This window comes from Streptomyces sp. WAC05374 (assembly GCF_004353505.1).
Taxonomy (GTDB): domain Bacteria; phylum Actinomycetota; class Actinomycetes; order Streptomycetales; family Streptomycetaceae; genus Streptomyces.
This window is the reverse complement of sequence record NZ_SMNQ01000006.1, coordinates 1-115,343: the sequence shown is the minus strand read 5'-3', so window position 1 is coordinate 115,343 and position 115,343 is coordinate 1. Positions and strand designations below refer to the sequence as shown.

The following is a 115,343-nucleotide window of genomic DNA, read 5'->3' as shown; positions in this document are numbered from 1 at the left end:
CGATCGTGGTCCTCACCACCCCGGGTGTGGACCTCAACCGCAAGGTCACCGTCAAGCAGGCGTACCGCGACTACGTGGTCCGCAACGGCGCGAGCACGGCCGACCTGCGCACCGGTGACAAGCTCACCGTCCGCCAGCTCCTGTCCGCGATGATGCTGCCGTCCGGCAGCGACGCCGCGTACGCCCTGGCCGACACCTTCGGCACCGGCACCACCACCGCCGCCCGCACCAAGTCGTTCATCGGCAAGATGAACGCCAAGGCCAAGCAGCTCGGCCTGACGAACACGATGTACGACTCGTTCGACGGCATCTCGGCGGCCGGGTACAACTACACGACCCCGCCCGAGCTGGCGAAGATGGCCCGCCACGCCTTCAGCAGCTCCGTCTTCCGCGAGATCGTCAAGGCGCCCTCGTACAAGGCCGTGGCGACCACCAGCACCGGCGCCACCCGCACGTACACCTGGTACAACACCAACAAGCTGCTCGGCTCCTACAGCGGCGCCAACGGCATGAAGACCGGCACCGGTACGGCCGCCGGCCCGTGCCTGGTCTTCGCGGCCACCCGTGGCACCAAGACCTACGTGGGCGTCGTCCTGAACGCCCCCGACCGCTTCAACGACGCGGCCAAGCTGCTGGACTTCGGCTTCGGCTCGACGACGGCCAGGACCATGGAGCTGCGCTCCCTGCCGGCGGGCGCCCAGCGCGACTGACCCGCCCCCATGCCGAAGGGCCCGGACGCGACGGCGCGTCCGGGCCCTTCCGTCTGCCGGGCTCAGGCCCAGGTGATCAGCCGCTTGGGCTGCTCCAGGACCGCGGCGACGTCCGCCAGGACCTTGGAGCCAAGCTCGCCGTCGACCAGGCGGTGGTCGAACGACAGCGCCAGCGTGGTCACCTGACGGGGCTTCACCTTGCCCTTGTGGACCCATGGCTGGAGCTTGATCGCACCGACCGCGAGGATCGCGGACTCACCGGGGTTGAGGATGGGCGTGCCGGTGTCGACGCCGAAGACACCGACGTTGGTGATGGTCACCGTGCCGCCCTGCATGGCCGCCGGCGTCGTCTTCCCCTCACGGGCCGTGGACACCAGTTCGCCGAGGGCCGCCGCCAGTTCGGGCAGCGTCTTGTCGTGCGCGTCCTTGATGTTCGGCACGATCAGACCGCGCGGCGTGGCGGCCGCGATGCCCAGGTTGACGTAGTGCTTGAGCACGATCTCCTGGGCGGCCTCGTCCCAGGAGGCGTTGATCTCCGGGTTGCGCCTGATCGCGACGAGCAGCGCCTTCGCGACGAGCAGCAGCGGGTTCACCCGCAGCCCGGCCATGTCCTTGTCGGACTTGAGCTCCTCCACCAGCCGCATCGTGCGCGTGACGTCGACCGTGACGAACTCGGTGACGTGCGGCGCGGTGAACGCGGAGCCGACCATCGCCTGGGCGGTGGCCTTGCGGACGCCCTTGACGGGCACGCGGGTCTCGCGTGCGCCGGCCGCCACGGGGGCGGGTGCCGGAGCCTGGGCGGGCTGCTCGGCCTGCGGCGCCTGCTGCGGTACGGGGACGGCGGCGGGCGCGGCGACCGACGCGGCGGCCAGGGAGACCGCGGCGTGCACGTCCTCGCGGGTGATGATCCCGTCCGGACCGGTCGGGGTCACCGTCGCCAGGTCGACCCCGAGGTCCTTGGCCAGCTTCCGCACGGGCGGCTTGGCCAGCGGCCGGGGGGCGGCGGGCGCGGCCGCCGCGTGGTGGCCGTTCAGCTCGCCCTGCACGGCGGCCCGGGCGGCGGGCTGCTGCGCGGGGGCCTGGGCGCCCTTGCGCGGGCGGCGCTTGGTGGACGTCTCGGCGACGCCGTAGCCCACGAGCACGGGCTGGCGGCCCGTCGGCTCCTCGGCGGGCTCGGCGGCCGCGGCGGTGGTGGCCGCGGCGGCGTCCTTGGCGGCCGGCTCCTCGGCGGCGGGCTGCGCCGTCTGCGGCTGCTCGGCGGCGGCGCCGGGCGCCACGTTCACCGAGATGATCACCTCGCCGACGTCGACGGTCGTGCCCTCCGGGAAGCGCAGCTCGTGCACGACCCCGTCGTACGGGATCGGCAGCTCCACGGCCGCCTTGGCGGTCTCGACCTCGCAGACGACCTGGCCGTCGGTGACCGTGTCACCGGGCTGGACGTACCACTTGAGGATCTCGGCCTCGGTGAGCCCCTCGCCCACGTCCGGCATCTTGAAATCGCGGATCACAGCGGGTCTCCTCAGTACGCGAGCGAGCGGTCGACGGCGTCGAGCACCCGGTCCAGGCCCGGCAGGTATTCCTCTTCCAGCCGTGCCGGCGGATACGGCGCGTGGTAGCCGCCCACCCGCAGGACCGGTGCCTCCAGGTGGTAGAAGCACCGCTCCGTGATGCGCGCGGCGATCTCGGCACCCGAGCCGAAGAACACCGGCGCCTCGTGCACGACCACGAGCCGTCCCGTCTTCTCGACCGACGCCTGGACGGTGTCGAAGTCGATCGGCGAGACCGACCGCAGGTCCACGACCTCGACCGACCGGCCCTCCTCCGCCGCGACCGCGGCGGCCTCCAGGCAGACCTTCACCATCGGGCCGTACGCCGCGAGCGTGAGGTCCGAGCCCTCGCGCACCGTACGGGCGCGGTGCAGCTCACCGGGGATGGCCTCGGTGTCGACCTCGCCCTTGTCCCAGTAGCGCCGCTTCGGCTCGAAGAAGATCACCGGGTCGTCGCTCTGGATGGCCTGCTGGAGCATCCAGTACGCGTCGGACGGCGTCGAGGGCGAGACCACCTTCAGGCCGGCGACGTGCGCGAACAGTGCCTCGGGCGACTCGCTGTGGTGCTCTACGGCGCCGATGCCGCCGCCGTAGGGGATGCGGATGACGACCGGCAGCTTGATCTTGCCGAGCGCGCGGGCGTGCATCTTCGCGAGCTGCGTGACGATCTGGTCGTACGCGGGGAAGACGAAGCCGTCGAACTGGATCTCCACGACGGGGCGGTAGCCGCGCAGCGCGAGCCCGATCGCCGTGCCGACGATGCCGGACTCGGCGAGCGGGGTGTCGATGACCCGCTCCTCGCCGAAGTCCTTCTGGAGTCCGTCGGTCACCCGGAACACGCCACCGAGCTTGCCGACGTCCTCGCCCATGATGAGGACCTTGGGGTCGGTCTCCAGGGCCGTGCGCAGCGACTCGTTGAGCGCCTTGGCGAGGGGGAGTTTCAGTACGGACATGGTTACTTGACCTCCCCGTCCGCGAAGGACGCCTGGTACGCGGCGAACTGCGCGCGCTCCTCGTCGACGAGCGCGTGCCCGTCGGCGTACGTGTGGTCGAACATCGCCATGTGGTCGGGGTCGGGCATGGCGCGGACCGCCTCGCGGACGCGCTTGCCGAGCGTCTCCGACTCCTCCTCGAGCCCCTCGAAGTAGGCGGCGTCGGCCAGTCCCTGCTTCTCCAGGTACGTGCGCAGGCGAAGGATCGGGTCCTTGGCCTCCCAGGCCGCCCGCTCGTCGTCGAGCCGGTAGCGGGTCGGGTCGTCGGAGGTGGTGTGGGCGCCCATGCGGTAGGTGAACGCCTCGACCAGGGTGGGGCCCTCGCCCCGGCGCGCCCGCTCGAGGGCCGAGCGGGTGACCGCGAGGCAGGCGAGGACGTCGTTGCCGTCCACGCGCACGCCCGGGAAGCCGAAGCCCTGCGCGCGCTGGTAGAGCGGGACGCGGGTCTGCTTCTCGGTCGGCTCGCTGATCGCCCACTGGTTGTTCTGGCAGAAGAAGACGACCGGGGCGTTGTAGACGGCGGAGAAGGTGAACGATTCGGCGACGTCACCCTGGCTGGAGGCGCCGTCCCCGAAGTACGCGATCACCGCGCTGTCGGCACCGTCCTTGGCGACACCCATGGCATAGCCGGTGGCGTGCAGGGTCTGCGAACCGATGACGATCGTGTACAGGTGGAAATTGTTGCTGGTCGGGTCCCAGCCACCGTGGTTCACGCCACGGAACATTCCGAGCAGATTGGTCGGGTCGACGCCCCGGCACCAGGCCACTCCGTGCTCGCGGTAGGTCGGGAAGACGTAGTCGTCGTCCCGCAGTGCGCGGCCGGAGCCGATCTGGGCGGCCTCCTGGCCGAGCAGCGAGGCCCACAGGCCCAGCTCGCCCTGGCGCTGGAGTGAGGTGGCCTCGGCATCGAACCGGCGGGTCAGCACCATGTCGCGGTACAGACCGCGCAGCTCCTCGGGGCTGAGGTCGATGTCGTACTCCGGGTGCTGGACGCGCTCACCCTCGGGCGTCAGCAACTGTACGAGCTGGGGCTCGGCGCTCTGCGCGCCGGATGCCTTGGTTGCGCTCGCGCTGGTGCGCTTACTGCTGCGTCGCGGCTTGCGCGCGGCAGTGCCTTCCACGGTCACGTGCGTGCTCCTCCGTCTGTCCGGCCCCCGGGGTCTGCCGGGCGGCCAGTGCGGCTCCGCCTGTCTCCGTACGTGTGCACGGGGGTGGGTGCCCTCGGCCGGGAACAGGCGTGACAGGTGCCCCGGCGAGCCCCCTGTCATAGGCACGTTACCCAGTGCACCGCATTACTGCGAAACCCCCTTTGACCTGCAATTTTGCTTGGATTTCCAAGTAAATCGCGAAAGGGGGGACAAATGACTGGTCACAGCCTTGTGAGCCGCCGGAACAGGGGCACGGTATCCCGCGCACCCCGGGCACGGGAAGAGTGAGTATGTGAGACTGATTCCGTGCGCGAACAGGGAAAAATCACCGTTTTTCTGCTGGATGACCACGAAGTCGTCCGCCGCGGCGTCCACGAAATGCTGTCCGTCGAGGACGGCATCGAGGTGGTCGGAGAGGCCGGTACGGCCGCGGACGCCCTGGTCAGGATTCCGGCGACCCGGCCGGATGTCGCCGTTCTCGACGTCCGGCTCCCCGACGGCAGCGGCGTGGAGGTGTGCCGGGAGATCCGGGCGCGGGACGAGTCCGTCAAGTGCCTGATGCTCACCTCGTTCGCGGACGACGAGGCGCTCTTCGACGCGATCATGGCCGGGGCGTCCGGTTACGTCCTCAAGGCCATCCGGGGCAGCGAGCTGCTGGCGGCGGTACGGGACGTGGCGGCCGGCAAGTCCCTGCTGGACCCGGTGGCGACCGCCCGGGTGCTGGAGCGGCTCAGGGACGGCAGCGGCCCCAGGGGCGACGACCGGCTGGCGGCCCTGACCGAGCAGGAGCGCCGCATCCTGGACCTGATCGGCGAAGGGCTGACCAACCGCGCGATCGGCGAGCGGCTGCACCTGGCGGAGAAGACGATCAAGAACTACGTCTCCAGCCTGCTGTCGAAACTGGGCATGGAACGGCGCTCCCAGGCGGCGGCGTACGTCGCCAGGATGCAGGCGGAACGCCAGCACTGACGGGCGTGACCGGCGGCCGGGCGCCGTGCCCCTGTCCAGCCCTTGGACCACCCCCTGGACCACTCCGTGGACTGTTCCGGCGAGCGACTCCGCCACCACGCTCCGTGATCTAACATTTGGTGAGTGCCGCGCTCATCTGCAACCGTCGCCCCTCCCGTGAGTGCGCTCCTGCGCCGCTACGACGACCCGGGCGAGCCCCTCTCCTGCGTACCCGTCACCCAGGGCCTGCTCAACCGCGGCTACCGGCTCGCCACCACCCACGGCTCGTACTTCCTCAAACAGCACCTGGACGCCCCCACGGCGGACCGCGCCACCATCGTCCGCCAGCACCGCGCCACCCAGCGGCTGCACGACCTCGGCGTCCCCGTGGCCCCGCCGCTGCCCGACGCGGAGGGAGACACCGTCGCCGAGATCGGCGGCCGCTGCTACGCCCTGCACCCGTGGATCGAGGGCCGCCACCGGGCCGGCGCCCAGCTCAGCACGGCCGGCTCCCGCCGCCTCGGCGCGCTCCTGGGGCTCGTGCACACGTGCCTGGAGCAGGTCATGGAGCCGCACCGCGAGCACCGGCACCGCAGCGCCGACCCGGAGGAGACCTTCCGGGTCATCGACCGGCTGCTCGCCCTGGCCCGGGCCCGGCGGCCGCGCGACGCCTTCGACGAACTGGCCGAGCACCGGCTGCTGGAGCGCCGCAGGCTGCTGGCCGACCACTCCCACCGGCGCCCGCCGCCGGCGTCGGCGGGCGGCTGGGTGCACGGGGACTTCCACCCGCTGAACCTGCTCTACCGGGGCGCCGAGCCCGCCGCGATCATCGACTGGGACCGGCTGGGCGTGCAGCCGCGGGCGGAGGAGGCGGTACGGGCGGCCGCGATCTTCTTCGTCCAGCCGGCCGGCGGCCTGGAGCTGGACAAGGTGCGCGCCTACGCGCGCGCGTACCGGCGGGCGGCGGGGGCCGACGCGGAAGAACTGGCGGCGGCGGTGCACCGCGTGTGGTGGGAGCGGCTGAACGACTTCTGGATACTGCGCTGGCGCTACCAGCTCGACGACGGCAGGGCCGACCCGCAGTTTCCTGCGGCGTCGGCCCTGGCGGTGTGGTGGACGCGGGAGTACGAGGCGGTGTGCGACGCCTTCGCGGGCTGAGCGGGCGGCCCCGGGGGCGTACGCCTCAGGCGCCGCTGCGGGCCCGAGCGGGCGGCCTTGGCCCGCGGGCGGCCCCGGAGCGTACGCCTCAGGCGCCGCTGCCCGTGGTGGCGCCCTGGTCGGTCGTACCGGTCGTGGTGCCGCCCTGGTCGCCGCTGCCCGTGGTGGTGCCGCCGTCGGTGGTGCCGCCGTCGGTGGTCCCGCCCTGGTCGGTGCCGCCGTCGGTGGTCCCGCCGTCGGTCGTGCCGCCGTCGGTGGTCCCGCCCTGGTCGGTGCCGCCGTCGGTGGTCCCGCCGTCGGTCGTGCCGCCGTCGGTCGTCCCGCCCTGGTCGGTGCCCTCGGTGGTGCCGGGCGTCGACGGCGTACCGCCGGTCGGCGGGGGCGGGTTGTTGGTCTGGGGGTCCGTCGGGGGCGGGTTCCAGCCGCCGCCGTTGCCGCCGTTGCCGCCCCCGCCCGTGGAGCCGCCGGGGTCCTGCGTCTCCTCCTCGGTCTTCTCGTCGGACGGCGAGGGGCTGGTGGTGTCCCCGCTCTTGGAGGGCGCGGTGGTGGCCGGGGGCTTGGGCTTGTTCTCGCCGCCGGGCTTCGTCGTCTGGTCGAGCGCGTACGCCACACCCGCGACGATCGCGACCAGCGCGAGCGCCACGAAGAGCCACATCTTGCCGCGACCGCCCCGGCCGCCCCGGCCGCCGTCGTAGGCGTAGGCGCCGTCCTCCGGGTTGGGCGGCGGCAGCAGCGGGCCCTGCGAGGTGTCGCCGTGCGCCGGGTGGCCCATCACGGTGGTCGCCGCGACGCCGCCGGCCGGGGTGCGGCCGCCCTCGTGCATCTCGACCGGGCCGGTGTTCCAGGTACCGGTGTGGCTGCCCTGCTGCTGGAGCATCTGGAGCCCGTACTGGACCAGGCCGCGCATCTCCTCGGCGCTCTGGAACCGGTCGTCCGGGTCCTTGGCCAGGGCGCGCATGGCCAGGCCGTCCAGCTCGGGCGGTGCGACGTCGGAGACCTCCGAGGGCGGCACCGGGATGTCCTGGACGTGCTGGTAGACCACCGACAACGGTGTCTCGCCGGTGAAGGGCGGCCGCAGCGCGAGCAGCTCGTACAGCAGGCAGCCCGTCGCGTACAGGTCCGAGCGGTGGTCCACGGCCTTGCCGAGGGCCTGCTCCGGGGAGAGGTACTGGGGGGTTCCCATGACCATGCCGGTCTGGGTCATCGTCGACTGCGCGCCGTGCAGGGCGCGGGCGATGCCGAAGTCCATCACCTTGACGGCGCCACTGTGCGTGATGATCACGTTCGCGGGCTTGATGTCACGGTGCACGATGCCGTGCTGGTGCGAGTAGGCGAGGGCCTCCAGCACACCGGAGACGATGATCAGCGCCTGCTCGGGCGGCGGCGCCTCGGCGTTGATCAGCAGGTCGCGGATGGTGCGGCCCTCGACCAGCTCCATCACGATGTACGGCACGGACTGGCTGCCCACGACGTCCTCGCCGGAGTCGTACACGGCCACGATGGCGTGGTGGTTCAGTCCGGCGACCGACTGTGCCTCGCGGGTGAAGCGGGCCTTGGAGACGGGGTCCTCGGCCAGGTCCGCGCGCAGCAGCTTCACGGCCACGGTGCGGCCCAGCCGTACGTCCTCGGCCGCGAACACCTCGGCCATGCCGCCGCGGCCGAGACGATGGGTGAGCCGGTAGCGGCCGTCTCCGACGAGTCCGCCGACGCCCCACTCGGCGGCTTCCGACCCTCCGCCGCCGCCTGCCTCGGATTCGGATGCCATCAGTCCTCGCCGTCGTTTCTGTCCGCGTGCTCTGCGCGTGCGGGGTGCCGCCGTGTCTTAAGGGGTACTACGCCACGTCACGCTACAGCCTCCGCGCGCCGCGCCGGTTCGAGATGGACCGGCCATCCAACCGGTTCCCCGTACACCTGTGCAAATTCGATGCCGGTTCGGTGCGGGTCCGGTGGGCGTCCATGCCGGTCCGGTACGAGTCCGGTAACGCTTCCGCGACGCTTCTTGTGCGTACGGTCACGGATCGGGCACCCGGCTTGACGTGTCACTGCCCTGGGGCAGACTTGGCCCGTAAAACCGGATCACCGCGATTTACGGCGGCCACCAGGGCCACGCGCGCGCACGGGGGAGCAAGGACATGAGCCAGGACGGCGCACAGGGCCGCTATGCGGGCGGCTCGGTGGCGGGCGGCCGGTACCAGCTTCGCGACCTGCTCGGTGAGGGCGGCATGGCGTCCGTGTATCTGGCGTACGACAGTGCGCTGGACCGGCAGGTCGCCATCAAGACGCTCCACACCGAGCTGGGGCGGGAGCAGTCGTTCCGCGAGCGGTTCCGCCGTGAGGCGCAGGCCGTCGCCAAGCTCCAGCACACCAACATCGTGTCGGTGTTCGACACGGGCGAGGACGAGCTGGACGGCTCGCTGATGCCCTACATCGTCATGGAGTACGTGGAGGGCCAGCCCCTCGGGTCGGTGCTCCAGGCGGACATCCAGAGCCACGGCGCGATGCCCGCCGACAAGGCCCTCAAGGTGACCGCCGACGTGCTCGCCGCGCTGGAGACCAGCCACGAGATGGGCCTGGTCCACCGGGACATCAAGCCGGGCAACGTGATGATGACCAAGCGCGGGATCGTCAAGGTCATGGACTTCGGCATCGCGCGCGCCATGCAGTCGGGCGTCACGTCGATGACGCAGACCGGCATGGTCGTCGGCACGCCGCAGTACCTGTCGCCGGAGCAGGCGCTGGGCCGGGGCGTGGACGCGCGCTCGGACCTGTACTCGGTCGGCATCATGCTGTTCCAGCTCCTGACCGGGCGCATCCCGTTCGACGCGGACTCGCCGCTGGCCATCGCGTACGCGCATGTGCAGGAGGAGCCGGTCGCGCCGTCCTCCATCAACCGCTCGATCACCCCGGCGATGGACGCGCTGGTGGCGCGTGCGCTGAAGAAGAACCCGAACGAGCGTTTCCCGAGCGCGGCCGCCATGCGGGACGAGTGCCTGCGGCTGCTGTCGGCGGGCCAGACCGGCGCGCCGGTCATCGTGGCGGGCAGCGGCCCGGTGAGCAGCGGCGCGGGTGTCGGCTCGGCGGTGTTCCCGCCGGTCGACCACACCACTCCGGCGCCCGGACCGCACAGCGTCCAGACGCCGTACCAGCCGTACGGAACCCCGGCGCCCACGCCTTCCTACGGGTACCCGCAGCAGACGCAGCCGCAGCCGCACGCCCCGGCGTACCAGACGCCCGCGCCGCCGCCGTACACGATCTCCCCGCAGAGCGCCGCCCCTGCGCCGTCCTCCGGCGGCCGGAGCAACATGCCGGTCATCGTGGGCGCCGCCGTGGTCGCCCTGCTCGCCATCGGCGGCCTCATCGCGGCGATCAACCTGGGCGGCGACGACGAGGACCCGGGCACCCAGGCGGGCGGCGGCGGCACGAGCGCCTCGGCCGAGCCCGAGGCCGGCCACAAGCCGCCGGAGCGCAACCGCACCATGGAGACCACCGACTGCACGGACGCCTCCGAGGACAGCGACGACCCTGCGAAGGTGCGCGCCCCCAGCTTCACGTACAAGGACGTCATCTCCGTGAAGAGCTGCCTCCAGGCGGCGGGGTGGAAGTACACGATCAAGGAAGAGGACAACCCGCAGTACGCCGAGGACCAGGTGATCTCCCAGTTCCCCACGGAGGGGACGGCCGTGGTGCCCGGCAACCAGACGTTCGAGCTGACCGTCGCCACGGGTGACCCGGGCGAGTGACGCATGGACGCGGGACGCGCGTGACGCGTGACGCGTCTTGTCCGGGGTGCGGCGCGTCCGGGTGGGCGCGTGGTGCGTCTTGTCCGGGGTGCGGCGCGTCCGGGTGGGCGCGTGCTGCGTCTTGTCCGGGGTGCGGCGCGTAACGGCGCGTGGTGCCTCTTGTCCGGGGTGCGGCGCGTAACGGCGCGTGGTGCCTCTTGTCCGGCGCGTGGTGCGTATCGGTAGCGCCCCGGGGGCGCTCCGCCGGTGATGCCCGGGCGCACCCGGCCGGTGGTCGCTGAGCCGGAGGCCGGGGGCGTGTAACCCCTGTGGGTGGCTGTGGGGCCGCCCGGGATGCCGGGGCGGGTACGCCATGTGACGCTGAGTCCGTTGTGGGGCCCGCGCATCGGGCTCCTGGCGGCTCGGCACGGGAGGGGGTCACCCGGTGGCTCCAAGGCTCGACCCACGGTGCGCGACGGTGGTCGCGGTGCTGCTGCTGGCCACGCCCTCCGTAACCGCGTACGCGGAGGAGACCGGGCCGGCCGCCGAGCCGGACGTGGGCGTCGTCCGGCCGACCGGCGGCGCCTCCGACAGACCCGTTACGACGCCCCCGTCCGCGTCGGCCGCCGCGTCCGTCGCGGCCAGCGCCGGGCCGAGCACCGGCCCGGGTGCCGTCCTCGGGCCGACGCGCAACGCCGCCGCCTCGCCGTCACTGGCCGGGCGGTCCGCCGGGGAGGGGCGGCAGCGGCCGGGGCGGCCCGTGTCGCCGTCCCCCAGCCCGTCCGGGGACGTGTCGCGGGGCTCACCGGCCGGGCCGGCCGACCCCGCACGTACCAAAACGGCAACAGCGCCGGGCCTCCCGTGGGGCGAGGAGGCGGAGTCGGAAGCGGTACCCGAGACGGAGTCCCCCGCGGCCGCCGATCCGCCGCGCTCGCCGCCCGCCGCCGCGTACGAGCCCGCCGCGCAGACCGCCGACACCCTCGCTGACCGGCAGATTCCCGTACTCACCCTGGGCGTCGGGCTCGCCATGATGGGCCTGGGGCTCGGCTTCCTCGGGCTGCGCATGAGGCGCCGCTGACCGTATGGAACCGCCCTGCCGTCCCCCTTGAGACGGACGTCGCGGGTCCCTCTCAGGACGCTTGTCGGCCTCGGCATACTCGGTATACATACTGAGTATGTCCATCCGCCACGGGCTCCTCGCCCTCCTCGAACACGGTCCGCGCTACGGCTCCCAGCTCCGTACGGAGTTCGAGTCGCGCACCGGCTCGACCTGGCCGCTCAACGTGGGCCAGGTCTACACGACGCTCAGCCGGCTGGAGCGTGACGGGCTGATCGAGCAGGGCGGTGAGGACGAGGCGGGGCACGCGCTGTACGCGATCACCGACACGGGCCGCGAGGAGCTGCGGGCCTGGTTCGAGAAACCCGTCGACCGCACCAGCCCCGCCCGCGACGAACTGGCCATCAAGCTCGCCATGGCGGTCGGCGCCCCCGGTGTCGACATCCGCGACGTCATCCAGTCCCAGCGCCGCCACACCATCAAGGCGATGCAGGACTACACCCGGCTCAAGGCGCAGGCCATCACCGCCCTGGAGAGCGGGACGGCGCGCGAACGGGACGACGTTGCCTGGCTGCTCGTCCTGGAACAGCTCATCTTTCAGACGGAGGCCGAAGCGCGGTGGCTGGACCACTGCGAAGCCCGGCTGATCCGGCTCTCGGCCACGCACCACCGGTCCGCCGGCCCCGCCGGCCCCGCCGGTGGCACGACCACACCGACCGGTCACACGACCACACCGGCCGCTGGGACGACCACCCCGGCCGGTGGCGCCGACCGGGCCGTACCCCCGCACGTGCCCCAGCCGAGCCGGGTGGCGCCCCGGCCGGGGACGTGACAGGCCCGAGCGGCGACCGCCACGGCGCTCCCCAGCGCTGACCGGCGGACGCACCCACCCACCCGTACCGATCCGCTCCGTACGCCTGTCGCCGCACGCGTACGCCCAAGGGGGAACCCTCTTCATGTCATCGTCATCGTCAGCACACCCGTCCCCGCAGGCGCCGCAGCCCGTCCTGCAACTCCAGAACCTCACCCGTGTCCATGGCTCGGGGGCCACCGAGGTGCACGCCCTGCGCGGGATCGACCTCAGCGTCTTCCCCGGTGAGCTGGTGGCCGTCATGGGCCCGTCCGGCTCGGGCAAGTCCACCCTGCTCACCATCGCGGGCGGCCTCGACACCCCGAGCTCCGGCCGGGTGATCGTGGAGAACACCGACATCACCGCCGCCGACCGCAAGACGCTCGCCGCCCTGCGCCGCCGCAGCATCGGGTACGTCTTCCAGGACTACAACCTCATCCCCGCGCTCACCGCCGCCGAGAACGTCGCCCTCCCGCGCGAACTCGACGGCGTCTCCGCCCGCAAGGCGCGCGCCGAGGCCGTCGCCGCGCTCGAGGAGATGGACCTGCGGCACCTCGCCGACCGGTTCCCCGACGAGATGTCCGGCGGCCAGCAGCAGCGCGTGGCGATAGCCCGGGCCCTGGTCGGCGACCGGCGGCTGGTCCTCGCCGACGAGCCGACCGGCGCCCTGGACTCCGAGACCGGCGAGTCCGTGCTCGCCCTGCTGCGCGCACGCTGCGACAAGGGCGCGGCGGGTGTCCTGGTCACCCACGAGCCCCGGTTCGCGGCCTGGGCCGACCGCGTGGTGTTCCTGCGGGACGGCGCGGTGGTCGACCAGACCATGCGCAGTGACGCGGACTCCCTGCTCACGGGCCAGGCGGCCGAGCGGTGAACAACTGGTTCCACTCATGGCGCGCCGCGGTGCGCATCGCCCGCCGCGACGCCTGGCGCTACAAGGGCCGCAGCTTCCTCGTCCTCGCGATGATCGCCCTGCCCATCCTGGGCGTCAGCGCGGCCGATCTGACGCTGCGCAGCTCGGAGTTGTCCACCGAGGAGCGGATGGCCCGGTCGATCGGTGCCGCCGACGCGCGCATCTCCGACTCCGGTTACGGCGGGGTGCCGATCTACCAGCACCCGATCGACGACTACACCGTGCCGGTGGGCGACTTCAGCGACAAGCCGTGGCCCGAGGGCAAGACGGACGTCACGAAGGTGTTCCCCGCGGGCTCCACGGTCCTTCAGGACACGGTCGGCGTCGGGAAGCTGCGCACCGCCCACGGTCTGCTCCAGACGGAGATCCGGGAGCTGAAGGCGACCGACCCGATGGCCAAGGGCATCATGTCCCTCCAGGACGGCCGGTTCCCCCAGAAGGCCGACGAAGTCGCCGCCACCACGCACTTCCTGGAGGCCGGCGGGCTCCGGGTCGGCTCCACCCTGGCCGCACGCGGCCTCGACCGCGAGTACCGGATCGTGGGCGCGTACGAGCTGCCCGACGACCTCCGCAGCGACCAGGTCAACGCGCTGCCGGGGGCGTTCCTGGCCCCCCTGGACAAGGCGCTGGAAGCGGCGGGTCTGCCCGGCGCGAATCCGACCACCACGCATCTGCTGACCCTGCCCCGTTCGGCGGGCACGGACGGTTTCACGTGGAACATGGTCAAGGAGGTCAACACCAAGGGTGTCGCGGTGCAGTCGCGTGCGGTCGCGCTCGACCCGCCGGCCGATGCCGACGTACCGATGTTCCAGCAGGAGGGCTGGGGCAACTACGGTGACAGCACGGCCGCGAAGGCCGCCGCGCTCGCCGCCGCCGGAACGGTCATCGGCCTGGCGATGCTGGAGATCTGCCTGCTGGCGGGCCCCGCGTTCGCCGTCGGTGCCCGCCGCTCGCGGCGCCAGCTCGGGCTGGTCGGTGCCAACGGCGGTGACCGCCGGCACATCAGGGCGATCGTCCTGGCCGGCGGCCTGGTGATCGGTGTCGCCGCGGCCGTGGTGGGCACGGTCCTCGGCGTGGTCCTGACGCTCCTGCTCCAGCCGGTGCTGGAGGACTACATGGGCCAGCGCTTCGGCGCCTTCGACGTCCGGCCGCTGGAGCTGCTCGGCATCGGTCTGCTGGCCGTGCTGACCGGCCTGCTGGCCGCGGTCGTCCCGGCCGTCACCGCGTCCCGTCAGACGGTCCTCGCCTCGCTCACCGGCCGCCGCGGGGTGCGCCGCAGCAGCCGGGTACTGCCCGTGATCGGCCTGATCGCCACCCTGCTGGGTGCCGCGATCGCGCTGTACGGGTCCGTCTTCTCGGACCAGTTCATCATCGTCGCGGGCGGCAGCGCCATCGCCGAGCTGGGTGTCGTCGCGATGACCCCGGCCCTGGTGGGCCTGTTCGGCCGCGCGGGCCGCTGGCTCCCGCTCTCGCCGCGCCTGGCGCTGCGGGACGCGGTGCGCAACCGGGGGCGTACGGCTCCGGCCGTCGCCGCCGTACTGGCCGCGGTCGCGGGCACGGTGGCCGTGGCCACGTACGAGGTGAGCAGCGAGGCCCAGCAGCGTGCGGCGTACGAGGCCCGGCTGCCGCACGGGGCGGTCTCCGTCCTGGTCGGCGAGGGCGGCGGCCGGGACGTCCCGGCGGTGCGCGACGCCGTCCAGAAGAACTTCCCCGTCGACGTCCGGGCGGACGTGGAACGCATCGTGGTGGGCAACGCCAACTGCGAGATGTACGGGCAGGGCGAGGGCTGCGGCCGCCACGAACTGGTCACGCCCAAGGCCAACATGTGCCCGCTCTGGGCGACCACGCCCGACGGTTCGGACCCGGCGGAGAAGTACACCAAGGAGGAGCGCCGCAAGCTCGGCGAGGACTGGCGCTGCAAGGAGCAGCCGGACATGTCGTACACCGAGAGCGGGCTGATCGTCGGTGACGCCAAGCTGCTGAAGGTGCTCGGGATCAAGGACGCGGCGGCCGAGAAGGCGCTGGCCGACGGCAAGGTCGTGGTCTTCTCCCGTGTGCTGGTGAATGCCGGCGGCAAGGTGGGCATCAAGCTGATCACGGACTCCGCGAAGGCGGAGGAGGCCATGGCCCAGGGCAAGGAGCCGCCGGGCAAGGTCACCGAGTTCGCCACCTACCAGCCGGCCCGGGGCACCGAGGCGTACGGCCTGTCGGGCATCGTCCCACCGGCCGCGGCCAAGGCGGCGGGCATCGCGACGGTTCCGCTCGGCGCCTTCTTCTCGACGGACACGATGCCCAGCACCGAGCAGCGCCAGAAGCTGGACGCCGAACTCGCGACCACGGGCGCCGGGGTCGACCTCCACCTGGAGGAGGGCTTCGTCAGCGAGAACAGCATCGTCCTGCTGTCGCTGATGGTCTTCGCGGGGCTGATCACCATCGGCGCGGCCGGTATCGCCACCGGTCTGGCCCAGGCCGACGCGGAGGCCGACCTGAAGACGCTCGCCGCGGTCGGTGCGCCGCCGCGCGTGCGCCGGACCCTGAGCGGCTTCCAGTGCGGGGTGGTCGCCGTGATGGGCGTGCTGCTCGGTTCGGCGGCGGGCGTCCTGCCGGCGATCGGGCTGCGGCTGACCGAGCGGCGCCAGGAGATGAGCTGGTACCAGCAGGCTCTGGACCAGGGCGCCGCGCCGGACATGCCGCACGTGCCGATCATCATCCCGTGGGAGACGCTGGGTGCCCTGCTGATCGCCGTCCCGCTGGGGGCAGCGGTCCTGGCCGCCCTGGTCACGCGCTCGCGCGGGGCGCTGGCCCGCCGCGCGGCGACGTAAGCGGCACGTTCCGCACGGCTCGCCCGGGCTCGGCCGAGGGCCCGGCCCCCGGCCTTGTCCCGGCCTTGTCCCGGCTTTGCCCCCGTACGAGGGTGGATCACCCGCGTACGGGGGCAGACCGTGTGGTGACGCATCTGTGCGAGAGAATGGCTGGCATGGAGATGCCGAGGAATGAACGGTCGCATGAGAACCCCCAGATCCTGGTCGTAGGACAGGACGGCATGGCGCTCGGCGGCGGTGACGGTGACGACGAGTCGCGCGAGGTCCCGGTGACGGAAATGGTCGAACAGCCTGCCAAGGTCATGCGCATCGGCAGCATGATCAAGCAGCTTCTGGAAGAAGTCCGCGCGGCTCCTCTCGACGAGGCCAGCCGGGTACGCCTGAAGGAGATCCACGCCAGTTCGGTGAAGGAGCTGGAGGACGGCCTGGCTCCGGAGCTGGTGGAGGAGCTCGAGCGGCTCTCCCTGCCCTTCACGGACGAGGCCATCCCCTCGGAAGCGGAACTGCGCATCGCGCAGGCCCAGTTGGTGGGCTGGCTCGAGGGCCTGTTCCACGGCATCCAGACGGCGCTGTTCGCCCAGCAGATGGCGGCCCGTGCCCAACTGGAGCAGATGCGCCGGGCGCTGCCCCCGGGCGCGCCGACGGACGAGGACGACGAGCACGGACGCGGCCACGGTGCGATCCGCTCGGGTCCGTATCTGTAGGCGTCCACCAGGCGTCCACCGGCGACGACGCGGGCCCGGCACACGTGCGTGTGCCGGGCCTCGGCGCGGCCGGGGGCGTACGCCGGGCGTGGCGCGGCCGGGCTCCGGGCGTGACGCGGCCGGCGGCATGCGGCCGGGGTTGCGCGGCCGGTGCTCACCGTCGGGGTTACGCCGTCGGGGTGACCAGCAGGACCTTGCCGACGTGGGAGCTGGTCTCCAGCGTCCGGTGGGCCTCCGGGGCCTCCGGCATGGGGTAGGTGCGGTCCACCACCGGGCGGATCGCGCCCGAGCCGATCAGCGGCCACACATGCTCGCGCACCGCCGCGATGATCGCCGTCTTCTCGTCCAGCGGCCGCTTGCGCAGCGACGTCGCCGTGATCGCGGCCCGCTTGTTCAGCAGGGCGCTCAGGTCCAGCTCCGCCTTCCGCCCGCCCTGGAGGCCGATCACCGCGAGGCGGCCGTTCACGGCGAGGGCCTTCACGTTCCGCTCGAGGTACTTGGCGCCCATGATGTCGAGGATGACGTCCGCGCCCGCCCCGTCCGTCGCCTTGTGCACCTCCTCGACGAAGTCCTGCTCGCGGTAGTCGATCAGGACGTCCGCGCCCAGCTCGGCGCAGCGCGCCAGCTTCTCGGGGCCGCCCGCCGTCACCGCGACCCGTGCGCCCACCGCCTTGGCGAGCTGGACGGCCATCGTGCCGATGCCGCTCGCGCCGCCGTGCACCAGCAGCGTCTCGCCCGGCCGCAGATGGGCCACCATGAAGACGTTCGACCAGACCGTGGCGGTGACCTCCGGCAGCGCCGCCGCCGTCACCAGGTCCACGCCGTCCGGCACGGGAAGCAACTGCCCCACTGGCACGGTGACCTTCTCGGCGTAGCCACCGCCCGCCAGCAGCGCGCACACCTCGTCGCCGACGGCCCACCCGCTCACGCCCGGCCCGAGGGCGGCGACGCGGCCGGAGCATTCCAGACCGGGGTACGGGGACGCGCCGGGCGGCGGGTTGTAGAAGCCCTGGCGTTGCAGGAGGTCGGCGCGGTTGACGGCGCTCGCCGCCACTTCGACGAGGACCTCGCCCGCGCCGGGCACGGGATCGGGTACCTCGGCCCAGACGAGCGCCTCGGGGCCACCGGGTTCGGGAATCGTGATCGCATGCATGGCCGCGAGGCTACTCCGGGGGTGTGCTCAGCGGCGGCACGCTGGTCGCCCGGACGATGGTGATCAGACGGTCGGTCAACTGGAGCGGGCTCGCCGCCGGATCGTCGTAGCTGAGCAGCCGGTGCCCGCGCAGGACGCTGATCACCAGGTCGTCCGTCTCGCGCACGTTCTTGCCCACCTCGGCCTTTATGACCGGCCGTTCGACCAGGTCCAGCCCGCTGCCCTGCTGGATCAGGTCCTCCATCACCGTGCCCGCGCTGGGGCTCAGCACGGACAGGCCCAGCAGCCGGCCGGCCGCGCTCGCGCTGGTGATCACCGCGTCCGCGCCCGACTGGCGCAGCAGCGGGGCGTTCTCCTCTTCCCGTACCGCCGCGACGATCTTGGCGCCGCGGTTGAGCTGGCGGGCTGTCAGGGTCACCAGGACCGCGGTGTCGTCGCGCTGGGTCGCGATGACGATCTGCCGGGCGCGCTGCACCTCGGCACGGAGCAGCACATCGCTCCGGGTGGCGTCACCGATCACGCCCGTGAACCCGTCCGCGTTCGCCGTCTCGATGACCTTGCTGCTGGGGTCGACGATGACGATCTGGTCCCTCTTGAGACCGGTGGCGCACAGCGTCTGGATCGCCGACCGGCCCTTCGTACCGAAGCCGATGATGACGGTGTGGTCACGCAAGGTGGCCCTCCAGCGGTTGAGCCGCCACTCCTCGCGGGTCCGTTGGGTGAGGACCTCGAGGGTGGTACCGACCAGGATGATCAGGAACAGGACGCGCAGCGGCGTCACCAGCAGCACGTTCACGAGCCGCGCACTGTCACTGTGCGGAACGATGTCGCCGTAGCCCGTCGTCGACAGGGTCACGGTCGCGTAGTAGATGGCGTCGAGGAAGTCGACGCTCTCGTCGGCGTTGTCGTGGTAGCCGCCGCGGTCGATGTACACGATCAGCACGGTCAGCAGGAGGACGCACAGGGCCATCAGCAGCCGCGTGCCCACCTGCCGCAGCGGCTTCTGGATGATCGGGTTCGGCAGCCGGATCTGGCCGCCCACCAGTTGCTCCTCGGCCCGGCGGGCCATCGCGTCCTGGCCAGGAAGTTTCACGTGAAACACCCCTCGTCGGTCGTGAAACGTCCCTCGCCGGCCACAGCCCAGGGCAGGTCGAGGATCTCCAGTACGGCACCGGGCGCGGCGCCCCCGGGCGGGACCACCGCAAGCCCGTCGGCCGCAGCTATCCCGCGCAGCATGGCCGGCCCGTTGTAGTGCAGCGGTACGACGTGTCCGGAGCCGCGCCCCGTGGCGCCGGGCCCGGTGGTGCCGCGCCCGGTCGCGTGCGTGACCGGTACGAGCCTGGTGTCGTGCGGGTGGCCCTGCACCTCGTCCCGTACGGCCGCCCGGTACGGCTCCGGGGCCCGGCGCCCGGCGAGGCCGCGGAGCAGCGGCTCGGCGAGCGTGAGCAGGCCGGAGACGGCCGCCAGCGGGTTGCCGGGCAGGCCGACCAGGTAGGTGGCCGGGGTGAGCCGCGCCAGCAGCATCGGGTGGCCCGGGCGGACCTTCACGCCGTCGACCAGCAGTTCGGCGCCCGCCTTGCGGAGCACGGGGTGCACATGGTCCACCGGCCCGGCCGCCGTGCCGCCGGTGGTGATCACCACGTCCGCCCCGGACTCGCTCACCGCCGCGTACAGCGCCTCGGCGTCGTCCCCGATGCGCCGGGTCACGGACACGTCCGCCCCGAGGGCGCGCAGCCAGGGCGCGAGCATGGGGCCGAGCGCGTCGCGGATGAGCCCGTCGTGCGGGAGGCCGGTCGTGAGCAGCTCGTCGCCGAGCACCAGGACGTCGACGCGCGGCCGTTCGACGGTGTGCAGCGCGTCGTACCCGGCGGCCGCCGCCAGGCCGAGGACGGCGGGGGTGACGGGTGTCGCGGCGGGCAGCATCCGGTCACCCGAGCGGCACTCCTGGCCGCGTGGCCGGATGTCCTGGCCGTGGGTCACCTCGCGCTGGGCGTGCAGACGGCCCGTCGCGTCGGTGCGGGCGTGCTCGCTGCGGATCACGGCGGTGGCGCCGGGGGGTACGCGGGCGCCGGTGGCGATCCGTACCGCCTCGCCGTCGGGGAGCGGGTCCGTCCGCGCGTGCCCGGCCAGGATCGAACCGCCTTCGCGGATCTCCCAGGGCCCGGGTCCCGCGACGGCCCATCCGTCCATGGCCGACGTGTCGAACGACGGCAGGTCGGTGAGCGCGGTCAGCGGCTCGGCGAGGACACTGCCGAGCGCCTGCCCGAGGGCGATCCGCCGCGTCCGGGGCGGACGGGCCGTGCCCAGGCGTGCGGCGAGAGCCCTGGCCTCGGCCCAGGGCGTGGCCCGGTGCCGCTCGGGCTTCCGGTCCGGTGACCCCACCAGGGCGAGGGCTTCTTCGACGCCGTCGACGTCCGGCTCGGTCATCCGGCGTCGGCCTCGTTCGCCCAGCGGTCGGCGAGGGCGGCGGCCTTGCGGGCCGCTTCGGCGACGGCCGCGGAGACCGCCTCGGGGCCGTCACCGGCGGCCTTGGCGGCCGCGTAACCGACCAGGAAGGTGGTCAGCGGCGCGGCGGGCCGGGCGACGCCGTGCGCGGCGTCACGGGCCAGGTCGAGCAGGACGCCGGTGTCGACGTCCAGCTCGATGCCGAGCTCGTCCTTGACTGCGGTGATCCATTCGTCCAGCACGTTCCCATGCTCCCTGATCGTGGCCCGGGCGGTCGCGATGTCTTCCCAGGTGTCGCAGTCGAAGGAGGTGAGGGGGCCGGACGGGAGGCGGAGGAGCTCCAGCTCCTGGACGAGCAGGCGCAGCGGGAGGCCGGTGAGGTTGCCGTGCTCCGTCGCCAGGAGGGCGATCTCGCGGCGCAGTGGCTCGGTGCGGTACGCGGCGACGAGCGGCTGGTCCCGCCCCTCGGGGTCCACGGACAGCACGCCTTCGCAGTCCCCGTCCACCAGCGCGTCGACCAACTTCCGTACGCCGGCGCCCTGAAGGAACGGCAGGTCGCCACTGAGGACGACGACGGTGTCGGCCCCGACGTGCCGGAGCCCGGCCGCGAGGGCGGCCAGCGGCCCGCTGCCGGGCGGTTCCTCGCGCGCCCACACCACGGGGCGGACGGTGGCCCGGCGGCCGCCCACCACGACGGTCCGTCCGGCCTCGCGGCAGGCACCGAGCACGCGGTCGAGCAGGGCCCGCCCGCCGACGCTCACGCCCGGCTTGTCCACGCCGCCGAGCCGCCTGGCGGCACCCCCGGCGAGCACGACGACGTCAAATGGGGTCACGCCACCAGTATCCCCAGGCGGGCCGCAGCGCCCGCGCCCGGGGCGGCCGGGGGCCGGGGCGCATGTCCCGGGCCCCGGGCCGCCCCGGGTGTCATGGCCTTACGCGGCCGTCACAGCGTGCGCAGCAGCACCGCCGGTTGCTCCACGCAGTCGGCCACGTACCGCAGGAAGCCGCCCGCCGTTCCGCCGTCGCACACCCGGTGGTCGAAGGTCAGCGAGAGCTGCACGACCTGGCGGACGGCCAGTTCGCCCTGGTGCACCCACGGCTTGGGGATGATCCGGCCGACGCCCAGCATCGCCGCCTCGGGGTGGTTGATGATCGGCGTCGAGCCGTCGACCCCGAACACGCCGTAGTTGTTGAGCGTGAACGTCCCGCCCGTGAGGTCGGCCGGGGTGAGGGTCCCCGCCCTGGCGGCCTCGGTCAGCCGGGCGAACTCCGCCGACAGGGACTCCGCCGTCCGGTCCTGCGCGTTGCGCACGACGGGGACGACCAGGCCGCGGTCGGTCTGCGCCGCGAAGCCCAGGTGGACCTCGGGCAGCCGCACGATCTCCCGGCTGGCCATGTCCACCGTGGAGTTGAGCTCCGGGTGGCGGGCGAGCGCGGCGGTGCAGATGCGGGCGAGGAGGGCCAGCAGGGAGACCTTCGGCCCCCCGGCCGCGTTCATCGCGGCGCGCGCGGCCATCAGCTCGGTGGCGTCCGCGTCGACCCAGCACGTCGCGTCGGGGATCTCGTGCCGGCTGCGGGACAGCTTGTCGGCGACCGCCCCGCGTACGCCGCGCAGGGGCACCCGCTCACCGGCGACGGCCTTGCCCGCCGGCGCGGGGGTGGCCGGCGCGGTGGGCGCGGCAACCTGGGCCGTCACCGCCCGTTCCACGTCGGCCCGCAGGATCAGCCCCTCGGGCCCGGAGCCCCGGACCCGGCGGAGGTCGACGCCCTTCTCCCGGGCCAGCTTCCGCACGAGCGGCGAGATGACCGGCACGGGCCCGTCGACGGACACGGGAGCCGGGGCGGCGGCCACCGGGGCGACCGTCACCGGGGCGGCGGCCGCCGGGGCCGTGGCCACCGGGGCGGGCGCCGTCGCCGGGGCGGGCGTCTCGCGCCGTACCCGCCGCCTGCGCGCCGCCGGGGCGGCCGTGCCGTACCCGACGAGCACGTTCCCGGAACCCTCCCCGTCCGAGGCGGCCGGACCGGCCTGACCGGCCGAACCCGAACCGGTCGTGTGCGAGGTGCCGTTAGCGCCGGACGCCGCGTGCGCGGCCGAGCCGTCCGCCGCCGACGTCGCGCCCACGGCCACGGTCAGCAGCGGGGCGCCGACGGGCAGTTCCGTGCCCTCCTCGCCGTACCGCGCGGTCACCACGCCCCCATAGGGGCACGGCACCTCGACCATGGCCTTGGCCGTCTCGACCTCGACGACGGGCTGGTCGACGGCGACGACGTCCCCGACATTCACCAGCCAGCGCACGATCTCCGCCTCGGTGAGGCCCTCACCGAGGTCGGGCAGCTTGAATTCCAGTACCTGGGCCATCAGCTCTCCGCCTCCCACTGGAGCCGCGCCACCGCGTCCAGGATCCGGTCCACGCCCGGCAGGTGGTGCCGCTCCAGCATCGGCGGCGGGTAGGGGATGTCGAACCCGGCCACCCGCAGCACCGGCGCCTCCAGGTGGTGGAAGCACCGCTCCGTGATGCGCGCGGCGATCTCCCCGCCCGGTCCGCCGAAGCCGGTCGACTCGTGGACGACGACCGCGCGCCCCGTGCGCCGCACCGACGCGCAGACGGTCTCGTCGTCGAACGGCACCAGCGACCGCAGGTCCACGACCTCCAGGTCCCAGCCCTCCGCCTGCGCGGCCTCGGCCGCCTCCAGGCACACCGGCAGGGACGGACCATAGGTGATCAGCGTGGCGCTGCGTCCGGTACGCCGCACCACCGCGCGCCCTATGGGCTCGACCGGGTCGGGGGCGTCCGGCGACCACTGGGCCTTCGACCAGTACAGCCGCTTGGGCTCGAGGAAGACGACCGGGTCGTCGGAGGCGATGGCCGCCCGCAGCAGCCCGTAGGCGTCGGCGACCGTCGCGGGCGTGACGACATGGAGCCCCGGAGTCGCCATGTAGTACGCCTCGGACGAGTCGCTGTGGTGCTCGACGCCGCCGATCCCGCCGCCGTACGGCACGCGCACGACGATCGGCAGCGGCATCGCGCCCCTGGTCCGGTTCCGCATCTTCGCGACGTGGCTGAGGAGCTGCTCGAACGCCGGGTAGGCGAAGGCGTCGAACTGCATCTCGACGACCGGCCGCAGCCCGTACATCGCCATGCCGACAGCCGTGCCGAGGATGCCGGCCTCGGCGAGCGGGGTGTCCGTGCAGCGGTCCTCCCCGAACTCCTTGGCGAGCCCGTCGGTGACCCGGAAGACGCCGCCGAGCGTGCCGACGTCCTCGCCCATGACGTGGACGGTCGGATCCTCGGCCATCGCGTCGCGCATGGCGCGCTGGAGGGCCTGCGCCATGGTGGCGGGCTTGGTGGCGGCCTTGGTGGCCGCCTTTGCCACGGTCGTCATCACGCATCACCCTCGGCGTCGAGCTCGGCGCGCAATTGGGCGGCCTGCTCCCGCAGTTGTGCCGTCTGCTCCGCGTACACGTGCGTGAACAGGTCCATCGGGTCCAGCTCGGCGTCCGCGTTCATCCGCTCCCGCAGCCGCGCGGCCATCGTCTCGGCGTCCTCGGCGGCCTGCCGTATGCCGTCCTCATCGAGCAGGCCGCGTTCGGTCAGCTCCTGCTCCAGCAGCCGGATCGGGTCGTGGGCGCGCCAGGCCTCGACCTCGCCGTCGCCCCGGTACCGGGTGGCGTCGTCGGCGTTGGTATGGGCGTCGATGCGGTACGTCACGGCCTCCACGAGCGTGGGGCCGCCGCCGCGCCGGGCGCGGGCGACCGCCTCGGAGAGCACCTGGTGCACGGCCGCCGCGTCGTTGCCGTCGACGAGCCGGCCCGGCATCCCGTACCCGACGGCCTTGTGGGCGAGGGAGGGCGCCGCGGTCTGCTTGGCGAGCGGGACGGAGATCGCGAAGCCGTTGTTCTGGACGAGGAAGACGACCGGGGCCTGCCAGACCGCCGCGAAGTTCAGCGCCTCGTGGAAGTCGCCCTCGCTGGTGCCGCCGTCGCCCACCATGGCGAGGGCCACCACGTCGTCGCCCTTGAGGCGGGCCGCGTGGGCCAGGCCCACGGCATGCGGGAGCTGGGTGGCGAGCGGGGTGCACAGCGGGGCGACGCGGTGCTCGCGCGGGTCGTACCCGGTGTGCCAGTCGCCCCGCAGCAGGGTGAGGGCCTGGACCGGGTCCAGGCCGCGTGCCACGGCCGCCAGGGTGTCGCGGTACGACGGGAAGAGCCAGTCCCGGTCCTCCAGCACCAGGGCGGCGGCGACCTCGCACGCCTCCTGGCCGGTGCTCGACGGGTAGACCGCCAGCCTGCCCTGCTTGGTGAGGGCCGTCGCCTGCGTGTTGTACCGGCGGCCGCGCACCAGCTCGGCGTAGAGCCGGCGCAGCAGCTCGGGCGCGAAGCCGGCCGCGGCGTCCGTGCCCAGCACCCGGTACGGCTCGGGGTCCGGGAGCAGCGGTGCGGGGTCGGTGCGCGGCTTCCACGCCGGGGGCGGGGTGGGCCGGTAAGAGGCCGCACCTGGCAGCTCTTGGACCGTCATGACAGCACCTCCTCGTGGGAGCGGGCACAAGACCCGAAGGGGGACGCGACTGTGACGCGCCTCACCTACCGATTGTTCGGTCGTGGCGGCATTTTGGCTACAGGCACCATCAGCCTGTGGACAAACGGTTCTCCACAGCCTGGGATAGAGACAGGTCGTCCATGGAGGAGAGGCGGGGGGACATGGGAGCTGAACAAATGGCCGACGGCGGGGATCAGGGCCGGCCGGCCGGCGAGCACCAGGCGCCCCCGCGGCCGCTCGACGCGATCGACCGCGACATCCTCCGCATCCTCCAATCGGACGGCCGCGCCTCGATACGCTCCGTGGCCGACCGTGTCCACGTGTCACGCGCCAACGCCTACGCGCGGATCAACCGGCTCATCGAGGACGGGGTGATCCGCGGCTTCAGCGCACGGGTCAATCACGAGCGGGCGGGGCAGGGCGCCTCCGCGTACATCACGCTCAAGATCGTGCAGAACTCCTGGCGCACCGTCCGCGAGCAGCTCCAGGCCCTGCCGGGAGCGGCGCACATCGCCCTGGTGAGCGGGGACTTCGACGTGCTGCTGCTGGTGCACACGCCGGACAACCGGACGCTGCGGGAGCTGGTGCTGACCAGGCTCCAGGCCATCCCGGAGGTGCTGTCCACCCGGACGCTGCTGGTCTTCGAGGAGACGGACCTCAACCGGCGGGCCCTGACGGACGAGATCTGACGGACGAGATCCAGCGGACGAGATCCGGCGGACGGGAGCCGGCGGGCGAGATCCGGCGGACGGGAGCGGACGGACAGAGCGGACGGCAACCGCCGTCCGGCCCGCCCGCCGGCCCGGCGAACGTGCCCCGTGGGGCACCTGGCGCCGCGGCGCCGGGGCGGGCTCAGTGGCTGGTGCGCAGCCCGTCGAAGGCCATGTGGACGACGGTGTCGACGACCTGCCGGCGCTCGGCGTCGCCGCCGGGCTGGGGCCGGTACCACTCCACCAGCGAGTTGACCATGCCGAAGAGCAGCCGGGTGGCCACCCGTATGTCCACGTCGGTACGGAGGTCGCCGTCGGCGGCGGCGGCCTTCAGCAGGTCGGCGACCCGGTGGTCGAACTCGCGGCGCCGCTCCAGGGCCCACCGCTCGGTCTGGGTGTTGCCGCGGACGCGGAGCAGCAGCGTCACGTACGGCAGTTCGTCCATCAGGACCTCGACGGTGCGCCGGGTCACGTACTCGACCCGCTCGATGGCCCGTCCACGCGCGGCGCCGGGTTCGTCGAGGACCGCGAAGAGGCCGTCGAGGGCGCGGCTGACGGCACGCCGCAGCAGTTCCTCCTTGCCGGCGACGTGGTGGTAGATCGAGGACTTGGAGATGCCGGCCGCCTTGGAGAGGTGCTCCATGGAGGTGCCGTCGTAGCCGCGCTCGTTGAAGACCCTGACGGCGACGGAGAGCAGCGTGTCGGGGGTGTACGTGTCGCGCTTGGCGGTGGTCATCGGCGGTCCTGGCCCTTCATGGCGGCGCTCTCCTCGTGGTCCTTGCGGACGACGCCGAGGCAGGGGGCGTAGCGGCCGGTCGGGTAACACTCGTGCAGGGCGCGCAGCACGTCGCCGACGTACTCGTAGCCGAGCAGTGCCGCCCACTCCAGGGGGCCGGCCGGGTAGTTGACGCCGAGGCGCATGGCCGTGTCGATGTCCTCGGCCGTGGCGACGCCGCGCTCGACGGCGTCCACGGCGAGGTCGACCAGCATGGCCACCGTACGGGCGACGATCATGCCGGGGACGTCGCCGATCACGGAGACGTCCTTGCCGAGCGCCTGGAAGAGGCCGACGGCCTCCCGGAGGGTCTCGGCCGAGGTGGAGGGGGCGGTCGACAGGGCGATGCGGGTGGCGGTCGTGTAGTCGTGGGCGAGATCGAAGTAGACGATCTCGTCGCCCGCGTACTCGAAGGAGGTCTCACCGTCCGCGAGACCGAGCTGTCCGCCGCCCGGAAGGGTGAGGTGCCTGCCGTGCTTGCGGCGGCGGACCTTGATCCCGGCCTGTTCGATCAGGGCGACGAGCGGCTCGGCGTGACCGAGGTGGCCGTGGACGGTCACCGACGCCGGCGCGGGGGCCGGTTCCTCCGTACGGGGAAGCGGCCGCTCGGCGCCCTCGGCGTACGAGTACCAGCCGTGACCCGTCTTGCGGCCCAGGCGCCCGGACTCGACCAGGCGCCGCTGGGCGAGGGACGGGGTGAACTTGGGGTCCTGGTAGAAGGCGTCCCAGACGGACCGGGTGACGGCCTCGTTGACGTCCTGCCCGATCAGGTCGGTCAGCTCGAAGGGGCCCATCCGGAAGCCGCCGCTCTCGCGCAGGACGGCGTCGATGGTGGCCGGGTCGGCGGCCCGCTCCTCGTACAGGCGCAGCGCCTCCGCGTAGAAGGGGCGGGCGATGCGGTTGACGATGAAGCCCGGGGTGTCGGCGCAGCGCACCGGCGTCTTGCCCCACTCCTTGGCGGTGGCGTACGCGCGCGTGGCGGCGCTGTCGTCGGTGGCGAAGCCGCTGACGACCTCGACCAGCGGAAGGAGGGGCGCCGGGTTGAAGAAGTGCAGTCCGACGAAGCGGCCGGGCAGCCGCAGGGCTCCGGCGATGGCGGTGACGGACAGCGAGGAGGTGTTGGTGGCGAGCAGGCAGTCGTCCGCGACGATCTTCTCCAGCTCGGCGAAGAGCTCCTGCTTGACCGTGAGCCGCTCGACGATCGCCTCGATCACGAGGGCGGCGTCGGCGAGGCCGTCGAGGCCGTCCGCCACGTGGAGCCGTCCGGTGGCCGCGTCGCGGTCCTCCGGCGACATCCGGCCTTTCTCGACGAGCCGGTCGAGCCGTCCGGTGATGGCTTCGGCGGCCAGCCCCGCGTGGCCGGGCACGGCGTCGTACAGGCGTACGGGGTGGCCGGCGACCAGCGCCACCTGGGCGATGCCCTGGCCCATGGTGCCGGTGCCGACGACCGCGACGGTGCGGCTGCGCTCGATGGCCTTGTTGTCGGTCATGACAGTGATCCTCCCCGATGAGTTGTCCACAGGTTCGGGAGGCCCCCTTGTCCCGACCGATCGTTCGGTTACTCTAGCTCTGTCCGCCTGTCCCTGCCCAGCTCGACGAGGAGTTGGTCCGTCATGGCCGCCGCTCAGCTCACCACCGACCACCTGACCGAGAGGCACCGCTCCACGCTGGAACAGGCCCTCGAAGCCATCCGCACGCGGGCCTACTGGTCCCCGCACCCCGAGCACCCGAAGGCCTACGGGGAGAACGGCTCCTTGAGCGCCGCCGACGGCCTGGAGGCCCACAAGGCCACGCTCGGCGCCCGCTTCGAGCTGGACCAGCCCGGCACGGACGGCTGGACGGGCGGCGAGATCTCGCCGTACGGGCCGGAGCTCGGCATCGAGTACCCGCACGCGGACCTGGACGTCCTGCTGCCCGCCATGCGCGCGGGCATGGGCGCCTGGCGGGACGCGGGTCCCGAGACCCGCGCGCTGGTCTGCCTGGAGATCCTGGCCCGCATCAACGCCCGGACGCACGAGTTCGCCCACGCGGTGATGCACACCAGCGGGCAGGCGTTCATGATGGCGTTCCAGGCGGGCGGGCCGCACGCGCAGGACCGCGGCCTCGAGGCGGTGGCGTACGCGTACGCGGAGCAGGTCCGCACCCCGATGGTGGCCGAGTGGTCCAAGCCGCAGGGCAAGCGCGACCCGCTGGAGCTCCGCAAGGCGTTCACCCCGGTTCCGCGCGGCATCTCGCTGATGATCGGCTGCAACACCTTCCCGACGTGGAACGGCTACCCGGGCCTGTTCGCCTCCCTGGCCACGGGCAACCCCGTGCTGGTCAAGCCCCACCCCCGCGCCGTGCTCCCCCTGGCGCTGACCGTCCGGGTGGCGCGCGAGGTCCTCGCCGAGGCGGGCTTCGACCCGAACCTGGTCGCGCTGGCCGTCGAGCGGCCCGGCGAGGGCATCGCCAAGGAGCTGGCCGTCCGCCCCGAGATCCGGATCATCGACTACACCGGCTCGACCTCCTTCGGCGACTGGCTGGAGGCCAACGCCCGCCAGGCGCAGGTCTACACGGAGAAGGCCGGCGTCAACACGGTCGTCATCGACTCCACGGACGACTACAAGGGCATGCTGTCCAACCTGGCCTTCTCGCTGTCCCTCTACAGCGGCCAGATGTGCACCACCCCGCAGAACCTGCTGATCCCCCGCGACGGCATCTCGACGGACGCCGGACCCAAGCCGTACGACGAGGTGGTCTCCGATCTCGCCGGCGCGGTGGGCGGACTGCTCGGCGACGACGCCCGGGCGAACGCCCTGCTGGGCGCCATCGTCAACCCCGATGTGAAGGCCCGGCTCGAGGCCGCCGCCGGGCTCGGCGAGGTCGCCCTGGCCTCGCGCGAGGTGACCAACCCCGACTTCCCCGGTGCCGTCGTCCGTACGCCGGTCGTCGTCAAGCTCGACGGCTCCAAGCCGGACGCGGAAGCCGCGTACATGTCCGAGTGCTTCGGCCCCGTCGCCTTCGCCGTCTCGGTCGAGTCGACCACCGACGCGCTGGAGCTGCTGCGGCGCACGGTCCGCGAGAAGGGCGCGATGACGGTCGGCGCGTACACGACCTCGCCGGACGTCGAGCGTGCCGTCGAGGAGGTCTGCCTGGAGGAGTCCGCCCAGCTCTCGCTGAACCTGACGGGCGGGGTGTACGTCAACCAGACGGCGGCGTTCTCCGACTTCCACGGCTCGGGCGGCAACCCGGCGGCCAACGCCGCCCTGTGCGACAGCGCCTTCGTGGCCAACCGCTTCCGGATGGTGGAGGTCCGCCGCCCGGCGTGATCACCGGGCGTGAGCCCGGCATGATCGCCGGGCTCACGCCTCCGGCGAGGAGATCTCCGCGTACCGCTGCACCCAGGCGTGCATGGCGATCGCCGCGGCGGCACCCGCGTTGATCGACCGGGTGGACCCGAACTGGGCGATCGAGCAGACCATCGCGGCGTGCTTGCGGGCCTCCTCCGTGAGGCCCGGGCCCTCCTGCCCGAACAGCAGCACGCAGCGGCGCGGCAGCTCGGTCCGCTCCAGCGGCACGGCGCCGGGGAGGTTGTCGATCCCGATGATCGGCAGCCCTTCGGCGTCCGCCCAAGCGGTCAGCGACTCGGTGTCCGGGTGGTGGCGCACGTGCTGGTACCGGTCGGTGACCATGGCGCCGCGCCGGTTCCAGCGCCGCCGGCCCACGATGTGCACCTGCTTCGCCAGGAAGGCGTTGGCCGTCCGGACGACGGAGCCGATGTTGAAGTCGTGGCCCCAGTTCTCCACCGCCACGTGGAAGTCATGGCGCCGGGTGTCCAGGTCGGCGACGATCGCCTCGCGCCTCCAGTACCGGTAGCGGTCGACGACATTGCGGCGGTCGCCGTCGGCGAGCAGCTCGGGGTCGTACCGCTCGTCCTCCGGCCACGGCCGGGGGTGCGGGCCGACGCCGATCTCGTCGCCGTAACCGTCGTCGTACTGGAGGGGGGTCTCGCTGCTCACCCCACGAGGGTACGGGGGGCGGGCTCCTCCGCGGCGGGCCGCTGCGGCACCGTCCCGGTCCGGGACAGCAGCCGGTCACGGCCACGCCGCACGCGGGCGCCCAGCCAGACCAGGAAGACGGTCGGCAGGAACACCGCGTCGGCGGCGATCATGGCCAGCGAGAAGAACGGCAGCCCGAGCAGCAGCGCGATGCCCGCGTGCTCCAGGATCATCGCCACCAGCAGCACGTTCTTGACCCGCCGGTTGAAGAGCGTGAAGGGGAAGGCGACCTGCACGATGACCGTGCCGTACGTCAGCACCATGACCATCAGCCCGCTGGCGGCCAGCACGTCGGACAGGAACGGCCAGGGCGTGAAGTAGTCCAGCTTGAGCGGGTAGTACAGCGCGGTGCCGTCCTGCCAGCGCGAGCCCTGGATCTTGTACCAGCCGGCCGTGGCGTAGATGAGGCACACCTCGGCCATGATCACGCCGAGGGCGGCGTTGTGCACCAGGTTGGCGAGGACGTCGGCCAGGACGCGCGGCTGGCCGGGCGCGTACCGGTTCACCAGCCACCACACGCCCTGTGCGGCCCACAGCAGCCACATCAGCACCAGCAGCCAGATCTCACCGGTGCGGCCGATGAACAGCGTCGCCGCCACCAGCCCGAAGGCAAGCACCCCCCACAGCACGGGCCCGAGCACGTCACGCCGGGGCTCCGGACGGGCGGCCCTGCGGGCGTCCAGGGACCAGACCCGGTTGCACCGGGTCAGCACGAGGTAGAGGGCCATCAGGTGGATGACGTTGTCGCCGCCGTCACCCATGAAGATGGACCGGTTCTGGAGGGACAGCACGCCCACCATGAACAGCACCGACATGGTGCGGGTGCGCCAGCCGACCAGCAGCGCGGCGCTGGACAGCACGGCGAGCGCGTACACGGCCTCGAACCACAGGGCGCTGTCCGACCACATCAGGACCGTGAAGGCGTGGTTGTTGGCGATGAGCTGCTGGCCCATGTCCCACGACCAGGGGCCGTCGGGCCCGTACAGCTCGTGACGGTGCGGGAACTCGCGCAGCAGGAACAGCAGCCAGGCGGCGGCGAAGCCGATGCGCACCACGGCGGTCTGGTACGGGCCGAGGGCCGTGCCGGTGACCCGCTGGATGGCGCGGGCCAGCCGGCGGTCGAGCGGCTCGGCCGGGCGGGTGCGCTCGCGGTCCCGGAGGCCACCGCCGTGGGGGCGGGGGGCGTCCTGGGCACGGGAATCGTGTGGGGTGCGGGGGCCGTCCTGGGCGCGGGGGCCGTCCTGGGCGCGGGGGTCGCTCGCGGTCACTGGTCCGCCTCCGTACGGCCGCCGGTCACGCCACCGGACAGGTCGGCGGCGGTCACGGTCCACCACGGGAGCACCCGGTAGTAGGGCCGGGTGTCGGTCTTCTCGTCGCTCCAGACCGGAGCCTCCACGCCCTGCGTGGCCGAGCGAAGCTGGATCCGCTCGATCCTGCCGTCCAGCTCGCGGGTCTCCAGCCGCAGCATGGCGATCCGCCGGACGTAGCGCTCGGAGAGCTGCCCGCGCAGTCCGTTGGGGCGGTTGTCGTTGGTGTGCGAGTTCACGTAGAAGTCCCACCCGCGGCGGAGCTCGTTCTGGTTCACATGGCTGGGGAGGAGGTTGCCGCGGATCGCTTCCCCGTCGTCGCCGGAGAGGTCGAACCACCCGGTGGTCCTGCGCCGGCCGTCGACACCGACGACTTCCGCGCGGGCGTGGACGGCGATGTTCTGCTGGAGCGGGTTGGGGGCGAAGAGCTTCCAGTTCTGCTCGAACTCGGGGAAAACCCAGTCGTCCACCGCCTGGCCGTGCTGCTTGGTCAGCGTGTTCGAGGGCGCGACGTGCAGGAACGCCATGGCCAGGTGGACGCAGGCGAACATCCCGACGACGGCGAGCGACACGGCCGCCACCACTTGGTACGGCAGCGACAGCGCGGCTATCCCCACGCCCGCCCCTGGCGGGTCGCCACCCCCGGGGCCGCCCGCCGACACCTGCCGGGGCGGCTCCCCGGCCTCTCCGGCCTCCCCGGCCCCGTCGCCGTCCGGCCCGGTCTCTCCGGCTCCCTCACCGTCCGGCCCGGCCCCGTCGCCCCCGTCGCCCCCGTCTTCGGCGACCGCCCACCGCGGGGTGCTCCCCAACGACGCGGTACCAGGCACGGGGCCGCCGTGCGGTGCGGCGGTGGACGGGGGCGTCACCCGGTCGGCGCAGGCGGGGGCGGCGGATGCGTGGCCGGGGGCGGCGGCGGGGGCGGGCCCGGATCCCGGGCGGGACGCCGGGCCGGCAGCGTCGGTGGTCGCGGCGGCGGCCGGAGGGTTCACGGCGGCGGAGCCTTCCGTGCCGGTGGCGCGCCCCTCGCGACCACCTGCCTCCTTGTCGTACGAGTCCATCCCGCCCCGTCCCCGTTCACGATCGATCCACCGGAGTTATCCACAGGGTTGACACCATACGGGCCGCCGACTCACCATTGAAGTCATTCAACCGAACGATCGGTCGGTAGGGGGCCCGATGACTGCAGTGACTGCGGACACGCAGGAGGCGTACGAGGCGGTGTTCGACGCCGCCGTGGCCGCCGACGAGCGGATCGAGCCGCGCGACTGGATGCCGGACGCGTATCGCGCCACGCTCGTGCGGCAGATCGCCCAGCACGCGCACTCGGAGATCATCGGCATGCAGCCGGAGGCGAACTGGATCACACGCGCGCCCTCGCTGCGGCGCAAGGCGATCCTGATGGCCAAGGTGCAGGACGAGGCGGGGCACGGGCTGTATCTCTACAGCGCCGCCGAGACGCTCGGCACCAGCCGCGACGAGCTGCTGGACAAGCTCCACACCGGCCGCCAGAAGTACTCGTCGATCTTCAACTACCCCACGCTGACCTGGGCCGACGTCGGCGCGATCGGCTGGCTCGTGGACGGCGCGGCGATCACCAACCAGGTGCCGCTGTGCCGCTGCTCCTACGGTCCCTACGCCCGCGCGATGGTCCGGATCTGCAAGGAGGAGTCGTTCCACCAGCGCCAGGGGTACGAGTCGCTCCTCGCCCTCTCGCGCGGCACGCCCGAGCAGCACGCGATGGCCCAGGACGCGGTGAACCGCTGGTGGTGGCCGTCGCTGATGATGTTCGGCCCGCCGGACGACGAGTCCTCGCACTCGGCGCAGTCCATGGCCTGGAAGATCAAGCGGCACTCCAACGACGAGCTGCGCCAGCGGTTCGTCGACATCTGCGTCCCCCAGGCGGAGACGCTGGGCCTCACCCTCCCCGACCCGGACCTCCGGTGGAACGAGGAGCGGGGCCACTACGACTTCGGCCCGATCGACTGGACCGAGTTCTGGGACGTCCTCAAGGGCAACGGGCCCTGCAACGAACAGCGCATCACCCAGCGGCGCCGCGCCCACGAGGAAGGCGCCTGGGTCAGGGAGGCCGCGGCGGCGTACGCGGCGAAGCACGGGGAGGCGACGGCATGACCACCAGCGACTGGCCGCTCTGGGAGGTGTTCGTGCGCTCGCGCCGGGGACTGTCCCACACCCACGCGGGAAGCCTGCACGCGCCGGACGCGCAGATGGCGCTGCGCAACGCCCGCGACCTCTACACCCGCCGCAATGAGGGCGTTTCCCTCTGGGTGGTGCCGTCAGCGGCGATCACCGCCTCCTCGCCCGACGAGAAGGACCCCTTCTTCGAGCCGTCCGCGGACAAGCCCTACCGGCACCCGACCTTCTACGAGGTCCCGGAAGGGGTGAAGAACCTGTGACCGCCACCGCGAGCAGCGCCGCCGCGCTCGCCCTCGGCGACGACGCCCTGGTGCTGTCGCACCGGCTGGGGGAGTGGGCGGGCCACGCCCCCGTGCTGGAGGAGGAGGTCGCGCTCGCCAACATCGCCCTGGACCTGCTGGGCCAGGCGCGTGTGCTGCTGTCCCTCGTCGGTGACGAGGACGAGCTGGCCTACCTCCGCGAGGAGCGGGCCTTCCGCAACGTGCAGCTCGTCGAGCAGCCGAACGGCGACTTCGCCCACACCATCGCCCGGCAGCTCTACTTCTCCACCTACCAGCGGATGCTGTACGGCCGCCTGGCCACGGCCGGCGACGGCGGCGGTGAGCTCACCGGGCTCGCGGCCAAGGCGGTCAAGGAGGTCGCCTACCACCAGGACCACGCCGAGCAGTGGACGCTGCGCCTGGGCGACGGCACCGCCGAGAGCCACGAGCGCATGCAGCGGGCCTGCACGGCCCTGTGGCGGTTCACGGGCGAGCTGTTCCAGCCCGTGGCGGGGCTGGACGTCGACTGGCAGGAGCTGGAGTCCGACTGGCTGGCGTCCGTGACGGGGGTGCTGGAGCGGGCCACGCTGACCGTTCCGGACGGCCCCCGGTCGGGTGCCTGGGCGGCCGGCGCGGGGCGCCAGGGCCTGCACACGGAGAGCTTCGGCCGGATGCTGGCCGAGATGCAGCACCTGCACCGCAGCCACCCGGGGGCGTCATGGTGACCGGCACGGCGGACCTCACGGCGCTGGAGGAGGAGCTGAGCCGGCTGGCCGGTTCGGTCCCCGACCCCGAGCTGCCCGTGCTGACGCTGGAGGAACTGGGCGTCCTGCGCGGGGTGCACGTCCTCGCCCCCGGCCGGGTGCGTGTCGAGCTGACCCCGACGTACACGGGCTGCCCGGCCGTCGAGGCGATGTCGTCCGACATCGAGCGGGTGCTGCACGAGCACGGCATGGCGGACGTCTCGGTCGTCACGGTCCTCTCCCCCGCCTGGTCGACGGACGACATCAGCGCCGAAGGGCGCCGCAAGCTGGCCGAGTTCGGCATAGCGCCGCCCCGGCACCAGGGCGGCGGCGACGGACCGGTACCGGTCACGCTGGCCATCCGCTGCCCGCACTGCGGCTCGACCGACACCGAGCTGCTGAGCCGCTTCTCCTCCACCGCCTGCAAGGCGCTGCGCCGCTGCACCGCCTGCAGCGAACCGTTCGACCACTTCAAGGAGTTGTAGATGTTCCATCCGCTCCGGGTGAGCGAGGTCGAGCGGCTCACGGACGACTCGGTCGCCGTCACCTTCCAGGTGCCGCCCGAGCTGCGCGAGACCTTCCGCCACATCCCCGGCCAGCACCTCGCCCTGCGCCGCGAGAGCGCCGCCACGGGCGAGGAGATCCGCCGCACGTACTCGATCTGCTCCCCCGCCGCCCCACAGGGCGAGGACCCGGTGCTAAGGGTGGGCATCCGCCTGGTGGACGGCGGCGAGTTCTCCACGTACGCCCTCAAGGAGCTCGCGGTCGGCGACACGGTCGACGTGATGGAACCGATGGGCCGGTTCCTGCTCCCGCCGCGCCCCGGGACCTTCGCGGCGATCGTGGGCGGCAGCGGGATCACCCCGGTGCTCTCCATGGCCTCGACGCTGCTGGCCCGTGAACCGGAAGCCCGGTTCTGTCTGATACGCAGCGACCGTACGGCCGCCTCGACGATGTTCCTGGACGAGGTCGCCGACCTCAAGGACCGGTTCCCCGACCGCTTCCAGCTCGTGACCGTGCTCTCGCGCGAGGAGCAGCAGGCGGGTCTGCCGTCCGGTCGGCTGGACCAGGAGCGGCTGGCCGGGCTGCTGCCCGCGCTGCTGCCGGTCGACGAGGTGGACGGCTGGTTCCTGTGCGGGCCGTTCGGGCTGGTCATCGCCGCCGAGCGGGCCCTGCGGGGCCTCGGCGTGGAGCGTGGCCGTATCCACCAGGAGATCTTCCACGTGGACGACGGTTCCTCACCGGCGGCCGTGCGGGCCGCGGCGATACCCGCGCGCGCCACGCTCACCGCGACCCTCGACGGCCGGTCCGGCACCTGGCCGGTCCAGGAAGGCGAGTCGCTGCTGGAGACGGTGCTGCGCAGCCGCGCGGACGCGCCGTACGCCTGCAAGGGCGGCGTCTGCGGCACATGCCGCGCCTTCCTGGTGACCGGCGAGGTCCGGATGGACCGCAACTACGCGCTGGAGAGCGAGGAGACCGACGCGGGGTACGTGCTCGCCTGCCAGTCGCACCCGGTGACACCGGAGGTGGAGCTCGACTTCGACCGCTGACGCCGGCCGGGCCCGGTTCCGCCGGGCCCATTCACTTCCCCTGAAACCTGTTCTATCTTGACGGACCGTCAGATACCGGAGCGGGCGCGGGGAGGCACGGGCTGTGGACTTCACCTTCAGCGAGGAGCAGCAGGCGGCCGTCGAGGCGGCCAAGGCGGTCTTCTCGGGCGTCGCGCCCGACGGCGTGCCGAGCCCGGCGCTCACACCGGGCGCGGTGGCCGAGGACTTCGACCGCATGCTGTGGGACCGGCTCGCGGCCGCGGACCTGCTGAGCCTGGTGCTGGCACCCGCGCACGGCGGTGCCGGCCTGGACCCCGTCGCGCTCTGCCTGGTGCTGCGCGAGTCGTCCCGGGTCCTGGCCCGGGTGCCGCTGCTGGAGACCAGCGCGGTGGCGATGGCCGTGGAGCGCTTCGGTCACCCCGACATGGCGGCCGAGGTGCTCCCGCCGGTGGGGCGCGGCGAGCTGGTGCTCACGGTGGGCGCCAACGGCCGCAGCGGCCACGACCCGGCCGAGGCCGCGGTGACGGCCCGCCGGGACGGTGACCACTGGCTGCTCGACGGCGTGCAGACGGCCGTCCCCTGGGCGCGGTCCGCGGACCGTGTCGCCCTTCCGGCGCACACCCCCGACGGCCGGGTGGTCATCGCCCTGGTCTCCCCCGGCCACGAGGGGGTCGCCCTCGCCGACCAGGTCTCCACGAGCGGGGAAGCGCTCGCCGAGGTACGGCTCGACTCCGTACGGGTCCCCGCCCGCGCGGTGATCGACCACGAGGGTGCCTGGGAGTGGCTGCGCGGTCTGCTCACCACCGGGACGTGCGCTCTGGCGCTGGGCCTGGGCGAAGCCGTGCTCGCCATGACCGCGGCGTACACGGGCAAACGCGAGCAGTTCGGGTTCCCGATCGCCACGTTCCAGGCGGTCGCCGTCCAGGCCGCCGACCGGTACATCGACCTGCGCGCCATGGAGGTGACCCTCTGGCAGGCGGCCTGGCGGATCGGCTCGGGGGCCACCGGGGCGCTGCCCGCCTCCGGGGACATCGCCGTGGCGAAGATCTGGGCCTCCGAGGGCGTACGACGAGTCGTGCAGACGGCCCAGCACCTGCACGGTGGCTTCGGCGCGGACACCGACTACGCGCTCCACCGCTACCACGCCTGGGCCAAGCAACTGGAACTGTCCCTCGGCCCGGCCGCCGCCCACGAGGAGGCGCTCGGCGACCTGCTGGCCGCGCACCCCCTGAGCTGACGGCCCGGCGCGCCCGGGCCCCGGCGGCTTCCGGCACCGGCGACCGGCGACCGGCGAGCAGCGGCCAGCGAACGCCGGCCAGCGGCCGACGACCGGCGACCGGCGACCGGCGACCGGCTACAGGACCGAGGCGGGGCTGCCGTCGTCGGTGACCATGGGGCGGCCGGCGCCTTCCCAGGCGAGCATGCCGCCGTCGATGTTCACGGCGTCGATGCCCTGCTGCACCAGATACTGGGTGACCTGGGCCGACCGGCCGCCGACGCGGCACATCACATACGCACGGCGCCCGTCGGCGACCGCCTCGGTCACCTCACCGAAGCGGGCCACGAAGTCGCTCATCGGCACGTGCAGCGCGCCCTCGACATGCCCGGCCGCCCACTCGTCGCTCTCACGGACGTCGAGCACCAGCCCGTCGGCCGGGACGGAGGCGACGTCCACGGTGGGCAGCGTTGCGAAGTTCATGGGTCAGGCCTTCTCTCGGGGGGTCTCTCGTCGGTCTCTCGTCCGTGCGCCGGTCGCCGGTACCACCTCCCGACGCTACTGCACGAGCGCCGCGAGCTCCGCCTCACGCTCGGCGACCTGCGCCAGCAACTGCTCGGCGATCTCCTCCAGCAGCCGGTCGGGGTCGTCCGGCGCCATCCGCAGCATCGCGCCGATCGCGCTGTCCTCCAGGTCCCGCGCCACCACGGTCAGCAGTTCCTTGCGCCGGGCCAGCCATTCGAGCCTCGCGTACAGCTCCTCGCTCTCGCTGAGCTCGGTGGCCGTCGGAGCGGGACCCGCCGCCCATTCCTCGGACAGCTCCCGCAGCAGCGCCTCGTCCCCGCGCCCGTAGGCGGCGTTGACCCGGGTGATGAACTCCTCGCGCCGCTGCCGCTCCGTCTCGTCGCGCGCCAGGTCGGGGTGCGCCTTGCGGGCGAGCTCGCGGTAGAGCTTGCGCGCCTCGTCGCTCGGCCGCACGCGCCGGGGCGGCTGCACCTGCCGGTCGGTGAGCATCGCGGCGGCCTCGGGAGACAGGCCGTCCGCGTCCATCCAGTCACCGAACAGCTCGTCGACACCCGGCATCGGCATCACCAGCGCCCGCGCGGACTGGGCCTTGAGCACGTCCTCCGGATCGCCGGTACGGGCGGCCCGGGCCTCCGCGATCAGGGCGTCCAGCTCGTCGAGCCGCGTGTACATCGGGCCGAGCTTCTGGTGGTGCAGCCGGGAGAAGTTCTCCACCTCCACCCGGAAGGTCTCCACCGCGATCTCGAACTCGATCAGTGCCTGTTCCGCCGCGCGCACCGCCCGTTCCAGCCGCGCCTCCGGGCGCTCCGCCTCACCGGCCGCGCCCGAGGTCGCCTCACCGGCCGCGCCCGAGGTCGCCTCACCGGCGTCGCCGGGCGTCGCCTCGGCGGCCGTGTCGGGGGTCGGAGCACCGGTCACGTCGTCGTTCGGGGTCGTCACCCGACCAGCGTACGGGCGACCGGGCCCCGCCCGTCACACCCCCAGCTCGGCGGCTATGCGCCCGGCCCGGACCGCCGCGAGCAGCTCGGCGTGGTCCGCCTCCGTCCGGTCCGCGTACGCCACGGCGAACGTCGCCATCGCCTCGTCCAGCTCGTCGTTCTTGCCGCAGTACCCGGCGAGCAGCCGCGGGTCGGCGCTGTGCGCGTGCGCCCGGGCCAGCAGGGCGCCGGTCATCCGCCCGTAGTCGTCGACCTGGTCGGCTGCGAGCGCCGCCGGGTCCACGCTCCCCTTCCGGTTGCGGAACTGGCGCACCTGGTACGGCCTGCCGTCGACGGTCGTCCAGCCCAGCAGGTTGTCGCTGACGACCTGCATCCGCTTCTGCCCGAGGACCACGCGCCGCCCCTCGTGCGCCACCTCCGCCACGGGGAAGCCCACCCTCGGCAGGTACGGCAGCAGTGCCGAGGGCCGCGCCTCCTTGACCTGGAGCACCAGCGGCTCGCCCCGGTGGTCCAGCAGCAGCACCACGTACGACCGCGTGCCCACGCTTCCCGTGCCCACGACCCGGAACGCCACGTCATGGATCGCGTACCGCGCGAGCAGCGGCAACCGGTCCTCCGGCAGCGTCTCCACGTAAGCGCCCAGCGACGCGGCCACCGCGGCCGCCTCCGCGTCCGGCACCCGGCGCAGCACCGGCGGCGCGTCCACGAACCGCCGCCCGCCGTCCGGGCACTCCTCCGTCGCCTTGGCGGCGAACCGGGCGCTGGTGTTGCCGCGCGCCTTCTCCGAGACCCTCTCCAGCGTGCCGAGCAGGTCCCGGGCGTCGGTGTGCGAGACCAGCTCCTCGTCCGCGATCGCGTTCCAGGCGTCCAGCACCGGCAGCCTGGCCAGCAGCCGCATGGTCCGCCGGTAGGCGCCCACCGCGTCGAAGGCCGCCGCCCGGCACACGTCCTCGTCCGCGCCCGCCTCCCGCCCGGCGAGCACCAGCGACGTCGCGAGCCGCTTGACGTCCCATTCCCAGGGGCCGGTCACGGTCTCGTCGAAGTCGTTCAGGTCGATGACCAGCCGGCCACGCGCGTCGCCGTACAGCCCGAAGTTCGCCGCGTGCGCGTCCCCGCATATCTGCGCGCCGATCCCGGTGACCGGCGTCCCCGCCAGGTCGTGCGCCATCAGCCCGGCGGACCCGCGCAGGAACGCGAACGGCGTGGCGGCCATCCTGCCCACCCGTATCGGCGTCAGCCCGGGCACCCGGCCCCGGCTCGACTCCTCCACCGCGCGCACCGCGTCCGGCCGGTCCTCCGTGAGCCGCAGCGTGCCGTGCGAGGACCGGGACACCTTCTCCCGCAGCGCCTTGCCCCGCGCCTTGGGCGAACCGGACCCGCCCAGGTCCCCGTCCACGGCGGGGGCGAACCCCGGCACCGCCGGTATGCGCACGCCGCCACCGGCACCGCGCTGCGCCGGAACCGCTGTCCGCTTGTCACCCATGAGGCCCGCCCCCGTTCACCATCGCCCAGTTGCCCCCGACGGTACCTCCGCCACGGTCCACCCGTCCCGGCCTGTGGATAACGGAGCGCAGCCGCGGTACCCGGGGGAACCGAGGCCCCTGCCGTTGCGCCGTACAACCGAAGCGGGCCGAGGGAAGCACGACAGCCACGGGGCAAGGCGGAGGTGACCCCTACATGTCAGCCGGACGCGAGGAGTCGGTCGACACCATCCAGCGGGAGCTGACGGCGTTCGCCCGCCGTGCCCGCGCCACGGCGGCGAGGCTCCACCCCGAGCTGTCGCTCGTCTCGTACACGCTGCTGTCGCACATCGACGAGCGGCACGGCTGCCGTGCCACCGACCTCGCCGCCCACTACATGCTCGACAAGTCGACCGTGAGCCGGCAGGTCGCCACCCTCGAGAAGCTCGGCCTCGTCGAGCGCCGCCCCGACCCCGCCGATCACCGTGTCCAGGTGCTGCACCCGACCGAGGCGGGCACGCGGGCCCTGTCCTCCACCCACGCCAGCCGCCGCGCCGCCTACCAGGAGCGCCTCGCCGACTGGTCCGCCGAGGATCTCGACCGCTTCGCCGCCTACCTGCTCCGCTACAACCGCGACGCCTGACCGCCGAAGCGCGCGCCCGAGGCACGGGCCCGAAACGCGCGCCCGAGGCGCGGGCCGAAGCGCGCGGCCGACGAGCACCCCTTGAGACCTTGCTCACACGGCACGCACCGTCACGCGCACCCGACGCGCGCACCAGTGGCGCGCACCCGTCGCACAGACGTGCCCGGACACAGCAGAACGGGTGGCATCGTGATCGATGCCACCCGTTCCTGGTGGTGCGCGAGGGGGGAGTTGAACCCCCACGCCCTTGCGGGCACTGGAACCTGAATCCAGCGCGTCTGCCTATTCCGCCACCCGCGCATTGGGTGTTGCCGCTTGGTTTTTCACCGTTTTCCCGGTGCGTCCCCCTGGCGACATCTGAAGATTAGCACGCCGCGGGAGGTGGATTCACATCCGTTTGTTTCGGGCACCCCGACGGCGAACAGAGAGGGGAAGGGACGAGCCGAGGGGAGAGGAGGCCGCCGTACGAACCGGAACCGAACCGGAACGCCCGGGCCACCCATCGACCCCCGCCCACGGCGCCTTACGTGCCCCACGCGCCCCACTCGCCCCCGCGGCCTCACAGAGCCACCCGTACCCGCCCCATGGAGCCGCCCCGCACCCACCGCACCCACCGCACGGAGCCCCACGAGCAGAACGACGAAACGCCACACACGGACGCCACACACAGACGTCTCACACAAACCTCACCGCCCCGGCACCCGGGCAACCACCCGGGCATCCACCCCCCACGCCGCAGACGCCCGCCCACCCGACACCCGACACCCGACGCCGCAGACAGAACAGACAGAACAGGGGAAGGGGACACGGGAACGACTTCCCTTCGTACCCACTCCTCCAAGGTGCACCTCAGGTGCGGGACACTGTCTGGAGGGCGCCTCTACGATCCCTGTGAGAGGTGACACTCATCCACAGGCCAGAGAAGGGGAACCAGCCGATTTCCCGACGCGTGGATACGATCAGTAAGCAGTACCAGGACGGCAACGACGGAGGAGGTGCCCCATGGGAGTCCTGAAGCGTTTCGAGCAGCGTCTCGAAGGTCTGGTCAACGGCACCTTCGCCAAGGTCTTCAAGTCCGAGGTCCAGCCCGTCGAGATCGCGGGCGCCCTCCAGCGCGAGTGCGACAACAACGCCTCGATCTGGAACCGCGACCGGACGGTCGTCCCGAACGACTTCATCGTGGAGCTGAGCGCGCCGGACTACGAGCGCCTCAGCCCCTACTCGGGCCAGTTGAGCGACGAGCTCTCCGGCCTGGTGCGCGACTACGCCAAGCAGCAGCGGTACACCTTCATGGGCCCGATCAAGGTCCATCTGGAGAAGGCGGACGACCTCGACACGGGTCTGTACCGGGTGCGCAGCCGGACGCTCGCGTCGAGTACGTCACAGTCCCAGGCCCCGGCCGGGCCCGCGGGCCACTCCGCCGCGCCCGCCGGCGGCCGCCCCGGTGGGTACGGCTACCCTCCCACCGGTGCCCCTCCGATGCCGGCGGCCCCGCCGCCCGGTATGAACCGTCCGCCCGCCGCAGGCCGCCCGCCGGGTGCCGCGGGCCCCGTGCCCGGCGCCCAGGTGCGCCGCTGGATCGAGATCAATGGCACCCGCCACCAGATCTCCCGCCCGACGCTGGTGCTGGGCCGCAGCACCGAGGCCGACGTGCGGATCGACGACCCCGGCGTATCGCGCCGCCACTGCGAGATCCGGACCGGAACGCCCTCGACGATCCAGGATCTCGGGTCCACCAACGGCATCGTGGTGGACGGACAGCACACCACCCGCGCTACGCTCCGCGACGGCTCGCGGATCGTCGTGGGCAGTACCACCATCGTTTACCGGCAAGCCGAAGGGTGAAGCGGGGGCAATGTCAGAGCTGACCCTCACGGTCATGCGGTTGGGTTTCCTCGCCGTACTGTGGCTGTTCGTCATCGTGGCCGTTCAGGTCATCCGCAGCGACCTGTTCGGTACGCGCGTCACGCAGCGGGGTTCGCGCCGCGAGAGCGCGCGTCCGCAGCAGGCCGCCCGCCAGCAGGCCGCGCCGCCGCAGCAGCGCCAGCAGTCCGGCCGCCAGCGGCGGGGGGCCCCGACCAAGCTGGTCGTCTCCGAGGGCACCCTCACGGGCACCACGGTCGCCCTCCAGGGGCAGACGATCACCCTGGGACGTGCGCACGACTCCACGATCGTCCTGGACGACGACTACGCGTCCAGCAGGCATGCCAGGATCTACCCGGACCGTGACGGCCAGTGGATCGTCGAGGATCTCGGGTCCACCAACGGCACGTATCTCGACCGGACCCGACTCACCACCCCGACACCGATTCCGCTGGGCGCGCCGATCCGCATCGGCAAGACCGTCATCGAGCTGCGGAAGTAGTACGACAATGAGCGAGCGGAGCGAGCGAGCCGCAGCGGTGCCCACAGGTGACCGGCACAGGCTCCCGACCGGAGGGTGGGCAGTGTGGCTCGAGACCGGCTGTACCCGGAGGCGTCGGAGTCGACAGGGCAGGTGCGCATGAGTCTGTCACTGCGTTTCGCCGCCGGATCGCACAAGGGCATGATCCGCGAGGGCAATGAGGACTCGGGGTACGCCGGTCCCCGCCTGCTCGCGATCGCCGACGGCATGGGCGGCCAGGCCGCCGGTGAGGTCGCCTCCTCCGAGGTGATCTCCACGCTGGTCACGCTCGACGACGACGTACCCGGCTCGGACATCCTCACCTCGCTCGGTACGGCGGTCCAGCGCGCCAACGACCAGCTCCGGCTGATGGTCGAGGAGGACCCGCAGCTCGAGGGCATGGGCACCACCCTGACCGCCCTGCTGTGGACCGGCCAGCGGCTCGGCCTGGTCCACGTCGGCGACTCCCGGGCGTACCTGCTCCGCGACGGCGTCCTGACGCAGATCACCCAGGACCACACCTGGGTGCAGCGCCTCGTCGACGAGGGGCGCATCACCGAGGAGGAGGCCACCACCCACCCGCAGCGCTCCCTGCTGATGCGCGCGCTGGGCAGTGGCGACCACGTCGAGCCCGACCTCTCCATCCGTGAGGTACGGGCCGGGGACCGGTACCTGATCTGCTCGGACGGCCTGTCCGGCGTGGTCTCCCACCAGACGATGGAGGAGACCCTCGCCAGCTACCAGGGCCCCCAGGAGACCGTCCAGGACCTGATCCAGCTCGCGCTGCGCGGCGGCGGACCGGACAACATCACGGTGATCGTGGCGGACGTCCTCGACGTCGACGGCGGCGACACCCTCGCCGGCCAGCTCAGCGACACCCCGGTCGTCGTGGGCGCGGTCGCCGAGAACCAGCAGCAGCTCAACGACGGCGGCGCCATGGAGACCCCGGCGGGCCGCGCGGCCGGCCTGGGCCGTCAGGCGCCGCAGCCGCCCGGCGGCGGGTTCGGCCCGCCCGGCAGCGGCGACGACCTCGGGTACGGCGGCATGCCGCCGGAGGGCGGCTTCAACGCGTACAGCGACGAGCACTTCACCAAGCCGCGCAGCGGCCGCAAGTGGCTGAAGAGATCGTTCTTCATCGTGCTCGCCCTGGCCGTGGTCGGCGGCGCCACGTACGGCGGCTACCGCTGGACGCAGACGCAGTACTACGTGGGCACCAAGGACCAGCACGTCGCGCTCTACCGGGGCATCAGCCAGGACCTGGCGTGGGTCTCGCTCTCGGAGGTCGAGAAGGACCACCCCGAGATCGAACTCAAGTACCTCCCCGACTACCAGCGCAAGCAGGTCGAGGAAACGATCGCCGGCGGCAGCCTCGCCAAGGCCCAGGACAAGATCGAGGAACTCGCCGTCCAGGCGTCCGCCTGCAAGAAGCAGGAGCAGCGCCAGGAGGCGGCCGACCGGGTGCCCGCCGCACCTCCGGGCGAGGGCCAGGCGGGCGGCACCACCGGCCTGCCGACCGCACCCACGCCCAAGCCCACCACCAGCACCGCAGCCACTCCCACTCCGGGCCCCACCCTCTCGGAGGAGGAGCAGAAGCTGGCCTCGAACTGCGGCAAGAGCTAAGCACCCGTAGGGGGGCCTTTCACCACCATGAGCGTTGTCACCAACACGACCACCATCGGCGCGATCGACCTGCCGAGCCGCCGGAACACCGAGCTGGCGCTGCTCGGCTTCGCCGTCGCCATCCCGGTGTTCGCCTACCTCAACGTGGGCCTTGCGCTCGACGGCAAGGTCCCGGCGGGCATGCTCGGCTACGGCATCGGGCTGGGCCTGCTGGCCGGCATCGCCCACCTGCTGGTGCGGAAGTTCGCCAAGTACGCGGACCCGATCCTGCTGCCGCTGGCGACACTGCTCAACGGGCTCGGCCTGGTGCTGATCTGGCGGCTGGACCAGTCGCCGCGCATCATCGCCCGGTACGACACGTTCACGCCGGACGCGCCGAAGCAGCTCATGTACTCGGCGATCGGCGTCGCGCTGTTCCTGCTGGTGCTGATGTTCCTGAAGGACCACCGCGTCCTCCAGCGCTACACGTACATCTCCATGGTGGTGGCGGTCGTCCTGCTGCTGCTCCCGCTGGTGCCGGGGCTCGGCTCGGACGTCTTCGGCGCCAAGATCTGGATCAAGGTCGGGCCGTTCTCCATCCAGCCCGGTGAGTTCGCGAAGATCGTGATCGCGGTCTTCTTCTCCGGCTACCTGATGGTGAAGCGGGACGCGCTGGCCCTGGCCAGCCGCCGTTTCATGGGGCTGTACCTGCCCCGTGGCCGTGACCTCGGCCCGATCCTCACCATCTGGGCCGTCAGCCTGCTCATCCTGGTCTTCGAGAACGACCTCGGTACGTCGCTGCTGTTCTTCGGCATGTTCGTGATCATGCTGTATGTGGCGACCGAGCGGACGAGCTGGATCATCATGGGTCTGCTGATGGCGGTGGGCGGCGCGGTGGTCGTCGGCTCGACCGCCACCCACGTCAAGTCCCGTGTGGCCGCCTGGCTCGACCCCTTCGGGTGCATCAAGACGGCCCCCGAGGGCTCCAACATGGCCGCCGCCTGCGACCAGATGACCCAGGTGCTGATGTCCTTCGGTTCCGGCGGCACCCTCGGAACCGGCCTCGGCCAGGGCAATTCCGACCTGATCGGCTTCGCCGCCAACTCCGACTTCATCTTCGCCACCGTCGGCGAGGAGCTCGGCCTGGCCGGCGTGATGGCGTTCCTGCTGATGTACGGCCTGATCGTCGAGCGGGGCATCCGCACCGCGCTCGCCGCCCGCGACCCGTTCGGCAAGCTGCTGGCGATGGGCCTGTCCGGGGCCTTCGCCCTCCAGATCTTCGTCGTCGCCGGCGGCGTCATGGGCCTCATCCCGCTGACCGGTATGACCATGCCGTTCCTCGCGTACGGCGGTTCCTCCGTGATCGCCAACTGGGCGCTGATCGCGATCCTGCTGCGGATCAGCGACACCGCCCGCCGTCCCGCGCCGGCACCCGCCCCGTCCCCCGACGCCGAGATGACCCAGGTGGTCCGACCGTGAACAAGCCCCTGCGCCATGTCGCGATCTTCTGCGGCCTGCTGGTGCTCGCCCTCCTCATCCGGGACAACTGGATCCAGTACGTCCGCGCCGGTGAGCTGAGCTCCCACGAGAAGAACCGCCGGGTGACCATCGAGCGGTACGCCAACCCGCGCGGCAACATCATCGTGGACGGCAAGCCGATCACCGGGTCCGTCGACTCCAAGGACCCCTTCTACCGGTACAAGCGCACCTACGTGGACGGTCCCATGTGGGCGCCCGTCACCGGGTACGCCTCGCAGGCGTTCGACGCCAACCAGCTCGAGAAGCTCGAGGACGGCATCCTCACCGGCAACGACGACCGGCTGTTCTTCGACCGCACCATGTCGATGTTCACGGGCGAGAAGAAGAAGGGCGGCGACGTCGTCACCACCCTCAGCGGCGCCGCCCAGAAGGCCGCGTTCAAGGGCCTCGGTGACAAGAAGGGCGCCGTCGCCGCCATCGAGCCGTCGACCGGCAAGATCCTGGCGCTGGCGTCGACCCCCTCGTACGACCCGTCCTCCTTCGCCGGCTACCACGACAAGGACGCCAAGGCGTGGCAGGCGCTGGAGAAGGACAAGGAGAAGCCGAAGCTGAACCGCGCGCTGCGCGAGATCTACCCGCCCGGCTCCACCTTCAAGGTGCTGACGGCCGCCGCGGCGCTGGAGAACGGCAAGGTCACCGACATCAACGCGGCGACCGACACGCCCGAGCCGTGGCTCCTGCCCGACACGACCACGCCGATGAAGAACCACGCCCGGGGCTGCGAGAACGCCACCCTGATGTACGCGATGGAGTGGTCCTGCAACTCGGTCTTCGCCAAGCTCGGCCATGAGGTCGGCCGCGACAAGATGGTCGAGATGGCGGAGAAGTTCGGCTTCAACAACGCGGAGATCGACACCCCGGTCCGCGCCTCCATGTCCGTCTACGACAAGAACATGGACCGCCCGCAGAACGCGCTGTCCTCCATCGGCCAGTTCAACACCGCGACCACCCCGCTCCAGATGGCCATGGTCGCCGCGGCGATCGCCAACGACGGCAAGCTGATGAAGCCGTACATGGTGGACGAGCTGCGCTCCCCGGACCTGGACGTGCTGGAGAAGCACGAGCCGGAGGAGATGAGCCAGCCGATGTCGGCGAAGACGGCCCAGCTCGTCCAGCAGATGATGGAGAGCGTCGTCGACAACGGCACCGGCAGCTCCGCGAAGATCCGCGGCGTGAAGGTCGGCGGCAAGACCGGTACCGCCCAGCACGGCGAGCTGAACAAGGCCCGCCCGTACGCCTGGTTCATCTCGTACGCCAAGACCGACAGCGGCTCCCCGGTGGCCGTCGCCGTCGTGGTCGAGGACTCCAAGGCCACCCGTGACGACATCAGCGGTGGCGGCCTGGCCGGTCCCATCGCCCACGATGTGATGAAGGCGGTACTCGACAGCAAGAAGTGACGCGCGAGCCGCGGCCGCACCTGAGTGCCGGTGTGTACCGGTCCCGTATCAGGTAGTGGTCGCGGTCCGATCGACTTCCCGTGGCCGGTAGCGTATGCGCGAACAGCACACCGCCGGACCACACAGAGGGGTGCGGTCGGGACTGACGGAGAGGGCTGGAACTGTTATGGAAGAGCCGCGTCGCCTCGGCGGCCGGTACGAGCTGGGCTCGGTGCTCGGCCGCGGTGGCATGGCGGAGGTCTACCTCGCCCACGACACCCGGCTCGGCCGCACCGTCGCCGTGAAGACGCTGCGGGCCGACCTCGCCCGTGACCCGTCCTTCCAGGCCCGGTTCCGCCGTGAGGCCCAGTCGGCCGCCTCGCTCAACCACCCGGCGATCGTCGCGGTCTACGACACCGGCGAGGACTACGTCGACAACATCTCCATCCCGTACATCGTGATGGAGTACGTCGACGGCTCCACGCTGCGTGAGCTGCTGCACTCGGGGCGCAAGCTGCTGCCCGAGCGCACGCTGGAGATGACCGTCGGCATCCTCCAGGCGCTGGAGTACTCGCACCGGGCCGGCATCGTCCACCGCGACATCAAGCCCGCGAACGTGATGCTGACCCGGACCGGCCAGGTCAAGGTCATGGACTTCGGCATCGCCCGCGCCATGGGCGACGCCGGGATGACCATGACGCAGACCGCGGCCGTGATCGGCACCGCCCAGTACCTCTCCCCGGAGCAGGCCAAGGGCGAGCAGGTCGACGCCCGGTCCGACCTGTACTCCACCGGCTGCCTGCTCTACGAGCTGCTGACCGTCCGCCCGCCGTTCGTGGGCGACTCCCCGGTCGCGGTGGCGTACCAGCACGTGCGCGAGGAGCCGCAGCCGCCCAGCAACTTCGACCCCGAGATCACGCCCGAGATGGACGCCATCGTCCTGAAGGCGCTGGTCAAGGACCCCGACTACCGCTACCAGTCGGCCGACGAGATGCGCGCCGACATCGAGGCCTGCCTCGACGGCCAGCCGGTCGCCGCGACTGCGGCGATGGGTGCCGTCGGCTACCCCGGCGGTTACGGCCCGGACGACCAGGCGACCACCGCGATGCGCCAGGCCGACCCGGCCGGGCAGACGTCGATGCTGCCGCCCATGAACCCGGACGACGGCGGTTTCGGCTACGACGACCGCCCGGACCGCCGCCGCCAGCGCAAGTCGAACATCTCGACGATCCTGCTGATCCTGGCGGGCATCCTGGTCCTGGTCGGCGCGATCCTGATCGGCAGGGCGGTCTTCGACAACCAGGACGGCGGCGGTTCGGACCCCATCGCCGTGCCCCAGGTGGTCGGCAAGCCCTTCGCCGAGGCCGAGCAGACGGTCGAGAAGGCCGGGCTGAAGATCGCCCGGTCCGGCTCGGAGGCGTGTGACCGGCCGAAGGGCGTGATCTGCAAGCAGACGCCCGAGTCGGGGACGATGCAGGAGGGCGAGACCCTCACGGTCGTCGTCTCCGAGGGCGCCGCGAAGATCGAGGTCCCGGACGTCACGGAGAAGTCCGAGGACAGCGCGAAGCAGCAGCTCGAGGAGAAGGGCTTCACCGTCAAGGTGGAGTACAAGGAGTCCGAGAAGGACCCGGGCGAGGTGCTCGAGCAGGACCCCGCGGGCGGCACCCAGGCCGAGAAGGGCACGGAGGTCACCCTCACGGTGTCCAAGCAGGCCGAGCTGAACGTGCCGCCGGTCGTGGGCCAGCAGTTCGACGCCGCCAAGGCCCAGCTCGAGACCCTCGGCTTCACCGTCAAGCGGGAGGACGTCGACTCCGACCAGCCGGCCAACACCGTCACCGGGCAGAGCCCGGAGGGCAACAGCAAGGCGGGCAAGGGCAGCGAGGTGACCCTCAAGGTCTCCAAGGGCCCGCAGCAGCAGCAGGTCCCGGTGCCCGAGGTGCGGGCGCAGACGGTGGGCCAGGCGAAGCAGGCGCTGGGTGGCAGCGGGTTCACCAACATCCAGGTCGCCCAGGGCTGCCCGGCCGACGACAACGCCATCGTGACCGACAGCGACCCCAAGCCCGGCACCCCGGTGGACCCGGCGACCACCACCGTCACGCTGACGACCCTGGGCTGCCAGGGCGGCAACAACGGCGGCAACGGGAACAACGGCGACAACGAAGGGGACAACGACGGCGGCTTCTTCGGCGGCCCGTCCGGCATCACCTTCCGCGAGCAGGACTGACCGCGGGACCGAGCGCGGGACTGGCCGCAGGACTGACCTGACGCACGCCTGACGCACGCCTGAGGAACACGACGGAGCCCCGGCACCCTGAGGAGGGTGCCGGGGCTCCGTCGTGGCGTTCGCCGGCGACCGGGGGCTCGGCGTGACGGCCGGCGCGCCAGTGGGCCGTGGCCAGTGGGCAGTGGGCAGTGGCAGTGGCCAGTGGGCCGTGGGCTAGCGCAGCTCCGCCGGCGGGGTGCGGTCGCTGTCGACCTTCTCGGTACGCTCCAGCTCGCCCCACACGACGTAGCGGTACGTGGAGCTGTACATCGGCGTGCAGGTCGTGAGCGTGATGTACCGGCCCGGCTTGGTCCTGCCCGATTCCTTGGGGACCGGCTGGAGGACGTCCACGTTGTACTTCGAGGTCTCGGGGAGCGTCTTGTAGACCTTGTAGACGTACCAGGTGTCCTTGCTCTCGAAGACGATCGAGTCGCCGGTCTTGAGCTTGTGGATGTTGTGGAACTTCGCCCCGTGGCCGTCGCGGTGCGCGGCCAGCGCGAAGTTGCCCTGCTTGTCCGTGGGGAGGGCGGACTTCACGGGGGCGGTGTAGTAGCCGGCGACGCCGTTGTTGAGGGTCTTGGGGTCGGTGCCCTTCTTGACCAGCACCTCGCCGTTCTTCATCGCCGGCACGTGGAGGAAGCCGATGCCGTCCTTGGTGTCGAGGGCGCCCGGGGCCGCCGACGCCCAGTGGTCGCGCACCTCGTTGCCCTGCTTGTCGGCCTCGCGGTCGGCCAGCACGTTCGTCCACCACAGGGAGTAGACGACGAACAGGCCCATGATCACCCCGGCGGTGATCAACAGTTCGCCGAAGACGCTGATGACGCCGGCGATCCGGCTGCGCGCACGTGCCACTACATCTGTCCCGTCTGAAGGTCGAAGCCAGGCCGCCCTAGCCTACGAGCGCGTCCGGTTTCCCCTTGCTGCGCGGGCGTTCCTCGACCATCTTGCCCCACACGATCATCCGGTACGTACTGGTGAACTCGGGCGTGCACGTCGTCAGCGTGATGTACCGCCCGGGCCGAGTGAAGCCGGACCCCTGGGGCACCGGCTGGATCACCGAGACGTTCGAGGGCGGGGTCTGCGGCAGGATGCTCGCCATCTCGTACGTGTAGTACGCGTCCTGCGTCTCGACGACGATCGGGTCGCCCGGCGTGAGCCTGTTGATGTAGCGGAACGGCTCACCGTGGGTGTTGCGGTGGCCCGCGACCGCGAAGTTGCCCTGCTTGTCGGAGGGCATGGCCGTCTTGAGCCGGCCCTCGGCGTAGTGGCCGACCATGCCGCGGTCGAGGACCTTCTCCTTGTTGATGCCCTCGGCGATGGGCACGACGACGTCGAGCTTCGGGATGTACATGATCGCGAAGCCCTGCCCCGGTTCGAAGGCGTCCGGCTTGCGGCCCTCCGCCCAGGCGTTCTCGATGCCCTTCTTCGCCTCGTCGGCCTCCAGACCGGCGCGGATGTTCGTCCACCAGAGCTGGTACGTGACGAAGAGGAGCATCACGACGCCGAAGGTGATGAACACCTCGCCGACCACCCGGCTGGCCACGACGCCCACGCTGTCCTTGCGGGCCCGGGCCGCGCGCCGGGCCTCCACACGGGTCAGCGGCCTGCCGGGGTCCTGGGGTGGTGCGGCGGGCGCGGGGGAGGAGCCCTTGCGGCGGCGGCCCCGGCCCTTGGCGGCCTTGCGGCGCTCGGCCCGGCCACCGGTCGCCGGGCGGTCGCCGGTCGCAGGGCGGTCGCCGGTCGCCGGGTGGTCGCCGGCCGCGGACCGGTGGGAGTGTGCGCCCGCCGCGCCCGGTCCGGCCGCTATTCGCCGCGTCTCCTCCGTGCGGAGGGCCATGGTCTCGTCGTCGGGTACGGCGGGGGTGGGCACGGGGCCGGTGAGTGTGGGGCCGGTGGGGAGGGGGCCGGTCGGTACGGGGGGCTGCTGCGGCTGCCAGGCGGCGTCCGTGTAGGGCTGGGGGGCCGGAGTTCCCTCGCCCGCGCCCGGAGTACCTTGGCCCGCGTAAGGCCACGGAACCTCGGGTTCCGGCTCGGGGAGGTTCGTCGCCCGGAACCACGGCGAACCGTGCTCGTGCTCCGGGCGCACGGGGGTCACGCGACGGCCTTGCCCACCACCGGCGCGAGCCCTGCCGACCGGCCGACCGCACCGGTGTCGCCGCACTGCTCCAGCCAGTTGGCGAGCATCAGATGCCCGTACTCGGTGAGCACCGACTCGGGGTGGAACTGCACGCCCTCCACGGCGAACTCACGGTGGCGCAGCCCCATGATGATGCCGTCCTCGGTGCGTGCCGTGACCTCCAGGACGTCCGGCAGGTCCGCCGGCTCGGCGGCCAGCGAGTGGTACCGGGTCGCGGTGAACGGCGACGGCAGGCCGGCGAAGACGCCCCGCCCCTCGTGCACCACCGGGGAGGTCTTGCCGTGCAGCAGCTCGGGCGCGCGGTCGACGACACCGCCGTACGCCACCGCCATCGACTGCATGCCCAGGCAGACGCCGAATACCGGGACGCCCGTGCCGGCGCAGTGCCGCACCATGTCGACGCAGACGCCGGCCTCCTCGGGGGTGCCCGGCCCGGGCGAGAGCAGGACGCCGTCGAAGCCGTCCTGCGCGTGGCTCAGCTCCACCTCATCATTGCGCCGGACCTCGCACTCGGCGCCGAGCTGGTACAGGTACTGGACCAGGTTGAAGACGAAGCTGTCGTAGTTGTCGACGACGAGAATGCGCGCGCTCACTGACCGTCCACCGTCACATCGTTGAACGGAAGCAGGGGTTCCGCCCAGGGGAACACGTACTGGAAGAGCACGTAGACGACCGCGAGGATCAGGACGAGCGAAATCAGCGCCCGCACCCACGCGTTGCCCGGCAGATGCCGCCAGATCCAGCCGTACATGACGCCTGCTGGTCCTTCCCTCGATGGTCGTCGGATGCCCTTCGATACCGCACCAGAGTACGGGGCGATCCCCGTGGGATGGGTCACCTGTGGAAAGCCGGGGGCTTGCCCTGCGTCACAGGGCGGGTGGCCTCCAGCCGCGCCCACGCGATCAGCCGGTGGCTGCTCCCCCACTCGGGGTCGCAGGTGGTGAGCGTGAGGTAACGGCCCGGGCCGCCGAACCCGGACCTCACCGGGACGGGGTCGACGACGCCGACGTCCTCGGGAACGGTGCGGTACGGCTCCCTCGCGACGCGGTACGTGAACCAGGTCGTCCCGTCGTTGAGGATCACCGCGTCGCCGGGGCGCAGCGCGGGGAAGTCCCTGAAGGGGTCGCCGTGCGTACGACGATGGCCGGCCACCGAGAAGTTCCCGGTGGCGCCCAGGCGGGCGGTGGCGGGGTAGTGGCCGAGGCCCTTCTTCAGGGTGGCGGCCCGGGTGCCCTCCAGGACGGGCCAGTGCCAGTCCGCGCCGAAGCGGGGGACGTACATGACGGCGAACGGTTCGCCGTCCTCGTACGGCTCCGCCGCCGGTGCCGCCGTCGGCTCCGCCGCCGGTGCCGCCGTCGGGTCCGCCCCGGGTGACGGGTGCTGGGACGGGCGCGGGGAGGGATAGGGGGCCGGCGGCTGGACGGGGGCCCGGGCCCACCGCTCCTCCAGGGCGCCGATCTCGCCGACGCTCGCGCCCTGGGCCTCGACGCCGGTCCAGTGGACGACGTACACCACGAACAGCACGATGACGGTGCCCACGGTGACGCACAGTTCGCTGAGGGTCCTGACGATCAGCCGCACAGGCACCTCCGGCGCCGGGCCCTAGTCGGCGGGCTCCGCGTAGTGGAGGTCCACTGTGCCCGAGTACCCGGGCAGAGTCATCGCCTCGTGCTCGTCGACTTTCCAGCCGAGCCCGTACGCCTTCACGTACAGCAGGTAGTTCTGGATGGCGGTGGAGTCGTCGAGCGCGCGCTGGAGCTTGCCGGTGTCGCCGACGGCCGTGATCCGGTACGGCGGCGAGTAGACCCGGCCCTGAAGGATCAGGGTGTTGCCGACGCAGCGCACGGCGCTCGTGGAGATCAGCCGCTGGTCCATGACGCGGATGCCCTTGGCACCGCCCTTCCACAGGGCGTTGACGACGGCTTGGAGGTCCTGCTGGTGGATGACCAGGTCGTTGGCCTGCGGCTCGGGGTAACCGGGGGCGGCCTGGGCGCCGGGCGGGGCGTCGTTGAGCGTGACGGTGAGGCCCTGGCCGGCGACCTTGGTGGTGCCGGCGGCCTTCTCCAGGGCGCCCAGCCGGGCGTCCTCGGCCTTGGTGGAGCCGTCGTCACGGCGGGCGAGGGTGTCGACCTGATCGCGTACCGCCGCCGTGGACTCGTCCAGCTCGGCGTTCTTGTGGCTGCGCTCCCGGATGAGGTCCGAGAGCTTCAGCAACGAGTCGTCCCTGCGGATGTTGGTGCCCTTGGCGGTGTTGAAGCTGGTGACGAAGATGAGGCCGGCGAGGGCGAAGACGGCAGCGGTGAGCAGCCGGACGGGGCGCCAGTTCCTGCGCCCGCCCGGCTCTTCGGGAGAGTCGGCGGAATTGCTCAACGTACCCTTATCTCCTTCAGCACCGCGGAAGCACTACGCTAACGGACGCCCGGGTGAGGCAGTGGTCCCCCTCGTCACACCCCGGCGACCAGCCACGAAGCCACGTTGCTGTACACAGCCACAGTTCCCTGCGCGGTCACGCAGCGCATCGACAGGAGAGTCCCTCGTGCCGAAGTCACGTATCCGCAAGAAGGCCGACTTCACGCCCCCGCCGTCGTCCGCGAAGCAGGCGACCAACATCAAGCTGACGAGCCGTAGCTGGGTGGCTCCGGTGATGCTGGCGCTGTTCGCCATCGGGCTCGCCTGGATCGTGGTCTTCTACGTCACCGACGGCTCCCTGCCCGTCAAGTCACTCGGGAACCTCAACATCGTGGTCGGCTTCGGCTTCATCGCGGCGGGCTTCGGCGTCTCCACCCAGTGGAAGTAGCCGTCCTCCCAGGGGCTCCTGTGGGGCGCGGCCAGGCAGCAGTCGGTCAAGCCCTGCCCTGAGTTATCCACAGCGTTGTGCACAGCGGGTGGAAAAGGTCAGACGATCTGTGGATAACTTGCATCGAGTTGACGCCGATGTGATTGCGGCCGCCGCTTCCCACAGCCCGGCCCGCCCCTTGCCCTTCCGGTGAAATGCCAGGTCAGAGGTGAGGGGCACAGGCGTTCCCCACATGATGCGCAAGATCGAACACATGCTGTGGACAACGGTGGGGACAATCGGCGCTCAGGTGAGCGCGGCCGTCCTCAGAACCACGGTCACCAGGGTCAGTCCCAGCACCAGCGCACAGGCCGCCCCCTGCAGCAGCGCCCGCCGCTCGCGCGGGCCGTTGACCATGGCGTACGCGATGATCAGACCGGCGGCCAGTCCGCCGATGTGCGCCTCCCAGGCGATCCCGTCCCGCGCGAAGGTGATCACCAGGTTGAGCACCACCAGCGCCATGATCGGCCGCATGTCGCGCTTGAGCCGGCGTACGAGGACGACGGTCGCGCCCAGCAGCCCGTAGACGGCGCCCGAGGCCCCCAGCGAGCCCTGGTTCTCCGGCGCGATCAGATACGTGAGCGCGCTTCCGGCCAGCCCGGACAGCAGGTAGAGCGTCACGTACCGGGCCCGGCCGAGCTCCGCCTCCAGAGCCCCGCCGAGCAGCCACAGCAGCAGCATGTTGCCGGCGACGTGCCAGATCTCCTCGTGCAGGAACATCGAGGAGACCAGCCGGTACCACTCGCCGTCCGCGACCCCCACCACCCGCCCGAGATCGGGGTCGAAGGCGAACCCGATGAGCACCAGCTCGTCGATGACGGCGGGGTTCAGCCTGCCGATGAGGAAGACGAGCAGGTTGAGTCCGATGAGGACGTTGGTGACCAGGTGGGGGTGGCCGGCCGTGACCCTGCCGCCCGCGATGGTGCGCGGTTGGTTGGCGGTCCGCGAGTGTCCCGTGCCCGACCCGTCGCGCACACACTCCGGGCACTGGAAACCGACCGACGCGTTCACCATGCAGTCGGAACAGATGGGCCGCTCGCAGCGCGTACAGCGGATCCCCGTCTCCTTACCGGGATGGCGGTAACAGCCCGGCAGATGCGCCTGCTCCATGGAGATCCCCTCGTCACGCACAAAACGCCTCGTCCATCCTTACGGATGGACGAGGCGGAAAGGTTCCCGCTGCCAAAACGGCAGCGGGCGGAGCCTCCGGGCGATCAGCCCTGGCGGGTCTCGATCTCGACGGACTCGATGACCATGTCCTTGACCGGGCGGTCGGTGCGCGGGTTGGTCTGGGTGGCGGCGATCGCGTCCACGACCTTCTTGCCGGCCTCGTTGGCGACCTCACCGAAGATCGTGTGCTTGCCGGTCAGCCACGTGGTGGGCGCGACGGTGACGAAGAACTGCGAACCGTTGGTGCCCGGGCCGGCGTTCGCCATGGCCAGCAGGTACGGCTTGTTGAAGGAGAGCTCCGGGTGGAACTCGTCGCCGAACTCGTAGCCCGGGCCGCCGGTGCCGTTACCCAGCGGGTCGCCACCCTGGATCATGAAGCCGCTGATGACCCGGTGGAACACCGTGCCGTCGTAGAGGCGGTCCGTGGACTTCTTCCCGGTCGCCGGGTGCGTCCACTCACGCTCGCCCTTCGCGAGCTCGACGAAGTTCTTGACCGTCTTCGGGGCGTGGTCCGGGAAGAGCCGGATCTCGATGTCGCCCATGTTGGTCTTCAGGGTGGCGTAAAGCTGCTCGGCCACGGTGTGCCTTCCGTAAGTCTGCTCTGACGTCTACCGATCCTCGCACGGAAGGGCCGTTCACGAAGAAAGGTGGGCCCGTCCTTGCCGAAGCGCCGCGCGACGGGGCGAACCGTGGCACCGTCGGGGTTGCACTGCATTGCCCCGGATGCCCCCGTCCCGCATGCCGACCAGGACACCGACAGGCATGATTTCAAACAGGACGGAAAGGCGAATACCGACCCCGCCACCGAGGAGGAGGATCCCGTGACCCGCAAGGACAGCGTGCGCGCCGCGACCAGCTCGGCAAAGGACAGCGTGCGGCACGCAGCGGAAGTGGTGGCGCCCTACGCCGAGACGGCGAGGGACACAGCCGCGCACTACGCGCAGCATTACGCGCACGAGGCGCGTGTCAGGGTCGCGCCCAAGGTCTCGAAGGCCGCGCAGCAGGCCCGTGCACAGGCGCGCGTCCAGTACGGCGCGCGTGTCGCGCCGCATGTGCCCCCGAAGGTCGACGAGGCCGCGCATCGTGCCGCGGTCCGGACCCGTCGGGCCGCACGGCAGGCAGCGGACTACACCAAGCCGCGGGTGGAGCAGGCGATGGCCGCCACTCAGCCCGTACGTGAGCAGGCGATGGCCCGCTCTGTCGCCGCCGTGGCCGCGGTGCGCGGTCAGGTGACGGCGAAGGACATTCAGAAGATCGTGAGGAAGCACGAGCGTCGGGCCAGGGCGGGACGCCTCAGCAAGAAGCTCGTCATCTTCGGCGCTCTGGCCGGCGCCGCCTTCTGCGCCTGGAAGTGGTGGGACAAGCAGGCGAACCCGGACTGGCTGGTCGAGCCCCCGGCTGCCACCGAGGTCTCCGAGCGCACTCCGCTGACGTCCGTCGACGGTACGGGCCCGGCTTCGCTCGACCCCGAGGTGGAGGCCAAGCAGGCGGAGGCCGAAGCCGACGCCGACGCGGGCACGGACGACGAGCGTCGATAGCGGCGTTCCTGTCGCTCACGTCGCTCACGTCTCTCTCATGCCGCTCGGGGCGGTCATGCCGTTCGGGTCGGTCAGGTCGCTCGGGGCGGTGATGCCGTTCGGGTCGGTCAGATCGGTCGGGGCGGTGATGCCGTTCGGGTCGGTCAGGTCGCTCGGGGCGGTCATGCCGTTCGGGTCGGTCAGGTCGCTCGGGGCGGTCATGCCGCTCAGGACTCAGGCCGCTCGGTAGGCAAGGTCGGTCAGGTCGCTCAGGTCGGTCGGGTCGGTCGGGCAGGTCGCTAGGGGGCGGTCATGTCACCCATGTCGCCGGGCGGCCGTTGCCGCTGGGGCGGTGCGTCGCCGCCTGGGCGGTGGATCGCCTGGGCGGTAGGTCTTGTGGGCGGTAGGTCTTGCGGGCGCCGGGTGGCGTTGCCCGGGCCGTAGGCCTGTGGGCGCCGGTCTCGTCGCCTGGACGGTGCGTCGCGGTCGCGTTCCTGGCCACCGGTGTGGCCGGTGACAGTGCGTCGCGGTCGCTCGGTCGGGCGGTTGTCGTCGCCCGGGTGGTGCGGTCGCTCGCTCGGAGCGTCGTCACGGTGCCTCCGTGGGTCCTTGCCGCTGGACGGCCGTAGAGGCTGCGGTGGCGTCGTCGGCGGGCCGTGCGACGGACGTCATGCGGCAAGCGCGAGGTCGGTGTGCTGGACCTGGTCGGTGACGTCGGCCAGGTCCTTCCGCGTGTCCGCGGCAGGCTGCGTGGGCCGGACGGACTGGGCGGGCTGGGCGGTCCTGGGGGAGCGGCCCGCCTGAGTCGGCAGGTGGCGTACGGAAGGCGACGTTCCATGCGCTTCCGCGCGGATGCGCTGCTTGATGGTGGGCGGCAGGGACCGTACGTGGAACCCGGGTACCCATGCCGGTACGAACCGGCTGGGTTCGGGTACGGCGCCCCTGGCCGGCGCGGCCTCGACGGTGGAGGCGGGCGCGGCCGTGGTGGCGCTCGCGGCGGTGGTGGCGGCCGCGGCATCGGCGGCGTACACCGGAACGGCGGCGCTCGGCGTGCGCTTCAGGCCGAGCGCGGTGAGGATCGCGGACAGGAGAGAGAAGAAGGCGGTCCAGAAGTGCGCGGCGTCGTGCGTGGCGCTGCGCGTGACATTGACGGCGGCCATGGCCCCTCGCTTTCGGGTTGGGCGATCTACATACCTTTCTCATGATGTGTACGCATCTCGGGATGCCCAGGACCGACGCCGCCGCTGCGCAGATCTTCTGATGAACACCACCCGTCCGGCCCACTCCGGCTTGCGGACCTAGGCGGAAGCTGCGGGGAAGTAGCGCGTGAACGGGTCCGGGGTGACGCCCATGACTTCGCCGAAGGGCGTGGAGAGGTGGTGGATGAGGAGCCCGAGGAACACGGTCAGCACGACCATGCCCATGGCCATCATCAACTGGCCCGGGCTGCGCCCGATGCCGAAGAAGAACAGCATGCCGACCGAGAGGACCGCCCCGACGAAGATCCCGGCCCACAGGACCGGCGACAGGGTTTCCTGGGAGACCGCCTCACGGCCCCGTCGTGCGTCGTCGAGCGCGCTGAGCTGCCCGAGCAGCTCCAGGGCCGTCACCTCCTGGGACGGCGTCGCGTCGGTCGGGGCGGCCGCCACCGCGCGCAGTTGCCGTACCAGGTCCCAGCCGGGTTCGGGCAGTTGCCCGCGTTCCTTGAGCTTCGGCCATTCGCCCTGGACCACGTGGACGGCGTAGCGCTCGGCCACCGAGGCGATCCGCTTCTTCTGGGGCGTCGGCAGGCCCTCGGCGAGGACGGTCATCTGGTGCAGCGCGCCCGCCTCCGTGGACGTGTGGCTCTCGGCGTCGCTCCGCAGCTCCCAGACGGAGACCAGGGCGAGGCCGAGGAGCAGCGCGTACAGCAGGGCGATCATCATCGACATGTACTCGGCGACTTCCTCACCACCCTCCTCGTCGTCCGCCTCGGCGGGGTGGAAGTGACGCCAGCCGACCACCGCGCCGGCCGCGACCAGTGCGGCGAGCAGCCCGAAGGCCAGCGTCGCGATCACGTGCTCCATGGCCTGTCCTCCTCTCGGGTCACTCGGGTCGGGTCACTCGGGTCGGGTCACTCGGGTCACAGCCGACGGCTCGCCAGAACGACCAGTGCGGCGGCCGGCAGGAGCAGTAGCAGGAGGAACACGACCGGGCTGGTGGAGTCGTCCCGTCGGTACGCCGACTTCGCCCGCGCGGTGAGGTGCCGGCCGTCGGGGGTGTCGGCGGTACGGGAACGATCGCGCCGTCCGGCCGGGGGCCGCGCCCCCACACCCGACGACGCGCCCGTGGCGGTGCCGGTGCCGGTACCCGTACCGGCGGCCGTTCCGGCGGCCGCTCCTGGGACCGTGCCCGTGCCGGGCACCAGACCGGGGACCGGGGCGAGGCCACCGGGGGCCGCCCCTCCGGGCGGTACGGCGAGCCCGGCGCCCGCCCCGGCGGCGGCGCCCGCCCCGGCGGCAGCGGCGGGGGCGCCGAGGGCACCAGGTGCGGCGGCCAGGAGACCGGCGGCAGCGGCACCGGCGGCCGCACCGGCCGGCGTACCGGCAGCGGCACCGGCGGCCCCGCCGGCACCACCACCCGCCCCGGCAGCTCCCGCCGCAGCGCCACCGCCGGCAGCAGCCCCACCGGCACCACCACCGACCCCACCGGCACCACCGGCCCCGCCACCAGCACCACCAGCGCCACCACCCGCCGCTCCGCCACCAGCGGCGCCCCCGCCCGCCCCACCGGCGGCAACACCCGGCGGAGGCACCGCTCTCGGCGGCGGAGGCGGCGGTGCCGGGCGCGGCCGTACCACGAACGGCGCCGCCGCCCGCGCCACCAGCACCGGTGGCGGGACGAGCCGTCCGCACGACGGGCCCAGGGTGAACAGGCGGTCATTGCCTCGCACTTCGGGCGTGCTCCGGTACCTACCGGGCCGCAGGCCGTTCAACCGGGCGACGCACACCGCGACGGCGCCCGGCCCCAGGGCCTGTGGCGGCCCCGGGTGGCCCGCGCAGTCGACGGGGGGCCGTCCCAGGCCCGGATCGACGAGCCGTGCGCCATGAACGGTGCGGTTGCCCGGGTTGGTGATGGTGTATCGGACGACGGCGCGGGGTGCCACGGCGTCCCCGACGGTGACGGCGAGCCCGAGTGCGCCGGCCACGCCCTGGTACCCGGCCGTGACGGAGGCGGTGGGGCGCATGCCCAGCGAGGGAATCTCGCCCCTGGCGCGAACGGTGGCCGTGTGCCGCCCCGGTGCGGCGCTGAAGCGTGCCGTGCAGGTGACGGTGCTCATCCCCCGCATCCAGAACCCCTGCCCGCGCGGGCAGCGCAGCGCGTTCCGCGGTACCGAGGGGTCGGTGACCGTGACACGGTGCAGGTCGGCGCCCGAGCGGTTGGTCAGCCGGTACCGCTTGATGACCGGTTGGCCCACCCGGATGCCGACGCGCTCCGCCTGCCGCGAGGTCTTCTTGTTGACGGTGACGGTCAGGACGAGTGCCCCCTTGCCCACTCCGTCGGCGGCCGCCTGCGGAGGCCGGGAGGCCACCGGCAGGCCGCCCGCGTGGGCCAGCAGGAGCAGGGCTCCCGCGGAGAGGAGGAGTGTTCTGGTACGGGTTCTTCGCCTGACCACCATCCAGGGGGTCCCTTCCGGTCCTCGGGTGTGCCCGGACTCCGGTCAGCGTCCGTCACTCACGAGGGCCCGGAAAGCCGGGGGCCCGGCTATTGCGCTGTCCGTGCGCGAGTGCACCGCGATGGCGGACACCGCCTGCGGTACGGGCGGCGCGGCACCGCGCACGAGAAATGCCCCCTGACCGTTCATACAGGTCAGGGGGCATCCGAGGGGTGGAGCCTAGGGGAGTCGAACCCCTGACATCTGCCATGCAAAGACAGCGCTCTACCAACTGAGCTAAGGCCCCGGGACGGCCGCCGAACGGCGCGTGCCGCAGACCAGAGTACCGGGTGCCCGGGGGTGTCTCGCAAAAGGTTTGGGACTCCCGGTCGGCGACCACTCTCCGTAAGATGCTGGACGGGGTTCGCAGCAGCGAACCGAAGCGATGGGGAGACGCAATGGACGCAGCACAGCAGGAAGCCACCGCGAGAGCCAGAGAGCTTCAGCGCAGTTGGTACGGGGAGCCGTTGGGGGCGCTCTTCCGTAGGCTCATCGACGATCTGGGTCTGAACCAGGCCCGTCTCGCCGCGGTGCTCGGGCTGTCTGCTCCGATGCTGTCCCAGCTCATGAGCGGCCAGCGCGCCAAGATCGGCAACCCGGCCGTGGTCCAGCGCGTCCAGGCCCTCCAGGAGCTGGCCGGGCAGGTCGCCGACGGCAGCGTCAGCGCGGTCGAGGCCACCGACCGGATGGACGAGATCAAGAAGTCCCAGGGCGGCTCGGTCCTCACCGGTACCAGCCAGACGACGGCCAGCTCCGGTGCGCCGACCGTTCGCCGCGTGGTGCGCGAGATCCAGTCGCTGCTGCGCTCGGTCGCGGCGGCCGGTGACATCATCGACGCGGCCGACTCCCTCGCCCCCACCCACCCCGAACTGGCAGAGTTCCTCCGGGTGTACGGCGCCGGGCGGACCGCGGACGCGGTCGCGCACTACGAGTCGCACCAGAGCTGACCGAAGCGGGCCGGTCGGGGCAACGCCGGCCGGTCGGGGCAACGACGGCGATCCAGGCAGGACGCCGAACAGGGAGCTGGGAGCGGGCGCAGCGCAATGGGTGAGGTCTTCGCTGGTCGGTACGAGCTGATCGACCCGATCGGACGTGGCGGTGTCGGCGCCGTGTGGCGCGCCTGGGACCACCGCAGGCGCCGCTATGTGGCGGCCAAGGTGCTGCAGCAGAGCGACGCGCACACGCTGCTGCGCTTCGTCCGGGAACAGGCGCTGAGGATCGACCACCCGCACGTCCTGGCCCCGGCCAGTTGGGCGGCGGACGACGACAAGGTGCTGTTCACCATGGACCTGGTGACCGGTGGTTCGCTGGCGCACGTCATCGGCGACTACGGCCCGCTGCCGCCCCGGTTCGTCTGCACCCTGCTCGACCAGTTGCTCTCCGGCCTGTCCGCGGTGCACGCGGAGGGTGTCGTGCACCGTGACATCAAGCCGGCCAACATCCTGCTGGAGGCGACGGGTACCGGGCGGCCGCACCTGCGGCTGTCCGACTTCGGCATCTCCATGCGCAAGGGCGAGCCGCGGCTGACCGAGACCAACTACGTGGTGGGTACGCCCGGTTACTTCGCGCCGGAACAGATGATGGGCGCGGAGCCGGACTTCCCGGCGGACCTGTTCGCGGTCGGCCTGGTCGCGCTCTATCTGCTGCAGGGGCAGAAGCCGGACTCCCAGGCGCTGATCGAGTACTTCGCGGCCCATGGCACGCCGGGTGCCCCGCAAGGCATCCCGGAGCCGCTGTGGCAGGTCCTCGCGGGCCTGCTCCAGCCCGACCCGGAGGCCCGCTTCCGTACGGCCACGGGGGCGCGCAAGGCGCTGACGTCCGCGGTCGAGATGCTGCCCGCCCCGGCGGCCGACGAGGAGCCGGTCGAGGTCTTCGACCAGATCGGGCCGCTCCCGCCCGGGTTCGGCCCCGACGGCCCCGAGGTCCGGGTGGCACCGGCCGCCACGCACCCGTCCGCCGCCCGGCCCCCCGTACCGGACGACCGCCGGCCCGCGGCCGCCTCGGAGACGGGCAGCTTCCACCTGGCCCCGCCTCCGCAGCACTCCGCGTCCCAGCACCCGAGCCCGCAGACCCCCGCGTCCCAGCCGACGCCACCGCCCCATCCGGCGACCGCGCAACCGGCCGCCGCCCCCACCACACCCATCGCCCCAGCCGTCACGCCCCACGCGGCTCAGCCGGCATCCACGCCCCCGGCAGCCCCGGCCCCCTTCGCCGAACCCCCCACAGCACCAGCCCACTTCACCGGCCCCCCCGCATCCACGCCCCCCTTCGGCGCGCCACACGCGGGCACCGCCACGCCCGCCACCGCTCCGGTCCACGCGCACTCGGCCTCCCCCCATCACGCCGCCGCGCCGGATCTCCCCCACGCCCCGACCGCCGCGGTGCCCTACGAATCAGCCTCCACTCTTCAATACACCGGCCACGCCCCGCAGGTTCCCGCCCAGGGCCGCAGCGCCCGGACCGGATCGCCCGCGCGCAAGCGAACGGGACCGCCCCCGCAGGTGACGGTCCCGGTACTGCTGCTGGCCCTGATCTGCTTCGCGGTCGGGTTCTGGGCGCTCACCCGGATCTGAGCCCGTTCACCTCCGCGCTCACCCGGATCTGAGCCCGTTCACCTCCGCGCTCACCCGGATCTGAGCCCGTCCGCCTCCGCGCTCACCAGGCCGTGGGCGGCCCGTACTGCGGCGGGGCGGCTTCCACCGCGCCCCCCGCCTGCGCGGCCGCCCGCCGCCGCGCCAGCAGCGTCCAGACGACCAGCCCGAGCACGAGCACCGTCCCGGCCCCGATACCGGCCGCGGCGACCAGCTTCATGGTGCCGCTCCGCTCCGCCTCCGGGCCGCTCCGGCCGTTCGCCGCTGCGTCCTGGTCCGCCTCCGTGACGGCGAAGATGCCGGCCGGCCCGTCGTACGCCGGGGCCGCCTTCCGCTCGCCCTTCACGTTGATCCGCAGCGTCAGTCCGTACGGCTTCTTGCCGAACTCCTCCCCGACCTCCGGGCTCAGGCTGACACGGAGGTAATACCAGCCCGCGAACCGCGTGTTCACGAAGCGCGAGCCGGAGTCGAAACGGTTCTCGTACTTCACCGGTGGCAGCGGTTCGAGGTCGGCGGACTTCTGCTTGCCGTCGTACGAGACCGAGTTGGCGCTCGTCACCACACCCTGCATCGGGTTGAACAGCGTCATGTCCAGCGCGCCGCCCACGAAACCGCGCCCGGCGGAGCTGCCGAGGTCGGCGCTGGCGAAGATCTGCTGGCCCCAGTCCACCGGCACGCGGTAGAAGCGCGACTGGCCGGGCTCGATGCGGTCCGTCCACTCGCCCTCCGTGAGGCCGGTCGCGTCGAAGAACCCGGCGCCGCCGGACCGTTCGCGCGGGGCGCCCGCCGGTGCCGGAGGGGAGGCGCTGGGCCAGTTCTCGGGCGCGGCGGTCGGGCCCTCGGTCTTCAGCCTGGGCTCCAGCTCGTGCCGGATCTCCAGATCCCACGCGTCGGGCGTGGACGTCGCCTTGCTGTCGCGCTCGATGACGACGTAGTACGCGCCTGCTTCCTGGCAGGAGGAGCTGTCCCGCTTCATCGTCCGGTGGGCGTAGGCGGCGACCGGGCGGGCGAATTCGGCCGAGCCGAAGCGGGCCTCGTTGGAGCTGCAGTCGTACCCGTTGCGGTCCTGGAGGGACACCTTCAGGCTGTCGAACGTACCGACCTGGGAGCCGGGCTTCGGCACGGCGACGGCGGAGACGTACGCGTTCGTCCTCGCGTCCAGGTCCACGCGGTAGGTCAGCTTGGCCCCGCCCTTGATGGCGTCCTTGTAGATGGAGCCCGCGTCGAGCCGGGGCGCGTCGCTCGTGGTCGCCGCGCCACGGGTCGCCTTGATGCCCTCGGCGAAGACGTACCCCGCACCGCCCTCGGCCGCCCACGCCTGGTGCCCCGGCAGTGCCGCCGTGGCGCACACCACCGCCAGTACCGCCGACGCACCCGACACCGCCCGGCCGGCCGTGCCGCCGCCCCTCCGCCTCATCACGCGCTTCCCCTCGTCCTCTCCGCGGCCGCCCCGCGCCGCACCGGTACAACCCGCCTCCCGCGACTGGGACGACGTGCCACCCACCGCCGTGGCGGCCACAGGGCCGGTCCATCCTGCCCCGCCCGTCCCTCCGCTGTCTGCGCGGCCGACCGAATCACCCCGCTTGTCCCTGCCCCTGGATACGGGCACCCGCTCCCACCCCCGATCTCCCCGCCGCCGATCTCCCACCCCCGATTTCCCCACCCCCGATCTCCCACCCCCGATCTCCCCGCCGCCGATGACCCCACAGCACTTTGCCCCTGCAAGTCGACAATTAACAGAGGCAAAGAAAAACGCTCAACGTCACGACCGGGGAACTGCCCGCGACATCCCCCCGCGCCGCCCCGCACGAACCCCCGCGACCGCAGCGCACAGCAAAGGGCCCCGGCACGAACACCCGCCACCGCACGGCAAAGGGCCCCGGCCGCTTTCCCAGCGGCCGGGGCCCTTTCACAGACTGCGTGCTTGGTGCGTCACACACCGGAACCTGCGGGCACGGAGTCGGTCGCCTCCGTCCACAGATCCTGCTCGGCGCGATCCGCCTGGATCTGGCGGTACACGAGGAGCCCGCCGATGGCGGCCAGTGCGACCAGGAGAAGCTTCTTCACCGCGCGACCTCGTCTTTCCTTGACGTAGGAGACCTTCTGGCGCCCGACTATACACACCGACCGATACCGATCGGTGACCTACGTCCCGCCCGACCGGCTCACCTCGCACAGCGACTCGCCGCACAAAGCGATCGGCCCGGACGGAGAATCTCCGTCCGGGCCGATCGTCACTGTGGGGCTAACAGGATTTGAACCTGTGGCCTCATCCTTATCAGGGATGCGCTCTAACCAACTGAGCTATAGCCCCTCCGCGTCGGGCTCGCCGCCCGCGCTGACCTCTGAAGATTAGCGCACAGAGCGGCGAGTACCCAAATCCGCTATTCGTCCTCGGCCAGCGTGAGCTCGACGCCGCCCACGAAACCCGCCGAGAGGTTGTAGATGAAGGCGCCCAGCGTGGCCAGGGCCGTGGCCAGGACCACGTCGATGACCGCGATGACCGACGTGAAGATCAGCACGCGCGGCAGCGAAAGGAACGCCTGAAGGTCGAAGCCATTGCTCTCGTTGGAGCCCGTGGCCTCGCTGATCGTGCCGCCGACGGTCGAGAAGACGCCCATCGCGTCCATGACCATCCACAACACCGCTGCCGCCACCACCGTGCAGATGCCCAGCGCGATGGAGAGCAGGAAGCTGACCTTCATCACCGACCACGGGTCGGCCTTGGCCACCCGCAGCCTGGCCTTGCGCGTACGGGGCGTCGTCTTCGCCCCCGTACGCGGCCGGCGCACCGTGCCGCCCGTGCCGCCGCCCTGCGTGGCGTACGCCTGCGGCGGGTGGTAGGGCTGCCCCGACTGCTGCCCGGAAGCGGGCCGCTCGGCGGGCAGTGGGCCGTCGTCGTACGTGGTCACCGTAACCCCCTGGGAGTCCGTGGCAGGGCCACGGGCACCGCTCGTTCCGGAAGCGGCCGATCCGGCGCCCGTGGCCTTACTCACGCTTTACTCCTCGTGCTCCCCGGCCGAGGGCTCCGTGCCCTCGACTGCCTCGGCCGCGGCGCCGCTTCCGGCGGCAGCCTCGGTGGTGTCCTCGACCTCTGCGGTCGCTTCGGTCACGTCGGTCTCTTCGGTCCCGTCGATGTCGTCGAGCCCAGCGGCTCCCTCGACCTCTTCGGCCTCGCGACCGGCCTCGGCGTTGCGAGCGATACCGACGACGGCATCGCGCTTGCCCAGGTTGATCAGTTGGACGCCCATGGTGTCACGGCCCGTCTCCCTGACTTCGTTGACTCGCGTACGAATCACACCACCGGACAGCGTGATGGCGAGGATCTCGTCCGTCTCCTCCACCACCAGCGCGCCGACGAGCGAGCCGCGGTCCTCCACGATCTTGGCAGCCTTGATGCCGAGGCCGCCACGACCCTGGACGCGGTACTCGTCGACGGCGGTCCGCTTCGCGTACCCGCCGTCCGTCGCGGTGAAGACGAACGTACCGGGCCGGACGACATTCATCGAGAGCAGCTCGTCGCCTTCGCGGAAGCTCATGCCCTTCACACCCGAGGTCGCACGGCCCATCGGGCGCAGCGCCTCGTCCGTCGCGGTGAATCGGATCGATTGCGCCTTCTTGCTGATGAGCAGCAGGTCGTCCTCCGACGACACCAGCTCCGCGCCGATCAGCTCGTCGTCGCTGCCGTCCTCCCGCTCGCGCAGGTTGATCGCGATGACGCCGCCGGAGCGGGGCGAGTCGTAGTCCTTCAGCGACGTCTTCTTCACCAGACCGGCCTTGGTGGCGAGCACCAGGTACGGCGCGGCCTCGTAGTCGCGGATCGCGAGGATCTCGGCGATCTGCTCGTCCGGCTGGAAGGCCAGCAGGTTGGCGACGTGCTGGCCGCGGGCGTCACGGCCGGCGTCCGGCAGCTCGTACGCCTTGGCCCGGTAGACCCGGCCCTTGTTGGTGAAGAACAGCAGCCAGTGGTGCGTGGTGGAGACGAAGAAGTGGTCGACGATGTCGTCTTCCTTGAGCTTCGTCCCGCGCACGCCCTTGCCGCCGCGCTTCTGCGAGCGGTAGTCGTCGGTCTTCGTGCGCTTCACATAGCCGCCACGCGTGATCGTGACGACGATGTCCTCCTCGGCGATCAGGTCCTCGATGGACATGTCACCGTCGAAGGGCACCAGCTTGGAGCGGCGGTCGTCGCCGAACTTCTCGACGAGCGCGGCCAGCTCCTCGCTGACGATCCGGCGCTGGAGGGACTCGGAGGCCAGGATCGCGTTGTACTCGTTGATCTTCGCCTGGAGCTCGTCGTGCTCGGCGACGATCTTCTGGCGCTCCAGGGCGGCCAGGCGGCGGAGCTGCATCTCGAGGATGGCGTTGGCCTGGATATCGTCGATCTCCAGCAGGCCCATCAGGCCCTCGCGCGCGACCTCGACGGTGTCGCTGCGCCGGATCAGCGCGATGACCTCGTCGATGGCGTCCAGCGCCTTGAGCAGACCGCGCAGGATGTGCGCGCGCTCCTCCGCCTTGCGCAGGCGGAACCGCGTACGCCGGACGATGACCTCGATCTGGTGCGTCACCCAGTGGCGGATGAACGCGTCCAGCGAGAGCGTGCGCGGCACGCCGTCGACGAGCGCCAGCATGTTGGCACCGAAGTTCGTCTGGAGGTCGGTGTGCTTGTAGAGGTTGTTGAGGACGACCTTGGCCACCGCGTCCCGCTTGAGGACGATGACGAGCCGCTGGCCGGTACGCGAGGACGTCTCGTCCCGGACGTCGGCGATGCCGCCGATCTTGCCGTCCTTGACGAGGTCGGCGATCTTCTGGGCCAGGTTGTCCGGGTTGACCTGGTAGGGCAGCTCCGTGACCACCAGGCACTGGCGGTTCTGGATCTCCTCGACCTCGACGACCGCGCGCATCGTGATGGAGCCACGGCCCGTGCGGTACGCCTCCTCGATGCCCTTGCGGCCGACGACGAGGGCGCCGGTCGGGAAGTCGGGGCCCTTGATGCGCTCGATCAGCGCGTCCAGGAGCTCCTCGTGGGTGGCCTGGGGGTGCTCCAGCGCCCACTGGGCACCGGCAGCGACCTCACGCAGGTTGTGCGGCGGAATGTTGGTCGCCATACCGACCGCGATACCGGCGCTGCCGTTGACCAGCAGGTTCGGGAAGCGCGCCGGCAGGACCGTCGGCTCCTGGTTGCGGCCGTCGTAGTTGTCCTGGAAGTCGACGGTCTCCTCGTCGATGTCCCGGAGCATCTCCATGGACAGCGGCATCATCTTGCACTCGGTGTACCGCATGGCGGCGGCCGGGTCGTTGCCCGGGGACCCGAAGTTTCCGTTGGAGTCCACCAGCGGCATGCGCATCGACCACGGCTGGGCCAGGCGGACCAGGGCGTCGTAGATGGAGGAGTCACCGTGCGGGTGGTACGTGCCCATGACGTCGCCGACGACGCGGGCGCACTTGTAGAAGCCCTTCTCGGGCCGGTAGCCGCCGTCGTACATCGCGTACAGCACGCGGCGGTGGACGGGCTTGAGGCCGTCCCGGACGTCGGGCAGCGCACGCGACACGATGACGGACATCGCGTAGTCGAGGTACGAGCGCTGCATCTCGGTCTCGAGCCCGACGGGCTCGACCCGGAGGCCCACACCGGGGACGGTGGGCTCCTCCTCGGGAGTCACCACGGCGGGGGTGCCGGGCGTGTCAGGAGTGTCAGGGGTGTTCTCGTCGGCCATTGCTGGTCTTCAGTCCTTTCGTACGGTCAGCAAGGACCGACTCAGATGTCGAGGAAGCGGACGTCCTTGGCGTTGCGCTGGATGAACGAGCGCCGCGCCTCCACGTCCTCGCCCATGAGCACCGAGAACAGGTCGTCGGCCTGCGCCGCGTCGTCCAGCGTGACCTGGCCGAGCACCCGGTGGTCCTGGTCCATGGTGGTGATGCGCAGCTCCTCGGCGTTCATCTCGCCCAGACCCTTGAAGCGCTGGATGGAGTCCTCGCGGATGCGCTTGCCGTTCTGCTTGCCGAGCTCGACGAGCGCGTCGCGCTCGCGGTCCGAGTAGGCGTACTCGAAGTCGTCCCGGCCCCACTTGATCTTGTACAGCGGCGGGCGGGAGAGGTAGACGTGCCCGGCCTCGACCAGCGGCCGCATGAAGCGGAAGAGGAAGGTCAGCAGCAGGGTGTTGATGTGCTGGCCGTCGACGTCGGCGTCCGCCATCAGGATGATCTTGTGATAGCGAAGTTTCTCGATGTCGAAGTCCTCGTGCACACCGGTGCCGAAGGCGGAGATCAGCGCCTGGACCTCGGTGTTCTGGAGGATCTTGTCGATCCGCGCCTTCTCGACGTTCAGGATCTTGCCGCGGATGGGCAGGATGGCCTGGAACTCGGGGTTCCGGCCGGACTTGGCGGAGCCGCCGGCGGAGTCACCCTCGACGATGAAGATCTCGCACTTGGCCGGGTCGTTCGACTGGCAGTCGGACAGCTTGCCCGGCAGGGACGCCGACTCCAGCAGGCCCTTGCGGCGGGTGAGGTCGCGCGCCTTGCGGGCGGCGACGCGCGCCGTGGCGGCCTGGATCGCCTTGCGGATGATGTCCGCGGCCTCGTTGGGGTTGCGGTCGAACCAGTCCGAGAGGTGCTCGTGGACGACCTTCTGCACGAAGGTCTTGGCCTCCGTGTTGCCCAGCTTGGTCTTGGTCTGGCCCTCGAACTGGGGCTCGCCGAGCTTGACGGAGATGATCGCCGTCAGACCCTCGCGGATGTCCTCACCCGTGAGGTTGTCGTCCTTCTCGCGCAGCAGCTTCTTGTCGCGCGCGTACCGGTTGACCAGGCCCGTGAGCGCGGCGCGGAAGCCCTCTTCGTGCGTACCGCCCTCGTGGGTGTGGATCGTGTTCGCGAAGGAGTACACGCCCTCCGTGTACTGCGAGTTCCACTGCATCGCGATCTCGACCGAGAGCATGCGCTCCTTGTCCTCGGACTCCACCGAGATCACGGTCGGGTGGATCAGCTCGCCCTTGCGCGAGTTGAGGTACTTGACGAAGTCGACGATGCCGCCTTCGTAGTGGTACGAGACCGTCCGCGCCGGGGCCTCCTCGGCCGTCTCGGCGGCGTCCGGGTCGTCGGCGTTCATCGTCGCCTTGGCCGACTCGCGCTCGTCGGTCAGCGAGATCCGCAGGCCCTTGTTGAGGAAGGCCATCTCCTGGAAGCGCCGCGAGAGCGTCTCGAAGGAGTACTCGGTCGTCTCGAAGATGTCCCCGTCGGCCCAGAAGGTCACCGACGTGCCGGAGTCCGCGACCTCCTCGTGCTTGGCCAGCGGGGCGGTGGGCACACCGAGCTTGTAGTCCTGGGTCCAGCGGTACCCGTCGCGCTTGATCTCGACGGAGACGCGGGAGGACAGCGCGTTGACGACGGACACACCGACGCCGTGCAGACCACCGGAGACGGCGTAGCCGCCGCCGCCGAACTTGCCGCCCGCGTGCAGGACGGTGAGGACGACCTCGACGGCCGGCTTCTTCTCGACGGGGTGGATGTCGACGGGGATGCCTCGCCCGTTGTCCACGACCTTGACGCCACCGTCCGCGAGGATGGTGACGTCGATGGTGTCCGCGTGCCCGGCCAGGGCCTCGTCGACGGAGTTGTCCACCACCTCGTACACCAGGTGGTGGAGTCCACGCTCGCCGGTCGACCCGATGTACATGCCGGGTCGCTTGCGGACCGCGTCCAGACCCTCGAGGACGGTGATCGCGCTGGCGTCGTACGAGGCGGTGACCTCGCCGTTCTCGCCGGCGGCAGTGGACGGAATGTTCTCGTTGGGGTTGCCGGAATCGGCCACGAAGCGCCCTTTCTGGCACAGCACAAGCCGTCTCTCCGGGCATGCGGGAGCGGCTGCGTCGTTCGACATGTTCCGCAGTGGGCGGGATTACCTACCAGTCTACCGGTAGCACTGACATTAATGGGGGCTTGCCGGTGCCTGAGTCCGCATGTGCCGCCCTGAACCGGCGCCGACCGACTCCCCATATCCGGGAAGGGGCTTCAAGAGCCTCACGCCGCCACTCAGCGCTTCGGCCTGTCAACCTCCAGCGACGGTGACGGCCACCTCACCCGACCACCCGGTCGGTCGCCCGCTCCGCCGGCCCCGGCACTCCCGTCGGAGGGCGGGGCGGGGCATCGGCAGCAGGGCGGGGGCGGGGCATCGGCAGCGGGGCGGGGCGGGGCGGGGGCTGAACGCGTACGAGCACGACGCGCGCCCCACGCGCACAGCGCCCGGACCGCCGGGCTGCCGCACGAGCCGCGCCGCCCCCGCACGCGCGGGGGGTGGGTAGACGCGCGCGCGGGTTGGTGGTTCGCGGGTTGGCGCGGCTCCGGGTGGTCCGGGCTCGCGGCCCGGCTCGGTATGTGTCGGTGGCTGAGGGCGGTTGCCGCCGTCCGCCGGCCCGCCGACGGCCGTCCGCCGGCCCCGCCCGTCAGCCGTACGTGTCGCCCGGGCCCGTGCTGCCCGGCGCCCGCAGGGGGCCGCCGTATCCGCGCCGGGGCCCGCCCGGGCCCAGCACCTTGATCACCCGGACCGTCCCCTGTCCCAGGTCCTCGTTCAGCCGCGCCACCAGCCGCGGCGCCAGCAGGCGCAACTGGGTGGCCCACGCGGTCGAGTCGCACTGCACGGTGAGCACCCGCTCGTCGGGGTCCTCGTCGTACCGCAGCGGCACGCAGTGCTTGGCCAGGTCCTCGCCCACGATCTGCGGCCACCGGCCCATCACGCCGCCCACGGCGGCCGGGGTCTCCCAGCCGCGCTCGGTGATCAGCCGGTTGATCGCGGCGCCCAGCGGCAGCGGATCGCGGCCGTCCGCACGCGCGCCCGAGCGGAGCCCACCGCCCCGCCGGGCCTGCTTCTTCTGCTGCGCCGCGGCGCCCCTGGCCCTCGCCTGCTCCTTGGCCGCCCGCAGCGCGACCCGCGCCAGGTCGACGCCCGACGGCTCCGGCACCCGTGCGTCCGTCACAGCCGCTCCACCGAACCCTCCGCCACCGCGTACCGCGTCCCCGCCAGCACGCCGGGCACGTCGTCGTCGACCGCCGCCGTCACCAGGACCTGCTCGCCCGGTGCGACCAGCTCCGCCAGCCGCTCGCGGCGCCGCGCGTCCAGCTCCGCGAAGACGTCGTCGAGCACGAGCACCGGCTCGTTGCCCTCGGACCGCAGCAGGTCGTAGGAGGCGAGCCGCAGGGCCAGCGCGTACGACCAGGACTCGCCGTGGCTGGCGTACCCCTTCGCGGGCAGCTCGCCCAGCTTGAGCACCAGGTCGTCGCGGTGCGGACCCACCAGCGTGACGCCCCGCTCGATCTCCTGCTTGCGCACCTCGGCCAGCGCGGCGAGCAGTCCCTCGTACAGGGCCTCGCGCCCGTGCGCCCCGGACACGGCGCCCTTGTACTCGAGGGCCACGGGCCCGCCGCCCGGCGCGAGCTGCTCGTACGCCTTGTCCGCCAGCGGCTGGAGCGTCCCGACCAGGTCCAGGCGCTGCGCCAGCAGCTCCGCCCCGGCCCGGGCGAGGTGCTGGTCCCACACGTCCAGCGTGGACAGGTCCATGGAGCGGCCGCCGTGCCGCCGAGCCATGGCGGCGGATTTCAGCAGCGTGTTGCGCTGCCTGAGCACCCGGTCGTAGTCGGAGCGCACGCCCGCCATCCGGGGCGACCGCGCGGTGATCAGCTCGTCCAGGAAGCGCCGCCGCTCCCCCGGGTCGCCCTTCACCAGCGCCAGGTCCTCCGGCGCGAACAGCACCGTCCGGACGATGCCGAGCACATCGCGCGGCCTGACCTGCGAGGACCTGTTGATACGGGCCCTGTTCGCCCGCCCCGGGTTGAGCTCCAGCTCGACGAGTTGCGACCGCTCGCCCTGCCGGACCGCCGCCCGGATGATCGCCCGCTCGGCGCCCATGCGGACCAGGGGGGCGTCGGACGACACCCGGTGGCTGCCGAGTGTCGCCAGGTACCCGACCGCCTCGACCAGGTTGGTCTTGCCCTGCCCGTTGGCACCGACGAAGACGCCGACGCCCGGCTCGAGAGGGACCTCGACCCGGGCGTACGAGCGGAAGTCGGCCAGCGACAGATGCGTGACGTGCATGGTGTGCGCCGACCTTCCCCCGGCATGGGCCGTGCACCGTCGTGCACAGCCTGTGGATGCCGTTGTTCTACTTCTTGGACTCGACCGCGTGGCCACCGAACTGGTTGCGCAGCGCGGCGATCATCTTCATCTGCGGCGAGTCCTCCTGCCGGGACGCGAACCGCGCGAACAGCGACGCGGTGATCGCCGGCAGCGGGACCGCGTTGTCGATGGCGGCCTCCACGGTCCACCGGCCCTCGCCGGAGTCCTGGGCGTAGCCGCGCAGCCGGTCCAGGTGCTCGTCCTCGTCCAGGGCGTTGACCGCCAGGTCGAGCAGCCAGGAACGGATGACCGTGCCCTCCTGCCAGGAGCGGAAGACCTCGCGCACGTCGGTGACGGAGTCGACCTTCTCCAGGAGCTCCCAGCCCTCGGCGTACGCCTGCATCATGGCGTACTCGATGCCGTTGTGGACCATCTTGGCGAAGTGGCCCGCGCCGACCTTGCCCGCGTGGACGGAGCCGAACTCGCCCTCCGGCTTGAGCGCGTCGAAGATCGGCTGGACCTTCGCCACGTTCTCGGCGTCGCCGCCGTACATCAGCGCGTAGCCGTTCTCCAGGCCCCACACGCCGCCGGAGACGCCGCAGTCGACGAAGCCGATGCCCTTCTCGCCCAGCTCGGCGGCGTGCTTCTCGTCGTCCGTCCAGCGGGAGTTCCCGCCGTCGACGACGACGTCACCGGGGGAGAGCAGCTCGGCCAGCTCGTCGACCGTGGACTGGGTCGCGGCACCGGCCGGGACCATGACCCACACGACGCGCGGACCCTTGAGCTTGCCCACAAGCTCCTCGAGGCTGTGGACATCGGCGAGGTCAGGGTTGCGGTCGTACCCGATGACGGTGTGACCCGCGCGGCGGATGCGCTCGCGCATGTTGCCGCCCATCTTGCCGAGACCGACGAGACCGAGCTCCATCAGAGATTCCTCAATCGTTGTGTGCGGAGAGTTCGTACCCGCGTCCGAGCCTACGCCCGGACGCGGGCGCACACCTGTGGGGTCAGGCGCTCATCAGGCGCCCGGACCGCCACCCGGGCGCGCGGTCCGCGGGCGTACTCAGCCGCTCAGCCGCACCGGCATGATCAGGTACTTGTACGCCTCGTCCGCCTCCGCGTCCACGGCCGGCTTGCCGCTGAGCAGCGCGGGCTTGGTGGAGGTGGTGAAGGAGAGCTGGGCGACCGGGGAGTCGATCGCGCTCAGGCCGTCCAGCAGGAACGTCGGGTTGAAGGCGATGGAGATGTCGTCGCCCTCGAGCTGAGCGTCCACACGCTCCACAGCCTGTGCGTCGTCGCTGGAACCGGCCTCCAGGATGAGCACGCCCTGCTCGAAGCTGAGCCGGACCGGGGTGTTCCGCTCGGCCACCAGCGCCACACGCTTGACGGCCTCGACGAACGGCGCCGTCTCGATCACCGCGACCGAGTTGAACTCGGTGGGGAAAAGCGTCCGGTACTTCGGGAGGTCGCCCTCGAGCAGACGGGTCGTGGTGCGCCGGCCCGCGCCCTCGAAGCCGATCAGACCCTCGCCCTTGCCCGAGCCCGACAGCGCCAGCGTGACCGTGTCGCCGCTCGTCAGCGCCTTGGCGGTGTCCAGCAGCGTCTTGGCGGGCACCAGGGCGACGGCCGAGGCGTCCGGGGACTCCGGCTTCCACAGGAACTCACGGACCGCGAAGCGGTAGCGGTCGGTCGACGCCAGCGTGACCGTGTCGCCCTCGATCTCGATGCGTACGCCGGTGAGGACGGGCAGCGTGTCGTCGCGGCCGGCCGCGATGGCGACCTGGGCGGCGGCGGAGGCGAAGACCTCACCGGGGACGGTGCCGGTCGCGGTGGGCATCTCCGGCAGGGCCGGGTACTCCTCCACAGGCATGGTGTGGAGGGTGAAGCGGGAGGAGCCGCAGACCACGGTCGCCCGTACACCGTCTGTGGAAATCTCCACCGGGCGGTTGGGGAGGGCGCGGCAGATGTCGGCGAGGAGGCGGCCGGAGACGAGGACCGTGCCGTCCTCCTCGACCTCGGCCTCGACGGAGACCCGCGCGGAGACCTCGTAGTCGAAGCTGGAGAAGCTGAGCGCGCCGTCCTCGGCCTTCAGCAGAAGGCCCGCGAGTACGGGCGCCGGCGGACGGGCCGGGAGGCTGCGGGCCACCCAGGCCACCGCCTCCGCGAGTACATCGCGCTCCACCCGGATCTTCACCGGAACCGCCTCCTGCTGTTGCTGGCTCTTGTCTCGACTGCGGGAACCAGTCTGACGCACGCCGCCGACAGCCGGTGCGGCTCGGGGTCAAGTCGTGACGAGAGGCGACGGAGGCTCCAGGGGCGAGTTGTGCACAGGCCCCGCTTCGAAGCGAATTCCCCGGTAACTCTGAGTGGGAGTAGTAGTAGGGCCTGTGGAAACCGTGGATAACGCCATCCACCCAGGTCACGGCCGGTTTTTTGTCCACTGCCCCTGTGGGCGGCACCCGTGGACAACCGGCCCTGTCTGTGGACGCGGGAAAGTTCTGCACACCCGATGCACAGCACGGGCCGACTTCTCCCCAGCGCCGTCCCCAGTTTTACCCAGCTTCCCCACAGGCCAACCGACCACCTTGGTGTGACGGCTTTCACTCGGCGCGGTGAGGCCGGGCGTTTCGTTGCCGAACAGTGGACAGCGGTGTGGAGAAGCTGTGGACCATGGACCGACGCCTGTGGGCCGCCGGTGGACAACCGCGATCACAGCCTGTGGACGACGAAACCGTCCACAGCCTGTGGAGCATGCTCGGCCACAAATCCACAAGGCCCTGACCTGCAATGATCAGGTCTCCCCACCCCGCCCTGTGGACGCGATCTGGACAACTCGACAGTCCCCAGCCTGTGGATCGAAGATCGCCTGAGGATCTGTGGAGAACCCGGTGACCCACCGAACTATTCGAACATCGCCTGCCGGGCACAGGGTGTGGACAACGGCGAAGGGCGCCCCGGGACCGTGTCCCAGGAAGCCCTACGGAGCCTGCGGCGGCCTGCCTCAGCCGTTCTTGATGCGGTTCGTGAGCTCGGTGACCTGGTTGTAGATGGAACGCCGCTCCGCCATCAGCGCCCGGATCTTCCGGTCGGCGTGCATCACCGTCGTATGGTCACGGCCGCCGAACTGGGCGCCGATCTTCGGCAGCGACAGGTCCGTCAGCTCGCGGCACAGGTACATCGCGATCTGGCGGGCCGTCACCAGCACCCGGCTGCGCGACGATCCGCACAGGTCCTCGACCGTCAGCCCGAAGTAGTCGGCGGTGGCCGCCATGATGGCGCCCGCCGTGATCTCGGGGGCCGCGTCCTCGCCGCCCGGGATCAGGTCCTTCAGGACGCCCTCGGTGAGCACCAGGTCCACCGGCTGCCGGTTGAGGCTCGCGAACGCCGTCACCCGGATCAGCGCGCCCTCCAGCTCGCGGATGTTGCGCGAGATGCGGGAGGCGATGAACTCCAGGACCTCCGGCGGGGCGTTGAGCTGCTCCTGCACCGCCTTCTTGCGCAGGATCGCGATCCGGGTCTCCAGCTCCGGCGGCTGCACATCGGTGGTCAGGCCCCACTCGAAGCGGTTGCGCAGCCGGTCCTCCAGCGTCATCAGTTGCTTGGGAGGCCGGTCCGAGGACAGCACGATCTGCTTGTTGGCGTTGTGGAGCGTGTTGAAGGTGTGGAAGAACTCCTCCTGCGTCGACTCCTTGCTCGCCAGGAACTGGATGTCGTCGACGAGCAGGATGTCCACGTCGCGGTAGCGCTTGCGGAAGGTGTCGCCCTTGCCGTCGCGGATGGAGTTGATGAACTCGTTGGTGAACTCCTCCGAGCTCACGTACCGCACCCGCGTACCGGGGTAGAGGCTGCGCGCGTAGTGCCCGATCGCGTGCAGCAGGTGGGTCTTGCCGAGCCCCGACTCCCCGTAGATGAAGAGCGGGTTGTACGCCTTCGCCGGCGCCTCCGCGACCGCCACGGCGGCCGCGTGCGCGAACCGGTTCGACGAGCCGATGACGAAGGTGTCGAACAGGTACTTGGGGTTCAGCCGTGCGTGCGGCTCACCGGGCCGGCCGCCCGCGGCCGCCGTGCCGGTGCCGCTCGCCGCGGTGCCCGCGCCGCCGGGACGCTGCTGCCCCGGGGCGTCCGGCAGGTCGCGCCGGTCGGCGCGCTGCTGGTCGAACGGGGAGGGCTCGGTGCTCTGCGGGCCGCGGTAGTCGTGGTGCGGCTGCTGCGGCCGGGCCGTCGCGTAGGGGTCGCGCTCCTGGAACCCGCCGAGGCGCGGCTGCTGCCAGGACAGGTCCTCCTGGGTACGCGGCCAGGCGCCCGGCTCGGGGCGCTGCTGCTGGTACTCGGGGTAGGCGGGGCGCACGGCCGGCAGGCCGTCGTCGGGCATGGGGCGGTGCCCGTAGCCGTCGTACTTCTCGTAGGGCTTGTCGTACGCCTCGGGCTGCTGGCGCTCGTCGTAGCGCGGCTGCTGGGGCGGCTGCGGCCGGGCGGGCGCCGGGGGCGCGGGGGGCGGGTCGCCGGCGGAGTCGTCGACGGTGATCGCGATCCGGATGGGGCGGCCGCACTCGCGGCTGAGCGTGTCGCTGATCAGTGGGGCGAGCCGGCCCTCCAGGACGCGCTTGCCCCACTCATTGGGGACGGCGAGCAGCGCGGTGTCCGCCACCAGGGCCAGCGGCTGGCAGCGCTCGATCCACTGCTTGTCCTTCGGTTCGATGCCTTGCTGGCCCTCACCCAGGAGCTGCTCGAGCACTCGTGGCCACACTGCGGCAAGATCAGCAGGTACGTCAGCCACAAGGCACGCTCTCTCACAGGTCCCACGAATGTGTGGTTCTCGGGACGGGATGGAAGGACAGGCAGGAAAGGAATCCGAGTTCAGCCACGGTAGTCGCGGCGGCTCGCGTGGTTCAAGTTGTTGTCCACAGCCTGTGCATAGTGGACCACGACCCGGGGCCGGTTTGACCGGATGGCGTAGCCGCGCGTACCGTAACCAGGTCGAGTTGTCGATGGCTGCTGCCGCCTGCCTCCGATGGGCAAAGATCATGGTCAATGATCGTGAAGCGGTGCACTCGGGCGTATTGCGAGCTACTCGTGGGCGCACGGTGACAGCCAGGCGATGTCCCGCCACCAACGAATCATTTCTGGAGCCCCCGAGTGAGCAAGCGCACCTTCCAGCCGAACAACCGTCGTCGTGCCAAGACCCACGGCTTCCGCCTGCGCATGCGCACCCGTGCCGGTCGCGCCATCCTGGCGAACCGCCGCAGCAAGGGTCGCGCCAACCTGTCCGCCTGATCGCTTAAACAGGTCATGACGTGCTGCCTACCGAGAATCGGCTGAGGCGGCGCGAGGACTTCGCGACCGCGGTACGCCGAGGACGCCGGGCCGGCCGCCCGCTCCTCGTCGTCCACCTAAGAAGCGGTGCAACGGACCCGCACGCGTCAGGGGAGAGCGCTCCCCCGACACGTGCGGGTTTCGTCGTCAGCAAGGCCGTGGGCGGCGCGGTCGTGCGGAACCAGGTGAAGCGCAGGCTTCGCCATCTGATGCGCGACCGGCTGCCTTCGCTGCCCCCCGGTAGCCTGGTGGTAGTACGGGCGCTGCCCGGAGCGGGCGACGCCGACCACGCCCAGATGGCCCGAGACCTGGATGCCGCCCTTCAGCGGTTGCTGGGAGGGGCGCGATGAAGTACCCGCTGCTGGCTCTGATCAAGCTCTACCAGTGGACGATCAGCCCGCTGCTCGGCCCCGTCTGCCGGTACTACCCGTCGTGCTCCCACTACGGGTACACGGCCATCGACCGGCACGGCGCGGTGAAGGGCACAGCCCTGACCGCCTGGCGGATCCTGCGGTGCAACCCGTGGTCGCCGGGCGGTGTGGACCATGTTCCCCCTCGTAAGCGCCCGCGCTGGCACGAAATGCTGCGCGACGCGCTGCGCGGCGGCAAGGGCGGGCACTCCGCCGAGACGAGCCCGGCCGCAGAGACCTCGCCCAATGCTCAAGGAGCTTGATTAGTGGACACGATTGCCAGTCTGTTCAGCTTCATCACCACACCTGTCTCGTGGATCATCGTCCAGTTCCACAAGCTGTACGGGGCTGTCTTCGGTCCCGACACGGGCTGGGCCTGGGGTCTGTCGATCGTGTCCCTGGTGGTGCTCATCCGGATCTGCCTGATCCCGCTCTTCGTGAAGCAGATCAAGTCGACCCGGAACATGCAGGCGCTCCAGCCGAAGATGAAGGCGATCCAGGAGCGCTACAAGAACGACAAACAGCGTCAGTCCGAAGAGATGATGAAGCTGTACAAGGAGACGGGCACCAACCCGCTCTCCTCGTGCCTTCCCATCCTGGCGCAGTCGCCGTTCTTCTTCGCGCTGTACCACGTACTGAGCAAGATCGCCTCGGGTGACACCATCGGCGTCCTCAACCAGGACCTGGTGAACAGCGCCCGTGAGGCCCACATCTTCGGCGCCCCGATCGCCGCGAAGTTCATGGACGACCCGGCCAAGGTCGAGGCGCTGAACGCCTCGCTGACGGACGTCCGCATCGTCACCGCGGTCATGATCGTGCTGATGTCGCTGTCGCAGTTCTTCACCCAGCGCCAGCTCATGCAGAAGAACGTCGACCTGACGGTGAAGACCCCGTACATGCAGCAGCAGAAGATGCTGATGTACATCTTCCCGGTCATCTTCGCCGTGATGGGCATCAACTTCCCGGTCGGTGTCCTCGTCTACTGGCTGACCACCAACGTGTGGACCATGGGCCAGCAGATGTACGTGATCAACCAGAACCCGACCCCGGGCAGCAAGGCGCAGGACCACTACCTCCAGCGACTGGTGAAGAGCGTCACCTCCCACGGCGAGGTCCGCGGCCGCCGCCGGCGCGCCGTCGTCCAGGCCATCGTCGCCAAGGGCCCGGACCGCAACGACAACGAGCGCAAGTTCGTCACCACCCTCGCCAAGGCCGGGTTCACCGCGCAGGCCGACGGCACCGTGAAGAAGGTCGACCCCGCCACCGCGGAGGCGGAGACCGCGGCCGCCACCCGGCGCCAGCAGCCCAAGCGGCAGCCCAAGGCGAAGCGGCAGGCCGGGACCGGTCAGCAGACCACGGCCAAGACCTCTCTCGAGAAGCCCTCGTCGGAGAAGACCTCCCTGGAGAAGGCCGACGAGCCCCAGGGTGGCCAGGCGAAGCAGCCGGCCAAGCCCGCCGGTGGTTCCGCCGCACGTCAAGCCAAGCAGCGCAAGGGCCAGCAGCGGCCCAAGCACCCGTCGTCCAAGAAGTAAGAAGGAGTCCATCCGTGACGGAAGGCACCACCTCCGCCGCCCAGGGTGGCGACACCCTGACCCGCCTGGAGCAGGAGGGCGAGATCGCGGCCGACTACCTCGAGGGCCTGCTCGACATCGCCGATCTCGACGGCGACATCGACATGGACGTCGAGGCGGACCGCGCCGCGGTTTCGATCATCAGCGACTCGGGCAGCCGTGACCTCCAGAAGCTGGTGGGGCGCGACGGCGAGGTGCTGGAGGCGCTTCAGGAGCTGACGCGCCTCGCTGTGCACCGGGAGACCGGAGACCGCAGCCGGCTGATGCTGGACATCGCGGGCTTCAGGGCCAAGAAGCGCACGGAGCTCGCCGAGCTGGGTGCCAAGGCCGCCGACGAGGTGAAGAGCACCGGTGAGCCGGTGAAGCTGAAGCCGATGACCCCGTTCGAGCGCAAGGTTGTGCACGACGCGGTGGCCGCCGCCGGTCTGCGCAGCGAGTCCGAGGGCGAGGAGCCGCAGCGCTTCGTCGTCGTACTCCCTGCCTGACCCCCCTACGTTGTGTCGGCCCCGTCTGTTCGCAGGCGGGGCCGATCTTTGTCAGCCTGATAGTCACTGATCACTGGTAGTCAGCACCCAGTGCGGTAATGCGGTACGGAAGGACGGTTCCCGTGACGGAGGCAGAAGAGCTTCCCCATGCGCCTCAAGAAGCGCGGACGGTTTTCGGTGAGTTCTTCCCGGAAGCGGTCCGGTACGCGGAGCTCCTCGCGGACGCGGGCGTCAAGCGCGGGCTGATCGGTCCCCGTGAGGTGCCGAGGCTGTGGGAGCGGCACCTGCTGAACTGCGCGGTGCTCTCCGAGGTCGTCCCCGAGGGCGTCACCGTCTGCGACGTCGGCTCCGGGGCCGGGTTGCCCGGTATCCCGCTGGCACTGGTCCGCCCGGACCTGAAGATCACCCTCCTCGAGCCGCTGCTGCGGCGCACCAACTTCCTCCAGGAGGTCGTGGAGCTGCTGGGCCTGGACCATGTGACCGTGGTGCGGGGCCGGGCCGAGGAGGTCCTCGGGAAGGTGCCGCCCGTCCATGTCGTCACCGCCCGGGCCGTCGCTCCGCTGGACCGGCTGGCCGGCTGGGGCGTGCCCCTGCTGCGCCCCTACGGGGAGATGCTGGCGCTCAAGGGGGACACGGCCGAGGAGGAGATCCAGAGCGCCCGCGCCGCGCTGAGCAAGCTGGGCGTCGTGGGGACGTCGGTGCTGCACGTCGGCGAAGGGATCGTCGATCCCCTGTCGACCGTGGTGCGGGTGGAGGTCGGCGAGAGCCCTGGCGGTGTGCGGTTCGCCGCCAAGCGCGCCAAGGCTGCCAGGCCCTCGCGCCGTCGACGTTGACACCTGGTTGATCCTCATACGTACGCATTTCGGAGTGTCGTGACGTCCCGGCCCTGCGGCGAGTGCATCAATGTTTCACGTGAAACGTCGCTCACTGCTGCAGGGAATCATCAGCCGCGGTCGCGCGGCTGCCACGCCGCGCGACCGTAAGCCACCCACGAGGGCTACGGAGTTGTCCACAGAGGTGGAGTTCTCCACAGAACCACGGGCCTCGCTGGTTCACGACCCCGAAAGCATGGCAGGCTCTGTTCATCGCGAGCCTGAAGCCGAGGAGAGTGAATCCTTGCGGTCCAACGCCAACATCGCGGGACCGATGACCGATCCGGTCCCCGGTCCCCGTACCGAATCGGCGGGGGAGGATGTTTCACGTGAAACACCGCCCCCGATGGACGACACCCCCATTGGACGAGCTGCCCAACTGGCGGTGGAGGCGCTGGGCCGTGCGGGGGAAGGGCTTCCCCGGCCGGAGCAGACCCGCATCATGGTGGTCGCCAACCAGAAGGGCGGCGTGGGCAAGACGACCACGACGGTCAACCTCGCCGCTTCGCTGGCGCTGCACGGCGCCCGCGTCCTGGTCATCGACCTGGACCCGCAGGGGAACGCCTCGACGGCGCTCGGTATCGATCACCACGCCGAGGTCCCCTCGATCTATGACGTCCTGGTGGAGAGCAAGCCCCTCTCCGACGTGGTGCAGCCCGTCCCGGACGTCGAGGGCCTCTTCTGCGCCCCGGCCACCATCGATCTCGCCGGTGCGGAGATCGAGCTGGTGTCGCTGGTGGCGCGGGAGAGCCGGCTTCAGCGAGCGATCCAGGCGTATGAGCAGCCGCTGGACTACATCCTCATCGACTGCCCGCCCTCGCTCGGCCTGCTCACGGTCAACGCCCTGGTGGCCGGAGCCGAGGTGCTCATCCCCATCCAGTGCGAGTACTACGCCCTGGAGGGCCTCGGCCAGTTGCTGAGGAACGTCGACCTGGTGCGTGGGCACCTGAACCCGGCCCTGCACGTCTCGACGATCCTGCTCACCATGTACGACGGCCGCACCAGGCTGGCGTCGCAGGTCGCCGAGGAGGTGCGCAGCCACTTCGGTGACGAGGTGCTGCGGACCAGCATCCCGCGGTCCGTCCGGATCTCGGAGGCGCCGAGCTATGGGCAGACGGTCCTGACGTACGACCCCGGTTCCAGCGGTTCGCTGTCCTACCTCGAAGCGGCCCGCGAGATCGCACTGCGGGGGGTCGGTATCCACTACGACGCCCAGCACGGCCATGTGGCCAGCCAGAACAACCAGCACAGCATGTCGGAGGGGATCCAGTGAGTGAGCGACGTAGGGGGCTGGGGCGCGGGCTCGGTGCGCTGATCCCTGCCGCACCCCAGGAACGGCCGGCGACGTCGGTGGGGGCCGGTTCCCCCTCTCCCGGAGCGATTCCCTCGCTGACGGCCGACCGGGGAGTGGCCGCCGCGAAGGTGGCCACGCTGCCGCAGAGCGCGGCGCCCGTGGACAGCATCCCTGTCCCGGAGCCGGAGGTGGTCGCCGAGGCGGAGGCGCCGGCCGGTGCGCACTTCGCCGAGCTGCCGCTGGACTCCATCACACCCAACCCGCGTCAGCCCCGCGAGGTGTTCGACGAGGACGCCTTGTCCGAGCTGGTGACGTCCATCAAGGAAGTCGGACTGCTCCAGCCCGTCGTTGTGCGGCAGCTTGCTCCGGAGCGCTATGAGCTCATCATGGGCGAGCGCCGCTGGCGAGCCTGCCGCGAAGCGGGCCTGGAGCGCATCCCGGCGATCATCCGTGCCACCGAGGACGAGAAGCTCCTACTGGACGCCCTCCTGGAGAACCTGCACCGGGCGCAGCTCAACCCGCTGGAAGAGGCCGCGGCCTACGACCAGTTGCTGAAGGACTTCAACTGCACCCACGACCAGCTCGCCGACCGCATCGGACGCTCGCGTCCGCAGGTGTCCAACACGCTGCGGCTTCTCAGGCTGTCGCCACCGGTCCAGCGCAGGGTCGCCGCCGGGGTGCTGTCGGCGGGCCACGCCAGGGCCCTGCTCTCGGTCGATGACCCCGAGGCGCAGGACAAGCTGGCGTACCGGATCGTGGCCGAAGGACTCTCGGTCCGGGCGGTGGAGGAGATCGTCACGCTGATGGGCTCGGAGCCCAGCAGCACGCCCAAGGCGAAGGGGCCGCGGGCCGGCGCACGGGTCTCCCCGGCTCTCTCCGAGCTCGCCACCCGGCTCTCCGACCGCTTCGAGACCCGGGTGAAGGTCGACCTGGGGCAGAAGAAGGGCAAGATCGTCGTCGAGTTCGCCTCGATGGAGGATCTGGAGCGCATCCTCGGCACGCTCGCCCCCGGTGAGGGGCGCGTCCTGGAGAAGGGGCTCACCGAGGAGCAGGACCAGGACGGCGACGAGGGCTGAGGCGGGACTCTCTCCCGCGTGCCTCAAAAGGCCTCCGCGTAACGGGTTCGGGGCGGATCGGGTCCGGTGTTCACCGAGGAGCAGGACCAGGACGGCGACGAGGGCTGAGGCGGGACTCTCTCCCGCGTGCCTCAAAAGGCCTCCGCGTAACGGGTTCGGGGCGGATCGGGTCCGGTGTTCACCGGAACACGGTCCGCCCTTTGGCCTCTTCCCGTATGCGCGTCATCACCCGATCGATACGATGCGTTCTGGTATGCGCATCCGCCTGATCCACCTCGGAGGGAGAGCCAGGCATGCGAGAGGTGAGCCGCAGCCAACTGGTGACAGCAGGCCTGGGACTCGGTGCGGTCGGCGGGTTCATCGGCAGCCTGCTCCGGGAACGGAGCGCGCTGACCGCCGCTCGTGGAGCGGCAGGCGAAGGAAGTGAGGAACAGCCTTCATGGGGCGTCGGCTCGTACCGCTCACGTTGGACAACCTTCCGGATCTCCCCAAACGGTGCCGCACGTGCGTCTTCTGGGAGCTTGATCCGGTCAGCGGAGAAGCCGCGGTAAAGGCGGGAACACCGGAGCTGGAGAAGGAAGCCTGGATCTCCGCCGTCCTGCTCGACTGGGGTTCCTGTGGCCGTGTGGTCTATGTGGACGAGGTACCGGTCGGGTTCGTTCTCTATGCCCCGCCCGCCTATGTGCCGCGCTCGACCGCCTTCCCCACCAGCCCCGTCTCCCCCGACGCGGTGCAGTTGATGACCGCGTGGATCATGCCCGGCTACCAGGGGCAGGGACTGGGCCGGGTGATGGTGCAGACCGTGGCGAAGGACTTGCTGCGTCGTGGGTTCAAGGCCATCGAGGCGTTCGGCGACGCCCGCTGGAAGGAACCCGCCTGTGTACTGCCGGCCGACCATCTGCTGGCGGTGGGCTTCAAGACCGTGCGTCCGCACCCGACGTATCCGAGGCTTCGGCTGGAGCTGCGGACGACGTTGTCCTGGAAGGAGGACGTCGAGCTGGCGCTCGACCGTCTGCTGGGAGCCGTGCAGAAGGAACCGGCGCTGCGGCCGCTGTGACTCCACCGTGGTGGCACCGGTGCCCCCCCCGGCCATGCGCGCCTTCTGGAAAGCGCCGAGCGGCCCATCCCTCGTCGGGATGGGCCGCTCGCTGTTTCACGTGAAACGTGGCGTCAGGCCTTGCTGACCGCGTCACCCAGGTAGGGCTCCAGGTCGCGGACGATCGCGGCCTTCGGCTTGGCGCCGACGATCGTCTTGTCGACCTCGCCGCCCTTGTAGACGTTCAGCGTCGGGATGGACATGACGCCGTACTTGGCAGCCGTGGCGGGGTTCTCGTCGATGTTGAGCTTGACCACCGTGATCTGGTCACCGTACTCGGCGGCGATGGCCTCCAGCGACGGGGCGATCTGGCGGCAGGGACCGCACCAGGCGGCCCAGAAGTCCACCAGTACGGGCTTGTCGCTCTTGAGGACGTCCTCCTCGAAGGAGTCGTCGGTCACGTTCTTCAGGTCGCCGGCCACGGCGGCCTCCTTCACTTTCGCGGGGTGTGGGTGGGAACGGTGGTCAGACCGCAGCGGTCTTCTCGGGCTCGGCGGCCTTCTCGCCGTCGGCGAGAGCCGCCAGGAAGCGCTCGGCGTCGAGTGCGGCGGAGCAGCCCGTGCCGGCGGCCGTGATCGCCTGGCGGTAGGTGTGGTCCACGACGTCACCGGCGCCGAAGACACCGGCCAGGTTGGTGCGCGTCGACGGCGCGGCCACCTTGAGGTAGCCCTCGTCGTCCAGCTCGAGCTGGCCCTTGAACAGCTCGGTGCGCGGGTCGTGGCCCACGGCGATGAACAGACCCGTCACCGGCAGCTCGGACGTCTCGCCGGTCTTCGTGTTGCGCAGCGTCACGCCCGTGAGCTTCTGCTCGCCGTGGATCGCGGCGACCTCGCTGTCCCAGGCGAACTTGATCTTCGGGTCGGCGAAGGCGCGCTCCTGCATGGCCTTGGAGGCGCGCAGGGTGTCCCGGCGGTGGACGATGGTGACGGACTTGGCGAACCGGGAGAGGAAGGTGGCCTCCTCCATGGCGGTGTCGCCGCCGCCCACCACGGCGATGTCCTGGTCCTTGAAGAAGAACCCGTCGCAGGTGGCGCACCAGGAGACGCCGCGGCCCGACAGCGCGTCCTCGTTGGGCAGACCCAGCTTGCGGTGCTGGGAACCGGTGGTCACGATCACGGCCTTGGCGCGGTGGACGGTACCGGCGGTGTCGGTCACCGTCTTGATCTCACCCGTCAGGTCGACCGAGACCACGTCGTCCGGGACGAGCTCGGCGCCGAAGCGCTCCGCCTGGGCCCGCATGTTGTCCATCAGGTCGGGGCCCATGATCCCGTCCCGGAAGCCGGGGAAGTTCTCCACGTCGGTCGTGTTCATGAGCGCACCACCGGCGGTGACGGCACCTTCGAAGACCAGCGGCTTCAGCGATGCGCGCGCCGTATAGAGCGCGGCCGTGTAGCCGGCGGGCCCGGAGCCGATGATGATCACGTTACGGACGTCGCTCACGGGTTTCTTCCTCGTCTCTGCAGACTGCCTACTGCCTACGGGGGCCGGGTCAAGGACTCTCACCCCACCCAACGGATCCTACGGGGCGCGCATTCCCGCAGTGTCCGAGCGGCACGCAGCGTGAGTCAGGGACGCGGGTAGGCGTGGGTCAGCAGGACGTCCGCCTTGGCGCTCACCTGGGTGGAGGTGCAGGCGGCGTCCAGGACGTACGCCTGGACCTTCGCGGGGTCCGTGGTGTGCGGCAGGACCACGAGGTAGGCGGACCGGCCTTCGTAGGTGCCCCTCTGTGCGGCGAGCGCCTGATCGCTGCGGCCGGTGCCCGCCTGGATGCAGGGCGGAACCTTCACGGCCTCCTGGGTGAACATCGTCGACGGCTGGTCGGCGGAGGGAGGCTGGTGCTTCTCGGCGCGTGGCGACCCGGGCTTCTCCCCGGGGGCCAGCAGCGCTTCGACCCGGTCTTCCACGGCCACGCCGGAGAAGGTGCCGTCCTCCGGCGCACTCACGGCGGAGTCCGCCGTCCTGGAGCCGTCGGGGTCGTTCCCGGACGGCAGGATCACCTGGAGGAGGAGGGCGCTCACTCCCAGGGCCGCGGCGCCGAAGACAGCGCCGAGCACCGCGGTGCGGCGCCGCCGCCGGGCAGGGCGCCCGCGGCCGGGACCGGTGGCCGCACGGGGGCGACCGGCGGGGCGGTCCGCGCGGACCGGCTCGGAAGGACCGGCCTCGGGGGTGACGGGGGCGGGCGCTGTTTCACGTGAAACATGCTCGGCCGTGTCGGCGGGTGCGGTGGCGTCCAGGAGCGCCTCGGCGGCCAGGGCGGCGTCGATGCGCTCGGCGATGTCGGCCGGCATCCGGGTGGGGCCGGGGAGGGTGCCCAGCAGGCCCCGGATCTCCTCGAGGGAGGTCCGGACATCGGCGCACAGCGCACATCCGTCCACGTGCGCCTTGACGTCGGCCGTCCGGGACGGCGGGAGCAGCCCTTCGGTGAGGTCCGAGATCTCAGAGACGTCCGGGTGCTGAGTCGTGTCGGTTGTGGATGTCACGCGCGCCCACCTCCCTTCACAGCAGCAGGATCACCCGGTCCTGCATCCCTTGGTCCCGACGCCGGTGGGACGGATGTCCCTGGCGTCCGGTTCCTTCCCCTGTCGGGGCTGCCGTTATCCACGGTGTCACCGCGCAGATGAGTGAGCAGAGGAAGCAACCTGGCCCTCCCCCTCGCGCACCGGCTCTTGACCGTTCCCGTCGGTACGTCGAGAACACGCGCCGCCTCGGCGACGGGATAGCCCTGCATGTCCACGAGCACCAGAGCGGCGCGCTGATCGGCGGGGAGCTTCGCCAGCGCTGCCAGTAGCTCGCGGTGGAGGTCCTCCCGCTCGGCCGGTGCCTCGGCCGATTCGTGCGGCTCCAGTAGTTGCTCCAGCCGCTCGGTGTCGTCGACGGGCGACGTCTTGCGGGAGGCGGCCTTGCGGGCGCGGTCGAGGCACGCGTTCACCGTGATCCGGTGCAGCCAGGTGGTGACGGCGGACTGACCACGGAAGGTGTGGGCGGCCCGGAAGGCGGACACGAGGGCGTCCTGGACGGCGTCGGCGGCCTCCTCGCGGTCGCCCAGCGTGCGCAGGGCGACGGCCCAGAGCCGGTCGCGGTGCCTGCGTACGAGCTCACCGAAGGCGTCGGGGTCGCCGGCGACATGGCGCGCCAGGAGGTCCTGGTCGCTGTGCTCCTCGGACGTCCCGCTCGTCATGCCGCCACCTCCCCTCTCGCTGTGCCCGCTCTTCGGTGGTTCCTTCCGCCACCGGGTCGGCAGGCGTCAGCCGAGCACCTTGATCTCGGAAATGCCGCCACGGTAACCGCCTGATCCGTCGGGCGGCAGCTCGGTGATGTGGATGAGCACGTAGCGCGTCCGCACCGGCTTGTCCACTGTGGTCTTGAGCGTGTCCCCCACTGTCTTGAGCTCGGTCAAGCGGTGTGGGAAGTCGTCCCGTCCGCTGGGGTCGGTCGCTTCCTCCCCGGCCGCGAACACCTGCGCCTTCTGGCCTGAGCGGTACATGGTCACGTCGAGGCCACGTACGTTCTGCACGCTGCCGAGATCCACGATGATCCCGCTGCCCTGCTTGCGGTTCTGGTAATTGCCGAAGTTGGCGTAACCGAAGTACTGGGGGGTGATCCAGGCGGTATCGGTCTTGCCGTCCACCGCGTTCGAGACCTCGTCCTCCTGTATCCCGGACCCGCCCGGCTTGTACTCGTGGGCGTCACTGATCCGCACCGGCTGCGGAGGCTTCACCGGCTTCTTCTGGTTCTGACCGCCCGGAGACGTCTGGGTACCGGTGTCACCGGTCTGCCCGTTGCTCTTCTGCTCCAGGAGCCGGTCCGCGACCTGCCAGCTACCGAGGCCCAGGGCGGCGATGAGGAGGGCCGAGACGGCCCACTTGAGGGCCTTGCCCGTGCGGCTCTGGAGCGGCGGCGGCGGGACCGGAACGGCCATGGTGGCCGCCGAGCCGGGGCGCGGCTGCGTCCGGCCGTAGTTGCCCTGCTGGTACGTCGTGCGCTGGTACTCGGGCGGGGTCGGGAAGTCGGGCTCCGGCGGGCGGATGCGCGGCATGGCCGCGACCGCCTTCGCCAGCTCGTCCGGCGTGGTGCAGGGCGGCTCCTGGCGGGACGCGGTCGCGCCGTCGTTGACCAGGGCGCGCATGGCGAGTTCGGACAGGCCCCGGTGCACTCCCGCCCGTACCTGGTCCGGCGGGATCAGCCCGACGCCCTTGGGCAGCCCGGACAGGCCGTAGGCGTCGTCCTCGTACGGCCAGCGCTTGGTCAGCGCCGCGTACAGCAGAGCGCCGATCGCCTCGGTGTCGGTGCGCTGGGGACGGTCGGCGCTGATGCCGCGCAGCGCGGCGTTCACGGCCAGTCCGCGGATGCGGTACTGGCCGGTGGAGCTGCGCAGGACGGCGCTGGGGGTGAGGCGCAGATGGGCCAGGCCCTCGCGGTGGGCGGCGGCCATGGCCTGGGAGACCTGGCTGACCAGTTGGTAGGCGTCATGCGGCTCGAGCGGGCCGGCCGCGAGCAGCGTGGTGAGTTCGGTGGCGTCCGGGAGCCACTCGTGGACGACGTAGACGAGGTCGTTCTCCTCGACCGCGTCCAGGACCTGGACGAACCGGGGGTCGCCGAGGAGTGCCGAGGAGCGTGCGGCGGCCAGTACCGATCGGGCTCGCGGGTGGTCGGCGGGGAGGATGTGGACGCCCACGGCCCGGCGCAACTTCTCGTCGACGGCGCGCCAACTGCTGAAACCGTCCAGACGGGTGACGCACTCCTCGAGCCGGTAGCGTCTGGCGAGTTTGTGGCCGCTGTGGAGCTCGGGTGCCGTGATCACGGACTGCTCGCTGTCCCGCCGTTCGCCGTCGCTGTCGCGGGCGGACCTCTCCGCCACGTCCTGCTCTTCCGCCACCCCGTCGCTCGCGGCCTTGTCCGCCTTGGCGGTCAGCGGGTCGTCACCGCTGTTGTCGGCCACGTCGACGGCAGCCGTGCTACGTTCCGCCACCGTCGTTCCTGCCTCCCCATCCGTTGCGCCACATCCAACAGCCATGCCAATTGTGCCCACAGTCCGGCGCTATGCACGACACGCGGTCGCCCACGATGGTTGTGCGAGCCCTGCCGTCAGCGTCCGAGACGGCCGCGGACCATGCCGACCATCGAGTTGAGCTCTTCGATCCGCATCTTGCGTGCACCGGCGTAGAACACGCCCATCAGTACGATCCCACCGCCGACCAGAGCCGCGAGCGAGCCCAGGGCGCCGTCGCCCAGGGCTTTGAGAATGCCGAACGCCGCAGCGCCGCCGAGGACCGCCGCGGGGACGGACGCCATGCACAGCCGGGCGTAGGTGCGGACGACGTGCGCGCCGTCCAGGTCGCCGCCCAGCCGGTTGCGCAGCCGCCGCCAGGCGACGCCGACGCCGACCGCGTACGCGAGGCCGTAGGAGGCCGCCATGCCGACGACGGCCCACTCGGGCGGCAGCAGGACGTAGCAGGCCGCCGAGGCCGCGGCGTTGACGGCCGCCACGATGACGGTGTTGTAGAAGGGCGTGCGGGTGTCCTCGTAGGCGTAGAAGCCGCGCAGGACCACGTACTGCACCGAGTAGGGGATCAGCCCGAGGCCGAACGCCATCAGGATGAAGCCCATGCTGCGGGCCGCCTCGGTGCCGCTGGACGCGTACAGCAGAGTGCACATCGGGACGCCGAGCGCGAGGAAGGTGAAGGCGACGGGCACGATCGCGACGGCCGAGTTCCTCAGGCCGTGCGAGATGTCGTCGCGCACCGCGCCCGGGTCGTTGTCGTGGGCGGCGCGCGAGATGCGCGGCAGCAGCGCGGCCATGACCGAGACGGTGATGATGGCCTGCGGCATGCCCCAGATGAGCTGGGCGTTGGAGTACGCGAGGAAGCCCGCGCCGTCCTTGCCGGACGCCTTGCCGGCCGCCGTGGCGAGCTGGGTGACGACGACGACGCCGGCCTGGTTGGCGAGGACGAACAGCACGGTCCACTTGGCGAGTTTGACCGTCTTGCCGAGCCCGTGGCCCTTCCAGTCGAAGCGCGGGCGGAAGCGGAAACCGGCCTCGCGCAGGTACGGGACCATCGCCAGCGCCTGGACCACCAGCCCGAGGAGCGTGCCGATGCCGAGCAGCCGGATGCCCTCGTCGGGAATGGTCGTGACGCCCATCTCGGACTCGGCGGAGGAGCCGTAGACCCAGATGAACATGCCGAAGGTGAAGATGACGACGATGTTGTTGAGGACCGGCGTCCACATCATCGCGCCGAACCGGCCCCGGGCGTTGAGGATCTGACCCATCACCACGTGCACGCCCATGAAGAAGATCGTGGGCAGGCAGAAGCGGGCGAAGGTGACGGCCACGCTGTTGGCGGCCGCGTCGCTCGCGATCGTGTCCGACATGGCACGGATCAGCAGCGGCGCTCCGAACACGGCGATCGTGACGATCACACCGAGGGCGACCATCACGAGTGTCAGGAGCCGGTTGGCGTACGCCTCGCCGCCGTCCTCGTCGTCCTTCATCGAGCGGACGAGCTGGGGGACGAAGACCGAGTTGAGTCCGCCGCCCACGGTCAGGATGTAGATCATCGTCGGCAGGGTGGCCGCGATGGTGTAGGCGTCACCGAGCAGGGCGGCTCCCAGCGCGCCGGTGATCACCAGGCTGCGGACGAAGCCGGTGAGGCGGGACACCAGGGTGCCGGCCGCCATCACGGCGCTCGACTTCAGCAGGCCGGAGGCACGGCCGCCGGACTTCTTCGGGGCGGGCGGGGCCGCCGGCGCCGGTTCGGGTTCCTGCGGGGCGGGCGGCTGGGGCTGCCCGTGGCCCTGCTGGTCGCGGTAGAGGTGCGCGAACGCGTCCGGCTCCGGCTGCTCCTCCCCGGCACGCGTGACGAGGTCGTCCACGCCCGTGAACTGAACGGTCCGGGCGTCGTCGCCGTACGGGAGGTGGCGGGACGGCCCGTCGGGCTCGGGCGGCGGGGTCTGCGCCCAGATCCGGGGGTCCGGGGCGTACTGCGGCGCGGCGGGTTGCTGGTAGAGCGGCGGCGGCTCCTCGTACGTGCCGGGCGGCGGCGGAGGGTGTGCCGCCCGGTCGTACAGCGCCTCGCCGACGGGGTCGTGGGCGGAGATGTCGTGGCTGCCGTACGGATCCTGCTCGTAGGCGTGCTGGACGTACGGGTCCGGGGCGGGCGTGGCCGGTGGCGGGACGTGGCCCGCCGCGGGGGGCGGGCCACCGGAAGGCGCGCTGCCGCCACCCGCGCCCTGACCGCGGTCACCGTCGTACGGCGCGTTCATGGTTTACCCCACCTCATCGTCCCCGGCCGACCGGCCACGACATCGCTCAACGGTCCACTTTCTCACCCTGGCCCGACGGGTCGGTGCTTTGCGCTCCGGTGTCCGGGGTCGGGTCACTCGGCTGCTCGGGATCGTCGCTCCGCGCAGCCGCGCCGGGCGTCTCCGGTTCCGCTGCCGCGCCCGTGCCGGCATCGGTGTCGGTGCCGGCGTCGGTGCCGGACTCGGCCTCGGCGTCCGCCTCACGTGCCGCGGTGCGCTTGCGGTGGGTGTACATCCTGATGCCGGCGAGCGCGAGCAGCAAGAACCCGCCGGCGATCACCAGCATCACGGTGGGGGTGATCTCGGAGACCTTGACGGTGAAGCTCATCGGCTTGCCGTACGGCTTGCCGTCCTCCGTGTAGAGCTGGGCCGTCATCGGGACCGGGCCGTTGGCGTTCGCGGAGGCCGTGAACTTCACCGACTGGCTGTGCCCGCCGTCGATCCGCACCGGCAGCTCCGCGACGGCGTCGTCCCCGTTCAGCTTCAAGCGGGTCGGCTTGGTGGACGTCAGCCGCAGCACCAGGTGGTCGACGCCCTGGAGCAACTGGTTCTGTACCGTGACCGGGATGGTCGCACTGCGCCCCGACAGGGTCAGGTCCGACTTCTCGATGAGCTGGACCTCGGTGGTCAGGTCCTTCAGGTGCTGCTGCACGCTCGCCCGGTACGCCGTGGCGGGTTCGGCGCGGCCCCGCCAGGAGGTCGACATCTCGCGGTTGATCGCGTTGCCGAAGGGCGTCACGACCCGGTACGCCGCCGTGAGGATGACCTTGAAGTTGTCCAGGGTGTCCTGGGTCGTCTTCATGTCCTGGAACGCCTGGAGGGGCAGCTCCTGCTTGCGCAGCTTGGCCGGGTACTTCCCGGCGCCGGGCACCTTGGTGGTGGCGCGGTCGTCGGGCTTGGCCTCGGCCGCCGCGATCAGGTCACTGGGCTGCGTCCAGCGCTGGGTGGACAGGGCCCGCAGCGCGGTCGCCATCGACTGGGCCTGCGCGGCGGTCGGCAGCCGCTGAGGGGCGACCACGATGCTGCGCTGCTTGCCGGGCTGCTGCTGGGTGACGGCCAGGGAATGGGCGAGGAACTGCTGCACGGCCAGCGTCGAGTCGCCCGCTCCGGTCATGTCGCCCTGGAACGCCGTGGACAGTGGCGCGTCGGCCACGACGGCCGTGGTGCCGCCGCCGATCGGCCGGGCGGCGTTGGGCGTGTAGGGCAGCTCGTCCCGGATGCTGTCGCTGCGGGCGATCAGCTTGTCGGCTCCGGCCGAGGTGGCGACGTCGACGATCGACGGGTCGACGGCTCCGTCGACCGGCCAGGCGAAGTCCACGGACGGCTTCACATGGAGGATCGTCTCCACCGTGGTCTCGGCGACCTCGGTGGCCGGCTGGAGGTGGCTGAGCGAGCCGGAGACGTCCTTGCCCCGGTGGGCCAGGGACGCCAGGTCGGGGTCGGCGTACGGCAGGGCGATCACTTTGTGGCCCTGCACCGCCTTGTCGAGCGCGTTGAGCCACTGCTTGGCGATGGCCTGGTTCTTGCCCGGGACCCGTTCCGTCCCCTCCTTGACCTGGTAGTTCCGGGTCATGGCGTCGACCGTGGCGAGCAGGTCCGGGTCGACGACCCAGGTGACGGGGAGTTCCGCGCCCAGGGAGACGAGCCGCTCGAGGCGGCCGCCCGGGGCCAGCTCGGCCGCCAGGTCGTCGTCCTCGAAGACCGGCGTCTGCTGGTCGTCCGAGCCGGTCTCCGCGGACAGGTGCGTCGAGGAGATGAGCGGCCAGAGATAGGTGAACTGGGTCTTCTTCTCGGTGGCCTCCGGCTGCCAGGGCAGGAAGGTCCGCTCGATGCCGAGCACCTGGTCGTAGGGGGTGCTCCCCGCCCGGCCCGAGACGGAGACGCCGAGCTGGTAGACACCGTCCTCGTCCAGGTTCAGCTTCTCGACCGGCACGGTGATGCTGAATTCCTTGCTGAGGCCGGCCGCCAGCGTCGGGATCTTGATGCTGTACGGGCCGCCGAGGGCCCCGCCGTCACTGCCCGGCGTGAAGCGACCGCGCTTGGCGACCGCGTCGATCTCACCCCGGCTGGACATCCGCGAGCCGACGCGCAGGTCGACCTGGGCCCCGCTGACCGTCTGCTTGCCCTCATTGGTCACCGTGCCGCTGATCGTGAGGGTGTCGCCCTCCACGGGCGTCGTGGGCGAGAGCGTGTCCAGAGACACATCGACCGGACGGTCGGCGGCCACCTTCTCGGCGGCGGACGCGGGGGGCGTCGAGGAGACGTGGAGCAGGCCCGCCAGGAGCGGCACACTCACCAGGGCGGCGGCCGTCCGCCGTAGCCATCGCCGGGCAGGAGAGCGCATCGTGCTCTGGAAATCTGCCGCCTCGGCCACGCGCTCGCCCGTCCTCGTCGTCTGTTGCCGTTGGTGGTTCGTCGGTTCCTGCGTCCACGCATGGTAACGAGGTGCGCCGTGGCTAAGTGCCGCGGACTGCTCCACATGATCGGAGGAGTACGGCCCTGAAGATCGCGGAAGCGGGGCGCCGGGCGGCGGGAAAACGGGGACGCCGCCGTGGGCGCGGGCACGTACCCTTTTCTGTTGTGCCGAACGCCAATGAAGACAACCCGACTGCACTGAGCCAGGTGCAACGCCGCGCGGTCAGCGAACTACTGCGCGTGTCCCCCGTCGCCGACGATCTCGCTCGCCGCTTCCAAGAGGCGGGCTTCAGCCTCGCCCTGGTCGGGGGTTCGGTACGGGACGCACTGCTCGGCCGGCTCGGCAACGATCTCGACTTCACCACCGACGCCCGCCCCGAGGACGTCCTGAAGATCGTCCGGCCGTGGGCCGACGCGGTGTGGGACGTCGGGATCGCGTTCGGCACCGTGGGTTCCCAGAAGGCGGCGCGCGTCGGAGACACGGACCAGATCTTCCAGATCGAGATCACGACGTACCGCTCGGAGGCCTACGACAGGACCTCGCGCAAGCCGGACGTCTCGTACGGCGACTCGATCGAGGAGGACCTGGTCCGCCGTGACTTCACCGTCAACGCGATGGCCGTCGCGCTGCCGGAGAAGGAGTTCATCGATCCGCACGGCGGTCTGGAGGACCTCGCCCAGCGCGTGCTGCGCACCCCTGGCACGCCCGAGGAGTCCTTCTCGGACGACCCGCTGCGCATGATGCGTGCCGCCCGGTTCGCCGCGCAGCTCGACTTCGAGGTGGCCCCCGACGTCGTGGACGCCATGAAGGGGATGGCCGACCGGATCGAGATCGTCTCCGCCGAGCGCGTACGGGACGAGTTCAACAAGCTGATCCTCGCCGCGCACCCGCGCAAGGGGCTGGGGCTGCTGGTCGACACGGGCCTCGCTCAGCGCGTGCTGCCCGAGCTGCCCGCCCTGCGGCTCGAGAGCGACGAGCACCACCGGCACAAGGACGTCTACGAGCACTCCCTCACGGTGCTGGAGCAGGCGATCGACCTCGAGGAGGACGGTCCGGACCTGGTCCTGCGGCTGGCTGCCCTGCTGCATGACATCGGCAAGCCGCGCACCCGGCGCTTCGAGTCGGATGGGCGGGTCTCCTTCCACCACCATGAGGTGGTCGGCGCGAAGATGACCAAGAAGCGCATGATCGCGCTGAAGTACTCCAACGAGATGGTCAAGGACGTGTCCCGCCTGGTGGAGCTGCACCTCCGCTTCCACGGCTACGGCACGGGCGAGTGGACCGACTCGGCCGTACGCCGCTATGTGCGTGACGCCGGTCCGCTGCTCAGCCGCCTCCACAAGCTGACCCGCTCGGACTGCACGACCCGCAACAAGCGCAAGGCGGCCGCCCTGTCCCGCGCCTACGACGGGCTGGAGGAGCGCATCGCCAAGCTCCAGGAGCAGGAGGAGCTGGACGCCATCCGGCCCGACCTGGACGGCAACCAGATCCAGGAAGTCCTCGGTATCCGCCCGGGGCCCGCTGTCGGCCAGGCGTACAAGTTCCTGCTGGAGCTGCGGCTGGAGAACGGTCCGATGGCGCACGACGACGCCGTCGCCGCGCTGAAGGAGTGGTGGGCCGGCCAGCAGTGAGCCGGGCCCGGCGCGATGTTTCACGTGAAACATGGCGCCGGGAGGCAACGGCAGGAAGACCGTTGGGGCGAGGGGCGATGTTTCACGTGAAACATCGCCCCTCGTCGTACGAGCAGGCTCAGAGCAGGTCCTCCGTGCGCCTCCACCGCAGCAGCAGCGCGGCGACGCCCGCGTACAGGGCGGCGACCATGACGACCAGTGCGGGCGAGCGGCCGTCCGGAGGCAGCATCAGGGCGGCGATGCCCGCCGCGCCGACGAAAGCCACGTTGTACAGCACGTCGTAGAGCGAGAAGACCCGCCCGCGGTACGCGTCGTCCACGGCGAGCTGCACCACGGTGTCCGTGCCGATCTTCGTGCCTTGCGTGACGAGTCCGAGCACGAAGGCGGCGACCAGTATGGGCGCCGGGGCGAACGACAGCCCCAGCGCCGGTGCCAGTACAGCGGCCGACGCGGCACACGCGACCATCCAGCCACCCTGCCCCAGCCGCCCGACGGCCCATGGTGAGAGCACCGCAGCGGCGAAGAAACCCGCCCCGGACACACCGACGGCCAGGCCCAGCAGCGCCAGACCCTCCGACTCGGTCGACGTCCAGGCGTACCGGCAGAGCATCAGCACCATCACGGTCAGCGCGCCGTAGCAGAAGCGGATCACCGTCATCGCCGCGAGCACCCGGGCCGCCGCCCGCCGCTGGGCGAGGTGGCGCAGCCCGCCGACAAGCCCCCGGGCCGTCGAGGCGAGAGCCGCGGCCAGCCGGGGCTGGACCACATCCGGGTCCGGCCCGAGCCGTCCACGGCCCATGCGCAGTGAGGCGAGGGCCGAGCACAGATAGAGGCCGGCGCCGAGCAGCACCACGGCCGCGTCGGAATCGGCGACGACCAGCCGGACGGCGAAGGCCAGGCCACCACCCGCCGTGGCGGCGAGCGTGCCGGCGGTCGGGGAGAGCGAGTTGGCCATCACCAGCCGGTCGGTGTCCACCACCCGGGGCAGTGCCGCCGACAGTCCGGCGAGGACGAACCGGTTCACGGCGGTGACGGAGAGCGCCGAGGCGTAGAAGAGCCAGTCCGGTACGGAGGCGAGGATCAGAAACGCCGTGCCCGCGGCGAGCAGGGCGCGCAGCAGATTCCCGTACAGGAGGACCTGGCGGCGCTGCCAGCGGTCCAGCAGCACGCCCGCGAAGGGGCCGACGAGCGAGTACGGCAGCAGCAGGACCGCCATGGCGGACGCGATGGCGGCGGGCGACGTCTGTTTCTCGGGGGAGAAGACGACGTACGTGGCGAGAGCGACCTGATAGACCCCGTCGGCGCACTGGGAGAGCAGTCGTACGGCCAGGAGGCGGCGGAAGTTCTTCAGGCGCACGAGTACGCGCAGATCACGTACGACAGGCATGGCAGCAAGGGTCACACACGCCGAAGGTCCCCGGGCAGATGCCACGGGGACCTTCGGCGGAGCGGGTGCACACCAGGTGGGCGGATCCGGAGGGTGCCGGGTGATGCCGGCGGATCGCCGGCGACCGCCCGGTGGTGCCGACGGCTGTCCGGCGGGGCCGGTGGCGTCAGCGGGCGACGCTGATCAGCGCTCGACCTCGCCCTTGATGAACTTCTCGACGTTCTCGCGGGCCACGTCGTCGAAGTACTGGACCGGCGGGGACTTCATGAAGTACGAGGACGCGGAGAGGATCGGGCCGCCGATGCCGCGGTCCTTGGCGATCTTCGCGGCGCGCAGGGCGTCGATGATGACACCCGCCGAGTTCGGGGAGTCCCACACCTCGAGCTTGTACTCGAGGTTCAGCGGGACGTCACCGAAGGCGCGGCCCTCGAGCCGGACGTAGGCCCACTTGCGGTCGTCCAGCCAGGCCACGTAGTCGGACGGGCCGATGTGGACGTTGTTCTCGCCGAGGTCCCGGTCGGGGATCTGCGAGGTGACGGCCTGCGTCTTGGAGATCTTCTTGGACTCCAGGCGCTCGCGCTCGAGCATGTTCTTGAAGTCCATGTTGCCGCCGACGTTGAGCTGCATCGTGCGGTCCAGGATGACGCCCCGGTCCTCGAACAGCTTGGCCATCACGCGGTGCGTGATGGTGGCGCCGACCTGCGACTTGATGTCGTCGCCGACGATCGGGACACCGGCCTCGGTGAACTTGTCCGCCCACTCCTTGGTGCCGGCGATGAAGACCGGGAGGGCGTTGACGAAGGCGACCTTGGCGTCGATGGCGCACTGGGCGTAGAACTTCGCCGCGTCCTCGGAGCCGACCGGCAGGTAGCAGACCAGGACGTCGACCTGCTTGTCCTTGAGGACCTGGACGATGTCGACCGGGGCCTCGGAGGACTCCTCGATGGTCTGGCGGTAGTACTTGCCCAGGCCGTCGAGCGTGTGGCCGCGCTGGACCGTCACGCCCGTCGACGGCACGTCGCAGATCTTGATGGTGTTGTTCTCGCTGGCGCCGATGGCGTCCGCCAGGTCGAGGCCGACCTTCTTCGCGTCCACGTCGAAGGCGGCCACGAACTCGACGTCGCGGACGTGGTAGTCGCCGAACTGCACGTGCATCAGACCCGGCACCTTGCCCGCCGGGTCGGCGTCCTTGTAGTACTCGACGCCCTGCACCAGCGAGGCGGCGCAGTTGCCCACGCCGACGATGGCTACGCGAACCGAACCCATTCCGGTTGCTCCCTGTGTTGATCTTCGAAGCCCTGCGGGTCGCAGGGCCTCACTTGGCGGTGTCGTCGGACGGATCCGGCCGGGTACTGCCCCCGTGCCGGGGCAGGCCGCCCGTCTCTCCAGATGTGTTGTCCTGCTGAGCGTCGGCGGAGCCCTCGGCGGCCCGGCCGGCCGCGGGGGTCTCGGAGCCGGACCGGCGCTGGTCCCGCCCCGCCCGCTCGCTCTCGATGAGCTCGTTCAGCCAGCGCACTTCGCGCTCCACGGACTCCATGCCGTGCCGCTGGAGCTCAAGCGTGTAGTCGTCCAGGCGCTCGCGCGTGCGGGCCAGGGAGGCGCGCATCTTCTCCAGACGCTCCTCCAGGCGGCTGCGCCGGCCCTCCAGCACCCGCATCCGCACCTCGCGCTCCGTCTGGCCGAAGAAGGCGAAACGGGCGGCGAAGTGCTCGTCCTCCCACGCGTCCGGACCGGTGTGGGACAGGAGCTCCTCGAAGTGCTCCTTGCCCTCGGCCGTCAGGCGATAGACGATCTTGGCGCGCCGCCCCGCGAGGGAGGCGGCGAGGGCGTCCTCGGGCGCGCTGCCCGGCTCCTCGATCAACCAGCCGTTTGCGACCAGCGTCTTGAGGCAGGGGTACAGGGTCCCGTAACTGAAGGCCCGGAAGATCCCCAGCGACGTGTTGAGCCGCTTGCGCAGCTCGTACCCGTGCATCGGGGCTTCGCGGAGCAGGCCCAGGACGGCGAACTCGAGGATGCCGGAGCGCCTGCTCATGCGTCGCCCTCCTCCGTCTTCGCCGTCCCGTCGAACCGTGTGCCGGGACCTATGCCGTGCTGATGTATCGAGTCGATACATCCCGACGATAGAACGGGCCGGAACACTCGACAAGGGGGGCTAGGGTGAGCGGCGTCACATAGCCAATTCGGAGTAAACGACTTGCCTGATTTGGGATGAACTTCGGTCCTCAGAGGTTTTTGAGCCTGCGTAGTCTGTGCGGCATGCACACCAGTGGGAACCATGCGACAGCCGTAGGCGTCCTCGTTCTGAGTGCATGGCGGATGAGCCCCAGCCAGGGCTGGTCCGTATCGATTTCGGGGGGACCGGAACCAAGCTGCCGCTTCCAGGCGTACTCGCCTGCCCGAGGAGTAGTCGTTCGATGAGCGAGCACCGTCGCAAACCGCCGCAGCCGCAGGGCGGCGGACGTGCCGCGGCCAGGCGAGCCGCCCAGCAGCCCTCCGGCCGCCGAGCGGCCCAGGCGCGAGGAACCAGTACAGGAGCGCATTCCGAGCCGCACGGAGGCGGCGAGGAGCGGGTGTACGGCAGCCGGGCCGAGGCCCGCCGGGCCGCCCAGCGCGGCGGCCGCAGGCGCGGAGCCGAAGGTGCCGCGGCAGCGGCGGCGGGACGTGGCGGGCGAGGCGCGAACCCGGGCAAGAAGCGGCTGATCGACTACCCGCGGCACAACAAGTACGGATGGCGCCGCTGGGTGCCGTCCTGGAAGCTCGTCTCGGGAATGACCCTGGGTTTCGCGGCCACCGTGCTGGGCGCTTCCACGGTCGTGTACTCCATGGTGGAGGTGCCGGAGGCGGTCAAGATCGCCACGGCCCAGAACAACGTCTACTACTACGCGGACGGCACGCAGATGGCCGCCACGGGTGGTGAGGTCAACCGCCAGATCTTGGACTACGACAAGATCCCCATGCACATGCAGAACGCGGTGATCTCGGCCGAGAACAAGACGTTCTGGGACGACAAGGGCGTCGACCCCATGGGCATCGGCCGCGCCGTGGTCAACATGGCCATGGGCGAGCAGACGCAGGGTGGCTCCACCATCACCCAGCAGTACGTGAAGAACGCGATGCTGGACGACCAGAGCCAGACCGTGAGCCGCAAGCTCAAGGAACTGTTCATCTCCCTCAAGGCCGGTGTGGAGGAGGACAAGGAAGACGTCATGGCCGGCTACCTGAACACCTCGTACTACGGGCGGGGTGCGTACGGGATCCAGGCCGCGGCGCGCACGTACTACGAGAAGGACGCGCAGGAGCTCAACGCCAGCGAGTGCGCGTTCCTCGCCGCCCTGCTGAAGGGCGCCACCTACTACGACCCGGCCGGTTCGGTGGACATCGACCCCAGGGCGACGCCGGCGGCCAACACCGAGGCGGCCACCAAGCGGTGGAAGTGGATCCTCGACGAGATGGTCAAGGACGGGAAGCTCAAAGCCGAGGAACGGGCCGAGTACACCGCGTTCCCGATGCCCAAGCCGCCGAAGAAGGGGGCGCGGCTGGGCGGCCAGGTCGGTTACATGGTCGACCTGGCCAAGGCGTACGTCATCAACAACAACGATGTGGGCATCACGGCGAAGAAGCTCTCCCAGGGGGGCTACGAGATCCACACGACCTTCGAGAAGAAGAAGGTCGACGCGTTGAAGAACGCCGTGGAGAAGGTCGAGAAGGCCAACATCGACCCCAAGGAGCGCCCGGACACGGACACGCACGTCCAGTTCGGTGGTGCATCGGTCAACCCGAAGACCGGTGCCATCGTCGCCATCTACGGCGGCCACGACGCGACCAAGCACTTCACCAACAACGCCGACCAGACCGGCGCCCAGGTCGGTTCGACGTTCAAGCCGTTCGTCCTGGCCGCGGCGATGGAGCACGGCGTACGCGACCCCCAGGGCGAGCCCGTGCAGTCGTCCGACCAGCGCCGGACGGTCGACCCGGACAAGACGTACTACAACGGCCAGAACAAGCTGAAGATCAAGAACTACGACGGCACCGTCTGGCACAACGAGGACGGCGAGGAGTGGCTCCAGGTCAACGACGGTGACAAGAGCTACGGGGACATCAACCTCCGCGAGGCGATGATCCACTCGGCGAACTCCCCCTTCGTGCAGCTCGGCATGGACGTCGGCATCGAAGAGGTCCGTGAGACGGCCGTCAGGGCGGGCCTGCGCAAGGAGAGCCTGGTCGGGGCGAACGTGCCGTCCTTCTCGATCGGTATCTCGGACCCCAGCGCCATCCGCATGGCCGGCGCCTACGCGACCTTCGCGGCCAACGGCAAGCAGCGTGAACCCTTCTCCGTGACGCATGTGAAGAAGCGCGGCGAGACGATCTACCAGCACGAGACCACCACCAAGCAGGCCTTCTCGACCGCCATCGCCAGCAACGTCACCGACGTCCTGAGGGACGTCGTCGAGGACCCCGAGGGCACCGGTAACAACGCGGCCATCCCGGGCCGTCAGGTCGCCGGCAAGACGGGTACCACCGACGGCAACAAGTCCGCCTGGTTCGTCGGCTACACGCCACAGCTCGCCACGGCCATCGACATGTACCGGATGGACGACAACGCGGCGAACAAGAACCGTAAGTTCCTCGAGATGTTCGGCACGGGTGGTCAGAAGAAGATCCACGGTTCGTCGTTCCCGTCCGAGATCTGGCAGAAGTACATGTCTACGGCGCTCAAGGGCGCGGAGGTAATCCCCTTCCCCGAGCCGGAGAAGCTCGAGGCCGACAGCGTGTACGGCGGCGGCGCCAAGAGCCCGGAGCCCACGCCTTCGGACACGCCCGAGCCGACCCCGTCCCAGTCGGAGTCCGAGAGCCCGTCGCCGACCCCGTCGCCGTCGGAGAGCACCAAGCCGGCGGAGCCCTCGTGCGGCCCGTTCGACTGGGACTGCAACAACGAGGACGGCGGCCAGAACAACGGCGGCCAGGACGGCGGGACCGACACCGGGGGCACCGATACCGGCGGCACCGATACGGGCGGCACGGACGACGGCGGTACAACCGGCGGCATCACGACCAGTCCGTCGCCCACCGGCGGCAACGGCAATGGAAACGGTGGCGGCAACGGAGGCTGGTTCGGCGGAACGGAGGGCTAGCGCCCACCGCGCCCACCACCGCCGGGGCCACCCCGGCCACGGACCGAGGGCCGCCGCATCCGGTACGCACACACCACGCGTGCGTACACCGGATGCGGCGGCCCTCGGCGTTGTACGGGGCGGGACGGAGCCGGGGGAGCCGGTGTGCACCGGGCACGAGGCGTTGTCCACAGGCCGCGCAGGCCCACAGCCCCGTACGGCAGGATGTCCCCATGCCGAGCCCACAGAAGACGACGAGCGCCCACCAGGACCGGCCCGTCGTGTCCCCGACCAGGCGGGACGAGGTCGCAGCCGCCGGCAGCGAGCTGATCGGCGGCCCCATCGGCCGCTGGGCACGGCTCGGCAGCAGCGCGGTCACCCCCGTCCGCGTGGTGGCCCTCGTCGCGATCGGGATGTTCGCGCTCGGCATGGTGCAGAAGTTGCCCTGCTACAACTGGGCGTGGTTCCGCGGCACCAGCTCCCAGTACACCCACGCCTGCTACTCCGACATTCCGCACCTGTTCGTCGGGCGGGGCTTCGCCGACGGGCTGATCCCGTACTTCGACCGCCTCGGCGGCGACATGGAGTACCTCGAATACCCGGTGCTGACCGGGCTGTTCATGCAGGTCGCGTCCTGGCTGACGCTCCCCTTCGACGGCGACCTCCAGTACCGCGAGCAGATGTACTGGATGGTCAACGCCGGCATGCTGATGGTCTGCGTGGCCGTCCTCGCCGTCTGCGTCGCGCGCACCCACCGCAACCGCCCCTGGGACGCCCTGCTCGTGGCCCTGGCGCCCGCCTTCGCGCTCACCGCCACCATCAACTGGGACCTGCTCGCGGTGGCGCTCACGGCCGCCGCCCTGCTGATGTGGTCACGGGGCCGGGCGCTCGCCTTCGGTGTCCTCCTCGGGCTCGCCACGGCCGCCAAGTTCTACCCGTTCCTGCTGCTCGGGCCGCTGCTGCTGCTGTGCTGGCGGGCCGGGAAGTGGCGCGAGTTCGGGACCGCCCTGCTGGGCGCGGCCGGCTCGTGGCTCGTGGTGAACGTGCCGGTGATGCTGCTGGCGCCCGAGGGGTGGAAGAAGTTCTACTCCTTCAGCCATGACCGGGGCATCGATTTCGGTTCGTTCTGGCTCATCATCACCCAGCGCACGGGCGTGACCATCTCGCCGGACGACGTCAACACCTACGGGATGGTGCTGATGCTACTGGCGTGCGCCGGGATCGCCGCGCTGGTGCTCACCGCGCCGCGCCGTCCGCGCTTCGCGCAGTTGGCGTTCCTGGTGATCGCCGCCTTCATCCTCACCAACAAGGTCTACTCGCCGCAGTACGTGCTGTGGCTGATCCCCCTGGCCGCCCTGGCCCGTCCCCGCTGGCGGGACTTCCTGATCTGGCAGGGCTGCGAGGTCATGTACTTCGTCGGTATCTGGATGTACCTGGCCTACACCACGAGCGGCAACAAGCAGGGGCTGCCGACGGAGGGCTACCAGTTCGCCATCCTGCTGCACCTGGTGGGAACGCTGTTCCTGTGCGCCATGGTGGTGCGCGACATCCTGCTGCCGGAGCGGGACGGGGTACGGCGCGACGGCTCGGACGATCCGTCGGGAGGCGTCCTCGACCGCGCGGAGGACGTCTTCGTGCTCGGCCGCGCCGCGCACCCGCCGCAGCACGCCGCACACGCGGTCCGGGGACCGCGTGTGGAGTGGGGCGTCGTACGGGAGTGAGGAGAGGCGCAGGGCCTGCCCTGAGCAGGCCCTGCTGAGGCCGGCCCGTGGCAGGCCCGGCGGGGGCCCTACAGGGCTCTTCGGAGGCCCTGTGCCGGGCCTCTAGCGCTCGACCAGGCGGTCGAACTGGGTCGTGGTGTGCCGCAGGTGGGCCACCAGCTCGTCGCCGACCTTGGGCTCCTGGGCGTCCGACGGGACGAAGAGGATCGACACCTGCATGTGCGGGGGCTCGGCGAACCAGCGCTGCTTGCCCGCCCACACGAAGGGCGACAGGTTCCGGTTCACGGTCGCCAGGCCGGCCCGGGCCACGCCCTTGGCGCGGGGCATCACGCCATGCATCGCCTTCGGGGCCTCCAGGCCCACGCCGTGCGACGTGCCGCCGGCGACGACGACCAGCCAGCCGTCGGAGGCCGCCTTCTGCTGGCGGTAGCCGAAACGGTCCCCCTTGGCGACGCGCGTGACGTCCAGCACCGCACCCCGGTACTCGGTCGCCTCGTGGTCGCCCAGCCACAGCCGCGTGCCGATCCGCGCCCGGAACCGGGTCTGCGGGAACTGCTGCTGGAGCCGCGCCTGCTCCTCGGCCTTCAGGTGACTGACGAACATGGTGTGCAGCGGCAGCCGGGCGGCCCGCAGCCGGTCCATCCAGCCGATGACCTCCTCGACGGCGTCGGTGCCGTCCGTGCGGTCCAGCGGCAGGTGCAGGGCGAAGCCCTCCAGGCGCACGTCCTCTATGGCCGCGTGGAGCTGGCCGAGCTCGTGCTCGCCGATGCCGTGCCGCTTCATCGAGCTCATGCACTCGATGACGACCCGGGCGCCGACGAGGGCGTGGACGCCGTCGACGGACGACACCGAGCGGATCACCCGGTCCGGCAGCGGAACCGGTTCCTCGCCCCGGCGGAACGGGGTGAGGACCAGCAGGTCACCGCCGAACCAGTCCTTGATCCGGGCCGCCTCGTACGTCGTGCCGACCGCCAGCATGTCGGCCCCGAAGCGGGACGCCTCCTCGGAGAGCCGCTCGTGGCCGAAGCCGTAACCGTTGCCCTTGCACACCGGGACGATGCCCGGGAACTGGTCGATCACGGACTTCTGGTGCGCCCGCCAGCGAGCGGTGTCGACGTAGAGGGAGAGCGCCATGGCCGGCCCGGAACCTTTCTGATGGCTGCGGTGTATCAAAGGTATGTACGAGACTACGGAAGCGTCAGCGGCGGGACATGTAGATGTCGAGCGCCTTGTGCAGCAGCTTGTTCAGCGGGAAGTCCCACTCGCCGATGTACTCGACGGCCTCGCCGCCCGTGCCCACCTTGAACTGGATCAGGCCGAAGAGGTGGTCCGTCTCGTCCAGCGAGTCGGAGATGCCGCGGAGGTCGTAGACCGTCGCCCCCATCGCGTAGGCGTCGCGCAGCATCCGCCACTGCATCGCGTTCGAGGGCCGGACCTCACGGCCGATGTTGTCGGAGGCGCCGTAGGAGTACCAGACGTGACCGCCGACGACGAGCATGGTCGCCGCCGACAGGTTCACGCCGTTGTGGCGCGCGAAGTACAGCCGCATGCGGTTGGGGTCCTCGTTGTTGAGGACGGTCCACATGCGCTGGAAGTACGACAGCGGGCGGGGGCGGAACCGGTCGCGCACGGCGGTGATCTCGTACAGCCGCTGCCACTCGGCGAGATCCTCGTAGCCGCCCTGGACGACCTCGACGCCGGCCTTCTCGGCCTTCTTGATGTTGCGCCGCCAGAGCTGGTTGAAGCCCTTGAGGACGTCGTCGAGCGAACGGTTCGCCAGCGGCACCTGGAAGACGTAGCGGGGCTGTACGTCACCGAAGCCGGCGCCGCCGTCCTCGCCCTGCTGCCAGCCCATCTTGCGCAGCCGGTCGGACACCTCGAAGGCACGCGGCTCGATGTGCGTGGCCTCGACGTCGCGCAGCCGCTTGACGTCCGGGTCCTGGATGCCGGACTTGATCGCGCCCGCGTCCCAGCGCCGGATGACGACCGGCGGGCCCATCTTCACGGAGAAGGCGCCCTGGTGCTTCAGGTGCGCCAGCATCGGCTGGAGCCAGTCGTCCAGGTTCGGCGCGTACCAGTTGATCACCGGGCCCTCGGGGAGATACGCGAGGTACCGCTTGATCTTCGGGAGCTGGCGGTACAGCACCAGCCCGGCGCCGACGAGCTGGCCGTCCTTGTCGAACCAGCCCAGGTTCTCCGAGCGCCACTCGGTCTTCACATCAGCCCATGCGGGGACCTGGCAGTGACTCGCCGCAGGCAGGCTCTGGATGTATGCCAGATGCTGCTCTCGGCTGATGGTCCTCAGGGTCAGGCTCATGCGGGGCGCTCCTCGGCAGGTGTGTCCCCATGGGTACAGGGGCTCCGGCTCTCGCGCCGAAGCCTACTGGCACCGGGGAGCGCCCCGACTGGCTGTACGCCAGGAGGGCCTAACCGAGTACACCCCCGAAGAGGCCGCCGTGCGCCATGCCGAGACCGAAGCCGACCGCCGAGGCGCCCAGGCCGATGATCAGCAGGGTGCGTTCGCGTGTCGTCTCGGAGATGTACTGGCCGTAGGCGCCGGTGACGAGGCCGATCAGACCCGTCCACGAGCTGATCAGGTGGAGGCTGTGGAACTGGGCCGTGATGAAGGCGACGGCACCCAGTACCAGGGTCACCGCCATCAGCGTGTCCTGGAGCGGATGGGGCTTGCCGTCCGTGGCGAAGAGCGACGACGTGGGGTGACGGTGGAATGCCTGGGCCATGAGGTCCTCCTGGCTGTGCCGGAAGGCGGCGCATCGTAGCGCCGCACGCACCCGATGTGTACAGATTGCGTCCCCTGGCCACAGGATTTCAACCGGAAGCCGGTGTGCGGGTACTCTGTACGGTCTGCACCGGTGTCTGCCCATGCCCTGATCAGGGTCCCTCACTCGATGAGGGCGATTGTCAGTGGTGGCCGATACCGTTGCTCACGCATCACGACCCTCCTGCCACGGAACGACCGTGGCCGCTGAGTCCAAAGGAGGTGGGTTCCACATGCGTCACTACGAGGTGATGGTCATCCTCGACCCCGATCTCGAGGAGCGCGCTGTCTCCCCGCTGATCGAGAACTTCCTCTCCGTCGTCCGTGAGGGCAACGGAAAGGTGGAGAAGGTCGACACCTGGGGCCGTCGTCGTCTCGCTTACGAGATCAAGAAGAAGCCCGAGGGCATCTACTCGGTCATCGACCTGCAGGCCGAGCCTGCGGTCGTCAAGGAGCTCGACCGCCAGATGAACCTGAACGAGTCGGTCCTCCGGACCAAGGTCCTCCGCCCCGAGACCCACTGAGCATCTGCTCAGAGGTCATCGGGTTCGAGTAGCAGCAGCAAGCAGCCAGAAGCAATCCCGCCGAGAGGTTCCCCATGGCAGGCGAGACCGTCATCACGGTCGTCGGCAATCTTGTCGACGACCCCGAGCTGCGCTTCACCCCGTCCGGTGCGGCGGTCGCGAAGTTCCGCGTCGCGTCCACTCCCCGCACCTTCGACCGTCAGACCAATGAGTGGAAGGACGGCGAGAGCCTGTTCCTGACCTGCTCGGTCTGGCGCCAGGCGGCGGAGAACGTCGCCGAGTCGCTTCAGCGAGGCATGCGCGTCGTCGTGCAGGGCCGGCTGAAGCAGCGGTCCTACGAGGACCGCGAGGGCGTCAAGCGCACGGTCTTCGAGCTGGACGTCGAGGAAGTCGGCCCCAGCCTCAAGAACGCCACGGCCAAGGTCACCAAGACCACCGGCCGCGGTGGCCAGGGCGGCTACGGCGGTGGCCAGCAGGGCGGCGGCAACTGGGGCGGTGCCCCGGGTGGTGGCCAGCAGGGTGGCGGCGCTCCCGCCGACGACCCGTGGGCGACCAGCGCGCCGGCCGGCGGCCAGCAGCAGGGCGGCGGAGGCGGCTGGGGCGGAAGCTCCGGCGGTTCCGGCGGCGGCTACTCGGACGAGCCCCCCTTCTAAGCCCCAGGGCTTTCAGGGGCCGGGTTCGTACCCCACTTCTTGATCACACAGGAGATACACCATGGCGAAGCCGCCTGTGCGCAAGCCGAAGAAGAAGGTCTGCGCATTCTGCAAGGACAAGACCGCTTACGTGGACTACAAGGACACGAACATGCTGCGGAAGTTCATTTCCGACCGCGGCAAGATCCGTGCCCGCCGCGTCACCGGCAACTGCACGCAGCACCAGCGTGACGTCGCCACGGCCGTCAAGAACAGCCGTGAGATGGCGCTGCTGCCCTACACGTCCACCGCGCGATAAGGGGAGGGTGACCGAAACATGAAGATCATCCTCAAGCACGAGGTCTCCGGCCTCGGCACCGCTGGTGACGTCGTCGACGTCAAGGACGGTTACGCTCGCAACTACCTGGTCCCGCGTGGTTTCGCGATCCGCTGGACCAAGGGTGGCGAGAAGGACGTGGCGCAGATCCGCCGCGCCCGCAAGATCCACGAGATCGCGACCATCGAGCAGGCCAACGAGATCAAGGCCCAGCTCGAGGGCACGAAGGTGCGCCTGGCCGTTCGCTCCGGCGACGCCGGCCGTCTCTTCGGCTCCGTGACCCCGGCCGACATCGCTGCGGCGATCAAGTCGGCGGGCGGCCCGGAGGTCGACAAGCGCCGTGTCGAGCTCGGCTCGCCGATCAAGACCCTGGGTTCGCACCAGGTCTCCGTGCGCCTGCACGCCGAGGTCGTCGCGAAGCTCGGCGTCGAGATCGTCGCCGCCTGAGCCTGACGCTCAGCGATCGGACAGCGATCGTCCAAGCAGTACAGAAGGGCCGCACCTCCGGGTGCGGCCCTTCCGCTGTCGGTGCCGCCCATCCGGTGGCTCGGCGCTGTGTTTCACGTGAAACGGAGCGAGTGCCCGGCGTTCGGCGTGATGCGACGGTCAGCGGGTGGCGGTGCTGCGATGGTCAGCGGGTGGCACCGGTGACCAGCCAATGGCCGGACCTGGCGCGCAGCCAGAGCGTCAGCATCCGCACGGTCATCATCAGACCCATCGCCCACCACAGGGCCGTCAGACCGCCGCCCAGGGCGGGCACCAGCAGGGCCACCGGGGCGAAGGCGGCGAGCGTCAGCACCATGGCGCCGGCCAGATAAGGCCCGTCCCCGGCACCCATCAGCACACCGTCCAGGACGAAGACGACTCCGGCGATCGGCTGCACGAGAGCGACGGCCAGCAGCGCGGGCAGGAGCGTGTCCTTGACCGTGGGGTCGGCGGTGAACAGCGGCACGAAGAGCGGGCGGGCCACGATGATCAGCGCACCGAGTACCAGGCCGGAGGCGATGCCCCACTCCACCATGCGGCGGCAGACCTTCCGTGCTCCCTCGGTGTCGCCGGCGCCCAGGTAGCGGCCGATGATCGCCTGGCCGGCGATGGCGATGGCGTCCAGAGCGAAGGCCATCAGGCTCCACAGGGACAGGATGATCTGGTGGGCGGCCACATCCGCGTCGCCGAGCCGGGCGGCCACGGCGGTGGCGATCATCAGGATGGCTCGCAGGGAGAGTGTGCGGACCAGGAGCGGCACCCCTGCCTGGGCGCTCGCCCGTATGCCGGCCGCGTCGGGCCGCAGGGAGGCTCCATGGCGCCGTGCTCCCCGGACGACCACGAGGAGGTAGGCAGCGGCCATGCCGCACTGGGCGATGACGGTGCCCCAGGCGGAGCCGGCGATGCCGAGGCCGGCGCCGTAGACGAGCGCCACATTGAGCAGGGCGTTGGCCGCGAAGCCGGCGATGGCGACGTAGAGGGGTGTCCTGGTGTCCTGGAGCCCGCGGAGCACGCCGGTGGCGGCCAGGACGATGAGCATCGCCGGTATGCCCAGGCTGGATATGCGGAGATAGGTGGTGGCGTGCGGGGCGGCGGTGCCGGAGGCGCCGAAGAGGTCGACGAGCCAGGGTGCGGCCGGAAGGGTGACGGCGATGACGGCCAGGCCCAGGAGCAGGGCCAGCCAGATACCGTCCATGCCCTGGCGGATGGCCGACGGCAGATCGCCGGCGCCCACCCGGCGGGCAACGGCCGCGGTGGTGGCGTAGGCCAGGAAGACGAAGACGCTCACGGCGGTGGACAGCAGGGCGGCCGCGATACCGAGACCGGCGAGCTGGGCGGTGCCGAGGTGGCCGACGATGGCGCTGTCGACCATCACGAAGAGCGGCTCGGCGACGAGTGCTCCGAAGGCCGGCACGGCGAGCGCGATGATCTCGCGGTCGTGCCGGCGCCGTTCACTCTTCGGTCGCGCGAGGGCCTGGTTCATGGGAGCAATCTAATCTTCCACAGGTAAGAGATGCAAGGGGGTGGGGGTCCTTACCGATCAGGGAGTTGACGCTCCGGGTGTGCGCCGTTTGTTCTGATCTTGGTCCGCCGGGAAAAGTTTTTCTCCCCCACAGCCGGTGGATGGAAAAACGCCAGGTCAGCGCCCTTTCTCGGGTGTGGCTATGAGTTTGTCCACACGGCTGTCCCCTGCTCCGTGCACAGGTTCTGCGGAGTTCTCCACAGCATCTGGGTCTTCACCCACAGGCCCTGTGGATAACCAGATTGGCTGACGGTGCCCGCGGGCCTACCGTGGTCCGGCGCTCGACGCGCCAGAAGCGGAGTTGAGCCTCTCGCTTTGTCAGTGTCGTGCCGTAGAAAGAGTGGCACGGCGAGGGTCCGCTGAGCGGACGGGAGGAGGTGGGCCGGTGAGCATCCCCGAGCCCTTGGACGACCCCTGGGCCGACACCGGACCCAGTGACCGTCTGCCCGTCACGCGTCAGCGGGGCAGCGACAGCCGGGGGCGCGGTGCTGGCCGCGACGAGCAGCACGAGCGGGGCAGCGAGCACGGGCCCTGGGACAGCGGCGCGGGCGGCTTCGAGCGGGTGCCGCCGCAGGACCTCGACGCCGAGCAGTCCGTGCTCGGCGGCATGCTGCTCTCCAAGGACGCCATCGCGGACGTCGTGGAGATCATCAAGGGCCACGACTTCTACAAGCCGGCCCACGAGACCATCTACACCGCGATCCTGGACCTCTACGCCAAGGGCGAGCCGGCTGACCCCATCACGGTGGCCGCCGAGCTGACCAAACGCGGTGAGATCAACCGCGTGGGCGGGGCCGCGTATGTGCACACCCTGGTCCAGTCGGTCCCGACAGCGGCGAACGCCTCGTACTACGCGGAGATCGTCCACGAGCGGGCGGTGCTCCGCAGGCTCGTCCAGGCCGGCACCAAGATCACGCAGATGGGATACGCGGCCGACGGCGACGTCGACGAGATCGTCAACTCGGCCCAGGCGGAGATCTACGCGGTCACCGAGCAGCGCACGAGCGAGGACTACCTGCCGCTCGGCGACATCATGGAGGGCGCTCTCGACGAGATCGAGGCGATCGGCTCGCGCAGCGGCGAGATGACCGGCGTACCGACCGGCTTCACGGACTTCGACTCGCTGACGAACGGTCTGCACCCCGGCCAGATGATCGTCATCGCGGCGCGTCCCGCCATGGGTAAGTCCACGCTGGCGCTGGACTTCGCGCGTGCGGCATCGATCAAGAACAACCTGCCGAGTGTCATTTTCTCGCTGGAAATGGGCCGCAACGAGATCGCGATGCGTCTGCTGTCGGCCGAGGCACGCGTGGCGCTGCACCACATGCGCTCCGGCACCATGACGGACGAGGACTGGACCCGGCTGGCGCGCCGGATGCCGGACGTGTCGCAAGCCCCGCTGTACATCGACGACTCGCCGAATCTGTCGATGATGGAGATCCGCGCGAAGTGCCGTCGGCTCAAGCAGCGGAACAACCTCAAACTGGTCGTCATCGACTACCTCCAGCTCATGCAGTCCGGCGGCTCCAAACGGGCCGAGAGCCGGCAGCAGGAGGTCTCGGACATGTCGCGAAACCTCAAGCTGCTGGCGAAGGAGCTGGAGCTTCCGGTGATCGCGCTGTCACAGCTCAACCGTGGCCCCGAGCAGCGCACGGACAAGAAGCCGATGGTCTCGGACCTCCGCGAATCCGGCTCCATCGAGCAGGACGCGGACATGGTCATCCTGTTGCACCGCGAGGACGCGTACGAGAAGGAGTCGCCCCGCGCGGGCGAGGCGGACCTGATCGTGGCCAAGCACCGTAACGGTCCGACGGCGACGATCACCGTGGCCTTCCAGGGCCACTATTCGCGGTTCGTGGACATGGCCCAGACCTGATCGGCGGCCGGTGCCTCCCTGTGAAACCAGAATCCGCCGATCCAGGGGACGGGGCCGCTGCACGCCGGCAGGCAGCGACGTCACGTCCCGGACCTGGCGCCGGTCCTGAGACAGCCACCTGCCGACTCGTCGAGACCGTCGGCGAGCCGTCGGAGCTGACACCGGAAGTGGACCCACACGTCGGCGGGGCCTTATGTGGTCGACGGTGGGGCTGTGGGGCGGATAGACCTGGGGCATGACGTCATCATTCGAAGCACTTCTCCCCGGCACCGAACGTGCCCTTTTCCACCGGGTGGCCACCGCGCAGGCCGAGGGGCGGTCGCCGTCACTCGTCGGGGCGGTCGGCAGGGGCGGGCGGCTGCGGTGGGAGGGGGGTCGCGGCAGCGTCGACGGGCGGGTGCCGGATGCCGACACGCAGTACCGGATCGGATCCATCACCAAGCCGTTCACCGCGGTTCTGGTGATGCGGCTGCGGGACGAGGGCCTGCTCGACCTGGGCGACTCGCTGGAGAAGCACCTGCCCGGGACGGGTGTGGGCGAGGTGACGATCGCTCAGCTCCTTGGGCACAGCGCCGGTCTGGCGGCCGAGACGCCGTCGCCGTGGTGGGAGCGGACGCCCGGGACGGTGCGGCCGGAGCTTGCCGACGTACTGGGTGAGCGGCCGCTGCTGCACCCGGTGGGCCGGCGACACCACTACTCCAACACCGGCTACACGCTGCTGGGTTCGCTGGTGGAGGCGGTGCGCGGGGTGACGTGGGAGGAGGCCCTGAAGGCCGAGATCCTGGAGCCTCTGGGGCTGGGGCGCACGACCGTTCGCCCTGTGGCGCCGCATGCCGAGGGCTGGGCGGTGCACCCGTGGGCGGATGTGGTGCTGCCCGAACCGGCCGAGGACCTGGGGCTGATGGCGTCGGCGGGGCAGCTCTGGTCGACCGCCGCGGATCTGTGCCGGTTCGCCTCCTTCCTGGCGAAGGGGGACGAGCGGGTGCTGAGCGCCGAGACGGTGCGGGAGATGCGGGTCCCGGCCGTGCCGCCGGAGGCCGGGAACTGGGACACGGGCTATGGGCTCGGCCTGCAACTGGTACGCGGGGAGGGGCGCACCCTGGTGGGGCACTGCGGCTCTCTGCCGGGCTTCGTGGCGGGCCTGTGGGTGAGCGTGGAGGAGGATGTCACCGCCGTGATGCTCGCCAACACCACGTCGGGCCCGCTGCCCGGGACGGTCGCCGCCGACCTCGTACGAATCGTGGCCGACGCCGAGCCCCGTATCCCCGAGCCCTGG

101 protein-coding genes and 3 tRNA genes (1 of these 104 running past the window's edge) are annotated in these 115,343 nt (G+C 71.0%); 46 read left to right on the top strand and 58 right to left on the bottom strand.

Going from position 1 to position 115,343, the window contains the following annotated elements; genetic code table 11:
• Positions 1-710, top strand: the 3' portion of a protein-coding gene (locus E2B92_RS14655) for a D-alanyl-D-alanine carboxypeptidase family protein (protein WP_235023835.1). The gene continues 226 nt to the left of window position 1, outside the view; only the last 710 of its 936 coding nucleotides appear in the window; its start codon lies beyond the left edge, outside the window; the stop codon is at positions 708-710.
• Positions 711-772: 62 nt separating this feature from the next.
• On the opposite strand, the gene E2B92_RS14650 is transcribed toward E2B92_RS14655, so the two are convergent.
• From E2B92_RS14650 to pdhA (E2B92_RS14640), 3 genes are read right to left on the bottom strand one after another with little or no spacing between them, the layout of a single operon-like run.
• A complete protein-coding gene (locus E2B92_RS14650; RefSeq protein WP_126884138.1) occupies positions 773-2,200 on the bottom strand; it encodes a dihydrolipoamide acetyltransferase family protein in 1,428 nt (475 codons plus the stop codon).
• Between the two features lie 29 nt (positions 2,201-2,229).
• The gene (locus E2B92_RS14645; RefSeq protein WP_126884115.1) at positions 2,230-3,210 is read right to left on the bottom strand and encodes an alpha-ketoacid dehydrogenase subunit beta; all 981 of its coding nucleotides are present in this window, start codon (positions 3,208-3,210) and stop codon (positions 2,230-2,232) included.
• Between the two features lie 2 nt (positions 3,211-3,212).
• Positions 3,213-4,376, bottom strand: coding sequence for a pyruvate dehydrogenase (acetyl-transferring) E1 component subunit alpha (gene pdhA / locus E2B92_RS14640; RefSeq protein WP_126884116.1), 1,164 nt, complete (start codon positions 4,374-4,376; stop codon positions 3,213-3,215).
• Positions 4,377-4,703: 327 nt separating this feature from the next.
• Between pdhA (E2B92_RS14640) and E2B92_RS14635 the strand changes: the two genes are divergently transcribed.
• Both E2B92_RS14635 and E2B92_RS14630 read left to right on the top strand, forming a co-directional pair.
• Positions 4,704-5,366 (top strand): response regulator, encoded by a 663-nt coding sequence (locus E2B92_RS14635; RefSeq protein ID WP_126884117.1) that lies wholly within the window; start codon positions 4,704-4,706, stop codon positions 5,364-5,366.
• A 123-nt stretch (positions 5,367-5,489) separates the two neighbouring features.
• Complete coding sequence (locus E2B92_RS14630; RefSeq protein ID WP_126884118.1) at positions 5,490-6,503, top strand: phosphotransferase; 1,014 nt, start codon at positions 5,490-5,492, stop codon at positions 6,501-6,503.
• 88 nt (positions 6,504-6,591) lie between these two features.
• Here E2B92_RS14630 and E2B92_RS14625 read toward each other — a convergent pair whose 3' ends face one another.
• Positions 6,592-8,268: a protein kinase domain-containing protein gene (locus E2B92_RS14625; RefSeq protein ID WP_126884119.1), complete on the bottom strand. Its 1,677-nt coding sequence runs from the start codon at positions 8,266-8,268 to the stop codon at positions 6,592-6,594.
• Between the two features lie 367 nt (positions 8,269-8,635).
• On the opposite strand from E2B92_RS14625, the gene E2B92_RS14620 reads away from it, so the two are divergent.
• From E2B92_RS14620 to E2B92_RS14595, 6 genes are all read left to right on the top strand, one after another.
• The gene (locus E2B92_RS14620; RefSeq protein ID WP_126884120.1) at positions 8,636-10,243 is read left to right on the top strand and encodes a protein kinase domain-containing protein; all 1,608 of its coding nucleotides are present in this window, start codon (positions 8,636-8,638) and stop codon (positions 10,241-10,243) included.
• 424 nt (positions 10,244-10,667) lie between these two features.
• Entirely contained in the window at positions 10,668-11,300 is a 633-nt protein-coding gene (locus E2B92_RS32665) for a hypothetical protein (protein WP_160159755.1), read from the top strand.
• A 97-nt stretch (positions 11,301-11,397) separates the two neighbouring features.
• The gene (locus tag E2B92_RS14610) at positions 11,398-12,111 is read left to right on the top strand and encodes a PadR family transcriptional regulator (RefSeq protein WP_235023813.1); all 714 of its coding nucleotides are present in this window, start codon (positions 11,398-11,400) and stop codon (positions 12,109-12,111) included.
• A gap of 124 nt (positions 12,112-12,235) precedes the next feature.
• Positions 12,236-13,000 (top strand): ABC transporter ATP-binding protein, encoded by a 765-nt coding sequence (locus E2B92_RS14605; protein WP_126884122.1) that lies wholly within the window; start codon positions 12,236-12,238, stop codon positions 12,998-13,000.
• A complete protein-coding gene (locus E2B92_RS14600; RefSeq protein ID WP_126884123.1) occupies positions 12,997-15,861 on the top strand; it encodes an ABC transporter permease in 2,865 nt (954 codons plus the stop codon). The genes E2B92_RS14605 and E2B92_RS14600 overlap by 4 nt, the downstream gene beginning before the upstream one ends.
• 155 nt (positions 15,862-16,016) lie before the next feature.
• Positions 16,017-16,565 carry a bacterial proteasome activator family protein gene (locus tag E2B92_RS14595; RefSeq protein ID WP_126884124.1) on the top strand — a complete coding sequence of 183 codons (549 nt, stop codon included), beginning with the start codon at positions 16,017-16,019 and terminating at the stop codon, positions 16,563-16,565.
• A 166-nt stretch (positions 16,566-16,731) separates the two neighbouring features.
• Here E2B92_RS14595 and E2B92_RS14590 read toward each other — a convergent pair whose 3' ends face one another.
• The 7 genes from E2B92_RS14590 to pdhA (E2B92_RS14560) all read right to left on the bottom strand — a co-directional run bounded on the left by E2B92_RS14590 (position 16,732) and on the right by pdhA (E2B92_RS14560) (position 24,680).
• Positions 16,732-17,718, bottom strand: coding sequence for an NAD(P)H-quinone oxidoreductase (locus tag E2B92_RS14590; protein ID WP_126884125.1), 987 nt, complete (start codon positions 17,716-17,718; stop codon positions 16,732-16,734).
• A 10-nt stretch (positions 17,719-17,728) separates the two neighbouring features.
• Positions 17,729-18,787 carry a potassium channel family protein gene (locus E2B92_RS14585; RefSeq protein WP_126884139.1) on the bottom strand — a complete coding sequence of 353 codons (1,059 nt, stop codon included), beginning with the start codon at positions 18,785-18,787 and terminating at the stop codon, positions 17,729-17,731.
• Positions 18,788-18,807: 20 nt separating this feature from the next.
• Entirely contained in the window at positions 18,808-20,145 is a 1,338-nt protein-coding gene (locus tag E2B92_RS14580; protein WP_126884126.1) for a molybdopterin molybdotransferase MoeA, read from the bottom strand.
• The gene (locus tag E2B92_RS14575) at positions 20,142-20,996 is read right to left on the bottom strand and encodes an NTP transferase domain-containing protein (protein WP_126884127.1); all 855 of its coding nucleotides are present in this window, start codon (positions 20,994-20,996) and stop codon (positions 20,142-20,144) included. Before E2B92_RS14575 ends, E2B92_RS14580 begins: the two co-directional genes overlap by 4 nt.
• Before the next feature lie 110 nt (positions 20,997-21,106).
• Complete coding sequence (locus E2B92_RS14570; RefSeq protein ID WP_126884128.1) at positions 21,107-22,522, bottom strand: dihydrolipoamide acetyltransferase family protein; 1,416 nt, start codon at positions 22,520-22,522, stop codon at positions 21,107-21,109.
• Positions 22,522-23,547 carry an alpha-ketoacid dehydrogenase subunit beta gene (locus tag E2B92_RS14565; RefSeq protein WP_126884129.1) on the bottom strand — a complete coding sequence of 342 codons (1,026 nt, stop codon included), beginning with the start codon at positions 23,545-23,547 and terminating at the stop codon, positions 22,522-22,524. The genes E2B92_RS14570 and E2B92_RS14565 overlap by 1 nt, the downstream gene beginning before the upstream one ends.
• Positions 23,547-24,680 (bottom strand): pyruvate dehydrogenase (acetyl-transferring) E1 component subunit alpha, encoded by a 1,134-nt coding sequence (gene pdhA / locus E2B92_RS14560; RefSeq protein ID WP_126884130.1) that lies wholly within the window; start codon positions 24,678-24,680, stop codon positions 23,547-23,549. The genes E2B92_RS14565 and pdhA (E2B92_RS14560) overlap by 1 nt, the downstream gene beginning before the upstream one ends.
• Positions 24,681-24,877: 197 nt before the next feature.
• On the opposite strand from pdhA (E2B92_RS14560), the gene E2B92_RS14555 reads away from it, so the two are divergent.
• On the top strand, positions 24,878-25,390 hold the full coding sequence (locus tag E2B92_RS14555; RefSeq protein ID WP_126884140.1) for an Lrp/AsnC family transcriptional regulator: 513 nt from the start codon (positions 24,878-24,880) through the stop codon (positions 25,388-25,390).
• Positions 25,391-25,553: 163 nt separating this feature from the next.
• On the opposite strand, the gene E2B92_RS14550 is transcribed toward E2B92_RS14555, so the two are convergent.
• Positions 25,554-26,147 carry a TetR/AcrR family transcriptional regulator gene (locus E2B92_RS14550; protein WP_126884131.1) on the bottom strand — a complete coding sequence of 198 codons (594 nt, stop codon included), beginning with the start codon at positions 26,145-26,147 and terminating at the stop codon, positions 25,554-25,556.
• The gene (locus E2B92_RS14545) at positions 26,144-27,676 is read right to left on the bottom strand and encodes a 3-hydroxyacyl-CoA dehydrogenase (RefSeq protein WP_126884132.1); all 1,533 of its coding nucleotides are present in this window, start codon (positions 27,674-27,676) and stop codon (positions 26,144-26,146) included. The genes E2B92_RS14550 and E2B92_RS14545 overlap by 4 nt, the downstream gene beginning before the upstream one ends.
• 123 nt (positions 27,677-27,799) lie before the next feature.
• Between E2B92_RS14545 and paaN the strand changes: the two genes are divergently transcribed.
• Entirely contained in the window at positions 27,800-29,494 is a 1,695-nt protein-coding gene (gene paaN / locus E2B92_RS14540) for a phenylacetic acid degradation protein PaaN (protein ID WP_126884133.1), read from the top strand.
• Between the two features lie 33 nt (positions 29,495-29,527).
• Here paaN and E2B92_RS14535 read toward each other — a convergent pair whose 3' ends face one another.
• The 3 genes from E2B92_RS14535 to E2B92_RS32980 all read right to left on the bottom strand — a co-directional run bounded on the left by E2B92_RS14535 (position 29,528) and on the right by E2B92_RS32980 (position 32,588).
• Positions 29,528-30,184 (bottom strand): TrmH family RNA methyltransferase, encoded by a 657-nt coding sequence (locus E2B92_RS14535; RefSeq protein WP_126884134.1) that lies wholly within the window; start codon positions 30,182-30,184, stop codon positions 29,528-29,530.
• Entirely contained in the window at positions 30,181-31,335 is a 1,155-nt protein-coding gene (locus E2B92_RS14530; protein WP_126884141.1) for an HTTM domain-containing protein, read from the bottom strand. Before E2B92_RS14530 ends, E2B92_RS14535 begins: the two co-directional genes overlap by 4 nt.
• 152 nt (positions 31,336-31,487) lie before the next feature.
• On the bottom strand, positions 31,488-32,588 hold the full coding sequence (locus E2B92_RS32980; RefSeq protein WP_200836926.1) for a DUF5819 family protein: 1,101 nt from the start codon (positions 32,586-32,588) through the stop codon (positions 31,488-31,490).
• Positions 32,589-32,706: 118 nt separating this feature from the next.
• On the opposite strand from E2B92_RS32980, the gene paaA reads away from it, so the two are divergent.
• The 6 genes from paaA (at position 32,707) to E2B92_RS14495 (ending at position 37,474) form a co-directional block, all read left to right on the top strand.
• Positions 32,707-33,660, top strand: coding sequence for a 1,2-phenylacetyl-CoA epoxidase subunit PaaA (gene paaA, locus E2B92_RS14520; protein ID WP_126888795.1), 954 nt, complete (start codon positions 32,707-32,709; stop codon positions 33,658-33,660).
• Positions 33,657-33,944, top strand: coding sequence for a 1,2-phenylacetyl-CoA epoxidase subunit PaaB (gene paaB, locus E2B92_RS14515; RefSeq protein WP_126888794.1), 288 nt, complete (start codon positions 33,657-33,659; stop codon positions 33,942-33,944). The genes paaA and paaB overlap by 4 nt, the downstream gene beginning before the upstream one ends.
• Positions 33,941-34,669 carry a 1,2-phenylacetyl-CoA epoxidase subunit PaaC gene (gene paaC / locus E2B92_RS14510; RefSeq protein WP_126888793.1) on the top strand — a complete coding sequence of 243 codons (729 nt, stop codon included), beginning with the start codon at positions 33,941-33,943 and terminating at the stop codon, positions 34,667-34,669. The genes paaB and paaC overlap by 4 nt, the downstream gene beginning before the upstream one ends.
• Positions 34,663-35,172 carry a 1,2-phenylacetyl-CoA epoxidase subunit PaaD gene (gene paaD / locus E2B92_RS14505; protein ID WP_126888792.1) on the top strand — a complete coding sequence of 170 codons (510 nt, stop codon included), beginning with the start codon at positions 34,663-34,665 and terminating at the stop codon, positions 35,170-35,172. Before paaC ends, paaD begins: the two co-directional genes overlap by 7 nt.
• On the top strand, positions 35,173-36,237 hold the full coding sequence (locus E2B92_RS14500; RefSeq protein WP_126888791.1) for a 2Fe-2S iron-sulfur cluster-binding protein: 1,065 nt from the start codon (positions 35,173-35,175) through the stop codon (positions 36,235-36,237).
• 103 nt (positions 36,238-36,340) lie between these two features.
• On the top strand, positions 36,341-37,474 hold the full coding sequence (locus E2B92_RS14495; RefSeq protein WP_126888790.1) for an acyl-CoA dehydrogenase family protein: 1,134 nt from the start codon (positions 36,341-36,343) through the stop codon (positions 37,472-37,474).
• Between the two features lie 117 nt (positions 37,475-37,591).
• Here the strand turns inward: E2B92_RS14495 and E2B92_RS14485 are convergent, their stop codons facing one another.
• The 3 genes from E2B92_RS14485 to E2B92_RS14475 all read right to left on the bottom strand — a co-directional run bounded on the left by E2B92_RS14485 (position 37,592) and on the right by E2B92_RS14475 (position 40,399).
• A complete protein-coding gene (locus E2B92_RS14485) occupies positions 37,592-37,936 on the bottom strand; it encodes a rhodanese-like domain-containing protein (RefSeq protein WP_126888789.1) in 345 nt (114 codons plus the stop codon).
• Between the two features lie 75 nt (positions 37,937-38,011).
• Positions 38,012-38,917, bottom strand: a complete 906-nt coding sequence (locus E2B92_RS14480; protein ID WP_126888788.1) for a J domain-containing protein — start codon at positions 38,915-38,917, stop codon at positions 38,012-38,014.
• A 33-nt stretch (positions 38,918-38,950) separates the two neighbouring features.
• On the bottom strand, positions 38,951-40,399 hold the full coding sequence (locus tag E2B92_RS14475) for a DUF2252 domain-containing protein (protein WP_126888787.1): 1,449 nt from the start codon (positions 40,397-40,399) through the stop codon (positions 38,951-38,953).
• A gap of 194 nt (positions 40,400-40,593) precedes the next feature.
• On the opposite strand from E2B92_RS14475, the gene E2B92_RS14470 reads away from it, so the two are divergent.
• Positions 40,594-41,019, top strand: a complete 426-nt coding sequence (locus E2B92_RS14470) for a MarR family winged helix-turn-helix transcriptional regulator (RefSeq protein WP_126888786.1) — start codon at positions 40,594-40,596, stop codon at positions 41,017-41,019.
• A 213-nt stretch (positions 41,020-41,232) separates the two neighbouring features.
• Here the strand turns inward: E2B92_RS14470 and E2B92_RS14465 are convergent.
• A tRNA-Leu gene (locus tag E2B92_RS14465) sits at positions 41,233-41,319 on the bottom strand.
• A gap of 702 nt (positions 41,320-42,021) precedes the next feature.
• Here E2B92_RS14465 and E2B92_RS14460 point away from each other — a divergent pair.
• The 6 genes from E2B92_RS14460 (at position 42,022) to pknB (ending at position 50,140) form a co-directional block, all read left to right on the top strand.
• Positions 42,022-42,864 carry an FhaA domain-containing protein gene (locus E2B92_RS14460; protein WP_126888657.1) on the top strand — a complete coding sequence of 281 codons (843 nt, stop codon included), beginning with the start codon at positions 42,022-42,024 and terminating at the stop codon, positions 42,862-42,864.
• A 10-nt stretch (positions 42,865-42,874) separates the two neighbouring features.
• Positions 42,875-43,384 (top strand): FHA domain-containing protein FhaB/FipA, encoded by a 510-nt coding sequence (locus tag E2B92_RS14455; protein WP_126888656.1) that lies wholly within the window; start codon positions 42,875-42,877, stop codon positions 43,382-43,384.
• Positions 43,385-43,522: 138 nt separating this feature from the next.
• Positions 43,523-45,022 (top strand): Stp1/IreP family PP2C-type Ser/Thr phosphatase, encoded by a 1,500-nt coding sequence (locus E2B92_RS14450; RefSeq protein ID WP_126888655.1) that lies wholly within the window; start codon positions 43,523-43,525, stop codon positions 45,020-45,022.
• Positions 45,023-45,049: 27 nt separating this feature from the next.
• A complete protein-coding gene (locus tag E2B92_RS14445) occupies positions 45,050-46,480 on the top strand; it encodes an FtsW/RodA/SpoVE family cell cycle protein (RefSeq protein ID WP_126888654.1) in 1,431 nt (476 codons plus the stop codon).
• On the top strand, positions 46,477-47,937 hold the full coding sequence (locus E2B92_RS14440) for a peptidoglycan D,D-transpeptidase FtsI family protein (RefSeq protein ID WP_126888653.1): 1,461 nt from the start codon (positions 46,477-46,479) through the stop codon (positions 47,935-47,937). Before E2B92_RS14445 ends, E2B92_RS14440 begins: the two co-directional genes overlap by 4 nt.
• Before the next feature lie 166 nt (positions 47,938-48,103).
• Positions 48,104-50,140: a Stk1 family PASTA domain-containing Ser/Thr kinase gene (gene pknB / locus E2B92_RS14435; RefSeq protein ID WP_126888652.1), complete on the top strand. Its 2,037-nt coding sequence runs from the start codon at positions 48,104-48,106 to the stop codon at positions 50,138-50,140.
• A 213-nt stretch (positions 50,141-50,353) separates the two neighbouring features.
• On the opposite strand, the gene E2B92_RS14430 is transcribed toward pknB, so the two are convergent.
• The 6 genes from E2B92_RS14430 to E2B92_RS14410 all read right to left on the bottom strand — a co-directional run bounded on the left by E2B92_RS14430 (position 50,354) and on the right by E2B92_RS14410 (position 54,686).
• Complete coding sequence (locus E2B92_RS14430; RefSeq protein WP_126888651.1) at positions 50,354-51,031, bottom strand: class E sortase; 678 nt, start codon at positions 51,029-51,031, stop codon at positions 50,354-50,356.
• Between the two features lie 37 nt (positions 51,032-51,068).
• A complete protein-coding gene (locus E2B92_RS14425; protein WP_235023812.1) occupies positions 51,069-52,274 on the bottom strand; it encodes a class E sortase in 1,206 nt (401 codons plus the stop codon).
• Complete coding sequence (locus E2B92_RS14420; protein WP_126888917.1) at positions 52,271-52,909, bottom strand: aminodeoxychorismate/anthranilate synthase component II; 639 nt, start codon at positions 52,907-52,909, stop codon at positions 52,271-52,273. Before E2B92_RS14420 ends, E2B92_RS14425 begins: the two co-directional genes overlap by 4 nt.
• The gene (locus E2B92_RS32975; protein WP_185923769.1) at positions 52,906-53,067 is read right to left on the bottom strand and encodes a hypothetical protein; all 162 of its coding nucleotides are present in this window, start codon (positions 53,065-53,067) and stop codon (positions 52,906-52,908) included. The genes E2B92_RS14420 and E2B92_RS32975 overlap by 4 nt, the downstream gene beginning before the upstream one ends.
• An 83-nt stretch (positions 53,068-53,150) precedes the next feature.
• The gene (locus E2B92_RS14415; RefSeq protein ID WP_126888918.1) at positions 53,151-53,903 is read right to left on the bottom strand and encodes a class E sortase; all 753 of its coding nucleotides are present in this window, start codon (positions 53,901-53,903) and stop codon (positions 53,151-53,153) included.
• Positions 53,904-53,918: 15 nt separating this feature from the next.
• Positions 53,919-54,686, bottom strand: coding sequence for a DUF881 domain-containing protein (locus E2B92_RS14410; protein ID WP_126888919.1), 768 nt, complete (start codon positions 54,684-54,686; stop codon positions 53,919-53,921).
• A 166-nt stretch (positions 54,687-54,852) separates the two neighbouring features.
• Here E2B92_RS14410 and crgA point away from each other — a divergent pair, with 166 nt between their 5' ends.
• Positions 54,853-55,113, top strand: a complete 261-nt coding sequence (crgA, locus tag E2B92_RS14405; RefSeq protein ID WP_126888920.1) for a cell division protein CrgA — start codon at positions 54,853-54,855, stop codon at positions 55,111-55,113.
• A 285-nt stretch (positions 55,114-55,398) separates the two neighbouring features.
• On the opposite strand, the gene E2B92_RS14400 is transcribed toward crgA, so the two are convergent.
• Both E2B92_RS14400 and E2B92_RS14395 read right to left on the bottom strand, forming a co-directional pair.
• On the bottom strand, positions 55,399-56,262 hold the full coding sequence (locus tag E2B92_RS14400; RefSeq protein ID WP_126888921.1) for a rhomboid family intramembrane serine protease: 864 nt from the start codon (positions 56,260-56,262) through the stop codon (positions 55,399-55,401).
• Positions 56,263-56,366: 104 nt separating this feature from the next.
• Entirely contained in the window at positions 56,367-56,900 is a 534-nt protein-coding gene (locus tag E2B92_RS14395; protein ID WP_126888922.1) for a peptidylprolyl isomerase, read from the bottom strand.
• A gap of 243 nt (positions 56,901-57,143) precedes the next feature.
• Here E2B92_RS14395 and E2B92_RS14390 point away from each other — a divergent pair, with 243 nt between their 5' ends.
• Entirely contained in the window at positions 57,144-57,860 is a 717-nt protein-coding gene (locus E2B92_RS14390; protein WP_126888924.1) for a DUF5324 family protein, read from the top strand.
• Positions 57,861-57,884: 24 nt separating this feature from the next.
• On the opposite strand, the gene E2B92_RS14385 is transcribed toward E2B92_RS14390, so the two are convergent.
• From E2B92_RS14385 to E2B92_RS14365, 5 genes are all read right to left on the bottom strand, one after another.
• On the bottom strand, positions 57,885-58,061 hold the full coding sequence (locus E2B92_RS14385) for a hypothetical protein (RefSeq protein WP_160159754.1): 177 nt from the start codon (positions 58,059-58,061) through the stop codon (positions 57,885-57,887).
• Between the two features lie 446 nt (positions 58,062-58,507).
• Positions 58,508-58,999, bottom strand: coding sequence for a DUF6344 domain-containing protein (locus E2B92_RS14380; RefSeq protein ID WP_185923770.1), 492 nt, complete (start codon positions 58,997-58,999; stop codon positions 58,508-58,510).
• Positions 59,000-59,137: 138 nt separating this feature from the next.
• On the bottom strand, positions 59,138-59,905 hold the full coding sequence (locus E2B92_RS14375; protein WP_126888923.1) for a bestrophin-like domain: 768 nt from the start codon (positions 59,903-59,905) through the stop codon (positions 59,138-59,140).
• A 56-nt stretch (positions 59,906-59,961) separates the two neighbouring features.
• A complete protein-coding gene (locus E2B92_RS14370) occupies positions 59,962-61,497 on the bottom strand; it encodes a hypothetical protein (RefSeq protein WP_133087550.1) in 1,536 nt (511 codons plus the stop codon).
• Positions 61,498-61,707: 210 nt separating this feature from the next.
• A tRNA-Ala gene (locus tag E2B92_RS14365) sits at positions 61,708-61,780 on the bottom strand.
• Between the two features lie 151 nt (positions 61,781-61,931).
• Between E2B92_RS14365 and E2B92_RS14360 the strand changes: the two genes are divergently transcribed.
• Both E2B92_RS14360 and E2B92_RS14355 read left to right on the top strand, forming a co-directional pair.
• The gene (locus E2B92_RS14360) at positions 61,932-62,480 is read left to right on the top strand and encodes a helix-turn-helix domain-containing protein (protein WP_126889538.1); all 549 of its coding nucleotides are present in this window, start codon (positions 61,932-61,934) and stop codon (positions 62,478-62,480) included.
• A gap of 96 nt (positions 62,481-62,576) precedes the next feature.
• Complete coding sequence (locus tag E2B92_RS14355) at positions 62,577-64,106, top strand: serine/threonine-protein kinase (protein WP_133087549.1); 1,530 nt, start codon at positions 62,577-62,579, stop codon at positions 64,104-64,106.
• 82 nt (positions 64,107-64,188) lie between these two features.
• Here E2B92_RS14355 and E2B92_RS14350 read toward each other — a convergent pair whose 3' ends face one another.
• The 11 genes from E2B92_RS14350 to dnaA form a co-directional block, all read right to left on the bottom strand.
• Positions 64,189-65,541: a hypothetical protein gene (locus E2B92_RS14350; RefSeq protein WP_126889592.1), complete on the bottom strand. Its 1,353-nt coding sequence runs from the start codon at positions 65,539-65,541 to the stop codon at positions 64,189-64,191.
• A 515-nt stretch (positions 65,542-66,056) separates the two neighbouring features.
• A complete protein-coding gene (locus E2B92_RS33395) occupies positions 66,057-66,191 on the bottom strand; it encodes a DLW-39 family protein (RefSeq protein ID WP_003958712.1) in 135 nt (44 codons plus the stop codon).
• 173 nt (positions 66,192-66,364) lie between these two features.
• Positions 66,365-66,438, bottom strand: a tRNA-Ile gene (locus E2B92_RS14340).
• A gap of 70 nt (positions 66,439-66,508) precedes the next feature.
• Complete coding sequence (locus E2B92_RS14335; RefSeq protein ID WP_126889167.1) at positions 66,509-67,120, bottom strand: DUF3566 domain-containing protein; 612 nt, start codon at positions 67,118-67,120, stop codon at positions 66,509-66,511.
• A gap of 3 nt (positions 67,121-67,123) precedes the next feature.
• Positions 67,124-69,838 carry a DNA gyrase subunit A gene (gyrA, locus tag E2B92_RS14330; protein WP_126889166.1) on the bottom strand — a complete coding sequence of 905 codons (2,715 nt, stop codon included), beginning with the start codon at positions 69,836-69,838 and terminating at the stop codon, positions 67,124-67,126.
• Between the two features lie 41 nt (positions 69,839-69,879).
• On the bottom strand, positions 69,880-71,952 hold the full coding sequence (gene gyrB / locus E2B92_RS14325; RefSeq protein WP_126889165.1) for a DNA topoisomerase (ATP-hydrolyzing) subunit B: 2,073 nt from the start codon (positions 71,950-71,952) through the stop codon (positions 69,880-69,882).
• Between the two features lie 607 nt (positions 71,953-72,559).
• Positions 72,560-73,090 carry a DUF721 domain-containing protein gene (locus E2B92_RS14320; RefSeq protein ID WP_133087548.1) on the bottom strand — a complete coding sequence of 177 codons (531 nt, stop codon included), beginning with the start codon at positions 73,088-73,090 and terminating at the stop codon, positions 72,560-72,562.
• Positions 73,087-74,205: a DNA replication/repair protein RecF gene (recF, locus tag E2B92_RS14315; RefSeq protein ID WP_126884179.1), complete on the bottom strand. Its 1,119-nt coding sequence runs from the start codon at positions 74,203-74,205 to the stop codon at positions 73,087-73,089. Before recF ends, E2B92_RS14320 begins: the two co-directional genes overlap by 4 nt.
• A gap of 67 nt (positions 74,206-74,272) precedes the next feature.
• Positions 74,273-75,151 carry a phosphogluconate dehydrogenase (NAD(+)-dependent, decarboxylating) gene (gnd, locus tag E2B92_RS14310; RefSeq protein ID WP_126884178.1) on the bottom strand — a complete coding sequence of 293 codons (879 nt, stop codon included), beginning with the start codon at positions 75,149-75,151 and terminating at the stop codon, positions 74,273-74,275.
• 138 nt (positions 75,152-75,289) lie between these two features.
• Positions 75,290-76,420, bottom strand: coding sequence for a DNA polymerase III subunit beta (gene dnaN / locus E2B92_RS14305; RefSeq protein WP_126884177.1), 1,131 nt, complete (start codon positions 76,418-76,420; stop codon positions 75,290-75,292).
• 807 nt (positions 76,421-77,227) lie between these two features.
• The gene (dnaA, locus tag E2B92_RS14295; RefSeq protein ID WP_126884176.1) at positions 77,228-79,003 is read right to left on the bottom strand and encodes a chromosomal replication initiator protein DnaA; all 1,776 of its coding nucleotides are present in this window, start codon (positions 79,001-79,003) and stop codon (positions 77,228-77,230) included.
• A gap of 359 nt (positions 79,004-79,362) precedes the next feature.
• Here dnaA and rpmH point away from each other — a divergent pair, with 359 nt between their 5' ends.
• The 9 genes from rpmH (at position 79,363) to E2B92_RS14250 (ending at position 86,304) form a co-directional block, all read left to right on the top strand.
• Positions 79,363-79,500, top strand: coding sequence for a 50S ribosomal protein L34 (gene rpmH / locus E2B92_RS14290; protein WP_018846094.1), 138 nt, complete (start codon positions 79,363-79,365; stop codon positions 79,498-79,500).
• 20 nt (positions 79,501-79,520) lie between these two features.
• A complete protein-coding gene (gene rnpA / locus E2B92_RS14285; RefSeq protein WP_126884175.1) occupies positions 79,521-79,889 on the top strand; it encodes a ribonuclease P protein component in 369 nt (122 codons plus the stop codon).
• Complete coding sequence (gene yidD, locus E2B92_RS14280; protein WP_126884174.1) at positions 79,886-80,212, top strand: membrane protein insertion efficiency factor YidD; 327 nt, start codon at positions 79,886-79,888, stop codon at positions 80,210-80,212. Before rnpA ends, yidD begins: the two co-directional genes overlap by 4 nt.
• 3 nt (positions 80,213-80,215) lie before the next feature.
• The gene (yidC, locus tag E2B92_RS14275) at positions 80,216-81,481 is read left to right on the top strand and encodes a membrane protein insertase YidC (RefSeq protein WP_126884173.1); all 1,266 of its coding nucleotides are present in this window, start codon (positions 80,216-80,218) and stop codon (positions 81,479-81,481) included.
• A gap of 14 nt (positions 81,482-81,495) precedes the next feature.
• The gene (locus tag E2B92_RS14270) at positions 81,496-82,005 is read left to right on the top strand and encodes a Jag family protein (protein ID WP_126884172.1); all 510 of its coding nucleotides are present in this window, start codon (positions 81,496-81,498) and stop codon (positions 82,003-82,005) included.
• 98 nt (positions 82,006-82,103) lie between these two features.
• Positions 82,104-82,838, top strand: coding sequence for a 16S rRNA (guanine(527)-N(7))-methyltransferase RsmG (rsmG, locus tag E2B92_RS14265; protein WP_126884171.1), 735 nt, complete (start codon positions 82,104-82,106; stop codon positions 82,836-82,838).
• 235 nt (positions 82,839-83,073) lie between these two features.
• Positions 83,074-84,150 (top strand): ParA family protein, encoded by a 1,077-nt coding sequence (locus E2B92_RS14260; protein WP_126884170.1) that lies wholly within the window; start codon positions 83,074-83,076, stop codon positions 84,148-84,150.
• The gene (locus tag E2B92_RS14255; RefSeq protein WP_126884169.1) at positions 84,147-85,247 is read left to right on the top strand and encodes a ParB/RepB/Spo0J family partition protein; all 1,101 of its coding nucleotides are present in this window, start codon (positions 84,147-84,149) and stop codon (positions 85,245-85,247) included. The genes E2B92_RS14260 and E2B92_RS14255 overlap by 4 nt, the downstream gene beginning before the upstream one ends.
• 439 nt (positions 85,248-85,686) lie before the next feature.
• On the top strand, positions 85,687-86,304 hold the full coding sequence (locus E2B92_RS14250) for a GNAT family N-acetyltransferase (protein ID WP_126884168.1): 618 nt from the start codon (positions 85,687-85,689) through the stop codon (positions 86,302-86,304).
• 113 nt (positions 86,305-86,417) lie between these two features.
• On the opposite strand, the gene trxA is transcribed toward E2B92_RS14250, so the two are convergent.
• The 7 genes from trxA to E2B92_RS14215 form a co-directional block, all read right to left on the bottom strand.
• A complete protein-coding gene (gene trxA / locus E2B92_RS14245) occupies positions 86,418-86,765 on the bottom strand; it encodes a thioredoxin (RefSeq protein ID WP_126884167.1) in 348 nt (115 codons plus the stop codon).
• Between the two features lie 43 nt (positions 86,766-86,808).
• Positions 86,809-87,783: a thioredoxin-disulfide reductase gene (trxB, locus tag E2B92_RS14240; protein ID WP_126884166.1), complete on the bottom strand. Its 975-nt coding sequence runs from the start codon at positions 87,781-87,783 to the stop codon at positions 86,809-86,811.
• A 125-nt stretch (positions 87,784-87,908) separates the two neighbouring features.
• Positions 87,909-88,823 (bottom strand): hypothetical protein, encoded by a 915-nt coding sequence (locus tag E2B92_RS14235; RefSeq protein ID WP_126884165.1) that lies wholly within the window; start codon positions 88,821-88,823, stop codon positions 87,909-87,911.
• A complete protein-coding gene (gene sigM, locus E2B92_RS14230) occupies positions 88,820-89,521 on the bottom strand; it encodes an RNA polymerase sigma factor SigM (protein ID WP_126884164.1) in 702 nt (233 codons plus the stop codon). The genes E2B92_RS14235 and sigM overlap by 4 nt, the downstream gene beginning before the upstream one ends.
• Positions 89,522-89,587: 66 nt before the next feature.
• Complete coding sequence (locus E2B92_RS14225) at positions 89,588-91,312, bottom strand: protein kinase family protein (RefSeq protein WP_126884163.1); 1,725 nt, start codon at positions 91,310-91,312, stop codon at positions 89,588-89,590.
• A gap of 116 nt (positions 91,313-91,428) precedes the next feature.
• The gene (gene murJ, locus E2B92_RS14220; RefSeq protein WP_126884162.1) at positions 91,429-93,606 is read right to left on the bottom strand and encodes a murein biosynthesis integral membrane protein MurJ; all 2,178 of its coding nucleotides are present in this window, start codon (positions 93,604-93,606) and stop codon (positions 91,429-91,431) included.
• Between the two features lie 46 nt (positions 93,607-93,652).
• A complete protein-coding gene (locus tag E2B92_RS14215; RefSeq protein ID WP_126884161.1) occupies positions 93,653-96,019 on the bottom strand; it encodes a DUF6049 family protein in 2,367 nt (788 codons plus the stop codon).
• A gap of 206 nt (positions 96,020-96,225) precedes the next feature.
• Between E2B92_RS14215 and E2B92_RS14210 the strand changes: the two genes are divergently transcribed.
• A complete protein-coding gene (locus tag E2B92_RS14210) occupies positions 96,226-97,692 on the top strand; it encodes a CCA tRNA nucleotidyltransferase (RefSeq protein WP_185923531.1) in 1,467 nt (488 codons plus the stop codon).
• Positions 97,693-97,810: 118 nt separating this feature from the next.
• Here the strand turns inward: E2B92_RS14210 and E2B92_RS14205 are convergent, their stop codons facing one another.
• The 3 genes from E2B92_RS14205 to E2B92_RS14195 all read right to left on the bottom strand — a co-directional run bounded on the left by E2B92_RS14205 (position 97,811) and on the right by E2B92_RS14195 (position 101,111).
• Positions 97,811-99,079 (bottom strand): MFS transporter, encoded by a 1,269-nt coding sequence (locus tag E2B92_RS14205; protein ID WP_126884159.1) that lies wholly within the window; start codon positions 99,077-99,079, stop codon positions 97,811-97,813.
• 183 nt (positions 99,080-99,262) lie between these two features.
• Positions 99,263-100,345, bottom strand: a complete 1,083-nt coding sequence (locus E2B92_RS14200) for an inositol-3-phosphate synthase (protein WP_126884158.1) — start codon at positions 100,343-100,345, stop codon at positions 99,263-99,265.
• Positions 100,346-100,394: 49 nt separating this feature from the next.
• Positions 100,395-101,111, bottom strand: a complete 717-nt coding sequence (locus E2B92_RS14195) for a PadR family transcriptional regulator (protein WP_126884157.1) — start codon at positions 101,109-101,111, stop codon at positions 100,395-100,397.
• 382 nt (positions 101,112-101,493) lie between these two features.
• Here E2B92_RS14195 and E2B92_RS14190 point away from each other — a divergent pair, with 382 nt between their 5' ends.
• Together E2B92_RS14190 and E2B92_RS14185 are read left to right on the top strand one after the other, a co-directional pair.
• Positions 101,494-104,211: a transglycosylase domain-containing protein gene (locus tag E2B92_RS14190; protein WP_126884156.1), complete on the top strand. Its 2,718-nt coding sequence runs from the start codon at positions 101,494-101,496 to the stop codon at positions 104,209-104,211.
• Positions 104,212-104,423: 212 nt separating this feature from the next.
• On the top strand, positions 104,424-105,911 hold the full coding sequence (locus E2B92_RS14185; RefSeq protein WP_126884155.1) for a glycosyltransferase family 87 protein: 1,488 nt from the start codon (positions 104,424-104,426) through the stop codon (positions 105,909-105,911).
• A gap of 102 nt (positions 105,912-106,013) precedes the next feature.
• Here E2B92_RS14185 and E2B92_RS14180 read toward each other — a convergent pair whose 3' ends face one another.
• The 3 genes from E2B92_RS14180 to E2B92_RS14170 all read right to left on the bottom strand — a co-directional run bounded on the left by E2B92_RS14180 (position 106,014) and on the right by E2B92_RS14170 (position 108,652).
• Positions 106,014-107,045: an alanine racemase gene (locus tag E2B92_RS14180; protein ID WP_126884154.1), complete on the bottom strand. Its 1,032-nt coding sequence runs from the start codon at positions 107,043-107,045 to the stop codon at positions 106,014-106,016.
• 64 nt (positions 107,046-107,109) lie between these two features.
• Positions 107,110-108,228, bottom strand: coding sequence for a lipid II:glycine glycyltransferase FemX (locus tag E2B92_RS14175; RefSeq protein ID WP_126884153.1), 1,119 nt, complete (start codon positions 108,226-108,228; stop codon positions 107,110-107,112).
• Positions 108,229-108,337: 109 nt separating this feature from the next.
• On the bottom strand, positions 108,338-108,652 hold the full coding sequence (locus tag E2B92_RS14170) for a hypothetical protein (RefSeq protein ID WP_126884152.1): 315 nt from the start codon (positions 108,650-108,652) through the stop codon (positions 108,338-108,340).
• A 271-nt stretch (positions 108,653-108,923) separates the two neighbouring features.
• Between E2B92_RS14170 and rpsF the strand changes: the two genes are divergently transcribed.
• From rpsF to rplI, 4 genes are all read left to right on the top strand, one after another.
• The gene (rpsF, locus tag E2B92_RS14165; protein WP_004950685.1) at positions 108,924-109,214 is read left to right on the top strand and encodes a 30S ribosomal protein S6; all 291 of its coding nucleotides are present in this window, start codon (positions 108,924-108,926) and stop codon (positions 109,212-109,214) included.
• Positions 109,215-109,288: 74 nt separating this feature from the next.
• Positions 109,289-109,867: a single-stranded DNA-binding protein gene (locus E2B92_RS14160; protein ID WP_126884151.1), complete on the top strand. Its 579-nt coding sequence runs from the start codon at positions 109,289-109,291 to the stop codon at positions 109,865-109,867.
• 61 nt (positions 109,868-109,928) lie between these two features.
• Entirely contained in the window at positions 109,929-110,165 is a 237-nt protein-coding gene (gene rpsR, locus E2B92_RS14155; protein ID WP_005315025.1) for a 30S ribosomal protein S18, read from the top strand.
• An 18-nt stretch (positions 110,166-110,183) separates the two neighbouring features.
• Positions 110,184-110,630, top strand: coding sequence for a 50S ribosomal protein L9 (rplI, locus tag E2B92_RS14150; protein ID WP_126884150.1), 447 nt, complete (start codon positions 110,184-110,186; stop codon positions 110,628-110,630).
• 184 nt (positions 110,631-110,814) lie between these two features.
• On the opposite strand, the gene E2B92_RS14145 is transcribed toward rplI, so the two are convergent.
• Positions 110,815-112,152 carry an MATE family efflux transporter gene (locus E2B92_RS14145; protein WP_126884149.1) on the bottom strand — a complete coding sequence of 446 codons (1,338 nt, stop codon included), beginning with the start codon at positions 112,150-112,152 and terminating at the stop codon, positions 110,815-110,817.
• Between the two features lie 424 nt (positions 112,153-112,576).
• Here E2B92_RS14145 and dnaB point away from each other — a divergent pair, with 424 nt between their 5' ends.
• Positions 112,577-114,067, top strand: coding sequence for a replicative DNA helicase (gene dnaB / locus E2B92_RS14135; protein WP_126884148.1), 1,491 nt, complete (start codon positions 112,577-112,579; stop codon positions 114,065-114,067).
• A gap of 235 nt (positions 114,068-114,302) precedes the next feature.
• Positions 114,303-115,343 (top strand): serine hydrolase domain-containing protein (locus tag E2B92_RS14130; protein WP_133087547.1); only part of this gene is annotated, 1,041 nt, incomplete at its 3' end.

Bases quoted from the DNA above. Each gene is read 5' to 3' on its own strand.
- murJ (WP_126884162.1), bottom strand. From the start codon at position 93,606: ATGAACGCGCCGTACGACGGTGACCGCGGTCAGGGCGCGGGTGGCGGC.
- E2B92_RS32975 (WP_185923769.1), bottom strand. From the start codon at position 53,067: ATGTACGGCTGGATCTGGCGGCATCTGCCGGGCAACGCGTGGGTGCGG.
- rpsR (WP_005315025.1), top strand. From the start codon at position 109,929: ATGGCGAAGCCGCCTGTGCGCAAGCCGAAGAAGAAGGTCTGCGCATTC.
- pdhA (WP_126884130.1), bottom strand. From the start codon at position 24,680: ATGACGGTCCAAGAGCTGCCAGGTGCGGCCTCTTACCGGCCCACCCCG.
- E2B92_RS14400 (WP_126888921.1), bottom strand. From the start codon at position 56,262: ATGGAGCAGGCGCATCTGCCGGGCTGTTACCGCCATCCCGGTAAGGAG.
- E2B92_RS14570 (WP_126884128.1), bottom strand. From the start codon at position 22,522: ATGGCCCAGGTACTGGAATTCAAGCTGCCCGACCTCGGTGAGGGCCTC.
- E2B92_RS14545 (WP_126884132.1), bottom strand. From the start codon at position 27,676: ATGACCGACAACAAGGCCATCGAGCGCAGCCGCACCGTCGCGGTCGTC.
- E2B92_RS14185 (WP_126884155.1), top strand. From the start codon at position 104,424: ATGCCGAGCCCACAGAAGACGACGAGCGCCCACCAGGACCGGCCCGTC.
- E2B92_RS14445 (WP_126888654.1), top strand. From the start codon at position 45,050: ATGAGCGTTGTCACCAACACGACCACCATCGGCGCGATCGACCTGCCG.
- E2B92_RS14455 (WP_126888656.1), top strand. From the start codon at position 42,875: ATGTCAGAGCTGACCCTCACGGTCATGCGGTTGGGTTTCCTCGCCGTA.
- rpsF (WP_004950685.1), top strand. From the start codon at position 108,924: ATGCGTCACTACGAGGTGATGGTCATCCTCGACCCCGATCTCGAGGAG.
- yidD (WP_126884174.1), top strand. From the start codon at position 79,886: ATGAAGTACCCGCTGCTGGCTCTGATCAAGCTCTACCAGTGGACGATC.
- gnd (WP_126884178.1), bottom strand. From the start codon at position 75,151: ATGGAGCTCGGTCTCGTCGGTCTCGGCAAGATGGGCGGCAACATGCGC.
- E2B92_RS14350 (WP_126889592.1), bottom strand. From the start codon at position 65,541: ATGAGGCGGAGGGGCGGCGGCACGGCCGGCCGGGCGGTGTCGGGTGCG.
- E2B92_RS14645 (WP_126884115.1), bottom strand. From the start codon at position 3,210: ATGTCCGTACTGAAACTCCCCCTCGCCAAGGCGCTCAACGAGTCGCTG.
- rplI (WP_126884150.1), top strand. From the start codon at position 110,184: ATGAAGATCATCCTCAAGCACGAGGTCTCCGGCCTCGGCACCGCTGGT.
- E2B92_RS14145 (WP_126884149.1), bottom strand. From the start codon at position 112,152: ATGAACCAGGCCCTCGCGCGACCGAAGAGTGAACGGCGCCGGCACGAC.
- E2B92_RS14175 (WP_126884153.1), bottom strand. From the start codon at position 108,228: ATGAGCCTGACCCTGAGGACCATCAGCCGAGAGCAGCATCTGGCATAC.
- pknB (WP_126888652.1), top strand. From the start codon at position 48,104: ATGGAAGAGCCGCGTCGCCTCGGCGGCCGGTACGAGCTGGGCTCGGTG.
- E2B92_RS14200 (WP_126884158.1), bottom strand. From the start codon at position 100,345: ATGGGTTCGGTTCGCGTAGCCATCGTCGGCGTGGGCAACTGCGCCGCC.
- E2B92_RS14650 (WP_126884138.1), bottom strand. From the start codon at position 2,200: ATGCCGGACGTGGGCGAGGGGCTCACCGAGGCCGAGATCCTCAAGTGG.
- paaB (WP_126888794.1), top strand. From the start codon at position 33,657: ATGACCACCAGCGACTGGCCGCTCTGGGAGGTGTTCGTGCGCTCGCGC.
- E2B92_RS14610 (WP_235023813.1), top strand. From the start codon at position 11,398: ATGTCCATCCGCCACGGGCTCCTCGCCCTCCTCGAACACGGTCCGCGC.
- E2B92_RS14565 (WP_126884129.1), bottom strand. From the start codon at position 23,547: ATGACGACCGTGGCAAAGGCGGCCACCAAGGCCGCCACCAAGCCCGCC.
- recF (WP_126884179.1), bottom strand. From the start codon at position 74,205: ATGCACGTCACGCATCTGTCGCTGGCCGACTTCCGCTCGTACGCCCGG.
- E2B92_RS14170 (WP_126884152.1), bottom strand. From the start codon at position 108,652: ATGGCCCAGGCATTCCACCGTCACCCCACGTCGTCGCTCTTCGCCACG.
- E2B92_RS32980 (WP_200836926.1), bottom strand. From the start codon at position 32,588: ATGGACTCGTACGACAAGGAGGCAGGTGGTCGCGAGGGGCGCGCCACC.
- E2B92_RS14205 (WP_126884159.1), bottom strand. From the start codon at position 99,079: ATGCCTGTCGTACGTGATCTGCGCGTACTCGTGCGCCTGAAGAACTTC.
- E2B92_RS14260 (WP_126884170.1), top strand. From the start codon at position 83,074: ATGGCAGGCTCTGTTCATCGCGAGCCTGAAGCCGAGGAGAGTGAATCC.
- E2B92_RS14475 (WP_126888787.1), bottom strand. From the start codon at position 40,399: ATGGGTGACAAGCGGACAGCGGTTCCGGCGCAGCGCGGTGCCGGTGGC.
- paaD (WP_126888792.1), top strand. From the start codon at position 34,663: ATGGTGACCGGCACGGCGGACCTCACGGCGCTGGAGGAGGAGCTGAGC.
- paaN (WP_126884133.1), top strand. From the start codon at position 27,800: ATGGCCGCCGCTCAGCTCACCACCGACCACCTGACCGAGAGGCACCGC.
- E2B92_RS14190 (WP_126884156.1), top strand. From the start codon at position 101,494: ATGAGCGAGCACCGTCGCAAACCGCCGCAGCCGCAGGGCGGCGGACGT.
- rsmG (WP_126884171.1), top strand. From the start codon at position 82,104: ATGCGGTACGGAAGGACGGTTCCCGTGACGGAGGCAGAAGAGCTTCCC.
- gyrA (WP_126889166.1), bottom strand. From the start codon at position 69,838: ATGGCCGACGAGAACACCCCTGACACTCCTGACACGCCCGGCACCCCC.
- E2B92_RS14355 (WP_133087549.1), top strand. From the start codon at position 62,577: ATGGGTGAGGTCTTCGCTGGTCGGTACGAGCTGATCGACCCGATCGGA.
- E2B92_RS14555 (WP_126884140.1), top strand. From the start codon at position 24,878: ATGGCCGACGGCGGGGATCAGGGCCGGCCGGCCGGCGAGCACCAGGCG.
- E2B92_RS14380 (WP_185923770.1), bottom strand. From the start codon at position 58,999: ATGGCCGCCGTCAATGTCACGCGCAGCGCCACGCACGACGCCGCGCAC.
- E2B92_RS14595 (WP_126884124.1), top strand. From the start codon at position 16,017: ATGGAGATGCCGAGGAATGAACGGTCGCATGAGAACCCCCAGATCCTG.
- E2B92_RS14385 (WP_160159754.1), bottom strand. From the start codon at position 58,061: ATGACCGCCCCGAGCGACCTGACCGACCCGAACGGCATGACCGCCCCG.
- sigM (WP_126884164.1), bottom strand. From the start codon at position 89,521: ATGACGAGCGGGACGTCCGAGGAGCACAGCGACCAGGACCTCCTGGCG.
- E2B92_RS14485 (WP_126888789.1), bottom strand. From the start codon at position 37,936: ATGAACTTCGCAACGCTGCCCACCGTGGACGTCGCCTCCGTCCCGGCC.
- E2B92_RS14470 (WP_126888786.1), top strand. From the start codon at position 40,594: ATGTCAGCCGGACGCGAGGAGTCGGTCGACACCATCCAGCGGGAGCTG.
- paaA (WP_126888795.1), top strand. From the start codon at position 32,707: ATGACTGCAGTGACTGCGGACACGCAGGAGGCGTACGAGGCGGTGTTC.
- E2B92_RS14605 (WP_126884122.1), top strand. From the start codon at position 12,236: ATGTCATCGTCATCGTCAGCACACCCGTCCCCGCAGGCGCCGCAGCCC.
- E2B92_RS14625 (WP_126884119.1), bottom strand. From the start codon at position 8,268: ATGGCATCCGAATCCGAGGCAGGCGGCGGCGGAGGGTCGGAAGCCGCC.
- E2B92_RS14620 (WP_126884120.1), top strand. From the start codon at position 8,636: ATGAGCCAGGACGGCGCACAGGGCCGCTATGCGGGCGGCTCGGTGGCG.
- E2B92_RS14180 (WP_126884154.1), bottom strand. From the start codon at position 107,045: ATGGCGCTCTCCCTCTACGTCGACACCGCTCGCTGGCGGGCGCACCAG.
- E2B92_RS14160 (WP_126884151.1), top strand. From the start codon at position 109,289: ATGGCAGGCGAGACCGTCATCACGGTCGTCGGCAATCTTGTCGACGAC.
- E2B92_RS14590 (WP_126884125.1), bottom strand. From the start codon at position 17,718: ATGCATGCGATCACGATTCCCGAACCCGGTGGCCCCGAGGCGCTCGTC.
- E2B92_RS14550 (WP_126884131.1), bottom strand. From the start codon at position 26,147: ATGACCACCGCCAAGCGCGACACGTACACCCCCGACACGCTGCTCTCC.
- E2B92_RS14500 (WP_126888791.1), top strand. From the start codon at position 35,173: ATGTTCCATCCGCTCCGGGTGAGCGAGGTCGAGCGGCTCACGGACGAC.
- E2B92_RS14580 (WP_126884126.1), bottom strand. From the start codon at position 20,145: ATGACCGAGCCGGACGTCGACGGCGTCGAAGAAGCCCTCGCCCTGGTG.
- E2B92_RS14450 (WP_126888655.1), top strand. From the start codon at position 43,523: ATGAGTCTGTCACTGCGTTTCGCCGCCGGATCGCACAAGGGCATGATC.
- E2B92_RS14360 (WP_126889538.1), top strand. From the start codon at position 61,932: ATGGACGCAGCACAGCAGGAAGCCACCGCGAGAGCCAGAGAGCTTCAG.
- E2B92_RS14585 (WP_126884139.1), bottom strand. From the start codon at position 18,787: ATGGCCCGCCGGGCCGAGGAGCAACTGGTGGGCGGCCAGATCCGGCTG.
- E2B92_RS14195 (WP_126884157.1), bottom strand. From the start codon at position 101,111: ATGAGCAGGCGCTCCGGCATCCTCGAGTTCGCCGTCCTGGGCCTGCTC.
- E2B92_RS14460 (WP_126888657.1), top strand. From the start codon at position 42,022: ATGGGAGTCCTGAAGCGTTTCGAGCAGCGTCTCGAAGGTCTGGTCAAC.
- E2B92_RS14250 (WP_126884168.1), top strand. From the start codon at position 85,687: ATGGGGCGTCGGCTCGTACCGCTCACGTTGGACAACCTTCCGGATCTC.
- E2B92_RS14370 (WP_133087550.1), bottom strand. From the start codon at position 61,497: ATGGTGGTCAGGCGAAGAACCCGTACCAGAACACTCCTCCTCTCCGCG.
- E2B92_RS14375 (WP_126888923.1), bottom strand. From the start codon at position 59,905: ATGGAGCACGTGATCGCGACGCTGGCCTTCGGGCTGCTCGCCGCACTG.